The organism is Flavobacterium sp., assembly GCF_035299245.1.
Classification (GTDB): domain Bacteria; phylum Bacteroidota; class Bacteroidia; order Flavobacteriales; family Flavobacteriaceae; genus Flavobacterium.
On the sequence record NZ_DATGWY010000011.1, the window covers coordinates 1 to 83391 of the forward strand.

49 protein-coding genes and 4 tRNA genes are annotated in these 83391 nt (G+C 36.9%); 41 read left to right on the forward strand and 12 right to left on the reverse strand.

The window, feature by feature from the left end; translation table 11 throughout:
* The first annotated feature begins 261 nt into the window (after positions 1-261).
* A complete protein-coding gene (locus tag VK161_RS08255) occupies positions 262-1803 on the forward strand; it encodes an alkaline phosphatase family protein (RefSeq protein WP_324214302.1) in 1542 nt (513 codons plus the stop codon).
* 135 nt (positions 1804-1938) lie between these two features.
* Here the strand turns inward: VK161_RS08255 and VK161_RS08260 are convergent, their stop codons facing one another.
* The 5 genes from VK161_RS08260 to VK161_RS08280 all read right to left on the reverse strand — a co-directional run bounded on the left by VK161_RS08260 (position 1939) and on the right by VK161_RS08280 (position 13365).
* Positions 1939-2481, reverse strand: a complete 543-nt coding sequence (locus tag VK161_RS08260) for a DUF4136 domain-containing protein (protein ID WP_324214303.1) — start codon at positions 2479-2481, stop codon at positions 1939-1941.
* Positions 2482-2590: 109 nt separating this feature from the next.
* On the reverse strand, positions 2591-4582 hold the full coding sequence (locus VK161_RS08265; RefSeq protein WP_324214304.1) for a urocanate hydratase: 1992 nt from the start codon (positions 4580-4582) through the stop codon (positions 2591-2593).
* A gap of 341 nt (positions 4583-4923) precedes the next feature.
* Positions 4924-5103: a DUF5522 domain-containing protein gene (locus VK161_RS08270; protein WP_324214305.1), complete on the reverse strand. Its 180-nt coding sequence runs from the start codon at positions 5101-5103 to the stop codon at positions 4924-4926.
* Positions 5104-5460: 357 nt separating this feature from the next.
* Positions 5461-7278: a hypothetical protein gene (locus tag VK161_RS08275; RefSeq protein ID WP_324214306.1), complete on the reverse strand. Its 1818-nt coding sequence runs from the start codon at positions 7276-7278 to the stop codon at positions 5461-5463.
* 375 nt (positions 7279-7653) lie between these two features.
* Entirely contained in the window at positions 7654-13365 is a 5712-nt protein-coding gene (locus tag VK161_RS08280; protein WP_324214307.1) for a GEVED domain-containing protein, read from the reverse strand.
* A gap of 362 nt (positions 13366-13727) precedes the next feature.
* On the opposite strand from VK161_RS08280, the gene VK161_RS08285 reads away from it, so the two are divergent.
* The 4 genes from VK161_RS08285 to hemL all read left to right on the forward strand — a co-directional run bounded on the left by VK161_RS08285 (position 13728) and on the right by hemL (position 18731).
* Positions 13728-15533, forward strand: a complete 1806-nt coding sequence (locus VK161_RS08285) for a T9SS type A sorting domain-containing protein (RefSeq protein WP_324214308.1) — start codon at positions 13728-13730, stop codon at positions 15531-15533.
* An 84-nt stretch (positions 15534-15617) separates the two neighbouring features.
* Positions 15618-16523: a 1-aminocyclopropane-1-carboxylate deaminase/D-cysteine desulfhydrase gene (locus tag VK161_RS08290; RefSeq protein ID WP_414655419.1), complete on the forward strand. Its 906-nt coding sequence runs from the start codon at positions 15618-15620 to the stop codon at positions 16521-16523.
* Positions 16495-17424 carry a glucosaminidase domain-containing protein gene (locus VK161_RS08295; protein ID WP_324214310.1) on the forward strand — a complete coding sequence of 310 codons (930 nt, stop codon included), beginning with the start codon at positions 16495-16497 and terminating at the stop codon, positions 17422-17424. Before VK161_RS08290 ends, VK161_RS08295 begins: the two co-directional genes overlap by 29 nt.
* Positions 17425-17444: 20 nt before the next feature.
* Positions 17445-18731 (forward strand): glutamate-1-semialdehyde 2,1-aminomutase, encoded by a 1287-nt coding sequence (gene hemL, locus VK161_RS08300; RefSeq protein ID WP_324214311.1) that lies wholly within the window; start codon positions 17445-17447, stop codon positions 18729-18731.
* Positions 18732-18779: 48 nt separating this feature from the next.
* Here the strand turns inward: hemL and VK161_RS08305 are convergent, their stop codons facing one another.
* Both VK161_RS08305 and VK161_RS08310 read right to left on the reverse strand, forming a co-directional pair.
* A complete protein-coding gene (locus VK161_RS08305; protein ID WP_324214312.1) occupies positions 18780-19124 on the reverse strand; it encodes a hypothetical protein in 345 nt (114 codons plus the stop codon).
* Positions 19125-19199: 75 nt separating this feature from the next.
* On the reverse strand, positions 19200-19628 hold the full coding sequence (locus tag VK161_RS08310) for a hypothetical protein (RefSeq protein ID WP_324214313.1): 429 nt from the start codon (positions 19626-19628) through the stop codon (positions 19200-19202).
* A gap of 162 nt (positions 19629-19790) precedes the next feature.
* Here VK161_RS08310 and VK161_RS08315 point away from each other — a divergent pair, with 162 nt between their 5' ends.
* The gene (locus VK161_RS08315) at positions 19791-20060 is read left to right on the forward strand and encodes a hypothetical protein (RefSeq protein ID WP_324214314.1); all 270 of its coding nucleotides are present in this window, start codon (positions 19791-19793) and stop codon (positions 20058-20060) included.
* 52 nt (positions 20061-20112) lie between these two features.
* Here the strand turns inward: VK161_RS08315 and lysS are convergent, their stop codons facing one another.
* Positions 20113-21801: a lysine--tRNA ligase gene (gene lysS / locus VK161_RS08320; RefSeq protein WP_324214345.1), complete on the reverse strand. Its 1689-nt coding sequence runs from the start codon at positions 21799-21801 to the stop codon at positions 20113-20115.
* A 225-nt stretch (positions 21802-22026) separates the two neighbouring features.
* Here lysS and VK161_RS08325 point away from each other — a divergent pair, with 225 nt between their 5' ends.
* Together VK161_RS08325 and lipB are read left to right on the forward strand one after the other, a co-directional pair.
* The gene (locus VK161_RS08325) at positions 22027-22845 is read left to right on the forward strand and encodes a hypothetical protein (RefSeq protein ID WP_324214315.1); all 819 of its coding nucleotides are present in this window, start codon (positions 22027-22029) and stop codon (positions 22843-22845) included.
* 5 nt (positions 22846-22850) lie between these two features.
* Positions 22851-23570: a lipoyl(octanoyl) transferase LipB gene (lipB, locus tag VK161_RS08330; RefSeq protein ID WP_324214346.1), complete on the forward strand. Its 720-nt coding sequence runs from the start codon at positions 22851-22853 to the stop codon at positions 23568-23570.
* Here lipB and VK161_RS08335 read toward each other — a convergent pair whose 3' ends face one another.
* Positions 23571-24170, reverse strand: coding sequence for a ribonuclease HII (locus VK161_RS08335; RefSeq protein ID WP_324214316.1), 600 nt, complete (start codon positions 24168-24170; stop codon positions 23571-23573).
* 199 nt (positions 24171-24369) lie between these two features.
* Between VK161_RS08335 and VK161_RS08340 the strand changes: the two genes are divergently transcribed.
* The 5 genes from VK161_RS08340 (at position 24370) to VK161_RS08360 (ending at position 34798) form a co-directional block, all read left to right on the forward strand.
* A complete protein-coding gene (locus VK161_RS08340) occupies positions 24370-27441 on the forward strand; it encodes a SusC/RagA family TonB-linked outer membrane protein (RefSeq protein ID WP_324214317.1) in 3072 nt (1023 codons plus the stop codon).
* Between the two features lie 24 nt (positions 27442-27465).
* Positions 27466-29247 (forward strand): RagB/SusD family nutrient uptake outer membrane protein, encoded by a 1782-nt coding sequence (locus tag VK161_RS08345; protein WP_324214318.1) that lies wholly within the window; start codon positions 27466-27468, stop codon positions 29245-29247.
* A gap of 126 nt (positions 29248-29373) precedes the next feature.
* On the forward strand, positions 29374-31233 hold the full coding sequence (locus VK161_RS08350; RefSeq protein WP_324214319.1) for a S8 family serine peptidase: 1860 nt from the start codon (positions 29374-29376) through the stop codon (positions 31231-31233).
* 113 nt (positions 31234-31346) lie between these two features.
* A complete protein-coding gene (locus VK161_RS08355) occupies positions 31347-33269 on the forward strand; it encodes a putative porin (RefSeq protein WP_324214320.1) in 1923 nt (640 codons plus the stop codon).
* Between the two features lie 167 nt (positions 33270-33436).
* Positions 33437-34798: a pyridoxal-phosphate dependent enzyme gene (locus VK161_RS08360; RefSeq protein ID WP_324214321.1), complete on the forward strand. Its 1362-nt coding sequence runs from the start codon at positions 33437-33439 to the stop codon at positions 34796-34798.
* A gap of 111 nt (positions 34799-34909) precedes the next feature.
* On the opposite strand, the gene VK161_RS08365 is transcribed toward VK161_RS08360, so the two are convergent.
* A complete protein-coding gene (locus VK161_RS08365) occupies positions 34910-36565 on the reverse strand; it encodes a PNGase F N-terminal domain-containing protein (protein WP_324214322.1) in 1656 nt (551 codons plus the stop codon).
* Positions 36566-36655: 90 nt separating this feature from the next.
* Between VK161_RS08365 and VK161_RS08370 the strand changes: the two genes are divergently transcribed.
* Both VK161_RS08370 and VK161_RS08375 read left to right on the forward strand, forming a co-directional pair.
* A complete protein-coding gene (locus tag VK161_RS08370) occupies positions 36656-37924 on the forward strand; it encodes a DUF2851 family protein (protein ID WP_324214323.1) in 1269 nt (422 codons plus the stop codon).
* Positions 37925-37944: 20 nt separating this feature from the next.
* Positions 37945-38169 (forward strand): PspC domain-containing protein, encoded by a 225-nt coding sequence (locus VK161_RS08375; RefSeq protein WP_414655416.1) that lies wholly within the window; start codon positions 37945-37947, stop codon positions 38167-38169.
* A gap of 58 nt (positions 38170-38227) precedes the next feature.
* Here VK161_RS08375 and VK161_RS08380 read toward each other — a convergent pair whose 3' ends face one another.
* Together VK161_RS08380 and VK161_RS08385 are read right to left on the reverse strand one after the other, a co-directional pair.
* Positions 38228-39706 (reverse strand): amino acid permease, encoded by a 1479-nt coding sequence (locus VK161_RS08380; RefSeq protein WP_324214324.1) that lies wholly within the window; start codon positions 39704-39706, stop codon positions 38228-38230.
* A gap of 98 nt (positions 39707-39804) precedes the next feature.
* Entirely contained in the window at positions 39805-41265 is a 1461-nt protein-coding gene (locus VK161_RS08385) for an APC family permease (RefSeq protein ID WP_324214325.1), read from the reverse strand.
* Between the two features lie 103 nt (positions 41266-41368).
* Here VK161_RS08385 and VK161_RS08390 point away from each other — a divergent pair, with 103 nt between their 5' ends.
* From VK161_RS08390 to VK161_RS08515, 26 genes are all read left to right on the forward strand, one after another.
* Entirely contained in the window at positions 41369-42259 is an 891-nt protein-coding gene (locus VK161_RS08390) for a helix-hairpin-helix domain-containing protein (RefSeq protein ID WP_324214326.1), read from the forward strand.
* 35 nt (positions 42260-42294) lie between these two features.
* On the forward strand, positions 42295-43467 hold the full coding sequence (locus tag VK161_RS08395) for an acyl-CoA dehydrogenase family protein (RefSeq protein ID WP_324214327.1): 1173 nt from the start codon (positions 42295-42297) through the stop codon (positions 43465-43467).
* Positions 43468-43641: 174 nt separating this feature from the next.
* A complete protein-coding gene (locus VK161_RS08400) occupies positions 43642-44526 on the forward strand; it encodes a hypothetical protein (protein ID WP_324214328.1) in 885 nt (294 codons plus the stop codon).
* 74 nt (positions 44527-44600) lie between these two features.
* The gene (gene rpsU / locus VK161_RS08405) at positions 44601-44795 is read left to right on the forward strand and encodes a 30S ribosomal protein S21 (protein WP_324214348.1); all 195 of its coding nucleotides are present in this window, start codon (positions 44601-44603) and stop codon (positions 44793-44795) included.
* 125 nt (positions 44796-44920) lie between these two features.
* Entirely contained in the window at positions 44921-45811 is an 891-nt protein-coding gene (locus VK161_RS08410; protein ID WP_414655417.1) for a tyrosine-type recombinase/integrase, read from the forward strand.
* A gap of 31 nt (positions 45812-45842) precedes the next feature.
* Positions 45843-46139, forward strand: a complete 297-nt coding sequence (gene hpf / locus VK161_RS08415) for a ribosome hibernation-promoting factor, HPF/YfiA family (RefSeq protein ID WP_324214329.1) — start codon at positions 45843-45845, stop codon at positions 46137-46139.
* Positions 46140-46235: 96 nt separating this feature from the next.
* Positions 46236-46309 (forward strand) — tRNA-Thr (locus VK161_RS08420).
* A 57-nt stretch (positions 46310-46366) separates the two neighbouring features.
* Positions 46367-46448 (forward strand) — tRNA-Tyr (locus VK161_RS08425).
* A gap of 147 nt (positions 46449-46595) precedes the next feature.
* Positions 46596-46667, forward strand: a tRNA-Thr gene (locus tag VK161_RS08430).
* Positions 46668-46722: 55 nt separating this feature from the next.
* On the forward strand, positions 46723-47910 hold the full coding sequence (gene tuf, locus VK161_RS08435; protein ID WP_324214330.1) for an elongation factor Tu: 1188 nt from the start codon (positions 46723-46725) through the stop codon (positions 47908-47910).
* 60 nt (positions 47911-47970) lie between these two features.
* Positions 47971-48041 (forward strand) — tRNA-Trp (locus VK161_RS08440).
* 15 nt (positions 48042-48056) lie between these two features.
* Positions 48057-48254, forward strand: a complete 198-nt coding sequence (gene secE / locus VK161_RS08445; protein ID WP_324214331.1) for a preprotein translocase subunit SecE — start codon at positions 48057-48059, stop codon at positions 48252-48254.
* 12 nt (positions 48255-48266) lie between these two features.
* Positions 48267-48818, forward strand: a complete 552-nt coding sequence (gene nusG, locus VK161_RS08450) for a transcription termination/antitermination protein NusG (protein ID WP_324214332.1) — start codon at positions 48267-48269, stop codon at positions 48816-48818.
* A 66-nt stretch (positions 48819-48884) separates the two neighbouring features.
* On the forward strand, positions 48885-49325 hold the full coding sequence (rplK, locus tag VK161_RS08455) for a 50S ribosomal protein L11 (RefSeq protein WP_324214333.1): 441 nt from the start codon (positions 48885-48887) through the stop codon (positions 49323-49325).
* Positions 49326-49333: 8 nt separating this feature from the next.
* Complete coding sequence (gene rplA / locus VK161_RS08460) at positions 49334-50023, forward strand: 50S ribosomal protein L1 (RefSeq protein WP_324214334.1); 690 nt, start codon at positions 49334-49336, stop codon at positions 50021-50023.
* 23 nt (positions 50024-50046) lie between these two features.
* A complete protein-coding gene (gene rplJ / locus VK161_RS08465) occupies positions 50047-50550 on the forward strand; it encodes a 50S ribosomal protein L10 (protein WP_324214335.1) in 504 nt (167 codons plus the stop codon).
* Between the two features lie 55 nt (positions 50551-50605).
* Positions 50606-50980, forward strand: coding sequence for a 50S ribosomal protein L7/L12 (gene rplL, locus VK161_RS08470; RefSeq protein ID WP_324214336.1), 375 nt, complete (start codon positions 50606-50608; stop codon positions 50978-50980).
* A gap of 246 nt (positions 50981-51226) precedes the next feature.
* Positions 51227-55039: a DNA-directed RNA polymerase subunit beta gene (rpoB, locus tag VK161_RS08475; RefSeq protein ID WP_324214337.1), complete on the forward strand. Its 3813-nt coding sequence runs from the start codon at positions 51227-51229 to the stop codon at positions 55037-55039.
* 103 nt (positions 55040-55142) lie between these two features.
* Complete coding sequence (rpoC, locus tag VK161_RS08480) at positions 55143-59450, forward strand: DNA-directed RNA polymerase subunit beta' (RefSeq protein ID WP_324214338.1); 4308 nt, start codon at positions 55143-55145, stop codon at positions 59448-59450.
* Between the two features lie 2 nt (positions 59451-59452).
* Positions 59453-59764 (forward strand): DUF3467 domain-containing protein, encoded by a 312-nt coding sequence (locus tag VK161_RS08485; protein WP_324214339.1) that lies wholly within the window; start codon positions 59453-59455, stop codon positions 59762-59764.
* A gap of 184 nt (positions 59765-59948) precedes the next feature.
* The gene (locus tag VK161_RS08490) at positions 59949-64532 is read left to right on the forward strand and encodes a GEVED domain-containing protein (protein ID WP_324214340.1); all 4584 of its coding nucleotides are present in this window, start codon (positions 59949-59951) and stop codon (positions 64530-64532) included.
* 167 nt (positions 64533-64699) lie between these two features.
* Entirely contained in the window at positions 64700-69466 is a 4767-nt protein-coding gene (locus tag VK161_RS08495) for a T9SS type A sorting domain-containing protein (protein ID WP_324214341.1), read from the forward strand.
* Positions 69467-69668: 202 nt separating this feature from the next.
* Complete coding sequence (locus VK161_RS08500; protein WP_324214342.1) at positions 69669-71906, forward strand: hypothetical protein; 2238 nt, start codon at positions 69669-69671, stop codon at positions 71904-71906.
* A gap of 297 nt (positions 71907-72203) precedes the next feature.
* On the forward strand, positions 72204-73433 hold the full coding sequence (locus VK161_RS08505) for a hypothetical protein (protein WP_324214343.1): 1230 nt from the start codon (positions 72204-72206) through the stop codon (positions 73431-73433).
* A gap of 41 nt (positions 73434-73474) precedes the next feature.
* Positions 73475-76051, forward strand: coding sequence for a MopE-related protein (locus VK161_RS08510; protein ID WP_324214344.1), 2577 nt, complete (start codon positions 73475-73477; stop codon positions 76049-76051).
* Positions 76052-76260: 209 nt separating this feature from the next.
* On the forward strand, positions 76261-83391 hold a 7131-nt coding region (locus VK161_RS08515; RefSeq protein WP_414655418.1), incomplete at its 3' end, for a hypothetical protein.

Sequence of the window (83391 nt, forward strand, 5' to 3'; positions counted from 1 at the left end):
GTTTTTGTTGAGTATTTAAGATGTCCAACCTCAACATTCAAAATTCGTTGTTCAACATTCCTTGTTCAAGTCTTTCTCTAAAAATAGTGCCATTCGTTATTGAATTTTGAATATTCAACTTGGAACAACGAACAATGAAGTTTAGTAGAAATTTACCTAATTAAGCACTTTCCCTTTTACCTAAAAATCCCGTAAAACTACGCTATTCTATTGATTGTGAATTGATTTACTTTGATAGACCTATTTTAAACCAACACCACCATGGAAAATCAAAATCAATTCAACGGACTCGATACGTTCGAACACGTAGTCGTACTCATGCTCGAAAACCGCTCCTTCGATAATCTTCTAGGCTATTTATATGCTAAAGATGAAGTGCCAAATGGCAAAAAATTCGAAGGTCTCAATACTGGTAATTACTCCAATCCAGTTCCGCCACGCGCCGATGGTTACAACGAACATCCGACCATCGCGGTATCAACTGCTACCGATTATTCGGTTCCGTTTCCCGATCCCGGTGAAGAATACCAACACGTCAATACCCAACTCTTCAATCAAATCATTCCCGATAGTAATTTGGGTGTCGAACAGCAAAATATGGTTTTTCCCTTCAATTTGCCCACTCCAGTTCCATCACCCACTATGAACGGTTTCATAAACGATTACGAAAGCAATCTGCGTGCTACGTATGCTGATGGTTCTGTTCCAACCTATGACCAATACAAAGGTATAATGGAATGCTTCCAACCCGATCAAATTCCGGCCATGACTACGCTAGCCAAACAATTTGCTGTTTTTGATCATTGGTTTTGTTCGGTTCCGAGTCAAACCTATTGCAACCGAGCGTTTTGGCACGCCGCGAGCTCGGCCGGAAAAGTCATCAATCCGCTCGAAGAAAACGGAAGCGGTTTTCCAGGTATCGATGGAGATATCACTGGGATGGCTTCTTGGATAAAAGACGTTTGGCCGTTGCCCACACTTTTTGATCGTATGTCCGAAAAAGACGTTTCGTGGAAAGTCTACGCGCCCATTTATCCGCTGAGTTTAACCGAAATCATCCACGGTTATTCGTTAAAACATCCGTTTCACACGCACGAATATTCGCGTTTTGCAGAAGATTTACAAAACGGAACCTTACCGCAATATTCTTTTGTAGAACCGCAATTTCTGTTCAAACACAACGACCAACATCCATCGGCGTACAAACATGAACTCGCTCTAGGAACGGTTTATTTGGGAGAAGAATTGATTTTCGAAGTGTACAACGCTATTAAGAATAGTGCGTACAGAGACAAAATACTTTTTATCATTACCCATGACGAACACGGCGGTTGTTACGATCATTTTCCACCGCCATCGGGAGCTGTTCCACCTGAACCCGGAATGGTAGGACAATGCGATTTTGGTTTCGACCGATTGGGCGTTCGCGTACCGATGATCATGATATCGTCGTACATTCAGCCGAACACCATTATCAACGAGCAATTTGATCATACTTCGTTCATTAAAACCGTTTGTCAAAAGTGGAATTTAGATTCGTTAACTGATCGCGATGCCGCTGCACAACCGTTCACTTCGGTTTTTTCATCGCAAATGCGCACCGATTGGCCCGATTTACAATTAGCTGCCATTCCAACCACCGATGTCGAAACCAACCAAACCGACGATCCATTAAATTGCCTTCAAAAAGCCATGCTCACTAGTTTGCTTCACTTAGAAAAAGTACACGGATTAGGAGATACAGCATCATCCGACATTAAAACTATTGGAGATATGATGGAGTTTATCAAGAGATTTGGATAAAAAGGTAAATCATCTTCACTAAAAGTTTAGAAATAAAAAAACCGTAACTAGATATTACGGTTTTTTTATTTCAATATTCAACATTCCAAGTTGAATGTTGAATATTCAATGTTGAACAACGAATTTTGAATTAGGTTACTTCTTCACTACAGGCGGATACTGCGCCAAAATTTTACTCACAAATTCGTTGATGTTTTCATCTTTTTTCTCGGCTTTTTTGGTTAAAACACCTTCGCCAATTCCTTGCCAAATGAGTTCTTTCTTTTTGTTGTCGATAAAGTCAATGGTCAACGTTCCTTCGGTGTAGCGGTAAACTGAAGTGTTGCCGCCCCACATCCAAGGGTTCCAACCCCAACCCCAGCCGTAACCCCAACCAGCATTAAATTGGTTCACGTCTACTTGTTCTCTTTCTTTAGTAAAAAAGTTAATCAGTAAATCGGGATTAGTATCACTTTTTGTAAATCCTTTGGCAGCCATGGCCTCATCAATCGAGCGTAGAATCCGTCTTTTGTCCAAATCGGAAATCTCTACTTTATCAATGCCACTTTTGTGGTAGGCGTAGGTTTTATAACCGTCAAACGACGCATTTTTGTCGTAATCCGAATTCACTCTTACCGAACTGCACGAAGCGAGTACGAAGAGTAGGAGTAGTGGAATAAATTTGAGTGTCTTTTTCATATGTAAAGTATTAGAATATTAGACATTTTAGATTTTTAGAATGTTAGATTCTTTTTGTGATAGATAAATAAACGGAAACTAAAGTCTAATAGTCTTACTGTCTAATGATCTAAAAATCCAACAATCCGTCATCTACTACATTAGGGATGGTTACTTTCAACAAAGGTTGCGTCGCCATCGCTCTTTTTATGGCAAAAATAGCGCCTTCGTTTCGAGCCCAGCTACGACGTGAAATTCCGTTGTTCACATCCCAGAAAAGCATTGATTCTAAGCGTCTTGATGCTTCTTTAGTACCATCAAGAACCATACCAAATCCGCCATTAATTACTTCACCCCAACCAACGCCACCACCATTGTGAATAGATACCCAAGTAGCGCCTCTAAAACTGTCACCAATCACATTGTGTATTGCCATATCGGCAGTGAAACGAGAACCGTCATATATGTTTGAGGTTTCTCTGTATGGCGAATCGGTTCCGGAAACATCGTGGTGATCACGGCCTAAAATCACATAACCAATTTCACCTCTGGCAATTGCTTGGTTGAACGCTTCGGCTATTTTGATTCGGCCTTCGGCATCGGCATACAAAATGCGAGCTTGTGAACCAACTACTAGTTTATTTTCTTGTGCGCCTTTAATCCACTGAATGTTATCGGCCATTTGTTGTTGGATTTCTTCGGGAGCGGTTTTCATCATTTCTTCCAAAACGTCGCAAGCGATTTGATCTGTTTTGGCTAAATCTTCGGGTTTTCCCGAGGCACAAACCCAACGGAAAGGACCAAATCCGTAGTCAAAACACATTGGTCCCATAATATCTTGTACGTAACTTGGGTATTTGAATTCTCTTCCTAAAGTTGGATGATCGTTCATTACATCGGCGCCAGCACGAGAAGATTCTAATAAAAAGGCGTTTCCATAATCAAAGAAATAGGTTCCTTTGGCGGTGTGTTTGTTTATGGCTGCCGCATGACGACGCAGTGTTTTTTGAACTTCTTCTTTAAATTTTTCGGGATTATTCGCCATCATTTCGTTCGATTCTTCAAATGAATAACCCATTGGGTAATAACCTCCAGCCCACGGATTGTGGAGCGAAGTTTGGTCCGAACCCAAATCAATGTGCAGGTTTTCTTGATCGAAACGTTCCCAAACGTCTACTACGTTACCGAGGTAGGCAATGGAAACGACTTCGCTGTTGGCTAAAGCTGTTTTCACTCTTGGAACCAAATGGTCGATGTTGTCTATAACTTCATTAATCCAGCCTTGCGAATGACGAATATGCGTGATTTTTGGATTCACTTCGGCACAAACGGTAACACAGCCTGCAATGTTACCAGCTTTGGGTTGTGCGCCACTCATTCCGCCCAGTCCAGAAGTAACAAATAAGCCACCTTTTGGCGATTTTTTTATTTTTCTAAATCCGTTTAAAACGGTGATGGTAGTTCCGTGTACGATTCCTTGCGGACCGATGTACATATAACTTCCTGCCGTCATTTGTCCGTATTGCGATACGCCTAAAGCGTTCATTTTTTCCCAATCGTCGGGTTTGGAGTAGTTAGGAATTACCATTCCGTTGGTTACGACTACTCTTGGTGCTTCTTTGTGGGATGGAAATAAACCCATCGGATGGCCAGAATACATTACCAAGGTTTGCCCATCGGTCATTTGTGCCAAGTACTGCATGGTCAAAAGATACTGTGCCCAGTTTTGAAAAACCGCTCCGTTTCCACCGTAAGTAATCAGTTCGTGCGGATGTTGTGCAACGGCATAATCCAAATTGTTTTGAATCATGAGCATGATGGCTTTGGCTTGTTCGCTTTTGCCTGGATATTCTGAAATGGGTCGAGCGTACATGCGGTAATCCGGACGAAGACGGTACATATAAATGCGACCGTAGGTTTCGAGTTCGGCTTTGAATTCGGGAATCAATTCGGCGTGGTGTTGCGGTTCAAAATAGCGTAAAGCATTTTTGAGTGCGAGTATTTTTTCTTCGTTGGTTAGAATTTCTTTGCGTTTGGGCGCGTGATTGATGTCGGCTTCGTACGGTTTTGGTTGTGGTAAAACCTGCGGAATTCCTTGAAGTATTTGTTCTTGAAAAGTCATTTTTTTGGATTGTAAGATTGTGAGACTATATGATTTTAAGTTTTGCTTTCAGTTTTTAGCTCTCTGCTTTCAGCTGTCTGCCTCTGCCTTCTGCCTTCTAAAATTAGTGTGGTAAAGTTACAGAGATTTTTAATTTATTTCTAATTTTCTATAGTACTACTGACTGCGTTAGGGATTGAGCAATTGTTTGAGCTCTTTTTGCGCAACGCAGAGGAGCAAAAAAGCGAGTGCGAAAGCCCGCCCGCCTTTTTCGGCGGGAACGCCACACTTCGATACTTCCTTCGTCAGTACAAGCGTAGCTCAGTGTGACAAATCTATTTATTAATTACTTAGGTACTCAGTTACTTTTTCTTTATTTCTCCTGTTTTTTTATCGAATCCGTACGGGCAATGACGGCAACCGCTTTTGCAACAATAGCCGCGTTTGAGGTGGTATTTCTCGGTAAAACAACGGTAACCTTCGGGTGTGAGATAGTAATCTTCGCCTTCGACTAAATTATTTGGATCGATTTTTTCATTCATAGCTACAAAATTAGCAACTTTGCGAGATATGATATTGATTGTTTTTAAATATTTAACACCGCGCGGATTTAGAGGGTTGACTTTTTATCCGTTTGTGTTTATTGCAACTAAAAGCGATAGATTGAATAAGGTATTTATCAATCATGAGCGGATTCATCTGCGACAGCAATTGGAATTATTAATTGTTCCGTTTTATTTATGGTATGGAATTGAGTTTGGCATTCGATTAATACAGTACAGAAACCGCAGAGAAGCCTATTATAACATATCGTTTGAGCGGGAAGCCTATGGAAATGAAAAAGACCTTCACTACTTAAAGCAAAGGTCTTTTTGGAAGTTTATATCTTATTTGAAGTCTTAGTTTTTGGGTTTTTCTAAAGGAACAGCGGTTCCGTATTTTCCATTTCCGAGTTTTACTTTTCCAGCGTTAGGTCCGGCTGGAATGATGTCGCCCACATTCACTAAATCTTCAGGATTGTAATTGTACACTTCATAATCGGAAGGCCAACGGAAAACCGTTCTACCGTCTTGAGGATCATTGGCTGCTTTAGCTGCGATAGGCTCTCGCTCTTTTTTCATGTATTTTGGTCCGGGCGCTTGAGGAAAACGGCCTTCGCCATAATTCGTTTTTGGTTTTGCGACCAGTTGGTATTGTAGTTTCCCAGAATGAGTTCCACCGTTTAATTCTAAAAGTTCTACCGAGTTTTGAGTTTGATTCATAATTGTAATTCCGTTGAAATAAGGCATACCTACAGGAGTACAGATTACGCGCAACGGATTTTCATCATCAACAACGATAATGTCTGCTAAAATAGGATCAATGATAATAGTGGCTTTACCATTAACCATTTCGACTGTGCCGTAGTCTTGGTACCAGTACTCTGGAGATTCTGGGCAAGTTAGCGTTACTCGGCCGTGGTTTTGAGTTGGGACGATTTCAGATACAGTACCCGTTCCAATGATCTTTCTTGCGGTAACACCACCGTTTGGACTACCGCCTACGTAGGCGTAAGCACTACTTACACCACCATACGACAAACCTTCAAAAGCACCTCCAAAACGGTAAGTCGCATTGCTATAGGCAGTTCCAAATACACCAAATGAATCTTGATTTTGAGCATCGGCAATTGCATTTACACCTACTGTAAATCCTGGATTTCCGGCAGTTGTACCTCTTGAACTGTAGGCATTTAATGCACTTTGAGCACCTCCTAGAGTGGCTGAAGTAACATTAAGCTGATTATAAGATGCGCTAGGGTTGTAAGTTGTTGAAGCGTTATCTACATAGTTGTAATTGGCCATCCATACGTTAGAATAATTGATGTTGGCGGCTACAGTAGCTGCACCGGTTGACTGTGCAAAAACGCTAGTATAACCTGCTGCAGGATTATTAGCATAGACTCCAGCTCCAAGTACAGTTTGTGGTGGAGTACCCAAAGAAAAGTTAGTTTCTCTTCCTAAGATAGCTCCAACATTGGTTGAATGACCATAAACAGCATCGCCAGCACCACTATCAACCTCTAATTTATAGGAGGATGGAGCGATATTAATACCAACATTACCTATGTTGTTGATGTTTACTCTTTGAAAACCTCCTGTTGAAAAGTTTAAGTTATCTGCTGCAGAGCTGAACATACCTGTGTTTGGATCGGATTGCCATGAATAAGAAGGCAATGCTCCTGTGCCTAGTGAATACGATTGCAACTGACCATTATTGGCATTAGAAATATTCCAACGGTCAGTATTGTTGGTTCTAAAGCGAATGTCTTGGGCATCTGTAGTTCCCAAAAAATTCGTACCAGCGGTTGTTCCAGTGTTTCCTGTTAATGACCAGTTGGTGTTCATTCCAGTTGAGATTTTTTCCCAAACACCTAAGTTGTTAAAGAAATAAAAGCCTACAGAAGTTACATTTATGGTAGTTCCAGTTGCAGTTCCCGAAGCAATATCGTTAACGTAAATTAAAGTTGATGTTGGTGTTGCAGCCATGCTTTGTGCTCTTTGTCTGCTTACTCTCGGAATTAGTATTCCGTCTACATTAGTTGAAGCTCCTGTTGGATTCGCCGCAACAATGTCTAGGGTTGAAGCTGGTGCATTAGTTCCAATACCTACTTGCGACCATGCAAAGTCAAGGCAACTTAGCAGAAGAAAACCTGCGAATAGATGTTTACTTTTCATTTTCATTTTTTTTAATTAGAGTCAATCAATATGAATCAGTTCAAAGTTCAGAATTACAATTGATTAGAGGAATAAATATCGGTACAAAGCGTAATTTAACGACAAAATGCATGAGATTAAAAGGTTTGTTCTTTGTGACTACTACTTGTGGATAGCAATTGTGTTTTGAATATTATATAGAGTTTTTCAAGTAACTACTTTGATTATAAATGTTCACATAGCTTTTTTGAATTTATTTTTAAGTTGGTAAGTTGTATTATTGCTTGTAGAAGTAACTAATAATTCATACTAAAGTCGAGGGTTGTACAATTAACAAAAAGACCTTTACTAGCTAAAGCAAAGGTCTTTTCGGAAGGTTTTGTTGTATGTACGAACTTAATAGATTATTTTTTTGTGGGTTATTGCTCCACTTTCTGTTTTGATTTTCAATACTAATGTGGTATCGTTTTTCATTAGATTTTTGATGATAAACTCAGTAGCGTTTACGTTTTTGTATTCGGCTAATTTTCTTCCTAAAATATCATAAACGATAATTGAATCGAGTAATTCATTGCTTGAATGAATGTTGATGTTGGTGTTTGTGGCAACATTTACGGTGTTTGCATTGAATTCGGAATTGCCTAAAGTGGCCGAAACGTATTTTAGTATGAAACGATTTTCAAAATTACCCGATTCAGAAGAGAAGCTGTAAGGTTCTTGACGCAAATCGTGATCAATATTTAAAAGTGTGTCTTCCAAATAAATGTTTTGTGAACTATCAGCGAATAAACCATCGGCAGTTAGAATTCCAATCGAATAATTTCCTGCAGTTGGAGTTGTTACGCCAATTGTGACTTGGTCGTTTTGATCAAAAGGCATTGGTCGACCTTGGATAATCATTGGTTTTTCAATCATCGAATAAATACCAACTGCATTTCCGGGTTTGTGCGTCGAATCGAAATTGCGGTCTTTTTCGAGAGAGGCACCAACGGCATAACCAACAAGCGAAGTAGCCGTTTCATTAGCCGCATTTTCTATGGTAAGCCAAATTCTGTTTTTATCGGAATCACTGTCCATCATGGAAGTTCGGTAAAACTGACTGTTGTCGTACAATCCGTTTCTCATACCGTTATTGAATACCACTGTTGATGGAGTGGGAGCGCTGTGGTTCATTTGTACAAAGAACGCTTGTCCAGCACCAATTTTGCCCATAAATCCTGGTGGTGTTGATCCTAAAGAATTGTAGGTAATGTAATCATTTATCGAATAATTATAAGTGTAATCTCCGTAAAAAGGATCTACATAAGCTGCGCTAATTGATAAGCCGTGAGTCCACAGTCTAATGGTTCCATCGATGTTCAGATTGGAACTGATGAACGTATTGGCGTCAATTGCCGATGGATATGGGTTTCCGATTAGGTTCCAATTGTCGTCTTCGGCAGTTGCAGTTCCGCCAGGAGAAGGATACGAAGAGGTTCTAGTTCCTCTTGAAATAGGTGTAGTTAAATTACCGTTATTTGGAACTCCAGTAAAGGTCACTTGATGACTGGTTGGTGTTCCTGTAGCAGTATTTGGTGCTCTAACAATGTAACCTCTTCCGACTGTCATGTTTTCGTTGCCGTTTACCCAAATTCCGTAATCGGTTCCGTTATGAGTTGGATTCCATTTCCATATCAAACCAGTTGATGTTGTAGGGAAAATGGCGCTCGATGCGAAACTGGTGACAGGTGATGACCAATAAACATAATCGTACAATTTGATATCAGTGTTTCGGTACATAGTTATGTTTCCTGAATTGGCAATTCCGGGGTTGTTTATCTGAACTAAACTTGCGTTGTCGTTGATGTTAAAGGTTCCGCTAGGTAATACTGTAACCTGATTTGTTACAGTAACAGAATTACCTGATAAAACAGTTAAAGTAGCTCCGTTTAAAACAGTTAGTGTTCCTGCTAAACCAACATAGCTGCTACCTGAAACAATAGGATTGTTGGGAGTTACTGGAATCATAACACAATCTAAACCTGTTGGAATTCCGCTTGGTGTCCAGTTATTGTTTTTATTCCAATCGGAGTCAACAGAACCGTTCCAGGTTTTGTTTCCTACTACTGTTACTGTGGCTTCATCAGTTTCGGTGATTGTTCTTCCTGAACAAATGGTGTAAGTCACTTCGGCGGTATACGTTGTGGTTGAGGCTGGACAAACAGTTATTACATCTCCTGTGCCAACAACTGGTCCAAAAATACCTGAACCTTCGTGCCACGTAACTGTAGTAGCAGGAGCACCACTTGGTACAAATCGCCATGCTTCATTAGTCACTGTCCAGTCTGGATCTAGTCCATTTCGATTAGGAGGTACTACTGCTTGTGTTCCATTTCCATTTTGAATTCCGATGATTGCATTTCCACCATTCCATGATGAACATACATTCTTTTCTTGAACATACACTTCAATAACATTGGTGTTTTCATACAATACCATCATTCCGGAATAGAGTATTGAGTTACAACTGCTTGAGAACATAGGAATGTCATCCCATGCAGCTACTAAAGCTCTACAGCCTGTATTTAGAGTGATTAATTCCCATCCTACTTCACCACCAACACTTGGGTCGATATCATGATATACTCCAAAAATTGTATTTCTAAATAAGGAAGCATTTGGTAAATTACTTGCAAATGACCATGGATTGTATCCGCCTGGAGTATTATTGGTTAAGTCGAAAGTTAAAACTCCGTTCGAACCAATTAAACATTGCGTGTAATTGTTGCCATAAAAACAAAATTGAAAAGGTAAGTTTATGGTTGTTGACCAAATGTCATCAACATTAATACTTACTGGATTTCTCAAACAATTAAATTGATAAGGTGGACTGTAAGGGATGGATTGTACGTTATAACTTGTGCTTTGAAATATCGGGGTATAAGTCGCTTCTAAGTCGACACAAGAAGAACTTAGGCAAGCGTTTACTGGGCTAGGGTCAGCACCCGATAGGCTTAGTCCACCAGCGATAACGCCAGGACATCCTAGAGTTGTTGTTCCAGTTCCACTTCCTAACGAACAGTTAGGTGTAGTAAAACTTATCGGTCCAATCCAAACTCCTTGGCCTAATCCGCCGCCGCAATTTGAACGTACCCAAATGTAATAGGTAGTTCCACCAGTTAATCCTGTTAAATTAACAGAAGTTACTCCAGCACCAACCGAACCTGTGGCGATTGCTGATGAACTTGGAGTTAAATTTGAAGTTGATAAATAATACTGATAACCATTTGCTGGAGGTGTGCCTGGTTCAATCCAACTGATTGTTGCAGTGGTTTGTGAAGATATAAAAGCACTAATTGATGAAGGGTTTCCTGAACAAGGTAGTGGAGGAAGTACTGTGAATGTGTAATCCTCAGTTTCGCCACTTGAAATAGATCCACACGCAGTTGGGTTTGTAGAAAGATAATTGGCTACTATTCTCATTCTGTGATTTCCTAAACTTGCTCCTGCCGGAACAGTAATTGTGCCTGATGCAGATGTTACGTAAGCTCCACTCGCGTATACTAGTTCGCCTGCATCATTAAAATCTAAATCGTTATTCCAATCAATCCAAATATTGAATCCATAACTGTAAAATCCGTCGTAAAAAACAGCTGAAAATGTTACAGAAGCTGAATTGATTTGGCTTACGGTTTGGCCAGTGAAATTTCCGTAACCAGAAGGAGAATATCCTGAACCATTGTTAGCAATGTTGTTTGATCCGCCTGAAGTTGAAAAATTATTGATGTAGTAAAACGAACTTGAAGACGTTGATGAACAATAACCCGTTATAAAAGAAACTACTACTGTCCATGGGCTAAAGTCAACTCCGTTACAATTATTTCTAACATAAACATAGTATACAGTGTCAGGTGATAACCCTGTCAAATTTACCGTAGTTACACCTGCGGCAGTACTTCCTGTTGGTGGAGTTGAAGAATTTGGCGTTGCTGGGTTTGTTGTGACAATGTATTGGTAACCATTTGCAGGAGCAGGTGTTGATGCAGTCCAATTCACTGTTGCTGATGTTTGAGTAATTGCTGAAATAGTTACTGCAGTTGGAATTCCTGGGCAAGCAGCAGCTGTTACATTTACAGTATAATCTTCTGTCTCACCACTTGAAATAGAGCCACATGAAGTTGGGTTTGTAGAAAGATAATTGGCTACGATTCTCATTCTATGATTTCCCGCACTGGCTCCCGAAGGAACAACAAAACTTCCTGTTGCGCCAGTTACATAGCCACCAGACGCGTATACTTTTTCTCCAGCATCATCAAAGTCCAAGTCATTATTCCAATCTACCCAAATATTGAATCCGTAAGTGTAAAATCCGTCAAAGAAATTGGTTGTGAAGTTGATGGTTCCATTGTTTTGTTGTGTTACGACCATTCCGGTAAAATTGCCATAGCCGCCAGCAGAATATCCAGAACCATTATTGGTGATGTTGGTTGTTCCTCCAGCTGTCGAAAAGTTTGCTATGTAATAAGTTGATGAAGTGGAAGTGGAAGGACAATACCCTGTTGTAAAAACTATGTAAGGTGTCCAAGCGCTGTAATTACTGCCTCCACAATCACTTCTAACAAAAACATAATAAGTGGTATTTGCAATTAATCCAGTTAAATTCACACTTGTTAAGCCAGTTGGTGTCCCTGCACCACCAGGAGTAGTGTTGCTTGTTGATACTACGTATTGGTAACCATTACTTGGAATAGATGTTGGAGCATTCCAGCTTATAGTTGCAGTAGTTAATGTTATGTTTGAAGCAGCATTAAGAGTTGGGGATACGCAACTTGGAGCTGAAGCACAAATGCCAAATGTACCATTACCATCATTACCATATTCCCAAACTCTGATGTAAATTGTTTCTCCTGGAATCAAAGTGGTCATTGATATGTATGACATTGCGCCATTCGCGCTATCGTCATCATCACATTCTAATAAAGTCAAACTGCCGCAACTTCCTCTGTAAAAAGCAAGTCCGCTATCAGTAATTCCACCAGATTGCATATCAACATTTAAAATTCCTGTTGGTGGGACAACCGCGCTGAACCATACGTCGCCACCGCTATAGAATGCACAACCTGGAGCAGGAATACCAGTGCTTGCTGTTGCGTTAGCATTTGTGTAATTAGCATAACTACAAGTAGTATTTACGGTCAAGGGTATTGCGTTAATGCATTCGTCATTTACAGGTGTTGCAGGAGCAGGAGTACATGATCTGGATATTGTAAAAGTTCCCGTTGTAGTACTTCCAGCCAACCAATGTGCAATGTATACGTAGTATGTTGTTCCATTGGTTGTTATGAATGTTGCAGACTCTGGTGAAGTGTCAGTGCAGACAATATTGGAAAAAGAACCACAAGCCGATCCAGTTACTACAGATAGTTTTATATCAAAAGCAGGATTTGTTGTTATAGTAGTTTGTTGACCATCACCTACAAACGAATACCAAACACCGTAATCAGACATAGAACATCCTGTTCCGTTAGCGGTTGCCCCAGTTGTGTTTACAGTAGTGCCTGCTAAGTTAGTTGCTCCGCATGGTAGTGAAGTTGCTGTGGCACAAGTTGAGTTACTTGGCGGTATAGGAGCAGTAACACATAAGCTAGTGAGTGTTAAGTTACCATTGCTTCCAACGTTAACAACTTTGATGTAATAAATTCCATTAGTTAGAGTAGCTGATATTGTTTCTGTTTGTGTTCCATTTGTAGTTGTAGCATTTGCGCAGTTGATTTGAGTTAAACCAGTGCAAGAACTTGTTGAAGAAAGTAATTGCAAATAAATGTTACGATTGTTCCCTACTCCCGTTATAGTTACATTTATTGGTCCACCAGTAACAGTAAAAGTATACCATCCTTCTCTGTTAAATGTTCCTGCACAAGTTCCTATTAATGGGGCATCTTGCGTTGTATCAGTAATTGTTCCTGAATCACAAGCTCCATTTATTGATATGGATTCAGCTGTAGCACAACTTGTGCCTTGAGCAAAAAAATGAGTAGTAAAAAATAATAATACAGGCAAAATAAAATTGCGAGTTTTCTTAGGTGTGAAAATATTCAAAAAGAGGGTTGAAAGTATAGTTTTATTCATTTTGCGGGGAATTTGTCTATCAAAAATAAAGAATTACCTTCTAAAAACAACAAAATACTTAAAAAAAATGTTAAAATGTTGTGTAGGTTTTTGTTTACAGTTTAAGACTAGCTTTTTAAAAAAAAGGTAAAAATTTGCTAAAACTCTTATTTACTTGACATTATGAAAATTGCAATTTTTTTCTGTAAGTATTTTATACAGGAAAAAAACATAAGAAAATAACTATATTTTAATCGATGTTTGTTTTTAAATCGTAATAATTAGCATTTAATCGATAAAAGAAAAAGGCTGATGCTTTTTCATTACAAACTATTGTGTAGATTAAAAAAAATACTCTATTTTTGAAGTCTAATGCGATGATTATGAAACATTTCTCCTTTTTATTATTTCTTGTTTTTGGCGTGTCTTTTTCACAAGTATACGTTAGTAACAATAGCTTCATTTATAACAGAGCCAGTTTAGTTTATGTAACTGGTAATGTTGAACTGAACGGTGCAAATAGTAATTTTTATTTGCGTAATGAAGGACAACTCTTGCAAGGAACCACAGGTACTTCTACCAACAGAGGTTTAGGTAAGTTGTCTGTTTTTCAAGAAGGAAGTTCTGATAATTTTGATTACAACTATTGGTGTTCTCCGGTCGGGAATTCATCGGTTGCTATTGGAAATGAAAATTTTGGAATCACCATGTTGAATCGACCAACTACGGTAACTGCTTCAACTCCTGCTACAATTATTGCAGGTTATGATGGTTCTACAACCAATTCAAGTTTGGAAATTTCAAGATTTTGGATATGGAAATACTTGTCTTCAAATGTATACGATCCGGGTGGAGCAGGATGGATTTCCGTTCAAGATAATCCCACTTTGGCTGCTGGTCAAGGCTTTACTATGAAAGGGACAAGCGGAACAGATAATACTAATGTTGGTGAAGCAACAGTTAATAATCCTGGTGGTGCTCAACGTTATGATTTTAGAGGAAAACCCAATGATGGAAATATTACAGTTGGTGTTGATTTAAATAAACAAACACTTACAGGAAATCCTTATCCTTCAGCACTTCACGTTAATGCATTCTTGTTAGATCCAGCGAATACTGCCTTCGATAGAATTGCTTATTATTGGGAACATGATAAAACAGTTAACTCTCATTATTTAGCTCAGTACAGAGGTGGTTATGGGACTTATTCTCCAATCAGTTTGGTGTCTAATGGTTTGTATGTTCCAGCTACTTATGATAGTTATAATCCAGACGGAACACTAAATACTACAGGAGCTTCTTCAGGTTTAGTTATTGAAAGAAAATACGCGCCAATAGGTCAAGGGTTTATGGTGAGAGGAAATTCTTTGGGAACGGTTACAATCAGAAATACTCATCGTGAATACTACAGAGAATCAGGTGCATTATCTCAGTTTGAAAGAGTCAATGCAAATGCTGCTGATTCAGATGATGATGGAGTGGTTTCAACTGGCCCAATCAACTCAGTTTCTCATATTCGTTTGAATACAATTATAAACAATCAATTTACACGTCAGGTTGCTTTAGCGTTCTTGCCTGAAGCTACTATGGGAGTTGATCCAGGAATTGATGCTAAAAGTCCGGATGATAACTTACCGAACGATTCGTACTTCTCCTTGAATAATGAAAAATATGTAATACAAGGAATTGATTTTAATATTGAGAAAAGACTTCGTTTTGGTTTTAAAGTTACTGGAAACACAGCTTTTAAAATTAGTTTAGTTGATGTTGTGAATTTTGATCCCAATCAACCCGTTTATGTTTACGATGCACAAACAAATTTCTATCACAACTTAAAATTAAGTGACTTTGATGTTAATTTGTCAGAGGGTGTTTACAATGATCGTTTTGAAATAACATTCAAAGATGCTTCTTTAGGGAACAACGAAGTTTTAGAAAACAACTTAGTTGTAGTACAAAACAATAATAATCAAGTGTTGTCTATTTCAAATCCAAATGCTGTTGAGATTAAATCAGCGGGATTATATGATATTGCCGGAAAATTAGTGCTGCAAAAAACGGATTTGTCTTCTAAACAAAACTATGAGATATCAACATCTTCTTTAAGCGAAGGAGTTTACATTGTTAAATTATTTGGAGCTGATGGTCAAAACATGAGCCAAAAAATTATCGTAGAAAGAATCGACTAACCCATTTTCAACTTTACTATATAAAAGGTGTTCATTAAGAATGCCTTTTTTTATGGTGTAATTTTTACCTTTGTCAAAACAATAATTTTGGAAATTCCAACCCAAAAAATTCATATGCCTAATTCTTCAATTCAACTTTTCATTCGAAGAGAAGATTTGATACATCCTTTTGTTTCGGGCAACAAATTTCGTAAGCTCAAATACAATTTAATTCAGGCAAAAAAAGAAAATCAAACTACTCTTTTGACTTTTGGGGGTGCATTTTCCAATCACATTGCCGCTGTTGCCTATGCAGGAAAAGAAAATGGTTTCAAAACGATAGGTGTTATTAGAGGTGACGAATTGGCTTCACAAATCGACCAAAATCCAACGTTAAAGTTTGCTCATGAATGTGGAATGGAGTTTTATTTTGTGACAAGAGAAAGTTACCGCCAGAAAGACTCTGCTGAATTTATTCAGGATTTAAAAGAAAAGTTCAATAGTTTTTACTTACTACCAGAAGGCGGAACCAATGATTTGGCAGTTAAAGGATGTTCAGAGATGATTACTGGTGAAGATATAGAATACAATTTCATTTGTACAGCTGTCGGAACCGGTGGAACCATTTCTGGAATTATCAATAGTGTTTTAAGTCACCAAAAAGTTTTGGGTTTTCCTGCGTTAAAAGGCGATTTTTTACAAAAAGATATTCGTAAATTTGCCCAGAATGAAAATTGGGAACTAGTTTCTGACTATCATTTTGGAGGTTATGGAAAAGTAACCAACGAATTAATTCAGTTCATTAACTTATTTTTCGCCGAAAATAAAATTCCGCTCGATCCCATTTATACTGGAAAGATGGTTTTTGGCGTTATCGATTTAATACAGAAAAACTATTTTCCTGAAAACTCAAGAATTTTACTTATTCACACAGGAGGAATTCAAGGAGTAGAAGGAATGAATATAAAATTAAAAAAAAATAATGCGCCTATTATACAATTCATTGATTAAAAAAATTGCATTTTGTTTGCTCATCAGTTTCTTTATTGCTTGCAGTTCTTCAAAACCTGTTGTTCGAACAACGAAAGAGCCTGTCAACAAAACAAGACCTGAAATAGTAGTTCGTACCGATAAAAAACCAGTCGAAAAACCTACGCAACCAAAAGCAGAACCAATAGTTACTGTCCCAACATCAACCAATTCTCAAACGGAAACTTTAGAGGCTACTTCAAAGGTGAAAGTAACTACTGAAATTGTTTTGGCTTACATTGATAAATACAAAGATGTAGCGCAAAAAAACATGAGAAATCACGGTGTTCCCGCTAGTATCGCTCTTGCACAAGCAATTTTAGAATCGGGTGCTGGAACAGGTGATTTAAGCAGACAAGCCAATAATCATTTTGGTATCAAATGCCACAAAGATTGGAACGGCCCAAGTGTAAAACATGACGATGACGAAGCACAAGAGTGTTTCAGAAAATACGATAATGTATACGACTCCTATCAAGATTACGCTAACTTTTTAAGAGGAAGAAGATGGTACGATCCGCTTTTTAAATTAGAGCAAGACGATTATAAAGGCTGGGCAAAAGGTTTGAAAAAAGCAGGTTACGCCACCGATCCAGCTTATCCAACTAAATTAATCGGACTCATAGAACGTTATCAATTGCAAAAATACGATGCTGAAGTTTTAGGAAAAGACTATGTGCCTACAACTCCAACAAATTCAGTTACCGTTGCGGATAAACAAACTGAGAAACCACAGCCAACCACAGATCAACATCAAGTGGTCAAAGGCGATACTTTGTATTCGATATCCAAACGATACAATATTTCTATAGAAGAGTTAAGAAAGAAAAATAATATCACCGAAAATGCCATAAGTATCGGTCAATTACTCCAAATAAAATAATACTAAAACACACTTCATTTATGTTATACCAAAGAAGTAGTTCGCTTTTTGCCGAAGCTGAACAAGTAATTCCAGGCGGTGTTAATTCGCCCGTAAGAGCGTTCAAAGCTGTAGGTGGAACACCCATTTTTGTCAAAAGTGCCAAAGGTGCTTATTTGTATGATGAAGACGGAAATCGATTAATAGATTATATCAATTCTTGGGGTCCAATGATTTTAGGTCATGCCCACGAACCCGTTGTGAATGCCATAACCGAAAGAGCACAACTTGGAACATCGTTTGGTATGCCCACCGAATTGGAAACTAAAATAGCCCAATTGGCTATTTCAATGGTTCCTAATATAGACAAAATTCGTTTTGTAAATTCAGGAACTGAAGCCTGTATGAGCGCTATTCGTTTGGCACGCGGTTACACCAAAAGAGATAAAATCATCAAGTTTGCTGGTTGTTATCACGGTCATTCGGATTCGTTCTTGATTCAAGCAGGAAGTGGTGCCATCACATTTGGTGCGCCAAACAGTCCAGGAGTAACTCAAGGAACTGCAAAAGATACATTATTAGCTAATTATAATGATATTGAAAATGTAAGATCATTATTCAATGCCAATCCTGATGAAATAGCGGCAATTATTGTAGAACCTGTTGCTGGTAATATGGGTTGTGTACCGCCAATCAATGGGTTTTTAGAGCAATTAAGAGCAATTTGTGATGCTAATGGAACCTTGCTTATTTTTGACGAAGTAATGACGGGATTCCGATTAGCAAAAGGTGGAGTGCAAGAATTGTTCAACATAAAGGCTGATATTGTTTGCTTCGGAAAAGTAATCGGAGGTGGTTTGCCAGTCGGAGCATTTGCTGCTCGCAGTGAAATAATGAATTTCTTAGCGCCACTCGGACCAGTATACCAAGCGGGAACATTGTCAGGAAACCCTTTAGCGATGGCAGCTGGATTGGCAATGCTTCAGGAATTAAATGATAACCCTGATATTTTCTCACGATTGGAAGAAAAAACAGCTTATTTGGAAAAAGGAATTCGAAAAGTATTATCTGATAATGAAATCGTATTTACCATCAATAGAGTAGGTTCTATGATTTCTGTGCATTTTGATGAACATCCAGTGGTTGATTTTCAAACAGCCAAAAACGGCGATAACGAAACCTTTAAAAAGTTTTTCCACGGATTATTAAACGAAGGTGTTTACATTGCACCATCTGCTTATGAAACATGGTTTATTACTGATGCGCTATCGTATGAAGATTTAGATTTTACTATTAATGCAATTAATAAAGTTGCAAAAACACTATAAAGAAAAAGCCCCGATTCTCATCGGGGCTTTTTTTATGCTAAAATTAGATTATTTACTTTGTGTAGCTTCAGACATTACTTTTTCAAGTTTTTCTTTTGTTGCAGCATATTTTTTATTTTGCTCACCAGTTAATGTAGCTTCTAATTTCAATCCTACAATTCGGTTTACTTCAGCTTTTCTCTCAGCAGAAAGATTCTTGTCAGCCAACATTTGGTGTTTTTGTTCAAACAATCTGTATAAATCAGCAACTTGAGTATCAGTCAAACCTACTAATTCAGATAAAGTAGAAACTTCTTTCTTAGCTAAAGCTTCTGGAGTCATTTTGCTATCTTGAGCACTAGCCGTTAATGTAAGTGCAAATAGTAATGAAAGAGTAAAGAATAATTTTTTCATAATTTTGATTTTTTTTTAAGTAATAGAAACCAAAACTAATTTATTTTTTGCAAACCACAAAATATTTATCCTTAATTATTCACCATCAACAGGTTTTGCTCCTCTTTTTCCTTTGAATTTTTCCATTCGGTCTTTTTTGGCTTCCGTCCATTTTTTATACTGATCTTCCGAAAGTACTTTTTTCATTTTGTTTTTCATTGCCAACTCTTCGTCAATTCGATTCTTTTTCATTGTAGCAATTTCCTCGTCAGATGGTTTATCACCTTTTTCTCTTCGGGTTTTAAATTCTTCTTTTTTAGCCTCTCTCTTTTTAGATTGTTCCACTAAAATAGCTTTTACTTCATCTTGTTGTTTGGCATCTAAACTTAATTCAGAAGTCATTTTTTTCAATACAACTTCAACTTGTTGTTCTGGAGTCATTCTTCCTTTTCCGTCTCCTTTTTTTCCCTGTGCAAAAGCTGTCAATCCTACAACCAAAGCAACGGCTAAAATTAATTTTCTCATGTTTTAAAATTTAAGTGATTTAAAAGTAAGACTTTATTCGATAAATAAGGTTTAATCCTTAACAAAAGTTTAATAAATTGATTTTAAAAGAAGAATGGGTTTTAATGAGATTGAATTAATTCTTTATCTTAGCAATCTATAACCAATTAAAAACATCTAATTATGGAATCATTCGAAAACCAAAACCAAAAACCAATGTCAGTAAAAGACTGGCTGATTACTTTTTTAATCTTAATTATTCCAATTGTAGGATTAGTGATGCTTTTCATTTATGCCTTTGGCGATAATCAAAATATTCACAAGCAAACTTGGGCCAAAGCTCAATTAATTTGGTTGCTTATTATGTTAGTCTTAGTGTTTTTAATTCTTATGGCATTCGGTTCTATTTTTGCCGCAGCAATGGCGGCCGGAGCAGGATCTGGTGGTTATTAATAAAAAAAAGGGAACTCAATTGGGTTCCCTTTTTTCTTTTATCGTTTCGGTTTTAATTCAAAACCACGGTTTTATTTTCTCCTTCAACTACCACTTTGGTCATTCCGTGTTTGGCTAAACCTTTCATGGCTGCGTCCCATTTTTTACCGCTCAATTGTGATTTTTCTTTTAATTGAGCTAAAGGTTGATTGTTTTCAGTTTTCAATATACTGATAATTAATTTTTCTTCTTCAGTCAATTCGATTTGCTTTTTCTCTGGTCGCATTTGCGGGAAGAATAACACTTCCTGAATCGATGCATTATTGGTCAAAAACATAATCAAACGATCCATTCCAATTCCCAATCCTGAAGTTGGAGGCATTCCGAATTCTAACGCACGTAAGAAATCTTGATCAATAAACATCGCTTCGTCATCACCTTTTTCTGCCAACGCCATTTGAGCTTCGAAACGCTCTCTTTGGTCAATTGGGTCGTTCAACTCTGAATACGCATTCGCAATTTCTTTTCCGCATACCATCAATTCAAAGCGTTCGGTCAATTCGGGATTGTCACGGTGCGATTTACACAACGGTGACATTTCTTTTGGATAATCAGTAATAAAGGTAGGTTGAATGAAATTGCCTTCGCATTTGGCTCCAAAAATTTCATCTATTAATTTTCCTTTACCCATGGTTTCATCCACAGCAATTCCCATAGATTGCGCCGCTTCAAAGAGTTCGCTTTCGCTTTTTCCCGAAATATCAAAACCTGTAAATTGTTTAATGGCATCGGTCATGGTAACACGTGCATACGGCGCTTTGAAATTGACTTTATGCTCGCCAAAAGTAGCTTCTGTAGTTCCGTTTACTGCTAAAGCACAATGTTCTAATAAGTTTTCGGTAAACTCCATCATCCAGTTGTAGTCTTTGTAAGCTACGTAGATTTCCATGGCGGTAAATTCAGGATTGTGTGTTCGATCCATTCCTTCATTTCTGAAGTTTTTCGAAAATTCGTACACACCATCAAATCCACCTACAATCAATCGTTTCAGATACAATTCGTTGGCAATTCGCATGTACAACGGAATGTCTAAACTATTATGGTGTGTGATGAATGGTCGTGCCGCAGCTCCACCCGGAATCGCTTGTAAAATCGGAGTTTCTACTTCCATATAACCCGCATCGTTAAAGAAATTCCGCATCGCGGTAAACAATTTGGTTCGTTTAACGAATACCTCTTTAACATCAGGATTTACAACTAAATCTACATAACGCATTCGATAACGCAATTCTGGATCGACAAAAGCATCAAAAACATGACCTTCGTCGTCTTTTTTTGGCAATGGTAATGGGCGTAAGGTTTTGCTCAAAAAAGTAAATTGATCCACACGAACCGACTTTTCACCTACTTTGGTTAAAAACAATTCGCCTTCAACTCCTATAAAATCTCCCAAATCGGTTAATTTTCTAAAAACTTGATTGTATAAAGTTTTGTCTTCACCAGGGCAAATGTTGTCGCGATTAAAATACAATTGAATTCGACCTTCGCTATCTTGTAACTCCACAAACGAAGCTTTTCCCATATCACGATCGCTCATGATTCTTCCAGCCAAGATTACCTTCTTACCTTCTTCAAATTGTTCCTTCACCTGTTTAGAAGTGTGTGTTACGGGATACAAATTGGCGGGATAAGGGTTGATTCCCAAATCACGTAGAGCTTTGAGTTTTTCTCGTCTAATGATTTCTTGTTCTGAAAGTTGCATAATGTATAAATTTAAGTCGGCAAAGATAGTCAATCGGTGTAAAGTATCAAAACAGGAAATTTTCATTTTTTTGAAGCAAAAGGCTTGGTTTGTGTCAGTAATCCATTTTCCAGCCATTTGCTTTATCTTTTTTGTCTCCCAAAGCAGTGCCAAAAGACAAAAAAGGATGCCGCTTCTGTCTGGGCTAGAGAAGAAACTTTTTGTATCTTTGGAAAAATTTTTAAAATGAGACTATTTAATTACCTGCTAGTCGCTTGTGTATTAGTGACATTTTCAAGTTGTTCCATTACTGAAAAAATCATTTTCAACGAAGATAATTCGGGCAAATTTGCCTGCGAAATTGACGGTTCTAAAATGATGTCCATGATGGGAAGTGCTATCAAAGCAGAAACTGAAAAAAAATCCAAAAAGAAAAAGAAAAAAAATAAAGAAGGCGAAAGAGAGTTGGCGGATATTGATAGTACATTTACTTTTAAAGAATTGATGGCAAGCAAACAAGATAGTATTGCCAAATTGCCATTAGAAGAACAAGAAAAGTTCAAAAGAATGGAAAATTTTAGTATTCGAATGGTTATGAATGAGGAAAAAAGTATATTTAACTATACATTGTTCACCGATTTTAAAGCAATTAGTGATTTAAATGATTTAATGTCGCCTATGGAGTCAGTAAAATCGTTCAATGGAGGAAACAAATCGGTTGGAAACAATGGAGATATGATGAAAGATAACAATTCAAGCGAATACTCTTTTGATGGTAAAGTCTTTAAAAAGAAAGTACGGAAGTTAGTAGCTGATAATTCTGATAAAGATGCGCAGCTTTCTAAAGAGGAAGCAGAGTATGCTGCAGGTAAAGAAGAGTCAATGAAATTAATTTACGACCAATCTGATTTTAAAGTAGTATATCAATTTCCAAGAGCCGTTAAAAAAGTATCGATTCCAAATGCACTTTACAGCGAAGATCGTAAAACAGTTACGATTCTTTTTGACATGAAAGAATACATGGAAAATCCAGAAAGTTTAAGCTTTGATGTGGAGTTAGAGTAATTATGATGAACAAAAAAATTCAACTTGTCGACTTAGGATTTAAAGATTACAAAGAAACTTGGGATTTTCAAGAGCTATTGTTCAAGGAAATCGTCGATATCAAAATTCAAAATCGAAGAGAAGATTCGGCACTTGAAACGCCTAATTATTTTTTGTTTGTAGAACATCCTCATGTATATACATTGGGTAAGAGTGGCGATTTGTCTAATTTGTTATTGTCAGAGAAACAGCTTTCTGAAAAAGGGGCTACTTTTTATAAAATTAATAGAGGTGGAGACGTTACCTATCACGGTCCAGGGCAAATTGTAGGTTATCCTATTTTGGATTTAGAAAATTTTTTTACCGATATTCATAAGTATTTACGATTGTTAGAAGAAGTTATTATACTAACGCTGGCAGAATATAATATTAAAGGAGTAAGGAGCGAAGGTGAAACCGGAGTTTGGATTGATGTCGGAACTCCGTTTGCTCGAAAGATTTGTGCTATGGGTGTTCGAGCTTCTCGATGGGTAACCATGCACGGATTTGCTTTAAATGTAAATGCCGACTTAGGCTATTTTGATAATATTATTCCGTGCGGAATTAAAGGAAAAGCAGTTACTTCTTTACAAGTTGAATTAGGTGTTGAAAAAGTAAATGAAGCCGAAGTTAAGGAAAAAATTCTAAAACACTTTTCACAACTCTTTGAAGTTGCATTTAAGACGCTTGACAAAGCTTCAGTGTAATTATAAATCTAACTTTAGCTGTTCTGGTAATAATCGGAAACTCATCCGGTGGTATTTTGTCGTTCCGTACTTTTTAATTGCTTCACGGTGTTCAATAGTTGGATAACCTTTGTTTTGTTTCCAATTGTACATAGGATATTCCTCGTGAATTGTATTCATGTATTCGTCTCGGTAGGTTTTTGCTAAAACAGAAGCAGCTGCAATACTCATGTATTTAGAATCACCTTTTACAATAGTGCTAAAAGGAATATTGTTTATTGGTTTGAACCTATTTCCATCAACAATTATGTATAATGGTGTTGGATTCAACTTAATAATGCTCTCTTGCATTGCCTTAATCGATGCGTTTAAAATGTTGATTTCATCAATTATTTTAGGTTCTAAGTGAGTTACTGAAAAACTTATTGCTTTTTCTTCAATTAACGGTTTGAGTCTTTCTCTGACTTTTTCAGAAAGTTGTTTGGAATCATTGAGTAATTCCAAATTAAAATTTTCAGGAAGTAGTATTGCAGCAGCTGTAACTGGTCCGGCGAGACAACCTCTTCCTGCCTCATCAGTTCCGCATTCATATTTATGTTCCGAGAATCTTAATTTTAACATAAAATTAATTTTGATAATAATGCAAATTTTAACGCAACCATATGATTTTTTTTGCATCAAATGGGTGTGTTGCAACCACATCGTTAGTAAATCGCTTGAAAATTTTAACAAAAATAAAAAATAATATTCCGAAGTATTATTTGTTTATTTAATAAATTATTAAGAAGTTTGCGGAATAACTAACTCAAATAAATTTAATATGAGATCGAAGTTCAAATGGATTTTTACGCTTCTATTAGCGTTTTCAATGCAGTTTTCGTTTGCACAAGAGAAAACTGTAACCGGTGTAGTTTCTGATGATAAAGGGACTTTGCCTGGTGCAAATGTTGTTGTAAAAGGTACAGCAAGAGGAGTACAAACAGACATGGATGGTAAATACGCCATCAAAGTAAAACAAGGAGAAACTTTGGTTTTTTCATTTATCGGAATGAAAGATGTTGAAAAAGTTGTAGGTGCTTCAAATACAGTTAGTGTTAAGATGGAGCCAACTACTAGTGTTTTACAAGAAGTAGTAGTTGAAGGTTATAGAACTACAACAAAAGCAGCAACTGTAGTAGCGCAAACGACTGTTAATGCTAAAACTATTGAGAACAGACCTAATGCTTCGTTTATTCAAACGTTACAAGGTCAAGTTGCTGGTTTGAATATTCAGACAGGTTCGGGTCAGCCAGGAGCCAAAAGTACAGTAATCATTCGTGGAGTAGGTACAATTAATGCAAATACAGACCCGCTTTACGTGATTGATGGTATGCCTACAAATGGAGACAACTTTAGAAGTTTGAATCCAAATGATATTGAATCTGCAACAGTTTTAAAAGATGCATCGGCTATTGCTATTTATGGTAATAGAGGTTCTAATGGTGTAATTGTTGTTAAAACTAGAAAAGGAGGAACTGAACAAGGTAAAACTAAATTTAGATATTCGTTAAATACAGGTTTTACGTCTCTTCAAGGTAATGATTATTCATTAGCTAATGCTAAAGAATTGTTGACTTTAGAAAGAACTTACGGGGTTGGTAGAGGTAATTTAAACCCTGCAACTGGTGTGCCTTTTACTGATGCTGAGATTAATGCGTATCCGATAGATACTGACTGGGTTGATTATTTCTTCGATACAGCAGCTTCTTCTGAGCACAATTTTAGTGTAGAGAGCCAAGGGAAATCACTTAGTTCATATACTTCTTTAAACTACTTAGATCAAGAAGGTATTCTTAAATCTACAGGATTAAAAAGATTTACTTTGAGAAATAATTTAAATGGTAAATCAGAAAATGAGAAATTTTTCTATTCTACTAATTTGTCTTTAGGTTTTTCTAAAAATAATGAAGCTACCAACTTAGGAACTGGAGCAATTAACAGAAACTATGTGTTAGGGGCAACTCTTTCGGCTCCTTATATCAGTCCTGATGAATATATTGATCCAGTACAAGTTTTTGACTTGTATCAAGCTGATGGTACTTTATTGTATACTCCTCTTTTCTTAATGGATAAATTAGCTACATATACCAACCAAACTGACGAATTGCGTTTAATAGGTTCGTTAGAGGCTGGTTATGAGATTTTCAAAAACTTAACATTCAAGTCAAGAACAGGTATTGAATCGATACAAAATAGATTTACTCAATCAGAGCACCCTATCTCATTTAATGCATTGCTTTTTGTTAATCCAGGTCAAGAATTTGGAGGTTTTGAAGATGTTAATAACAGAAGAGAAACATATTTTAATCAATTATGGCAATTAGATTATACAAGAAAATTTGCTGAAAAACACACTGTTAGACTTTTAGCTGCTACAGAGTATAATTTCAATCAATTGAATTCTAACAACGTAAGACAAAGAGGTTTGAATCCATCTACTTTTGTTCCAGGCACTGGTTCTGGTTATTTAGCAGATATTACAGCTCATGATTTTTACGGTCCTCAAGCTTCGGTTGGAAAATTAAAACGTAACTTATTGTCTTATTTTGGAACATTGGATTATGATTTCAATAATAAGTATGGTATAGTGGGTTCATTCAGACGAGATGGAACAAGTGCTTTCATAGGTGATAGAGTATGGGGAGAATTTTGGTCTGTAGGAGCTCGTTGGAACATTGATAACGAAGCATTCTTAAAAGATAGCAAAATATTCAAAGTTTTAAAAATGAGAGGTTCATATGGTACAGTTGGTAATCAAAGAATTGTTGACGGAACTGTTTTCGCTGGTTTGAATCCTCCTCCTTACATTAATACTCTTGGAGTTAGTGCAGCTGCAGCAAACGTTTATAACGGTCAGGCAATTTCTACACTTACTTTAGGTTATGATGATTTACATTGGGAAACAACTGAGCAAAGTAACGTAGGTCTTGATTTTGAGTTATTCAATAAAAGTAGACTAAGAGGTACTTTTGATTGGTACAACAGAAATACAATTGAAGTATTCAACCCAGATCCAATTTCACCGATAGCTGGTGCTACAACTTTAAATAGAAATTCAAAAGCTAACGTTAGAAATAAAGGGGTAGAGTTGTCTTTAGCTTTTGATGTTGTTAACAATGAGAATTTTAAATTCACGCTTAGAGGTAACGGATCATACAACGATAACTCTGTTGATGGATTAATTTTAAATGACGGAAGAACTATTCAAGGAAATTATATTACAGCTAACGGTGGTAGAGTTTATGAATTCTATGTTATACCTTATGCTGGAGTTAATCCTGCTAATGGAGAGTTGCTTTTCCAAGCTGCTGATGGTACTTTAACTGAGAATCCAGTTGATGCTGACAGAGTTGCTACAGGTAAATCTGAAATTCCAGTATATCAAGGAGGTTTTGGTTTTGATATTGATTACAAAGGATTCTTCGCAACTTCTAACTTCTCGTTTTCACAAAAAGTGTGGAGATTTGATTTTGACTTAGATGGATTTTATGATCCAACTTCTTTAGGTCAGTTCGTGGTTAGTAATGATTTACTTAATGCTTGGACTCCTACTAATACTAATACTGATGTGCCAGCTTTAAACGCATTGAACTTAGGAACAGCTGCTAACTCAGATCGTTTTATTCAAGATGCTTCTTTTGTAAGATTACGTTATTTACAAGTTGGTTACAGAATACCTAAGAAATTCTTAGATAAAACTTTTATTAGCGGGTTGTCGTTCTATGCTCAAGGTGAAAATATTTATACTTGGACAAAATGGAGAGGTTTTGATGCTGAGAGTGATAGAGCTGCTGATCAAGCTCAATATCCTACACCAAGAATTATTTCATTTGGTATGGACTTAAGATTTTAATAATAATATATAAACATGTTAACTATGAAAAAATATTTAGGTTTATTTTTAATATTTTCTACTCTTTTCTTTACCTCATGTGATGAAGAGTTGTTAGAGCCTTTTACACCAGGTGCCATCCCTGAAGAAGAAGCGGTTCAGACTACTGCAGATTTGAGTAGATTAATGAATGCAGCTTATGGTATTTTAACTCCATTTTCAGAAATTGAATTTAATTCTATTTTTACTGACGAAGCGGGTATCGGTTATGCTAATGGTGGTCAAGGATTAGATGATAACTATGCCTTTCTTTTAAATCCATCATCAGATTCAGCTAATGGTATTTGGGATACTCATTATATAACCTTGTCACGTGTTAATAGAGTAATCAAATTCTCTGCGAATGTAACTCCTGTTGACGCTGCTGATCAAGCTGTGTTTAACAGATTATTGGCTGAGGCTTATACTCTTAGAGCTCATTGTCACTTACAATTGTTAGCACATTATTCAACAAATCCTAAAGATTTGAATGCTTTAGGTGTTGTGTTGTCTAACGATGTTTTTCTTGCTTCTTATGTTGGAAGTAGAGTTGCAAATGGTCAGATTTATAATTTGATTGATAGTGATTTAACACAAGCAGAAGCTTTATACGCTACAGTTCCAAGTGCAGATGCAGTTAATCCAATTTATGCAAACAAAATATTCACAACGGCTGTGAGAGCAAGATCTTACGCCTTAAGAGGTGATTATCCAAATGCATTAATTTATGCTAACCAAGTTATTGCGACTCCAGGTCTTTCTTTATCTACTGGAAGTACTTACAGAGATATGTTTTTAACTGACGCAACTGGTGAGACAATTTTCAAAATTGACAAAGCTACTGGTCAAACAAGAATTGGTAATATTTGGGCAAGTGTTAATTCTACTGTTAGTGGATCACCATTCTACGAAATGGGTCGTTCTCTATTTAATATTTTGAACACTACTAACTTGCCTTCTGCAACTTCTTACACAGTAACTGCTATTGCAGGAACAGCTATTACTATACCTGGCCATACTTTGGCAGTTAATGATATGTTTGTTTCTACACAAAATGTTCCTTCTAATGCTACCTACAATGGAGCTGGTACAGGTACGGTTCCTGCTAACTCTTTAGTGGCTGGAAAAGTTTATTTTGTTAGATCTGTGAGTGGTAATAACATAACTCTAACTGACAGTTATAACGGTACTACAAACATTAATTTCTCTGCAGCTAACGGTCCTAGTTTATCTATTCCTGTTAAAACTAATGATGGAGATGTTAGATATTCTACTATGGTGCATCCTACATCAATTATTGATTTCAATTATCAATCTAGTTCTGATTTCAGAAACACTGATAAAATCGCTATTAGAAAATATCCTGGTGCTGGTACAAATGGTAATTTAGTTAATGATATTAAAATTTGTAGATTATCTGAAATGTACTTAATCAAAGCTGAAGCAGAAATTGCTGCAGGTAATTTAACAGCTGCTGCTACTACTATTCAAACATTGAGAAATGCTCGTTTCAATAAAGTTCAACCTCTTCCTGTATACGCTAATGCTACAGATGCTTGGAAAGCAGTTCTTCAAGAAAGAAGAATTGAGTTGGCTTTTGAAGGTTTCAGATATGTTGATTTAAAACGTATAGGAAGTTTAGCTGGTGAGACTATTTCAAGAGATTCTCAAGACTGTGCATTTAACGGTGCTTGTTCATTACCGTTAACAGACTTCAGATTCACTATGCCGATTCCACAAGATGAAACTAATGCAAATGGTGGCATCCAACAGAATCCTGGTTACTAATTTATATCTGATTTTATATAAAGAAAGCTGCTTTTAAGCAGCTTTTTTTATTTTTAACATTTGTTATATAATTAAATTATTAAATTTGTTGTTTAACATAATTGATTTTAAAGATTTTAAATACACATGAAGAAAATTATATTAGTTTTTCTCTTTATCTCATCAGCCGTTTATTCACAGAATGAGATTGAAAGAACCAGAATTAAAGCTGCTTCAAATCCGATTGAAGTTCAGGCATTAAAAGATTATTATGTGCAGTATTTTGATACTCAAAAAAGACTGATAGATGAATATGCCTCAGTTAATAATCTTTCTGATGAGCAAAAATTTTCACTTCAAAGAGTTATTGACGGTGTTCCCTATTTTTATGGTACCGATAATGCTGGCTCAGCTACAACATTGCGTGCTACTTCTATGTATCCTGGTGGATCTTTAGGCCTAAATATTACCGGTCTAGGTATGGTTGCAGGAGTTTGGGATGGAGGTAAAGTTAGAGATACACATCAAGAATTTGTTGGAAAAATTACTCTTGGTGATTCAAATTCTTCTTTGAATGGGCACTCTACACACGTAACAGGAACTGTTCTCGCTTCTGGTGTAAGTCTAAGTAGAAGAGGCTTGGCCTACCAAGCAAGTGGCATCACATATGATTGGACGAATGACGCTAGTGAGATGATAAGTTTTGCTGATTTGGGATTTCTAGTTTCAAATCATTCATATGGAAATATTGCTGCGAATTTACAAACCTATACTTTTGGTATGTATAACGGACAATCAATAGAAACTGATAATATTATGAACGCTTTTCCTTATTACCAAATTGTAAAATCAGCTGGTAATGATCGAAGCGATACTAGTATTTTGCAACAAAATATTAAAGGAGGTTATGATTTGTTATCGGGTGTTTCTACTGCAAAAAATGTTCTGACTGTTGCAGCCGTAAATCAAGTTACAAATTACACTAGTCCTGATGATGTAGTTATGAGTAGCTTTAGTAATTTTGGACCAACCGACGATGGAAGAATAAAACCAGATATCTCTGCAAAAGGAGTTGGTGTGGTTTCTACCAATTCAACAACAGATGCTGCTTATACAACACTGCAAGGTACATCCATGGCTGCGCCAGCTATTACAGGCTTAATTCTGCTTTTGCAACAGCATTACAATACATTAAATGAGTTTTCTTACATGAAATCGGCTTCAGTTAGAGGTTTGCTATGCCAATCTGCAAGAGAAGCAGGTTCTAGTCCAGGTCCAGATTATTCTTTTGGATGGGGTTTAGCTGACGGTCAAAATGCCGCTCAAATTATTTCTAATAAAGGAGTTTCTTCCATTTTTGATGAATTGAGTTTACAAAATAGTTCAACATATACAACTACATTTACAATTAATTCTATACAAGATATCAATGTAGCTATTGCTTGGACAGATCCAACAGGTAGTGCAAATGCATCTACAGATGAAGATAATAGAACACCGAGATTGAGAAATAATCTAGATTTGAAAGTTATTAAAAACGGTGTTACATTTTATCCTTGGAGATTGGATCCAGATTCTCCAACTTCACCAGCTGTTAATGATGCTGATAATGATGCTGACAATATCGAAAGAGTTGAAGTTTTTAATGCTGATCCAGGAACATATACTATTCAAGTAACTCACAAAGGATCTTTGGTTGGTGGTTCTCAAGATTTTACGCTAATCGCGTCTTCAACAAATGGTTTGACGCTAAACAACCCGAATTTTGTTGCCGACAACAACTTTTTTGTATATCCAGTTCCTACTAAAGATTTTATTAACTTTTCGAACCCAAATAATTTTGATGTAAAAGAGGTTACAATTACTGATATTACAGGAAAATTAGTAGTTGCTAATCCATCCATTTCATCAAACTCTATCGATGTTTCTAATTTGCAAACAGGAGTATATTTCATTAAATTTACTACCGATAGTTTTTCTACTATGAAAAAGTTTGTAAAAAACTAAAATACTCACAAATCATTGTTAAGAGCGTCTGCCATGGTAGACGCTTTTTATTTTTATACTATATTTGCCGCATTAGACTAAATGAGTCTTCTTTACATAGTTAAATTTCATTAATGATGAACAAAAAAATCTTTCTTTATATTTTAGGCTTTTTGCCGTTCTTCATCTCTGCCCAAACTCAAGAAAGAAGTGAAGGCAAAGAATCCAAAGAAAACAAAACACCTAAAGCAAGAAACGATCAATATAGAATTTATTCTATCGAAAGAGATACAACCTACGTAGACACATCTTTAACGATTCAAAGCGATTACAAATACAACTATTTGCGAAAAGACACATTCGGATTACTTCCATTTGCTAATGAAGGTCAAACCTACACTGTTCTCGATTTTGGATTGAATCAAGTTAGTCCGTATCCCGAATTCGGATTCAAAGCCAAACACTTTAATTTCTACCAACCTTCCGATATTAAATACTACTCAGTAGCTACTCCATTAACCGAATTGTATTTCAAAACCGTAATGGAACAAGGACAAAATGTAGATGCTTTAATAACATTAAACACTTCTGAAAGATTCAATTTTTCGATTGGTTACAAAGGATTACGGTCTTTAGGGAAATACATCAACCAACTATCAAGTGCTGGAAATTTTAAGTTTACTTCAAGTTATTTTACCAAAAATAAACGCTACATAGCCAATTTTCATTTTACTGGGCAAGATCTTCTCAATGGTGAGAATGGCGGAATAACCACCATTTCCGATTTTGAAGGTGAAGATGCTGCGTTCAATAACAGAGCACGTTTTCAAGTGTATTTTACAGATGCTAAATCATTTCTAAAAGGCAAAAGAGTTTTTATTGATCATAATTTTAGAATCAATAAAAAGGAATCCGATAACAACCTTATTCTGAACCACCAATTCAATTACGAAAACAAATACTACGAGTTCTACCAAACAATTCAGTCGGTTACCATCAATCAAGTAGCTGTAAAACGCTTCGGAGAATCGTACCGTGATGGAGAAATTAACGACCGCGTCCGATTCCGAAAAATGTTCAATCATGTGGGTTTGTCGTTCAAAAGTAAATTTCTTGGTAACGTGAAAGCATTTGTGGAAGATTATTTTTACAAACAGTATTACGATGCCAATTGGATCATCAATGATGTAATTATTCCTTCTAAAATTGAAGAACGCGTAAGTGCAATTGGAGGACAATATTTCTACGATAAAAATAAAATAAAAGGAAATTTACTCATCAAAAAAGCAATTACCACTCAAACATTTTCTGAGCTTACGGCAAATGCCAGTTACAAAGTAAACGACAAAAATGCTATCGAATTTCAATTCCAAAACCTAAGTAAAATTCCGGATAACAATTTTATCTTGCACCAAAGTTCCTACGTCACTTACAATTGGTTCAACAGTTTCAAAAATGAAAAAATAAATTCGTTTTCAGTAGATGCCAAAACACAATGGGTTAATGCATCCTTAAAAGCAACATTGCTCAATGATCATTTGTTTTTTAGTGATGATAATCCCAATAATGATACCATTAGTGTAACTCCAAAACAATACAACAAATCGATTAATTATCTTTCAATAAGAGTTAATAAAGAAATTAAATACAGAAAATGGGCGCTAGATAACACCATTTTGTATCAAAAAGTAACCCAAGAAGACAATGTTCTCAATGTTCCTGAATTAACTACACGAAATACATTGTACTATTCCAATCATTTCTTTAAAAAAGCAATGCAGCTTCAAACGGGAATCACATTCAATTATTTTACCAGCTATTTTGCCGATAACTATAATCCTCTATTGGGAGAGTCATTTGTACAAAACGAAAAGAAAATCGGAAGTTTTCCTATGCTCGATTTCTTTGTCAATGCTCGAATCCGTCAAGCGCGAATTTTCCTTAAAGCTGAGCATTTTAACTCAGGTTTCACAGGTAATAAATTTTACTCCGCACCCAATTATCCGTACCGTGATTTTATGGTGCGCTTCGGATTGGTGTGGGATTTCTTTCAATAGTTATAGGAACACAATGGTTTGGGCTTTCTTGTAATCCATTTTCCTGCTTTCCGTCACGCGCGGCGTTTCCTCCAATCAGGGTTAGAATGTGATCTTCAGGAGCAAAATAACCATTCTTGCAAAACCATATTATTATCAATATCTTTGTTGTCGCAAACACAAACAAAATGAACTATTCAGAAAATATATTAGGAACTATCGGCAACACGCCTTTAGTAAAACTAAATAAAGTAGTAGAAGGAATCGATGCTTTAGTATTGGCCAAAGTAGAAACATTCAATCCAGGAAATTCTGTAAAAGATCGTATGGCTCTTAAAATGGTGGAAGATGCCGAAGCCGACGGTCGATTAAAACCCGGTGGAACCATCATCGAAGGAACTTCTGGAAACACCGGAATGGGATTGGCATTGGCCGCTATCGTAAAAGGATACAAATGTATTTTTGTAATTACCGATAAACAATCCAAAGAAAAAATGGACATTCTTCGTGCTGTTGGAGCCAAGGTTGTGGTGTGTCCAACCGATGTAGAACCTACTGATCCACGTTCGTATTACTCAGTTTCCAAACGATTGTCTACCGAAATTCCGAATTCCTGGTACGTAAATCAATACGATAATCCTTCTAATGCAACAGCGCATTACGAACAAACCGGACCCGAAATTTGGGAGCAAACCAACGGAAAAGTTACCCATTTTGTGGTGGGTGTGGGAACTGGCGGAACCATTTCGGGCGTTGCCAAATACTTAAAAGAAAAAAATCCAAATATTAAAATCTGGGGAATCGATACGTATGGTTCTGTATTCAAAAAATACCACGAAACTGGAATCTTCGATGAAAACGAAATCTATTCGTACATTACTGAAGGAATCGGAGAAGACATTCTTCCTAAAAACGTAGATTTCTCTTTAATTGATGGTTTTACCAAAGTAACGGATAAAGATGCTGCCGTTTTTACACGTAGAATCGCTTTAGAAGAAGGTATTTTTGTTGGGAATTCTGCTGGCTCTTGTATTAAAGGATTACACCAATTGAAAGAACATTTCACTAAAGACGACGTGGTTGTGGTACTTTTTCACGATTCAGGAAGTCGTTACGTTGGAAAAATGTTCAACGACGATTGGATGCGTGAACGTGGTTTCTTAGATGAGGAAATCACCAAAGCTGAAGACGTAATCAAAGATCATATCGATAAATCACTGGTTGTAGTTCGCACTGAAGAATTGGTTTCTCACGCCATTGACCGTATGCGTAAATACAAAATTTCTCAAATTCCAGTTATTGATATCAACGGTTTTGTGGGTTCTGTAGATGAAACTGATTTGTTCCAAAGTTATGTTTCAGACAAAAATGTAGCCGATAAACCAATTAAAGAAGTAATGGGTAAGCCGTATCCAATTGTAAAATTAGGAACACCTATCGAGGAAGTTTCAAAATTATTCACTAAAGACAATCAAGCCGTTTTAGTGGATTTAGAGAATGGTAAACACCACATCATTACTAAATACGATATTATTGGTTCTATAAAATAAAAAAGAGTCAAGACCACTTCGTTGCAAGATCGCTTCGCTGCAAGATAATCCAATTGGATGTTTTCGGCAAAGCGGTCTTTCTTCTTTCTGCGTAGCGGTCTTTCTTCTATTTTATTCCCCAATCAAAACACCCGAAACATTCCAAGCGCTAAAACTAGTTCCTTCTGGTGCGCCTTGCGGAATTTTTACTTGTAGCGTATGAATTCCTGCTTTTAATTCGCCTAAATCAATATAAACAGGATTAGTTACCATTCCCGGACACCAATTTGATCGACTGTAATCTGAGGATGATAAACCATTAGGGAAATTCCCCGAAGCCGGATTGTACAATCGGTACGAACCACAATCTTCTCTCCAAGGTGTGAAATGAAATGCTTCTTTTTCATCCAAATAAATCGTGTTCTTTTTGGGCACAAATTCATCGCCATTTTCCCAACCACCATGACCTGTCGTAATGTAACGCAGACGCGCTTTTTTAAGGTCTTTATTCAAAGTGAATGTCAGCGTTAAACCTTTCTCCGAATTGAATAGAGTTCCGTATTCTTGACCGGCCATTTCCATTACATTGGTGGTGTTGAATAATGGTACAGCAGTGGTCGATTTTGCAACTCCGTTTTCTTCAGGATGGATGGTAATGTTCATACTCACCTTATGTCCGCCTTTATCATAATTCCCAACAAATATTCCAAGGTAGATTTCTTTTCCACTAAAAGCCGAAGTCAATTCGGAAATATCCTGACGGTAATTCACTTGCTCTTCCCACGTTTTGTTCTTCAATTGAATATGATTGTATTGTTTGATTCCGAAAGGCGTGAAAAAGCGCATCAATTCTAACAAAGGCGAATAATTTTCATCAGCTACAATTCCTTGGTATTGCTTTCCATTTCCATTTTCAAAAATCGGTAACGTTTTGGCACCGTTGTTCAAGCCATCTAAAAATGATGTTTTCTTGTCCATCGGAATCATAAAAACCGAACCCGTTCTGTCGTAAGCATCACCATTGGATTGCTCGGTTAAATCAACAAAAACCTGACTTCCTTTAGCTATTTCAGGGAATTTTATCTTCCGTAAAATGATGGTTCCGTTGGCAAACCGCAATATACTATCATTGCTTTTCGACGCATCCGAAAAATTAATGATTTCCTCTTTGAAAACTGAAATTGTGGTGAATCGACTTTTCCACAACAAATCGCGGTACGTAATCAAATCAATTGTTTTTTTACTCTTTTCTTGAATGTTCAGAGACGGAATCTGTTTTACTTTTTCCACTTTGGTAGCAGTAACTACAAAATTTCCGTTGCGTACCATTTCCAAAACCAAACCTAAATTTTGTCCTAAAATGGTTGGAGCACCTTTCACTTTCACATCAGTCGTATACCAAAGCTCAATGGTGTTGGAGTTGATTATGGTTTTTGCTTTCTTACAAACAAAACCTTGAATTTGTCTTTTTTCATTGCTGAATTCAAACGATTGTTTGGAGATAGAAGTAGAATCTTTAGTGAAAATGGTTTGATTGGCTTTCAAATTGGCCACTTGAAAATAGTTCATTCCTTTAATCCAACTTTGTTCGTAAGGAAAGGTTGCTTTTCCTTTGAGAATGTTTTCGGAAGTTAATATTGATTCCTTTTCACTCGAAAAAACCACGACCAAATCTTGATTTTCGATTACACTTCCATTCGAACTCTTGGTGTAAGTGATTTTGTAGTTGGTTTGACCGATGCTATAAGTAGTTGAGAATGCTATTAAAAGGAAAATAATTTTTTTCATAAGACCAATTTTGTTTCACAAATATAAAATTTGGAAGTGATATTTCAATTTTTATTACCTTAGTGTTTTCAACGCCATACACATTATTATATGAAAGAAGATTTTATCCACTACATTTGGTTGTACAAGAAATTTGATTTTTCTAATCTAACCACGCATCAAGGCGATTCCCTTTCCATTATTCATAGCGGAAATTACCTTCAAAATGCCGGACCTGATTTTTTTAATGCTCAGATTGTTATCGAAAATCAAAAATGGGCCGGAAATATCGAAATTCACATCAAATCCTCCGATTGGTATTTGCATCACCACGAAAAAGACGACAATTACAACAATGTAATTTTACATGTGGTTTGGGAATACGACGCACCCATTTTCAGAAAAGACAATTCTGAAATTCCGGTTTTAGAATTAAAAAAATACGTCGCGTCGGAAGAACTCATCAAATATCAAAATCTTATTGCTCCCAAATCATGGATTTACTGCGAAAAGCAAATTAAGAATGTCAGTGAATTTGTACTTTCGAATTGGTTGGAACGATTGTTTTTAGAACGATTAGAGCGAAAATCACAACCAGTATTCGAATTGTTAAGTGAAACAGGAAATGATTGGGAAACGGTTTTGTTTTGTTTATTGGCTAAAAATTTTGGATTGAATACTAACGGCGACATTTTTTTAAAAGTGGCGAAATCCATTCCGTTTACCGTCATTAGAAAAGAATCGTTAGAGGTTTCGTATTTGGAAGCATTATTATTTGGTCAAGCACATTTATTTCCAGCAAATCCAGAAGATCAGTACGTGAAAGAATTGCAATCGTGGTTTGATTATTTAGTGTTGAAATATAAAATCAAATCAATTCCAGTTGAACCAGTTCAGTTTTTCAAACACCGACCCGATAATTTTCCTACCATTCGTATAGCACAATTGTGTATGCTGTATCATTTGCATCGCAATTTATTCTCACAAATTATAACTGCTGAATCGGTAAGCACAATTTACAAACTTTTCGAAGTTTCAGTTTCTTCGTATTGGAAAACGCATTATACTTTTGAAAAAGTCAGTCCTAAGAAAGAGAAGTACTTGTCTAAATCATTCATCGATTTAATCATCATCAATACAGTTATTCCACTAAAATTTGCTTACGCTAAAAGTATGGGGAAAGATGAATCAGAACAGCTAATTGAATGGATCAGTCACTTAGTTGCTGAGAAAAATTCAATCATTGATAAGTTTGCTTTTTTCGGAATTGAATCCAAAAATGCGTTTCAATCGCAAGCACTTCTTCAACTGAAAAACGAATATTGTAATCGCAAAAAATGTTTGCACTGCGCCATTGGTTTGGAATTGATTAAAAATTAATACCTTTGAAGAAATAAAAAATGATGATTCGCAACATTCAATTATTTTTTGAAAAACACGGTTTTCACGTGTCTTCGCGCTTAGCCGATAAGTTGGGAATGCGTGCTACTAATGTGCGTTTGTTTTTTATTTACATTTCATTTGTTACCGTCGGACTTTGGTTTGGCGTATATCTCACCTTAGCATTTTGGATAAAATTAAAAGATTTAATTCGGGCCAAACGAAGTTCCGTTTTTGATTTATAGACATAAAAAAAGGATTAAGTTTTTGGCTTAATCCTTTTTAGTTTTATGTCAGAAGTTTCTATTTGTCTCCATTATTCAAACGACTGTTTTTAATTCCGTAAATGAAATAGATAATTACACCTATTCCCATCCAAGCAAAAAGACGTAACCAGTTGGTCCATCCCAATCCTACCATCATCAATAAACAAGCAATTACGCCTAAAATTGGAATAAGTGGTACAAAAGGAGTTTTGAATTCTCTTTTCATGTCTGGTTCTTTCTTTCTCAAAATAATCACCGCAACACATACTAGTACAAAGGCAAATAAAGTACCAATACTCGTCATGTCACCTACAATATCGCCAGGAACAAAAGCAGCAAATAATCCAACGATTACTAAGATTACTAAATTCGCTTTGTAAGGTGTTTGGTATTTTGAATGCAAATCACTGAATGCTTTTGGTAGTAAACCATCTTTCCCCATTGCGTAGAATACTCTTGATTGCCCTAGTAACATTACTAAAATTACCGATGAGAATCCAGCTAAAATAGCAACAGTCACAAAGTTGGCCAACCATTGGTAACCAGTCATGTATTTTTGAATGGCGAAAGCAACTGATGCTTCTCCACCTTCGCCTCTAAAGTCTTCTACAGTAGCAACACCAGTTAATACGTGGGCAAAAAGAATGTATAATAAGGTACAGATTGCTAATGAACCTAAAATTCCAATTGGCATGTTGCGTTTCGGGTTTTTAGTCTCTTGTGCAGCAGTTGATACAGCGTCAAATCCTATGAAAGCAAAGAAAACAGTTCCGGCAGCACCGATTATTCCCCAGAAACCACCAAACGAATGGTCTATTCCATGTGAGTCAGTAAATACAGAGCTAGGCGGAATGTAGGGCTCGTGATTAGAAGGATTGATGAATCCCCAACCTATTGCAATAATCATTACAACTATAGCTACTTTTACAATTACGATGATTCCGTTAACAAAAGCAGATTCTTGTATTCCTTTTATTAAAAGTAAACTAATGGCTCCAACGATGAACAAAGCGGGTAAATTAATCATACCATGTTGAAGTCCATCGGGTGATGTTTGGAAAGGTGAGTGCGAGAGTTCGTAAGGAATCGGACTCATGTGCAGCACGTTGACCAGCAGGTTATTGAGGTATTCACTCCAAGCAATTCCTACTGTTGCAGCTCCAACGGCGTATTCTAATATTAAGTCCCAACCTATAATCCAGGCTAAAAATTCACCCATGGTGGCATAAGTGTAGGTGTAAGCACTTCCTGAAATTGGAATGGAAGAAGATAATTCGGCGTAGCATAAACCTGCTAAAGCACAGCCAATTGCGGCCACTACGAAGGCAATAGTAACTGATGGTCCGGCATTTTGAGAAGCAGCCATTGCCGTTCTAACAAAAAGTCCAGCTCCAATGATGGCTCCAATTCCCAAAGCAATTAACGACCATGCAGTCAAGGTTCTTTTGAGTCCTTTTTCTGTTTCGGATGCTTCAGCTAATAGTAAATTTAAAGGTTTTCTTTTCCAAATTGACATAATTAAATTAGTTTTGGTTAGTAATTGAAATCAAATATATATTATTTTTATTTTACGAAGTGCTAAATGTTGAAAACTCTCCGTAATTGTTGGTTTTCTTATGAATTTTTATTCTTTGATATCCATTGAGTAATGTAGTAAATCGGAATCCCAAGTAGTACAATAATCAATCCTAATCCAGTATTTGTGGTATCGTAAATCAGTAAGGTGATGCAAATTAGCGTGGTAACAATAATGTACAAAGCCGGAATTATTGGATAACCAAATGCCTTATAAGGTCGTTCTGTATTGGGTTCTTTTTTTCGAAGGATGAAAATTCCGTAGATGGTTAATATGTAAAACAGCAATGAAGCAAATGTAGCATAAGTTAATAAATCACCGTATTTTCCAGAAATACAAAGTAACGAAGCCCAAACGCATTGAAACCACAGCGCCTTTTCAGGAACATTGTGTTTATTCAATTCACCTGCTTGTTTGAAAAATAAACCGTCTTTTGACATGGCGTAAAACAATCGTCCGCCCGCCAAGATCAATCCACTGTTGCATCCAAAAGTCGAAATCATAATTAAACCCGCCATTACAAACACACCAACATTACCTAAGATAATATTTGCCGCCGCCGCACCCACTCGGTCTTCGCTGGCAAACATGATACCTTTTTCCATAACGGATGCACCTTCTGGAGAACCAGTCATTGGCAATAATGCTAAATAGGCTAGGTTGGCCAATAAATAAATTACAGTAACAATGGTAGTTCCTAAAAATAAACTTCTAGGAATGTTTCGTTTTGGATCTTTAATTTCAGCTGCAATAAAAGTTACATTGTTCCATGCATCACTCGAAAATAATGAGTTAATAATTGTGGTTCCGATGGCGGCAGTTAAGGCAACTCCAGTCAATTGAATCGTGGTGGTTGTTCCATCTCCATTCAAAACGGTTTTCACTGCATCCCATGGATGAGCAAAATTCTGACTGAATACATCGGTTTGTAGCCCAACGTACAATCCCAAAACAATCAAGGCAAAAAGCGCAAATAATTTGGCAACAGTAAAAAGCAATTGTAGTTTTTTTCCGTTTTGAACGCCTTTGGTATTAATATAAGTGAGTAAAATCACACTCACAATCGCCATAACTTGTTTGTAAGTTATAGCAGTAGTATCAGTGATGTTGAATAATTTGGTTTCTAATTCAGGAATGAATACCGAAGTATAATTCGCAAAAGCTACCGCAACCGCTGCAATTACTCCGGTTTGAATTACTGAAAAAACTGTCCAGCCGTACAAAAACGAAACTAATTTTCCGTACGCTCGTTGAATGTAAACGTATTGTCCGCCGGCGTTAGGCATCATTCCTGCTAATTCACCATAACTCAAAGCTGCCGACATGGTAAGCAATCCAGTAAGCAGCCAAGTGAGTAGTAACCAGCCTGATGAACCTAAGTCGCGCGCCATCGCTGATGTTACAATAAAAATTCCAGAGCCAATCATTGAGCCTGCAACGATACTAGTCGCATTGACCAAGTTGAGTTCTTTCTTAAATCCTTTTTCGTTCGTTTCCATAGTTTGTTTTTGGTTCCGCTAAAGATAGAAAAAGAAAATTAAATTCAATTTTTCATTGCTTTTTTTGCTACATTTGAAGTATTAAAGCCAAAATTTATAGTATATGCCTAAAAAAATCCCTCCGTATTTGGTGTTTACCAAAGAACAACGCAATGGAATTTTGTTGTTGTTTATTTTGATTCTACTACTTCAAGTAGCGTATTACTTTCTTGATTTTTCATCAACTTCTAAAACTAATCCTGAAAAGGAAAGATGGCTTGCTTTGCAAAGTGAGTTGGATTCGTTGAAACAAAATCAACCCGATCCATCCTACAAAATGTATCCTTTCAATCCGAATTTCATCAATGATTTTAAAGGATACAAACTCGGAATGTCAGTCGAACAAATCGATCGATTGTTAGCCTATCGAAAACAAAATAAGTTCGTCAATTCGGCCGAAGAATTTCAAAAAATAACTGGTGTTTCCGATTCACTTTTAAAAACCATGAAACCGTTTTTTAAATTTCCAGATTGGGTGAACAAGAAACAATCCACTTCTGAATTTAAATCGGGTTGGGTAGATTATTCGAAAAATAAATCGGAGGTTAAACAAAAAGTGATTGTCATCGATATTAATTTGGCCACTAAAGAAGATTTGATGAAAGTCTACGGAATAGGTGATGCCATTTCAGACCGAATTTTAAAGCAAAGAGCACTATTAGGAAGTTTTGTGTCAATGGAACAAATGAATGATGTTTGGGGACTTTCGCCCGAAGTAATCGAAAAACTCAATCAACAGTTTGCCATCATCAGTAAACCTAATCCAAAGAAAATCAACATCAACCAAGCTTCTGTAAAAGAGTTAGGGCAATTTCCGTATTTCCGTTATCCTATTTCAAAAAATATTGTTTCCTATCGAAGTATGAATGGCGACCTAAAAATTGAGGATTTAACAAAAATAAAAGAAATGCCTAATGATAAAATAAAAATAATTGCCTTATATTTGGAATTCTGAAAAAATCAACAGAATTTTAAAATTATTTCAACTATATGAGTTCACTATATTTCACAGAAGAACATCAATTATTTAGAGCAAGTTTGCGTGACTTTTTGCAAAAAGAAGTGGTACCTCACATCGAAAAGTGGGAAAAAACAGGTACAATAGAACGGTTTATTTGGAAAAAGTTTGGCGAAATGGGGTTTTTCGGAATTCGATATCCTGAAGCATACGGCGGATTGAACTTGGACTTGTTTTACACCGTGATTTTTTTAGAAGAATTACAAAAAATAAAATCATCTGGTTTTGCTGCTGCAATGTGGGCGCATTCGTATTTGGCCATGACGCATTTGCATGCTGAAGGCGATGAACGCATCAAACAAGAGTATTTAGCGCCGAGTATTTCGGGTGATAAAATTGGAGCATTGTGCATTTCTGAACCTTTTGGCGGTAGCGATGTAGCTGGGATGCGAACGACTGCGGTGAAAAAAGGAGATAAATACATTATTAATGGTTCCAAAACATTCATAACTAATGGAGTGTATGCCGATTACTATGTGGTTGCAGCTAAGACCAACCCAGATTTGGGTAATAAAGGAATCAGTATTTTTTTAGTAGATACTTCAACCAAAGGAATATCGGCTACAAAATTGGATAAATTAGGTTGGAGAGCATCCGATACTGCCGAAATTGCTTTTGAAGATGTTGAAATTCCGATAGAAAATTTAATGGGTGAAGAAGGAAAAGGTTTTGCATACATTATGCAGCATTTTGCTTTGGAGCGATTGGTTATGGCAATCAATGCGCATGCTAGAGCTGAATATGCGATTGATTACACCTTAGAATACATGTCGCAACGCGAAGCATTCGGGACAACGATTAATAAGTTTCAAGCGTTACGACACACCATGGTAGATCATGCGACTGATGTTGAGCATTGTAAAGTATTCAATTACGCTGCTGTTGCTCGTTTGAATCAAGGCGAATATGTAGTGAAAGAAGCCACTATGGCCAAATTAAAATCGACTAAAGTAGCCGATGAAACCATTTATAGTTGTCTACAAATGTTAGGAGGTTATGGGTATATGGAAGAATATCCATTGGCGCGTTTGATGCGAGACAGTCGTTTGGGTCCGATTGGTGGTGGAACTTCCGAGATTCTAAAAGAGATTTTGTCAAAAATGATTATTGATAATCAAGATTACAAACCCGCAGTGAAACAGTAATTGTTGTCAAAAAAAGATTAATATAAAACCAAGTAATAGAAATTATTACTTGGTTTTTTGTTTTTGGAAAGATCAATGTTTCTTAAAATATCAAGCTCAAGAGAAATTTTAACATCTATCAAAATACTTTCTTCTGATTTCATTCGTTAATTGGATATAACAAATCAATAAACTATGAAAAAAATAAGCAGTATTTTACTACTAATACTTTTTTTGGTATCGTGTTCTAATGATGATAATGAATTACAGGTTAGTGATGTTATTACAGGATACAAAATAACATCTACTACTGATTATGATGATAGTAGTTTGCCTGATTATAAAATGATAACTACAGGTATTTTAGTCGACGGAAAATTGCACTCAGAATCAGTGGAAGCATTTGTAAATAATGTGAGTACTGGTCCAGCAATTACCCAGCAAAAATACTTTTACACCAGTGGTTTGTTGTCTCAAGTTAGTCTTGGTGGTAACTTCATTGATTATTTTTATTATGACAATCAAAATCAGTTGATAGGAATCAATCGAAATTATAGTGGAGGTCAAACTTTAAATTACAGATTCATTCATCAAAGTAATAACACTGTGTATTGTGAACGTTTGAATTTGCCCTATAATGATCCAAATGCAGAAGTTTCTCAACGGATGATATTGAATTTTGATCAGAACGACAATGTAATTTCCGCAGGATATGATAATGATTTAGATGGAGTGATTACTAATTTATACAATTATTCGTATACTGATAATAATTTGACTTCGGTTCAAAAGCCTGATGGTACAATAATTAATTACGATTATTCGGGCGTAATAGATACACGTAATAAATTAAGAGAGTTATCGTACGGAAAGAGAGTTCTTAGAATGATTTGTTCTGAAAATTATTGCAGTGGAAATAGCTTCAGTTTAGACTATTCCAAAAACATTAATTCAAATGCAATAATAAGCGAAGACTATGAAGTGTTGCCTAACAATTATTACAACAAAAAGACGCGAGTGGAGAGTTTGTATGACCCCAATGCACAAAATATAGAGGAAACCGAATTCTTTTTTGAATAAAATTTAGATTTATTGGTGTAATTCAAAAATTGTATTACTTTTGCACCCACTAAATGAGAGGAGGTGTCTATATTATGTTAATTATACCAATTAAAGACGGAGAAAATATCGATAGAGCATTAAAGCGCTATAAAAGAAAATTTGACAAAACAGGTACTGTTCGTCAGTTAAGAGCACGTCAAGCTTTCATTAAGCCATCTGTAACTAGAAGAGCTCAGATTCAAAAAGCAGCGTATATCCAAAACTTAAGAGACTCGTTAGAGAGTTAATCTAAGTTTTGATTAAAATAATAACCGTTACTAATTAAAGTTTTATAACTTTGTTAGTAACGGTTTTTTTATTGCGAGGAACGAAGCAATCTCATCAGTGCTGTCAATTTTATTTAAAATCAATAATGAGCAATCTTAACTCTTTTCAAGATTATCTTCAATCAGAAAAAAAGTATTCGTTGCATACAGTTAATGCTTATGTTAATGATTTGATTTTCTTTCAAGAATTTTTAAAAACAAATTTTGATACTGATTCGCTTGAGGAAGTTAATTATAGTATGATTAGAAGTTGGATAGTAGCTATGGTAGATGATGGAATTTCAAATAGTTCTGTAAATAGGAAAGTGTCTTCACTCAAATCATTTTATAAGTTTTTATTAAAAACCAAACAGATTGAATCCAGTCCTTTACTGAAACACAAGTCATTGAAAACGCCTAAGAAACTTCAAATCCCTTTTTCTGAAAAGGAACTTGATGCTGTTTTAAATTTATTAAAGTATCCTGAAGGTTTTGAAGGTGTAAGAGATAAGTTAATTATCGATTTGTTTTACTCAACAGGAATCAGAAGAACAGAATTAATCAATCTAAAAATGCAAAATGTTAATCTTTCTAGTGGTACTTTAAAGGTTTTAGGTAAAAGAAACAAAGAAAGAATTCTACCAATACTGCCAATTATTTCAAAACAGATGAATCTTTATCTTTCTGAAAGGGCTCAATTAGAAGTGATTAAAGATAATGACTATTTTTTTTTAATGTTAAAAGGAGTTAAAATGAACGATTCGTTTGTGTATCGATTAATAAATTACTACTTTAGTAATGTCTCCGAAAAGGTAAAAAAGAGTCCGCACATATTACGTCACACGTTTGCAACTCACATGCTTAACAATGGAGCCGATTTAAATTCAGTAAAAGAGTTGTTAGGACATTCTAGTTTAGCTTCAACCCAAATATACACGCACAGTAGTTTGTCTGAACTAAAAAAAGTATATGGTGATGCGCACCCTAGAAATAAATAACACTATTGTTTAACATAAAATAATTTTGAATATGAAAGTAAATGTTCATGCCGTTGGTTTTTCTGTAGACAGAAAGTTAGTTGATTTTATGCAACAAAGATTAGATAAATTAGAAAAATTTTATGATAAAATAGTTTCTTCTGACGTTTTTTTGAAAGTTGAAAAGACGAGTGAAAAAGAAAATAAAGTTGTGGAGTTAAAAATTCACGTGCCTGGAGATGATTTTATGGTAAAAAAACAGTGTAAATCATTTGAAGAAGCCGTTGAATTAGCTGCGGAATCACTAGAGAGACTCTTGGTAAAAAGAAAAGAGAAAATAAGAGCATAAATATTCAAAATTTTTTTCACAAAAATGTTTTGATAAAAAAAATAAATCCCTACATTTGCAGTCCGTTAGAAATAGCGGACTTTTTTTATTGTATAAGCCGATGTAGCTCAGCTGGCTAGAGCAGCTGATTTGTAATCAGCAGGTCGTGGGTTCGAGTCCCTCTATCGGCTCTGTAATTTTAGTTTTTTTAAACTGAAATTATCGATTGAAATATTGTTTTAAAAGTTGGGGAGATACTCAAGCGGCCAACGAGGGCGGACTGTAAATCCGCTGATTACATCTTCGCAGGTTCGAATCCTGCTCTCCCCACAAAATTTTTAAAAAAAGAATTTTCATGAAGTTTACTTCGATAAAAATTTGATTTTAAAAATTTAGTAAGGGTTCACCCTTACGGATCACAAGCTCGCTTGTAATCCTGAGCCTGTCATAGGTTGCTGGTGAAACTTTGCAGTCCTTGCCGGTGTAGCTCAGGGGTAGAGTGCTTCCTTGGTAAGGAAGAGGTCACGGGTTCAATTCCCGTCATTGGCTCAAAATTTGAAAATTTGAACACTAATAAATATAACTAAGTTTAAAATTAATTAAAATGGCAAAAGAAAATTTTAATCGTAACAAACCACACCTTAATATTGGTACAATTGGGCACGTGGATCACGGAAAAACTACATTAACTGCTGCAATCACTAAAGTATTATCTGATGCAGGTTACTGTCAAGCAAAATCATTTGATCAAATTGATAATGCTCCAGAAGAAAAAGAAAGAGGTATTACAATTAATACATCTCACGTTGAGTATGAAACTGCTAACCGTCACTACGCTCACGTAGACTGTCCAGGTCACGCGGATTACGTTAAGAACATGGTTACTGGTGCTGCTCAAATGGACGGTGCTATCTTAGTAGTTGCTGCTACAGACGGACCAATGCCACAAACTCGTGAGCACATCCTTTTAGGTCGCCAAGTAGGTATTCCTAGAATTGTTGTATTCATGAATAAAGTGGATATGGTTGATGATGCTGAATTATTAGAGTTAGTAGAAATGGAAATCAGAGACTTGTTGTCTTTCTACGAATACGATGGTGATAATGGTCCTGTTGTTCAAGGTTCTGCTTTAGGTGGATTAAACAACGATCCAAACTGGGTTCCTAAAATCATCGAATTAATGGAAGCAGTTGACAACTGGATTGAAGAGCCAGTTCGTGACAATGCAAAACCATTCTTGATGCCAGTTGAAGACGTATTTACAATTACAGGTCGTGGAACTGTTGCTACAGGTCGTATCGAAACTGGAGTTGCTAATACTGGAGATCCTGTTGAAATCATTGGTATGGGTGCAGATAAATTAACTTCTACAATCACAGGAGTTGAGATGTTCCGTAAAATCCTTGATAGAGGTGAAGCTGGAGATAACGTAGGTCTTTTATTGAGAGGTATTGACAAAGCAGATATCAAAAGAGGTATGGTTATCATTAAACCAGGATCTGTTAAGCCACACTCTAAATTCAAAGCTGAGGTTTATATCTTGAAAAAAGAAGAAGGTGGTCGTCACACTCCATTCCACAATAACTACCGTCCACAGTTCTACGTTCGTACAACTGACGTAACAGGAGTTATTTCTTTACCAGCAGGTGTAGAGATGGTAATGCCAGGTGATAACTTAACTATTGAAGTTGCTTTATTGAGCCCAATCGCTATGAACGTAGGTTTACGTTTTGCTATCCGTGAAGGTGGTAGAACAGTTGGTGCTGGTCAGGTTACTGAAATCTTAGAATAAATTCTAATTAAATAAATACAATCAGTGTCGTTTGCAATGAACGACACTGGTTTTTAATGAACGGGCGTAGTTCAAGGGTAGAATAGCGGTCTCCAAAACCGTTGATGGTGGTTCGAATCCTCCCGCCCGTGCTAATAAAATATAAAATGTCAAAAATTTTAAATTATTTTTCGGAAGCATTTGAAGAATTAAAAACAAATGTTACTTGGCCAGAATGGGCTGAGGTTCAAAAATACACCATTATTGTAGCTTTATTTTCGGTAATATTTGCTCTGCTTACTTGGGGTGTTGATGAATTTTTCACTAAAGCAATTGCAGGTTTTTTTAATTTACTTAAAGGTTAATCACATTACAAAATGGCTGATAATAATTTAAAAAAGTGGTACGTTGTAAGAGCTGTAAGCGGTCAAGAAAATAAGGTTAAATCTTATATCGAGACTGAGATACATAGATTGGGTATGGGTGATTACATATCTCAGGTTCTTGTTCCTACTGAAAAAGTAGTTCAAGTACGTGATGGAAAAAAAATATCGAAAGATAAAGTATATTTTCCGGGTTATGTAATGATTGAAGCTAATCTAGTTGGTGAGATACCACATATTATCAAGTCAATTACAGGCGTGATTGGTTTTTTAGGTGAAGTAAAAGGAGGAGATCCTGTACCGTTGCGACTTTCTGAAGTGAACAGAATGTTAGGTAAAGTGGATGAGCTTTCGGTAAATACAGACAATCAATCAATTCCTTTCACTATCGGTGAAGTAATTAAAGTGGTTGATGGTCCTTTTAATGGATTCAATGGGTCTATTGAAAAAATTAATGAAGAAAAGCGTAAACTTGAAGTTATGGTGAAAATTTTCGGAAGAAAAACACCTCTTGAATTGAGTTTTATGCAAGTTGAAAAAGTATAATTTTTGTTACATATTAATAATCACATCAATCGCTTCCAATTGATAGATGTGCTAAATTTTTAAGAAATGGCTAAAGAAGTTAGTAAAGTAGTTAAACTACAAGTAAAGGGAGGTGCTGCGAACCCGTCGCCACCGGTTGGACCTGCTTTGGGAGCTGCTGGGGTTAACATCATGGAGTTCTGTAAGCAATTCAATGCTAGAACTCAAGATCAACCTGGCAAAGTATTACCGGTACAAATTACCGTGTATAAAGACAAATCGTTCGATTTTGTTGTAAAAACTCCACCTGCTGCAATTCAATTATTGGATGCTGCTAAATTAAAATCTGGTTCAGGTGAGCCAAACAGAAAAAAAGTTGCTAATGTAACTTGGGATCAAATTAAAGCTATCGCCGAAGACAAGATGACTGATTTAAATGCTTTTACGATTGAATCTGCTATGAGCATGATTGCTGGAACAGCTAGATCTATGGGTATAACTGTAACTGGAGATTCTCCTCTAAAATAAGGTAAGAAATGGCAAAATTGACAAAAAAACAAAAAGAGGCTGCTTCAAAAATTGAGAAAAACAAATTGTATTCATTAAAAGATGCTTCATCTTTATTGAAAACAGTTGCTTCTGCAAAATTTGATGAGTCAGTAGATATTGCTGTTCGTTTAGGAGTTGATCCAAGAAAAGCAAATCAAATGGTAAGAGGTGTTGTAACTCTTCCTCACGGAACTGGTAAAGATACTAAAGTATTGGCTTTAGTTACTCCAGATAAAGAAGCTGAAGCAAAAGCTGCTGGAGCTGATTACGTAGGTTTAGACGATTACCTTCAAAAAATTAAAGACGGTTGGACGGATGTTGATGTAATCATCACTATGCCAGCTATCATGGGTAAATTAGGTCCATTAGGACGTGTATTAGGTCCTAGAGGTTTAATGCCAAACCCAAAAACAGGAACAGTTACTATGGAAATTGGTAAAGCTGTTGCTGAGGTAAAAGCGGGTAAAATCGACTTTAAAGTGGATAAAACAGGTATTGTTCACGCGGGTATCGGAAGAATTTCCTTCGAAGCAGACAAAATCGTTGACAACGCTCACGAAATTATTCAAACATTAATCAAAATGAAACCAACTGCAGCAAAAGGTACTTACATCAAGTCAATCCACTTGTCAAGTACTATGAGTCCTGCTATCGCTTTAGATCCTAAAGCTGTATAATTGGTAGTTAAACATATTTTATTATGACTAGAGAAGAAAAATCAATCGCGATAGAAGATTTAACTGCAAAGTTGGCTGAATCAAATGTAGTATACATTGCAGATACTTCAGGTTTAGATGCTGAAACTACATCAAACCTCAGAAGAGCTTGTTTTAAAGCTGGAATCAAATTAGAAGTAGTAAAAAACACATTGCTTGAAAAAGCAATGGAAGCTTCTACTAATGATTATGGTGACCTTCCTTCAATCTTAAAAGGAAATTCATCTATCTTCATTTCTGAAGTAGCTAACGGACCAGCTAAAATTATTAAAGACTTTAGAAAGAAAAGTGATAAGCCTTTATTGAAAGGTGCTTTCATCAATAACGAAATTTATATTGGTGATAACCTTTTGGATAGCTTAGTTGCAATCAAATCTAGAGAAGAAGTTATTGGAGAAATCATCGGATTACTTCAATCTCCAGCGAAACGCATTATTTCTGCACTTTTAAACAATGCAGAATCTAAAGGTGAAGCAGCTGCTGAGTAATTAACGCACTTAATAACAAAAATAAATTAAAAGAACATTTTAAACGATAGAAAAAATGGCAGATTTAAAACAATTCGCAGAACAATTAGTTAACTTAACTGTAAAAGAAGTTAATGATTTAGCAACAATATTAAAAGATGAGTATGGTATCGAGCCTGCTGCTGCTGCAGTAGTAGTAGCTGCTGGTGGTGCTGGTGGTGGAGAAGCTGCTGAAGAGCAAACAGAATTCACAGTAGTATTAAAAGATGCTGGAGCTTCTAAATTAGCTGTAGTTAAAGCGGTTAAAGAATTAACTGGTTTAGGGTTAAAAGAAGCAAAAGATATGGTAGACGGTGCTCCTGCTAACATCAAAGAAGGTGTTTCTAAAGCAGAAGCTGAAGGTCTTAAAAAATCTTTAGAAGAAGCTGGAGCTGTAGTAGAGTTAAAATAACAAAACTTCAGTTTTAGAACTAGGTTTAGGTCTTGAGTAAAACGCTCAATGACCTAAACCATTTTTCGTATAATAAAATTATCTAATAATTTTAAATACAAAAAAAATTTTAATCAATACGAAGAAAGAAAATGTACTGGTACTTTGTTCATTTTTAAAGATGTATTGATTAATTAAAAGAAAGTATACAATAAACAGTGTTTTTACACAAAAATTACTTTTTTTAAATCAAAATTTTGTCCATTGATGATAACAAATCAGACTGAAAGATTGAATTTTGCCTCAACAAAAAATATACCTAGTTACCCAGACTTTCTGGATGTTCAGGTAAAATCTTTTAAAGATTTCTTTCAATTAGAAACGAAATCTGACGAAAGAGGCAACGAAGGTTTATACAACACCTTCATGGAAAACTTTCCAATAACCGATACAAGAAATCAATTCGTTTTAGAATTTTTAGACTATTTTGTTGATCCACCAAGATATACTATTCAAGAGTGTATTGAAAGAGGGTTAACTTATAGTGTACCTCTCAAAGCGCGTTTAAAATTATATTGTACTGATCCTGAGCACGAAGATTTTGAAACTATTGTTCAAGATGTTTACTTAGGAACTATTCCCTACATGACTCCAAGTGGTACCTTTGTTATCAATGGTGCTGAAAGGGTTGTTGTTTCTCAGTTGCACAGATCTCCTGGTGTATTCTTTGGTCAGTCGTTCCATGCTAATGGTACAAAGTTGTATTCGGCTAGAGTAATTCCTTTCAAAGGTTCTTGGATCGAATTTGCAACTGATATCAATAATGTGATGTACGCATACATTGATAGAAAGAAAAAATTACCAGTTACTACTCTTTTCAGAGCCATTGGTTTTGAAAGAGATAAAGATATTCTTGAAATCTTTGACCTTGCAGAAGAAATCAAAGTTTCAAAAACAGGTCTTAAAAAATACATCGGTAGAAAATTAGCGGCGCGTGTCTTGAATACTTGGCACGAAGATTTCGTTGATGAAGATACTGGTGAAGTAGTTTCTATCGAACGTAACGAAATTATCTTAGATCGTGATACGATTTTAGATAAAGACAACGTAGAAGAAATTATCGATGCTGACGTAAAAGTAATCTTATTACATAAAGAGGATAACAACCAAGCCGATTACGCTATTATCCACAATACGTTACAAAAAGACCCAACAAACTCTGAAAAAGAAGCCGTTGAGCACATTTACCGTCAGTTGCGTAATGCAGAACCGCCTGATGAGGAAACCGCTCGTGGTATTATAGATAAATTGTTCTTCTCGGATCAACGTTACAACTTAGGTGAAGTAGGTCGTTACAGAATGAACAAAAAGTTAAACCTTGATATTCCTATGGAAAAACAAGTTTTAACGAAAGAAGACATCATAACTATCGTAAAATATTTGATCGAATTAATTAACTCAAAAGCTGAGATTGATGATATTGATCACTTGTCAAACCGTCGTGTACGTACAGTTGGTGAGCAATTATCAGCTCAATTCGGAGTTGGTTTGGCTCGTATGGCTAGAACCATCCGCGAAAGAATGAACGTTAGAGATAACGAGGTGTTTACACCAATCGATTTGATTAATGCTAAAACATTATCATCGGTAATTAACTCTTTCTTCGGAACCAACCAGTTATCTCAGTTCATGGATCAAACGAATCCATTAGCAGAGATTACGCACAAACGTCGTTTATCAGCACTTGGACCTGGAGGTTTATCTAGAGAAAGAGCAGGTTTCGAGGTGCGTGACGTTCACTATACGCACTACGGTCGTTTATGTCCGATTGAAACTCCTGAAGGACCAAACATCGGTCTTATTTCGTCACTTGGTGTTTATGCTAAAGTAAACGGAATGGGATTCATCGAAACTCCGTATCGTAAAGTGACTAACGGTCAAGTTGACTTAGTTTCTGAGCCAATTTACCTTAGTGCTGAAGAAGAAGAAGGAAAGATGATTGCTCAAGCGAACATCGAAATGGACGATAAAGGAAACATCACTGCAGATAAAGTTATTGCTCGTGAAGAAGGTGATTTCCCAGTGGTTGAACCAAATGTAGTTCATTATACTGACGTTGCGCCCAACCAAATCGCTTCGATTTCGGCTTCGTTGATTCCGTTCTTAGAGCATGATGATGCGAACCGTGCGTTGATGGGATCAAACATGATGCGTCAGGCAGTTCCGTTGTTACGTCCACAAGCTCCAATTGTAGGAACTGGATTGGAACAACAAGTAGCGTCTGACTCCAGAGTATTGATTAATGCAGAAGGAAACGGTACAGTTGAATACGTTGATGCGGACAAAATTACTATCAAATACGATCGTACTGAAGAAGAAAGAATGGTGAGCTTTGATGCCGATGAAAAAACGTATCAGTTAATCAAATTCAGAAAAACCAACCAAAGTACTTCAATCAACTTGAAACCTATCGTTAGAAAAGGTGATAGAGTAAAATTAGGTCAAGTTCTTTGTGAAGGATATGCAACTCAAAACGGAGAATTAGCATTAGGAAGAAACCTTAAAGTAGCGTTCATGCCATGGAAAGGGTACAACTTCGAGGATGCAATTGTAATCTCTGAGAAGGTAGTTCGTGATGATATCTTTACCTCAATCCACATCGATGATTATTCATTGGAAGTGAGAGATACTAAATTAGGTAACGAAGAATTAACGAATGATATTCCAAACGTTTCTGAAGAAGCTACTAAAGATTTAGATGAAAACGGAATGATTAGAATTGGTGCCGAAGTAAAACCAGGCGATATTCTAATCGGAAAAATTACACCAAAAGGAGAGTCAGATCCAACTCCAGAAGAAAAACTGTTAAGAGCCATCTTCGGAGACAAAGCGGGTGATGTAAAAGATGCGTCACTAAAAGCTTCTCCATCATTACACGGTGTAGTTTTAGATAAAAAATTATTTGCTAGAGCTGTAAAAGACAAACGTAAGCGTACCAAAGACAAAGACGATTTGGCAGAACTAGAAATGGAATTTGAAACGAAATTTGTTGAATTAAAAGACAAATTAGTTGAAAAATTATTCAACATAGTGAATGGTAAAACTTCGCAAGGTGTATTGAACGATTTAGGAGAAGAAATTCTTCCAAAAGGTAAAAAATATACTCAAAAAATGCTTTATGCAGTCGAAGATTTTGCACATTTAACCAAAGGACAATGGGTTGCTGACGATGAAACTAACCGTTTGGTAAACGACTTAATTCACAACTATAAAATCAAATTAAACGATTTACAAGGTGCATTAAGAAGAGAGAAATTTACCATTACTGTTGGAGACGAATTACCAGCTGGAATTTTAAAACTAGCTAAAGTTTACATCGCTAAGAAACGTAAATTGAAAGTGGGTGATAAAATGGCAGGACGTCACGGAAACAAAGGTATTGTAGCGCGTATCGTTCGTCAAGAAGATATGCCGTTCTTAGAAGATGGAACACCAGTTGATATTGTGTTGAACCCACTTGGAGTACCATCACGTATGAACATCGGTCAGATTTATGAAACGGTTCTAGGATGGGCAGGTCAAAAATTAGGTAGAAAATTTGCAACACCAATCTTTGATGGAGCTACTTTAGACCAAATTAATGAATTGACTGACGAAGCTGGAATTCCAAGATTCGGTCACACGTATCTTTATGATGGTGGAACTGGAGAGCGTTTCCACCAAGCAGCAACTGTGGGTGTAATTTACATGCTTAAATTAGGTCACATGGTAGATGATAAAATGCACGCACGTTCTATCGGACCGTACTCATTGATTACGCAACAACCACTTGGAGGTAAGGCTCAATTTGGAGGTCAACGTTTTGGAGAGATGGAGGTTTGGGCTCTTGAAGCTTATGGTGCTTCGAGTACTTTAAGAGAAATCTTAACAGTAAAATCAGATGACGTTATTGGTAGAGCTAAAACCTACGAAGCTATCGTAAAAGGTGAAACTATGCCAGAACCAGGATTACCTGAGTCATTCAATGTATTAATGCATGAATTAAAAGGTCTTGGCTTAGACATCCGATTGGAAGAATAGTTTATGGTTGATGGTTTATAGTTCATTGTTGAAAAACCATAAACTATAAACCAAAAACTTAAAAACACTAAAAAAGAATTTCAATAAATCAATAGTAGAAACTATGATGAATAATAGAAATAATAAAGAAAAAAACACCATAAAAAGATTCGATAAAATTACCATCGGATTAGCATCTCCTGAGTCCATCTTAGCAGAATCAAAAGGTGAGGTTTTAAAACCTGAAACAATCAACTATAGAACCCACAAACCAGAACGTGATGGTCTTTTCTGTGAGCGTATTTTCGGTCCAGTTAAAGATTACGAATGTGCTTGTGGTAAATATAAAAGAATTCGCTACAAAGGAATCGTTTGTGATCGTTGTGGTGTAGAAGTTACCGAGAAAAAAGTACGTCGTGATAGAGTAGGTCACATCAATCTTGTTGTGCCAATTGCTCACATCTGGTACTTCCGTTCACTTCCAAACAAAATTGGATACATTCTTGGCCTACCATCTAAGAAATTAGATATGATTATTTACTACGAAAGATACGTAGTAATTCAAGCAGGTATTGCTAAAAATGTGGATGGTGACGAACTGAATCGTTTGGACTTTTTAACAGAAGAAGAGTATTTGAATATTTTAGATACACTTCCGATGGAAAACCAATATTTAGATGATAATGATCCAAACAAATTCATCGCCAAAATGGGTGCTGAATGTATCATGGACTTATTAGCTAGAACTGATTTAGATGAATTATCATACAGCTTGCGTCACGCAGCTAATAATGAAACTTCTAAACAAAGAAAAACAGAAGCGTTAAAAAGACTTCAAGTGGTTGAGTCATTCCGTGAGTCGAACTTAAACAGAGAAAACCGTCCAGAATGGATGATTTTAAAAGTAATTCCAGTTATTCCACCAGAATTACGTCCGTTAGTTCCACTTGATGGAGGTCGTTTTGCCACTTCCGATTTGAACGATTTGTACCGAAGAGTAATCATACGTAACAACCGTTTGAAACGATTAATGGAAATTAAAGCTCCAGAAGTAATCTTACGTAATGAAAAACGTATGTTGCAAGAATCAGTAGATTCATTGTTCGATAATACACGTAAAGCTTCTGCTGTTAAAACTGAATCTAATCGTCCGTTAAAATCACTTTCTGATTCGTTAAAAGGAAAACAAGGTCGTTTCCGTCAAAACTTATTAGGAAAACGTGTGGATTATTCTGCTCGTTCGGTAATTGTTGTAGGTCCAGAATTGAAATTATTCGAATGTGGACTTCCAAAAGACATGGCGGCTGAATTATACAAACCATTCGTTATTCGTAAATTAATCGAAAGAGGAATCGTTAAAACGGTTAAATCGGCTAAGAAAATAATCGATAAAAAAGAACCAGTTGTTTGGGATATTCTTGAAAATGTAATCAAAGGTCACCCAGTATTACTGAATCGTGCTCCTACATTACACCGTTTAGGTATTCAAGCGTTCCAGCCTAAATTGATTGAAGGAAAAGCAATTCAATTACACCCATTAGTGTGTACGGCGTTCAACGCGGATTTCGATGGTGACCAGATGGCGGTTCACTTGCCACTTGGACCTGAAGCTATTTTAGAAGCACAATTGTTAATGTTGGCTTCTCACAATATCTTGAATCCAGCAAATGGTGCTCCAATTACAGTTCCTTCTCAAGACATGGTATTGGGTCTGTATTATATGACCAAAGAACGATTGACTACACCAGAAATGAAAATTTTAGGTGAAGGTTTAACTTTCTATTCAGCTGAAGAATGTAATATCGCTTTGAATGAAGGAAGAGTAGAATTGAACGCTCGTGTGAAAATTAGAGCTAAAGATTTCAATGAAAACGGTGAATTAGTTTACAAAATCATTCAAACAACTGCAGGTAGAGTATTATTTAATGAAGTAGTACCACAAGCAGCAGGTTACATCAATGAAGTATTGACTAAAAAATCGCTTCGTGATATTATTGGAAAAATCCTTGCAGTTACTGATGTTCCTACAACTGCAGCTTTCCTCGATAGTATGAAAGATATGGGATACAAATTCGCTTTCAAAGGTGGATTGTCGTTCTCATTAGGTGATATTAGAATTCCAGAGCAAAAAAATAAATTGATTGCAGACGCAAGAGAGCAAGTAGATGTAATTTCTACCAACTATAACATGGGTCTTATTACCAATAACGAACGTTACAACCAAGTTATTGATATCTGGACTTCTGCAAATGCTCAATTGACAGAATTAGCAATGAAAAACATTAGAGAAGACCAACAAGGTTTCAACTCAGTGTATATGATGCTTGATTCTGGAGCGCGTGGATCTAAAGAGCAAATTCGTCAGTTAACTGGTATGCGTGGTTTGATGGCTAAGCCTAAAAAATCAACTGCTGGTGGTGGTGAAATTATTGAAAACCCGATTCTTTCTAACTTTAAAGAAGGTCTTTCGATCTTAGAATACTTCATCTCAACTCACGGTGCTCGTAAAGGTCTTGCCGATACGGCTCTTAAAACAGCGGATGCTGGATATTTAACGAGAAGATTACACGATGTTTCTCAAGATGTTATTGTAAACTCGGTTGATTGTGGTACACTAAGAGGTATTGAAGTTTCGGCTTTAAAGAAAAACGAAGAAATCGTTGAAACATTAGGGGAAAGAATTTTAGGACGTGTAGCATTACAAGATGTTATTAATCCACTAAATTCTGAAGTATTAGTTCACGCAGGTGAGCAAATTACAGAATCTATTGTTAAAAACATCGAAGATTCGCCTGTAGAAAAAGTAGAAGTGCGTTCACCGCTTACTTGTGAAGCTAAGAAAGGTATTTGTGCAAAATGCTACGGAAGAAACCTAGCAACAGGTAAAATGACTCAAAAAGGTGAAGCTGTCGGTGTAATCGCTGCACAGTCAATCGGTGAGCCAGGTACACAGTTGACACTTCGTACATTCCACGTTGGTGGAGTTGCGGGTGGAGTTTCTGAAGAATCTAGTATTGTAGCTCGTTTCGGTGGTAAACTTGAAATCGAAGATTTAAAAACAGTAGTTGGAGAAGACAGCGATGGAAATAAAGTGGATATCGTGGTTTCTCGTTCAACGGAATTGAAATTAATCGATGTTAAAACCGGAATTCTATTAAGTACTCACAACATTCCTTACGGTTCTGCTATTAGTGTAAAAGATGGAGATGTAGTTGAAAAAGGAGCAGTTATCTGTAAATGGGATCCGTATAATGGAGTAATTATTTCTGAATTTACTGGGAAAATTGAATACGAGGATTTAGAACAAGGTCAATCGTACCAAGTTGAAATCGACGAACAAACAGGTTTCCAAGAAAAAGTAATTTCAGAGGGTAGAAATAAAAAATTAATTCCAACTTTATTGATTTATGGTAAAGACGGAGAGTTAATCCGTTCGTACAACTTACCAGTTGGTGCTCACCTTATGGTAGAAGATGGTGAAAAAATTAAGGCGGGTAAAGTCTTAGTTAAAATTCCTCGTCGTTCTTCTAAAGCGGGGGATATTACAGGAGGTTTACCAAGAATTACTGAGTTGTTAGAAGCTCGTAATCCTTCAAACCCTGCGGTTGTATCTGAAATTGATGGTGTAGTTTCTTTCGGAAAAATCAAAAGAGGTAACCGTGAAATCGTAATCGAATCTAAATTTGGTGAGGTTAAGAAATACCTTGTAAAATTATCAAGTCAAATCTTAGTTCAAGAGAATGACTTCGTTAAAGCAGGTGTTCCTTTGTCTGACGGAGCAATTACTCCAGAAGACATCTTAAGAATTCAAGGTCCTTCGGCTGTTCAACAGTATTTGGTTAATGAAATTCAAGAAGTATACCGTTTACAAGGGGTGAAAATCAATGACAAACACTTTGAAGTAGTTATTCGTCAAATGATGCGTAAAGTTCAAGTGCAAGATCCGGGAGATACATTATTCTTAGAAGAGCAATTGATTCATACGAGCGATTTTATCCTAGAAAACGATAAATTATACGGAATGAAAGTGGTAGAAGACGCTGGTGATTCAGAAAATCTTAAACCAGGCCAAATCATTTCTCCTCGTGAATTAAGAGATGAAAATTCGTTGTTAAAACGTAATGATAAAAATTTAGTAGTAGCTCGTGATGTTATTACAGCTACAGCAACTCCAGTGCTACAAGGTATCACAAGAGCCTCGCTACAAACTAAATCATTCATCTCGGCAGCATCGTTCCAAGAAACTACTAAAGTGTTAAACGAAGCAGCAGTTGCTGGTAAAGTTGATACATTAGAAGGATTAAAAGAAAATGTAATTGTTGGACATAGAATTCCAGCAGGTACAGGTATGCGTGATTACGATAACATTATCGTTGGTTCAAAAGACGATTACAACGAAATGATGGCAAGTAAAGAAGAATACATCTATTAATTATGAGCGATTCAAATCAACAACAAGGACAAATCAATATTGAGTTGGATGAAAAAACAGCCGAAGGAATTTATTCCAATTTGGCCATCATCAACCATTCTCAATCTGAATTTGTATTGGATTTCGTAACAATTATGCCTGGAGTTCCAAAAGCTAAGGTGAAATCTAGAATTATTTTAACTCCTCAACACGCCAAGCGTTTGTTAGGAGCTTTAAAAGAAAACATTCACCGATTTGAGGCTACCCATGGTGAAATCAAAGAAGGAGATTATCCTCAGATTCCACTAAATTTTGGTCCAACAGGTCAAGCATAATTAAAATAAATCTTATTCAAAAACCTCTTCAGTTATGAAGAGGTTTTTTTATTTTATCAAGTATGCTTTTGCAAAATTGTTAATATGAGCTTTTAATCGATGCATTTTTGTTCTTTGTCGAAAAAATGAGGTGATTAATTAACAATAACATAACTTTAAGGTAATTAATTATAAAAAAATGTATATGAATTTAAACTACAATTCTTTGTTTTCTGGAAGGAGTTCAGCAAACAAGAAAGAAATTCTTGATGTAGGTGTTCCAACATCAGGTTTTTCTAAAGCATTCAGGTTATTGATGATTTCGTTATTGATGATTTGTACAGGTTTTTCATTTGCCCAAACAACGGTAACCATTCCTGCGGCAAATACAAATTCGGGCTCAGTTAGACAGCCATTAGCAACTTGGTTTGGCTATGAAAGAGCAGCGATGATTTACACTTCAGCTCAAATTGGATCAACTGGGACTATTACTAATGTTCGGTTTTATTTGAACTCAGTTTCTTCTCCAGGTGCAGCTACTGATGTTAGAGTGTACATGAAGGAAAGAACAACGACTTTTACAGCAACATCAACTTATGCAACAGAGACTACTGGTGCAACGTTAGTTTATGGTCCAGTAACTCTTCCTCCATCAACTTTTGTTGCAAATACTTGGATTGATTTACCTTTATCAACAACTTTCAATTATACAGGAGGATCAAATAATCTTGAAGTCATAGTAGAGACTAATGCTACTGGTGGCGGAAGTGGTGAGTCTAGTACGGGTAAACAGTTCAGATACAATACTCAAGCCTCTAATCAATTTTACCAAAACTGGGCAGCTGATACAACGCCGCCAACAGGTACAGGAACAAGAAGTGCTAACAGACCTAACGCTCAGTTAGTGTTTGCTGCTTCTCTAACTCCACCTAACTGTGCGGCATCTCTAGTTCCAGCGGCATCAGCAACTGGGGTAGCTAGAAATGTTACACTTTCTTGGGGAAGTGGTGGTGGTGGACCAACATCATATGATGTTTATTTTGGATCTTCTGCTGGTGCACCATTTGTTGGAAATCAAGTGGGAACCACTTATTCACCTGGTTTATTATCTGCAAATACAACTTATTATTGGAAAATTGTTCCGAAAAATGCTAATGGTGATGCAACAGGTTGTGTTGAGCAATCTTTCACTACAGGAACCGGATTTAATTATTGTTCACCAACTTATTCAAACGGTTCGGGAACAGGTGATGGAATAACAAATGTAACTTTAGGTTCTCTAAATAATACGTCAGGTAATTCTGCATCTCCTTTCTATACATTTTTTAATGCAGTGGCAATTCCTACTCTTGCTCAATCTACTAATGCTAGTGTCTCTGTTACTTTTGGTTCAGATACTAATCAGTTCTCAGCTGTTTGGATTGATTTTAATCAAAACGGTACTTTTGAAGCGTCTGAAGGATTCTTAGCATCAGGAAATGCGGGTGCCAGTGGTACAAGCGTTATCAACGTAACTGTTCCAAGTGGCGCTACTCTGGGAAATACAAGGATGAGAGTTAGAGGAGGTGATGATTCGGCTTTAACAACTGCTCAAGCATGCGGTGCATCAAATAGTACTTGGGGTGAAACAGAAGATTATATCGTTGATATTATAGCTGCTCCAACATGTTTGCCTGCATCAGGCTTATCCGTTTCTGCAATTACGTCAAATAGCGCTAGTTTGTCTTGGGTTGCACCTTCACCAGCACCATCAAATGGTTATGAATGGGCTGTTACAACCTCTTCAACTCCTCCAAGTAGTGGAACCTCTACTTCAGGAACGACAGCAAGTGCTTCAGGATTGAGTGCGTCTACATTACATTATCTTCACGTACGTTCATCATGTGGAATTGACGGGTTTAGTCCTTGGGCTACAACTACTTTTACTACTGGTTTAGGTTGTGGAAGTACTTTCTATGACAATGGTGGTGCAGCAGGAAATTATACTAATAATTTAAATACTACAACTACAATTTTCCCGACTAATGTTGGTGATGGAGTTATAGCTACTTTTACAGCATTCGGAACAGAATCTTGTTGTGATAGTTTATCAATTTACGACGGACCAGATGCAACATATCCATTAATTGGAACTTATGCGGGTACAACTTCACCAGGAACAGTAACTTCTACTAATTCAGCTAGTGGAGCTTTAACTTTTGTTTTCAATAGTGATATATCTTTAACTGATATCGGATGGGCGGCAAATATTTCGTGTTTTACTTTCCCAACGGATACTCCAGATTATGTAAACTTACAATTTCCGGCAACTGCAACTATTTTAGCAGGTAATTCAGCTACTGTTTATGCTCAAGTATATGAAGGCGGTTTAACGGATGTTGAACCAGGACTTTCAGGACAAGCACCAGGTATTGAAGCATGGATTGGAATTAGCCCGATTGGTTCGAATTCAAATCCAAATACATGGACTACTTGGATTCCAGCTACTCATAATGCGGGTCATGTTTCAAATAATGACGAATACCAAGCTAATATTGGTTCGACTTTAACACCAGGAACGTATTATTATGCTTCACGTTTTAGATTGAATGGTGGGCCATTTGTATATGGTGGAAATCCTTTCAATGCATGGGATGGAACAACAAGTGTAAGTGGTGTGCTTACTGTTAACCCTAACCCTACACAATGTGCTACTAATGTAGCTCCACTTGATGCAGCAACCAATGTAACTATCGGAACAGTAGCTCTTTCTTGGGCAGCACCAACTTCGGGTCCAGCACCAACATCTTACGATGTATATTATGGAACAACCTCAGGAGCTTTAACATTGGCAACTAATACTACTTCATTAAGTTATAATGCTAGTGCGCCTGCATATTCAACAACTTACTATTGGAGAATTGTTCCAAAATCTGCTGTAGGTGGTGATGCTACTGGATGTTCAGAATGGAGCTTTACCACTCAACCTAATCCTTTTGCACCTTATTGTTCAACCATCACATACAGTATAGATGTTGAGCCAATTACATCTGTTGATTTTGCGGGTATTACAAATACCTCAAGTAACACTGTTGATGGTTCGCCAGCTTTAGAAAATTTTATTTCAATTTCTGGTAATGTTACTACTGAAAATAGTTATACTATGACACTTAAAGGAAATACCGCTGGTAATTTCACAACGAATTTTAGAGTCTTTATTGACTGGAATCAAGATGGTGATTTTGCTGATTTAGGTGAAACTTTCAATGCAGGTAGTGTAACTAATTCAAACGGATTAGATGCTATTTCTGCCGTTAGTACAATTGCTGTTCCTTCAAATGCTCTAGCGGGTTCAACCCGTATGAGAATCAAAAAATTGTACTCATTAGATTCAGGTAGTGTTGATAACCCTTGTACGGGTGGTCAATACGGTCAAACAGAAGATTACACATTAAATGTAACTCTATGTACTCCATTAAATTGGTATGCAGATAATGATGGTGATACTTTTGGTGATCCTACAACTTTAGTTTCTGCTTGTAATTCTCCTGGAGCAAATTATGTGCTTGTTAGTGGTGATTGCAACGACGCTAACGCATTGGTTAATCCAAATGCGACTGAAGTATGTTACGACGGAATCGATAACAACTGTGATGGAACCATCGACGAAGGTTGTACACCAATCATTTCAGTTGTTCAAACGGCTCAATGTGGTTCAACATTGTCTTCAATCAACCAACAAATTTTTGCTAATTTAGTAGCTGGAGCTCAAGGTTACCGATTCAGAGTAACAGACATGACTACCAATCAAGTGCAAACAATTGATAGAAACCTACGTGTATTCCAATTGACTCAGTTGACCAACTATGCTTTTGATAGAACGTATCAAGTAGAAGTTTCAATTCGTTACAACAACGTATGGCAACCGTTCTATGGCGCGCCATGTATGGTGACTACACCAGCTACAACTACTCAAGTTCAAACGGCTCAATGTGGAGGTACATTAACCACTATTGGAGATGCGATTTATGCTAACAATGTTCCTTTTGCAACAGGTTATAAATTCAGAATTACGAATTTATTGACTTCAGCACAAGAGGAAGTTGAACGTCCGCTTAGAGATATTAAAATGACTCAAACTTCAATAGCTGAGTTCAATTCAACGTATTCAGTAGAAGTAGCAGTTAGAAACACTAACGGAGCGTATTTACCTTACGGAACTCCTTGTAACATTACTACACCAAGTTTCCCAACAACTCAGTTGCAATTGGCACAATGTGATGTGATTTTAACCAATCCAAACACAGTTATTTACGCTGATTCGTATGTGGGAGCAACTACTTACAGATTCAGATTTACCAATACTTCTTTAGGTTATACGTATCAATTTGACAAACCACTTCGTTCGTTTGCATTGAACACCGTTCCGGGCTTAGTAGCAGGAGAGACGTATTCAGTACAAGTAAGTATCGAAATTGGAGGCGTGTTTGGACCATTCGGAAAAGTATGTACACTTACTACTCCGGGTTCAGCAAGAGCAACCGAAACAACAAAACCTGCATTGGCATTTAGTGCTATTGTATCACCAAACCCATTTGGAGAAAGCTTCGGATTGGAAGTTACTGCTTCAACAGAAGAAAGCATCCAAGTGAAAGTATACGATATGTTAGGTAAGTTAGTAGAAAGCAGAGAAGTGGATGCAACTACTATTTCTGAACTACAAATCGGAGCTACTTATCCATCGGGAGTATACAATGTGATTGTATCTCAAGGTGATGAAGTAAAAACACTTCGAGTGATTAAAAGATAAATAGCAGAATTACTAAAAATGAAAGCCTTTCTTTAACTAGAAAGGCTTTTTTATCTAAAAAACAAAACCAATGATGAAAATATCTCGTACATCTTTATTGATGTCAATCAATAAAATTGTACATTTATCAGTTAAAATTAACTAAATCCAATTTAAATAGTTCGCTTATGAGACGTTTTTTACTTAATTTTTTTACTCCGATTTTGTTTCTTGTTGGAGGTTTGACGTTTGCTCAAACGGCAGGTTTTAATTCTACATTTGTTGTATTAAGCAGCAATGGTGGGCCAAATACCTATTACGATTTGCAAGCGTCAACAGGTAATCCAGATTTTCAAGGAGCCAATTTGGGGAGTTTTACTTCTGCCAATTCACTTGTGTTGAAAGGAGCAGAGCATAATGTTTATAAATGCGGAGGTTGTGACTTGACTTCTACGCGATTGTACTACAGAATTTATGCGACTGGATCAACACCAGGTAGTTTTTCTAATTTGAATATTGGATATTCTTCAGGATTCGGAAATGGTTGTGGAGGAGAAGATCAACAATGGTCAAATACAGGCTATTCTACCAATTTGCTTTCAGGTTTGCCAGCCGGAAACTATACCGTTGAGGTGTATAGCGATGCTTCAGTGACGTGCGAAGGCGGAACAATTTTTGCCGGTAATTTAGGAGCTAATTATAAAGCGAATTTTACTTTTTGTGGAAGTCCAACCGGAGCTTTAACTCCAGGTAATTATTCAATTCCAGGATGTTTCCCGACAGTAGCTTCTGCAGTAACTTATTTGAATGCAAATGGAGTTTCAGGAACAGGAATTGTACAATTTGACGTCGCTTCTGGCCACGTTGAAACGGCTCCAACAACAGGGATTTTATTGAACGGCGTAGGAACAGCGGGTAATTTAGCTACTGGAAATTCATCCTTAGCGATAGTTTTTAAGAAAAGTGGCACTGGCGCCAATCCGAAAATTATAGCTCCATTGTGGACAGCAGGTGGAAATACCAACGGAATTGTTAAAATAATCGGTGGTGATTACATCACTTTTGATGGTTTCACACTAGAAGAAAATGCAGCAAATACAGTTGTAGCTACAGGAGCAACCAATACAATGACTGAAATTGGTTTTGGATTGTTTTTAGGAGCTAATACCAATGGTGCACAAAATAATACGATTAAAAATTGTACTGTTACTCTTAATGCTAATTACCCCAATTCAATCGGAATATTTTCAACTAGCTCAAGTTCGGCAACTAATTCTGGGTTGATTGCTACAACATCAGCTGGAACGAATTCATTCAACACCATTCAATCCAATACGATTTCAAATGTAGCGTACGGAATTTACTTTATTTGTCAGCCAGTAACTGCAACTGTAACCGAATCAGGAAACGTTTTTGGTGGCTCATCAGCAGCATTAGGAAATACCATAACTTTCGGAAACACAACGGTTTCTACAGCGTCATGGACTCGTTTTTCCGGAATTGTAACGGGTGGAATTGTTTACCGAAATGGTGCTGGTTTTACGGCTCAATTCAATACGGTTAACTCTTTGCCATTAGTATATTCGCAAAATATTTGTAGCGGAATCAACGTAAGCAGCGGTACAGCTCCAGTTGGAGTAGTATATACAGCAACTATAAGTGATAATACGATTACTCTAATCAATAATGGACCAACTGTAACTTCGGGTATCGATTTTGGACATGGATTAACAACTACAACTCACATTTCAAATAACAATACTATTTATATTGAATCAGGTTCAAATGTTTCAAGTTCATTAGGTGTTCAGGCAATTCGAAGCGCTTATGCTAGTGCAGATACCATTATAAATGGAAATTCAATCACAGTAAGCCAGCCCGGAAATGGTCCGTTTACTGCTCAACATTACTTTATTAATGCCAATGGCGTAAAAGGAAATCTTACCGTACAGAATAATTTGATTCTGACAGGAGCTAGTCCGTTAAAAACAACTTCAAATATCTACGGAATTTCTCTAGAAGGAGCAAAAACAGGAGCTGTGCTTATTGGTGGCTCTTCTGTAACAGGAAATACAATAAATATTGTCAGAGGAACTGCTAACATTGCTCACGCCTACGGAATGTATGGTACAGATGCGTCTAGTAATCCAACTTCAATGACTATTACTCATAATTCAGTAACTATTTCTGGATTGTTAGGTGGAGCTAATGTTTCAGGAATCTACAACCATGAAGGAACTCCAACCACACTGAAAAATGTTTCTGATAATACCGTTGTAATAACAGGAACACACACAGGTGTTTCCAGAGGGTTGTTTTTGAGCAATGGGACTTTTACTGTCAACAATAATAATATCAATGTTTCTACAAATGCTATTTCTAATGCGGGTATGGATTTTACCATCAACGGAACCGTTAATCAAGCAACAGTAAATGGTAACTCAATAACGCTGGCTTCTTCTGCAGATAGTGCTATACTTCGCGGAATTGGTGCTTCATTGACCAGTGTGATTAATGGTTTTACAGTTACCAATAATACCATCGAATCGATTACTGCGACTTCACCAGTTGGAAACGCAAGTATCTTCGGAATAAAAGTTGGAATTGGAGCAAATAACATTATTTCAGGTAATACCATCAAAAATTTAACCGCTGTTTCCAGTCCAGGCGAATCAATCATCTCTGGTATCGATGTGGCGGGAACATGTACTAATCCATCCATTTTTGGAAATAAAATTTACAATATTGAGAGTTTAGCTTCTGGATCGAATAGTGCTTTGGCAGGAATTAGTTCGGTAAATGGATTTGGACCGTTTTTTATCGGAACTACAATTAACATTTACAACAATTTTATTTCTGATATCAAAGCGCCACAATCGAATTCGATTAATGCTGTAAACGGAATTATGTGTTTTGCTGCAGGAAGTACTTTTAATATTTATTACAATACAATCAAACTAGGAACTTCTACTCCTTTAAGTGGAGGTTCTAATTTTGGTGTGAGGGGAATTTTCGTTTTTGAAAATACAACTTCAACTATTTACGACTTAAGAAATAACATCATCAACATCAATGCTGCGCCTTCAGGAAATGGCTATGCTTCTTGTGTTTCTATTTTTGATGGTGTAGCTAATTCTGTGCCTCTTGGTTTTGCTTCAACCAGTAATAATAATATTTATCACATCAATTCAGGTGCAAATAATTATCTTTTTGCTCAAGGTGCCGATGCATTGTCAGTAGTAAATGGTTTTGCTGTCAGCGGATTAACTAATAATCCTGCGAATAACATCACAAATGATTCTAATTTTAATGCTTCTTGTGGTTATTATAAAACATTTATGGGCGGTACATTGGATGCATTAACCTACACTGAAGACAATTTAGTAAATGGTGTGTCTGTTGGAACGTACGTGCCTTCTGGAACTTCATTTGCAGAAAATGGAGCGCAAACTATTTCATCGCCAAGTATAACGGTTGATTTTGATGGAAATCCAAGAACACCAACCAACGATATTGGTGCTTTGCAATTTTCCGGAACTACACAGACGTATACCAATCCGACGTATTCAGCAAGTGTAACTATTGCATCTTCGCCAGCAAGTCCAGTTGCTCAAGGAACTTCGGTAACTTTTACAGCCACTCCAACCAATGGAGGAAGCGCGCCAACCTACCAATGGTTCTTGAATTCCAACCCTATTTTAGGAGAAACTAATCCAACTTTCACTACTTCAACGTTGAATGATTTGGATGAAGTAACCGTTGAAATGGTTTCTAATGATAATTGTGCCATCAATCCAGTCGCACTATCTAATGTGATTGTGTACGACATTATCTATCCTTTTGATACCAGTGTAATTCCAACTCAATGTGGATCTACATTAAGTACACTCAATCAAAATATTTTTGCTAATAATATAGCTTCAGCGCAAGCATATCGTTTCAAGGTGACCGATTTACTTACCAATCAAGTTCAAACCATTGACCGACCACTGCGAGTGTTTCAACTCACTCAATTGATGACGTATGCTTACAATAGAACCTACAAAATTGAAGTGGCAGCACGAGTAAATAATGTTTGGCAACCCTACGGAAATGCATGTAATGTGTCTACTCCAATTCCATTGACCAATTTGACCAATTGCGGACAGACATTGTCCTTAATGAATCAACCGGTGTATGCTAATTTAGTCGCTTTTGTGACAGGTTACCGTTTTAAAATCACCAATACAGTCGATGCATCAGTTCAGATTTTAGATCGCCCGATTAAAGAATTCAGAATGAATGATATAGTTGCGCCTCAGTTCAATACGCTGTATCAAGTTGAAGTGGCAGTACGAAATACGGATGGTATTTACTTGCCTTACGGAACTGTTTGTACGGTTTTAACACCGCCAATTCCAACTTCAAAAATTGTAGCAGCACAATGTGGATCTAGTGTTAACATGAATACAGCTGTTTTTGCGGATAATTACGGTGGAGCTACTTTGTACCGCTTTAAATTTGAAAATGTTGGTTTAGGATTTTCGTATGTTCTAGAAAGACCTTTAAGAACATTTGATTTTAGTCAAGTTCCGGGTGTGATTTTAGGTCAAACGTATCAAGTTTCGGTTAGTGTACAAGTGGGTGGAGCTTTTGGACCTTATGGAGTAGTTTGTAATGTAACGCTTTCGGGTACAACAAGAGCAATTTCTAATGGTCAAAAAGATTTTGATTTTTCAGCTTCAATTGCGCCCAACCCGTATTTTGAAAATTTCAAAGTTCAACTTACCACTGCTTCTGATAGTTCGGTTCAATTAATGGTGTTTGATATGTTGGGAAGAACCGTCGAAAACAAAACCATTGATGCTAAGACAATTTCAGATTTAGAATTAGGCAGCAATTATCCATCAGGTGTATACAATGTTGTTGTTACTCAGGATGAAGAAACACGTACATTACGAGTGATTAAAAGGTAATAATTACTACATCAATTTATTTAAACTCCTCAAGAAATTGGGGAGTTTTTTTATGGCAAAATAATTCTGAATTCGTCTCTCTACTCATTTATTAGTCAAATCCTTACACTTAAAAGAAATATGCTTACAGTTAACAAGTAGTTGGCTGAGTAACTTCAAAAAAAACTGAATTTTAACAGTGTAAACTTTAAAATTTAAGATTATGATGAAAAAAATTACGATAATTTTTATTGTGCTATTTTGTTCAATAAGTAATGCGCAATGTTGGCAAAGCATCTCGGCTGGATACCAAAGCACGTTGGCTGTAAAATCCGACGGAACTTTGTGGGCTTGGGGTGATAACGATTTTGGACAATTGGGAACAGGCAATTTTGTTGCTAGAAATGTGCCAACTCAAGTCGGCACCGACTCAAATTGGAAAGAAGTTTCCTGTGGAGAAAATCATGTAGTGGCTATTAAAACCGACGGAACACTTTGGGCTTGGGGTGATAATTTTTTTGGACAACTTGGTGAAGGCGGAGTAGTGAGCATGTCAAATGTTCCCGTTCAAATAGGCTCGGATACCGACTGGCAAACGATTTCTGCTGGAAGTTTTCACACATTAGCTTTGAAAAATAACGGAACACTTTGGGCTTGGGGTTGGAATTTTATAGGGCAAATAGGTGACGGAACTACATCGGATGCACTGTTTCCAATTCAGTTAGCCGTTGGGTCAACTTTTAAGGCAATTGGAACAGGCGCTTATTTTTCGCATGCTATTAAAACCGATGGAACACTCTGGGGTTGGGGTGATAATAGTTTTGGGCAAATGGGTGACGGAACCAATACGGTTTCTCTTTTTCCTTCTCAAATTGGTACAGATTCCAATTGGAAGTCTATTGATGGCGGAGATTCGTTTGCATTGGCTATAAAAACAAATGGTACGTTGTGGAGTTGGGGTGCCAACTTTGAAGGGAATTTGGGTGATGGAACGCTTATCGATCGATCATTTCCTTTACAAGTAGGAACTGATGCGAATTGGAAATCCGTTTCAACAAAATTTTATCATGTTAGCGCATTGAAAACTAATGGCACTTTATGGTTTTGGGGATTCAATGCATACGGGCAGTTGGGCGATGGAACTGCAATTCAAAAAACAATTCCGACTCAATTAGGAACATCAAATAATTGGAAATCATCCTCAGCAGGAGTTTATCATTCAATTGCATTGGATAACGATGGAACCGTTTTGGCATCGGGAGACGATCAATTTTTACAATTAGGAAATGGTTCAGGTACTTCAACAACATCCTTTGTAGTTATTGGAACGTGTGTGTCTAAAGTTCAAAATGCTCAATGCGGTGCTACTTTGACAACTATTAATCAACAAGTGTATGCCGATTTAATTTCGGTGGCACAAGGATATCGATTCAAAGTCACCGATTTGACCACAAATCAAGTTCAAATCATTGACAAAGCGTTAAGAGTATTTCAACTGACACAGTTGGCTAATTATGCTTTCAATCATTCCTATAAAGTTGAGGTGGCAATTAAATACAATAATGTGTGGCAACCTTACTTTGGAGTTCCATGTACGGTTACAACTCCTTCAACAACTACTCAGATTCAATCCGCTCAATGCGGTACAGTATTGACCAATGTTAACGACATTATTTATGCTAATAATGTTCCATTTGCGACAGGATATAAGTTTAGAATTACAAATTTGGTGTCGTCAGCCCAAGAAGAAATCATTCGACCGCTCAGGGAAATAAGAATGATCAATACTTCGTTGACCGAATTTAATACAGCTTATTCTATAGAGGTTGCCATTCGAAATACTGATGGAAGTTATTTACCTTACGGACCAGCTTGCAATGTAACCACTCCTGTATTTCCAACAACTCAATTGCAGTTGTCGCAGTGTGATGTTGTGTTGTCCAATACCAATGTTACAATTTTAGCAGATTCGTATGTCGGAGCCACAACATACCGCTTCCGATTTGTAAATGCGGGATTGAATTATACGTATCAATTTGATAGACCGCTTCGTTCGTTTGATTTAGCTTCAGTTCCTGGTTTGCAAATGGGAGAAACCTATTCGGTGCAAGTGAGCATTGAAATCAATGGAGTTTTCGGGCCTTATGGGAAAGTGTGTACGTTAACAATGCCTGGAAATTCAAGGTTAAATTCAGAGAACGTAACTACAATAAAAGCATTTCAAGTAATTGCTTCGCCTAATCCATTTGATTTGAATTTTAGATTGGAATTAAAAACTTCATTAGAAGAAAAAATAGAATTAAAAGTGTACGATATGTTGGGTAAATTGGTAGAAATTAAGATTGTTGACCCTTCAATGCTTTCAGAATTAGAGTTTGGAACTGAATATTCTTCTGGAATTTATAATGTAATTGTGTGTCAAGGAGAAGCGTTTGAAGTTCTACGAATGGTGAAAAGGTAGTTTTTTAGTTGATAGATAAGTGGTTAGATTAAACTCCTCAAGAAATTGGGGAGTTTTTTATGTTAAAACAAGTAGTTAATCGATTTTTTAGGCTTTTGAAAGATGTTTATTTTTTTATGAAAAATTCAACACTAAATTTATTAAAATATTTAAAATCATTGAATTATGATTTAATGTATTGTTAATAATTTGAAAATTTTCTTCTAAAAAACACGTACTTATACGTATATTTTGATGTAACTCATAATTTAAATTTGTGTCAATTAATCATCCAAAATAATCTTAAATAACAACAACATGAAAAAAATTACCCTTTTTGTATTGCTTTTTATAAGCATGTCAAGTTTGGCACAATCGCCACAAAAATTCAGCTATCAAGCTGTCGTTCGAAATAATGCTGATGCATTAGTAACCAATTCTGCAGTAGGAATGCAGATTAGTATTTTACAAGGTTCTTCAAGTGGTTCAGCAGTTTATGTAGAAACTCAAACACCTTCAACCAATGCCAATGGTTTAGTAAGCTTAGAAATCGGAACCGGAACAGTAGTCTCGGGAACATTCAATACTATTGATTGGGGTAATGGTCCTTATTTCATCAAAACAGAAACTGATCCTTTAGGTGGAACAAATTATACGGTTTCCGGAACAAGTGAATTTTTAAGTGTACCTTATGCTTTGTATTCTTTGAATGGAACTCCAGGTCCACAAGGTCCTCCTGGCCCACAAGGTCCGCAAGGAGTAACAGGTGCTGTTGGTCCACAAGGTCCACAAGGAGCAACGGGTCCGCAAGGAGCCACAGGAGCGGTTGGCCCACAAGGAGCTCAAGGTCCACAAGGAGCAACTGGTGCAACTGGTGCAACAGGAGCAACCGGTCCGCAAGGAGCTCAAGGTCCACAAGGTCCGGTTGGACCAGCGCCAGCAGGAACGGGTATTGTAACAGTAAGTGGTGGGGTTTTACAAACACCAGTAGCAGTTTTACCAATCGCTAATGGTGGAACCAACTCAAGCGCAACTCCAACAAATGGAGGAGTAGCTTACGGAACAGGAACTTCAATTGCTACAACTGCCGCTGGAACTGCAGGTAGAGTACTGACTTCAAATGGAGCGGGAGCGCCAACGTGGAATGCTCCAGTAAGGATTTTTCCCTTTTCAGGTTTTTTGGGTACATCTATTGCAGCTAACTCATTGGTTTATGTTTTTGCTGGCCCAACTGTATCAATAACGCTTACTGTTCCATCTATACTAACAGGCGCTGCATCTGCCCCACTCGCAACAACAACAGGCACTGCTACTAGTGTCAGAATTGGTTTGTGTTATCAGCAAGGAGCAGGAACAATAACTAACTTTGTTGGGGGTAATTATTCAATTATTGAAGTAGATACAACACGTACTACTGCCAATGCAAGTGCTTCTATACTTTTGCCCGCAGGAACTTATACTGTAGGATTTGGAATACAGAATGGGGGAACTGTAGCTATTAATGATAATGATTATGTTAATGGATGGATTATGGTAACTCCACAGTAATTGATACTATTTTATACATTAATCTCACAAAATCAAAAAAGATGAAAAAAATAGTAACAATACTAGCGTTGATGACGCTCAGTTTCTCTGGGTTTGTAGTACACGCGCAAAACGGAACCGTCGCCTCCGGTGGAAACGCTACAGGTTCGGGTGGTTCGGTGAGTTATTCGGTTGGTCAGGTTTTTTATACCACCAATTCGGGTAGCAACGGAAAGGTTTCGCAAGGAGTACAGCAGGTTTTTGATCTCATTGAACCTGTATTTTCTCCAGTTGCGCCTGTATGTTATGGTGGTTTGCTTTCGCCATTACCAACTACTTCCAACAATGGCATCACTGGAAGTTGGTCGCCAGCAATTAATAATTTAGCAACAACCACCTATACTTTTACACCCGATGATGGTCAGTTTGCAGCAACGACTTCACTTACGGTTGTAGTAAATTTACTGCCAAGCACTCCTTTGGTAACTGCGAATACACCTTTGTGTGCTAGTTCAGATCTCAATTTAACGGCTTTGTCGTCTTCTTATGAAATGAATTCTAACAGCGGAGTTTCCTTTGTAGATATTAGTTCAACAGGAACATCAGTAGGTCCAATCGGTGATGATAGCGAGACTAATGTAGCGCTTCCTTCTCCTTTTGTTTATGGTGGAGTTTTATATACTTCAGCCAGAATAAGCAATAATGGTGTGATTGTGCTCGGATCTTCGTCTGGAGAAATTTATTACGATAACACATCTTTGCCGCAAACAGGAAATAGTCCTTTTGTTGGCTTAGGAAGTGCTGGTAATGTAGCAATTTGTGCCTTTTGGGATGATTTACTGCCTGGTTCAGGGGGTTCAATCACTACACAAACTATTGGGAATAAATACATAGTTCAATGGACGCTTGAAGATAATTATAACATATCCGGAGCGGGTACAATTACTTTTCAGGTTCAATTGGATTTGGTCACCAACGAAATTCACTTAGTATATTCTGATGTAGTTTTTGGTAGTTCATTCATCGATAACGGTGCTTCAGCCACTATTGGTTTGAATCTAAGCGATGTCTACGCTGTGCAATATTCTCATAATTCAGCAAGTGTCGTTGACGGTCAGAGTATAACATTTACTCCAAGTACCATTAATTATGCATGGACAGGTCCAAACGGATTTACATCGGCACTTCAAAATCCAACCCTAACTGGTGCAACTCTTGCAGCGAGTGGAACTTATTTTGTTACTGCAACTAATACAGCTACAGGTTGTTCTCAGAACGCTCAAGTAGACGTTACAGTCACTCCAACTCCGCTATACTATGCTGATGCAGACGGTGATGGTTTTGGAAATCCAGCTGTGTCACTGGAATCATGCACTCCTGTTGCTGGATATGTATCTGACAATACCGATTGTAATGATTCCAATAATACAGTTTATCCTGGTGCAACTGAAATCTGTTACGATGCTTTGGATAATGATTGCGATGGAACCATTGATGAAGGTTGTGTGCCAATAGTATCGGTAGTTCAAACAGCTCAATGTGGTGCAACTCTGTCTTCTATCAACCAACAAATCTATGCTAATTTGGTTGCTGGAGCTCAAGGATACCGTTTCAGAGTTACTGATATGACTACCAATCAAGTACAAACGATTGATCGAGTTTTACGCGTTTTCCAATTGACACAATTGACGAACTATGCTTTTGATAGAACCTACCAAGTAGAAGTGGCCATCCGATACAACAATGTTTGGCAGCCTTTTTATGGTGCACCTTGTATGGTGACAACACCTGCAACTACAACTCAAGTTCAGGCAGCGCAATGCGGTTCGACACTCACTACTATTGGTGATATAATTTATGCAAATAATGTTCCATACGCAACAGGTTATAAATTTAGAATTACCAACACATTGACGTTGGCTCAAGAAGAAATTGAGCGTCCGTTGAGAGATATTAAGATGACACAAACTTCCATAGCTGAATACAATGCTACTTACTCTGTTGAGGTAGCCGTTAAAAATACCAACGGACTTTATTTGCCTTACGGACCCGTTTGTACTATTACAACGCCAAGCTTCCCAACTACTCAGTTGCAATTGGCGCAGTGCGATGTCACTATAACCAATCCGAATGCAATTATCTATGCCGATTCATTTTCGGGTGCAACAACGTATCGTTTCCGATTTACCAATACCTCTTTAGGATACAGTTACCAATTTGACCGACCATTACGTTCGTTTGCTTTGAATACTGTTCCAGGATTAGTACCAGGTGAAACGTATTCGGTTCAGGTGAGCATCGAAATTGGTGGCGTTTTTGGTCCTTACGGTAAAGTGTGTACATTGACAACACCAGGAAGTTCAAGAGCAATTACTGTTACCAAACCAGCGTTAGTGTTTGATGCAATAGTGTCACCAAACCCATTCGGAGATAACTTCGGATTGGAAGTCACAACGGATGCTGACCAATTTATTGAAGTAAGAATTTACGACATGTTGGGTAAACTAATTCAGTCGAGTAGAAGTAATACGTCGGAAATTTCGCAACTAACTTTTGGTGCTAATTTCCCTTCGGGAGTATACAATGTAATAGTTTCTCAAGGAGAGAATGTAAAAACACTCCGCGTCATTAAAAGATAGTTTAAATAATATCTAAAATTCAAAGCCTTCTCGAGTCATCGAGAAGGCTTTTTTTTGAATGTTACCTAAATTTTATTTTTTTAACACTACAACGTTGTAGTTGGAAATCAAAAAAATAAAAAATTGCCAATTGAAATAAAAAAATTAATTTTACGCGCTCGAAAAATGACATTCATTTTCAGTATAATATGTAAATAATTTTTTAATTTATGAATAAAATTACTCAGTCAATTTCTACAAAAAGTAGAAATTCTTTTAAAAGTTTTTTGACATTATGTAGTTTGTTGTTGGTAAGTAGTTTGTCTTTTGGGCAAGTTTCTGACGATTTTACTGATGGCAATTTTACAGCTTCTCCTGCTTGGTCGGGGAACACGGCAGCATTTACTATTCAAACTGCGACTCCGTATGTAGCATCTGGAGCTGCAACCGATGGTTCCTATTTAGCATCTGATACAACAACAGGTAATGTTACACTTTCAACTCCTTCAACAGAAGTTAATGAATGGAAGTTTTCCATAGGTACAGGTTCTTTCAGTCCTTCTAGTACAAATTATTTTGGAGTTGTTCTCATGTCAAATGTAGCAGTGACTGGAAGTATAACAGCAACATCTTGGAATGGTTACTACCTAAAAATAGGAACTACTAGTCCAGATCCAATTGAATTATGGGTTAAAAATGGAGCTGGAACTGGAACCAAAGTAGGTGATTTTCCTACAAGCCCTGATTACAACTCAACAGCTTTATTAACTGGTTTAAATATTAGAGTTACAAGAAGTGCTTCAGGAGTTTTTGAATTATTTTATTCTACTGGATTTACTTATGGAGCTACACCCACAACTAGTGCTGGTACTTTAACGAATAACACAATAACAACGTCATCTTTTTTCGGTGTATATTCTGTGTTTGCAAACCCAACAGCCGCAAGAAGAGTGTTTTTAGATAATGTTGTTTTGGGTAATCCTCCAGTCGCAATAACTTCAAATGCAGTAACTGGAAACTGGTCTTCTACATCCAGTTGGGTTGGTGGAGTTGTACCAACATCTGCAGACAATGCCATCATTGTTTCAGGTGCGGTAATCACCATGGACAGCGCCACATTTGCTACTCGTAATGCAGGTACAACTACTACAGTAAACGCTGGCGGTACTTTAGCTACAAGTCAGACGTATGTAAACAACGGTACAACTACAATCAACGGTTCATTTCAATTGAATTCGGGCGGTTGGGTTTCCGATGCGGGCGGAACCAATGCTTTGGTTTATGGCTCTAACGGAACACTTATTTTCAATAGTACTTATACAGCCAACAATGGAAATTACTGGCCAACTACAAACGGACCAGTTAATGTTACAGTAAATACAGGTAGTAATTTAACTCTCGGATTCAGCAGAACAGTTACAGGAACGTTCCAAACGGCTGCGGGTGTTTCTCTTAGTGCTTCAACTCTTACATTAAATGGAACGTGTCAATTAAATAGCGGTGGATTTTTCAATAACTCACCCACTTATGGTTCAGCTTCAACATTAATTTACAACACTTCGTATGGAGTGTTCAATGAATGGACAGGAAACGGTGCAGCTGGTGTTGGTATTCCTGCCAACGTTAGAGTGCAATCGGGAACGTTAACTTTAACCACAACCAATAGAGGTGTGCCTGGTAATATCACTATAGATACAGGATGTTCATTAGCCTTAAACGGTACTAGTGGCGATTTGTATCTTGGTGGAAACTGGAGTAATTCGGGTACGTTTTCTCCCAACGGAAGAGCTGTTTTCTTTAATGGAAGTACAACACAAACGATTACTAATCCAACAGGAGAAACGTTCAATTACCTTATCAATGATAAATCAGCTGGTGCATTAACCTTAGCTAATAATGTTACTGTAAATGCAACAGCAGGAAGTCCGTTGCAATTACTTAACGCAGGTACAATCGACTTAAACGGACAAACGTTGACTTTGTCTAATAATGGTGGAAACATTCAAGTAACTGGCGGCGCAAGAACAATCAGTTCGGGTGTTACAGGTGGAACTTTAAGCATAACAGGTAGTAAAACTGTGACGTCTACAACAGGTGGAACGCTAACATTAGGTTCAAATGTAACAACTGTTCTTACAAACGGAATTAATTTTGGTTCAAGCTTAACAACAATTCAAGGAACTCTTCAAGTGAATAGCGGTGGATTTGTTTCAACCAATTCTCCGGTTTATTCTAGTACATCAACTTTAGTATACAACAATGTTACTGGTTATGGTGTAAATAATGAGTGGACTGGAAATGCTACAACAGCAGGTTCTGGAACGCCACAAAATGTTACTTTAACTAATAGTTCGGTAAACCTACCTGGTAGCGCTCGCTCGTTGGCTGGAAACTTGACTATCGGAACAGGAAGTATTTTAAACATGAATGCTGCTTTTGGTTCGGATTTAAACATCGGTGGAAACTGGTCCAATTCAGGAACATTCAATTCAAATAATAGATTAGTAGAATTCAGAGGTGCATTGGCTCAAACCTTAACAGGAGCAACTACTTTTGATTTCTTAACGGTAAATAATGCTAACGGTCTTACATTACAAACTTCAAGTGCTGTAACGGTTAATCAGACTTTAGCATTGACTTCAGGAAAACTAACTTTAGGAGCTAATAATCTAACAGTTGGAGCTTCTGGAACAATAACGGGAGCTTCTTCGACTAATTATGTTGCTACTAATGGTACAGGTCAATTGAGAAGAACAGTTGCCGCGACTAATACTGCTTTTCCAGTTGGAGCAACTTCGTACAATCCGATTACATTCAACAATTCAGGAACATCTGATATTTATGGTGTTCGTGTGGTTGATGGTGCAATCACAACAGGTGTTAGCAATACAAAGACAATTAGTAGAAGATGGATAACTTCAGAGGCAACTGCTGGAGGAAGTAATTTATCGGTAGTAGCTCAATACAATTCAGGTGAAGAAAATACAGGTTTTGCAGCAGCTATCACTCCTTATTTAGGATTTTATAATGGAACTACTTGGTCTCAAGTGGGTGCAGTTATCGGAGGTTCTAATCCATTTACTTACACATCATCAACCAATAGTACTCCAGCTGATTTAACAGCAGGAACTCAATACTTTGCTTTGGGTAAAGACAATGCGTTCTTATCGCTTGCATCACAATTTGTAATTACTTCAATAAACCCAGCTACTCCTGGTGCAGGTTACGGATTTAGTGTAACAGTTCAGTCGCAAGATGCATTCTCATCAGCAACTAATGTTTTAGCAAATACAAGCTTCACTTTGAGTACAAATGGTAATGCGGGAACAATTGGAGGTACAATTACTGGAACTATTCTAGCAGGAACTAACTCGGTAGTAGTTTCGGGAGTTACTTTATCAACTGCGGGAACTGGAGCAACTCTAACGGCTACTCAAACTTCAGGAGATCCTTTGTCAGCCGGAACAAGTGCTTCGTTTAACGTTTTAGCAGCAGCTTCTCAATTGGCTTTTGTCGGAGTTCCAGCTACTGGAAATGTTGGAGTTAATTTAGCTTCATTTACAGTTGAGGCGCGTCGTCCTGATGCTAGTGTAGATTCTTTTTATACAGGTAACATCACAATTTCAAAAGCTACAGGAACCGGAACTTTGACCGGTACACTTACGGTAGCCGCTATTAATGGTATAGCTACTTTTTCTGCAGCTCAATTTGACACAGCTTCTACGTATACTTTAAACGCTAACTCAGGAAGTTTAACACAAGCAACGAGTGGAAATATTGTGGTGACTTTGGCGCCAGTAAGTATTTTTGCAAATCCAATTACAGGAACAAATCCTAATACATCTAACCCATATACAACGGGTCAAACGTTCAACTCAAATATAACCGTTAGTGGTATAGGAAGAGGAGCTGGGATTTCAGGAAATAATGCAACTAACCGTTATAATACAACGGGTTGGGTGAACACAAGTGCAAGTTTGGTTTCGGATGAATATTTTGAATTTATATTAACTCCAAATTTAGGTTACGCCATAAATTTCAATGATTTTGCATTCACAAATCAAAGATCAGCTTCTGGACCATCAACTTTTGATGTTCGTTCGAATTTGGATAATTTCGGTTCTTCATTAGGTGTTTATTCAAATGTTGGAGATAATACTCCAATCACAGAAACATTGAGTCTAACATCAACATCATTTGATGAAGTGGCTTCCTCAATAACCTTCAGAATCTATGGGTACAATGCTACTGGCGGAACAGGAAGTATTAACGATTTTGTTTTTACAGGAAATGTAGGATGCATCCAACCAGTAGCTTTCACTGTTACAGGAGGAGGTTCAGGTTGTGCTAATACGGGTGTTGCAGTTGGTTTATCAGGTTCTCAAGTGGGTATTAGTTATCAGTTGAAAGATGGAGCTACTAATATTGGTAGTCCAGTTGCTGGTACAGGTAGCGCTATTTCTTTTGGAAATCAATTAGCAGCAGGTACTTATACAGTTGAAGCAACTAATGTAGCGTGTAGTCTTAACTTGACTATGACAGGAAGCGCAACAGTAACTTTAACTCCAATACCAACTTTAGATACAATAACAGCTACACCAGCATGTGCAGGCGGTAGTTCTACAGTAACGTTAACAGGATTGTTACCAAATACTGCAGGTTCATTCTTATATACCAATTCATTTACGGGTGCTACTCAATATCCAGTAAGTGGAACTTCTGATTCAAGTGGTAACTTTACGTTCAATACTCCAGCTTTACCATTAATTGCAAATGGTGCTGTGATTACAATTATTAGCGGAACTGTTACTGCAACAGGTTGTACGACTACTTTCTCTGGAAAAACAGTTACCGTAGTTGTAAATCCAGTTTTAACAGCTAGCGTAAGTGCTTCTGCGTCGCCTTCGGGTGCAATTTGTGCGGGTACTAGCGTAACATTTACTGCTACTCCAACCAATGGAGGTTCAACACCAACTTACCAATGGAAGGTAAACGGAACTGATGTTTCAGGAGAAACGAATGTTACTTTTACAACATCAACATTGTCAAATAACGATGTGGTTACGGTTGAGATGACTTCGAACGCATCACCTTGTTTGACAGGTTCACCTGCTACTTCTGCTGGAATTACAATGACTGTAAATCCAATTGTAACCGCTAGTGTAAGTGCTGCTGCGTCTCCATCGGGTGCTATTTGCGCAGGAACAAGCGTGACATTTACTGCAACTCCAACCAACGGAGGTTCTACGCCAACTTATCAGTGGAAAGTAAACGGAACTGATGTTTCAGGTGAAACGAATGCTACTTTTACAACTTCTACTTTAGCTAATGGTGATGTAGTTACTGTTGAAATGACTTCTAATGCTACATGTGTTACAGGTTCACCTGCATTATCTTCAGGAATAACAATGACTGTAAATCCAAATCCAGTTGCTAGTATTACTGGTAACAACGGTCCGATTTGTAGTGGTTCAGATGCTACTTTTAATTTGAGTGGAACAAGTGGAGCAATAGTAACTTACAACTTTAATGGTAATGCTAATCAAACAGTGACATTAACAGGTGGTTCAGCCTCAGTTTCAGTTTCGAATGCAACGGCTAATCAAACGTTAAATTTAGTTTCAGTTAGTTTGGGTTCTTGTACAGTAACTCTTACTGATTCATCAACTGTTAATTTAGGAACTGTAACTACTTGGGACGGTACAGCATGGGACAACGGAGCTCCAACTAGTACTTCTGCGGTTGTCTTTACGGGTAATTATACAATTGGTGCTGATTTAGATGCTTGCTCGATCACCGTTACTAACAATGCGGTTGTTTCAGTAACTTCAGGATTTAATGTGACGCTATACGGAGCAATTACAGTGTCTTCAGGAAGTTTTACAGTGAACAACAATGCTAATTTAATCCAGTTAACTGATGTAGCCAATTCAGGAAACATAACGGTTAAGAGATTAAGTTCTGCTGTAATGAGACAAGATTATACTATTTGGTCATCTCCAGTAGCGGGTCAGAATTTGTTGGCTTTTTCACCAAATACTTTATTAACTCGTTTTTATAACTATAACACGACAACTAATTTATACAATGCAGTTCCGTCGCCAGCAACAACTAACTTTGCGGCAGGTCAAGGGTATTTAATTCGTACACCGAATAATTTTCCAACTACACCAACAGTTTGGCCAGGATCATTCACGGGAGTTCCAAATAACGGAACAATTAATGTGGCATTATCAAATGTTGGAGCAGGACAACGTTTCAATGCGGTAGGTAATCCCTATCCATCAGCACTTGATATGAATGAGTTTGTAGCAGATAATGCTGCAAACATTACGGGAACTCTTTATTTCTGGAGAAAAACAAATAATGCTCCAGGGAATGCATACTGTACATGGACAGCTGGAACTTTTGTAACCAATAATCAAGCACAAGTTTTCGATCCAAATGATGTAATCAGAACAGGTCAAGGATTCTTAGTGGAAGCAACTGCAACAGGAACGTCGTTAGAATTTAATAATTCTCAAAGAACGGCAGACAATGCCAATCAATTCTTCAAAACTACTGCTGCAAATGCAACAACTAGTATCGAAAGAAATAGAATGTGGTTGAATTTAACTAATGATTCGGGTGATTTCCACCAAATGGCATTAGGCTATATTACAGACGCTACTCAAGGAGTGGATGTGTTTGATGGTAAGTTCTTTAACGAAGGTCCGCTTTCATTGAACTCAATCATCAATAATGAAAAATACGTAATTCAAGGTCGTGCTTTACCGTTTGACGATACTGATGTTGTACCGTTGAGTTTGACTGTGACAACAGCCGGAAATTATACCATCTCTATTGATCATTTAGATGGATTCTTCTCTGGAGACCAACGTATTTTCATTAAAGATAAAACCAATAACAGTTTGTATGATTTGAAAGCTTCAAGTTTTACATTCGCAACAGCAGCAGGAACATTTAATGACCGATTTGAAATTGTGTACAGAAACCCAAGAGAAGCCAATATTCAAGCTTCACAATGTGGTCAAACAGTTACGACTTTAAATCAAAGTATTTATGCTAATTTAGTTTCTGGAGCACAAGCGTATCGATTCAGAGTAACCAATGTGGCTACCAACGAAGTTCAGTCAATAGACAAAGTGTTGCGTGTTTTTAACTTAACTCAATTGTCAAACTATGCTTACGATAGAGTGTATACAGTTGAAGTGGCTGTTAAATACAATAATGTATGGCAACCATTCGGAAATGCATGTCAGGTAATTGCGCCAGTAGCTTACACTAAAGTACAAAGCGCTCAATGTGGTTCACAATTAGCAAATGCAACAGATGTTATTTATGCTGATGCTGTGAGTTAT

What these genes read in the sequence shown, in the direction of transcription:
- VK161_RS08390 (WP_324214326.1), top strand. Translation starts at nt 41,369, where the DNA reads ATGCCTAAAAAAATCCCTCCGTATTTGGTGTTTACCAAAGAACAACGC.
- VK161_RS08345 (WP_324214318.1), top strand. Translation starts at nt 27,466, where the DNA reads ATGAAAAAATATTTAGGTTTATTTTTAATATTTTCTACTCTTTTCTTT.
- VK161_RS08370 (WP_324214323.1), top strand. Translation starts at nt 36,656, where the DNA reads ATGAAAGAAGATTTTATCCACTACATTTGGTTGTACAAGAAATTTGAT.
- VK161_RS08385 (WP_324214325.1), bottom strand. Translation starts at nt 41,265, where the DNA reads ATGGAAACGAACGAAAAAGGATTTAAGAAAGAACTCAACTTGGTCAAT.
- VK161_RS08325 (WP_324214315.1), top strand. Translation starts at nt 22,027, where the DNA reads ATGAGACTATTTAATTACCTGCTAGTCGCTTGTGTATTAGTGACATTT.
- VK161_RS08335 (WP_324214316.1), bottom strand. Translation starts at nt 24,170, where the DNA reads ATGTTAAAATTAAGATTCTCGGAACATAAATATGAATGCGGAACTGAT.
- rpoB (WP_324214337.1), top strand. Translation starts at nt 51,227, where the DNA reads ATGATAACAAATCAGACTGAAAGATTGAATTTTGCCTCAACAAAAAAT.
- VK161_RS08505 (WP_324214343.1), top strand. Translation starts at nt 72,204, where the DNA reads ATGAAAAAAATTACCCTTTTTGTATTGCTTTTTATAAGCATGTCAAGT.
- VK161_RS08295 (WP_324214310.1), top strand. Translation starts at nt 16,495, where the DNA reads ATGCGCCTATTATACAATTCATTGATTAAAAAAATTGCATTTTGTTTG.
- tuf (WP_324214330.1), top strand. Translation starts at nt 46,723, where the DNA reads ATGGCAAAAGAAAATTTTAATCGTAACAAACCACACCTTAATATTGGT.
- VK161_RS08490 (WP_324214340.1), top strand. Translation starts at nt 59,949, where the DNA reads ATGAATTTAAACTACAATTCTTTGTTTTCTGGAAGGAGTTCAGCAAAC.
- nusG (WP_324214332.1), top strand. Translation starts at nt 48,267, where the DNA reads ATGGCTGATAATAATTTAAAAAAGTGGTACGTTGTAAGAGCTGTAAGC.
- VK161_RS08260 (WP_324214303.1), bottom strand. Translation starts at nt 2,481, where the DNA reads ATGAAAAAGACACTCAAATTTATTCCACTACTCCTACTCTTCGTACTC.
- VK161_RS08500 (WP_324214342.1), top strand. Translation starts at nt 69,669, where the DNA reads ATGATGAAAAAAATTACGATAATTTTTATTGTGCTATTTTGTTCAATA.
- hpf (WP_324214329.1), top strand. Translation starts at nt 45,843, where the DNA reads ATGAAAGTAAATGTTCATGCCGTTGGTTTTTCTGTAGACAGAAAGTTA.
- VK161_RS08305 (WP_324214312.1), bottom strand. Translation starts at nt 19,124, where the DNA reads ATGAAAAAATTATTCTTTACTCTTTCATTACTATTTGCACTTACATTA.
- VK161_RS08410 (WP_414655417.1), top strand. Translation starts at nt 44,921, where the DNA reads ATGAGCAATCTTAACTCTTTTCAAGATTATCTTCAATCAGAAAAAAAG.
- VK161_RS08275 (WP_324214306.1), bottom strand. Translation starts at nt 7,278, where the DNA reads ATGAAAAGTAAACATCTATTCGCAGGTTTTCTTCTGCTAAGTTGCCTT.
- VK161_RS08270 (WP_324214305.1), bottom strand. Translation starts at nt 5,103, where the DNA reads ATGAATGAAAAAATCGATCCAAATAATTTAGTCGAAGGCGAAGATTAC.
- rplJ (WP_324214335.1), top strand. Translation starts at nt 50,047, where the DNA reads ATGACTAGAGAAGAAAAATCAATCGCGATAGAAGATTTAACTGCAAAG.
- secE (WP_324214331.1), top strand. Translation starts at nt 48,057, where the DNA reads ATGTCAAAAATTTTAAATTATTTTTCGGAAGCATTTGAAGAATTAAAA.
- VK161_RS08375 (WP_414655416.1), top strand. Translation starts at nt 37,945, where the DNA reads ATGATGATTCGCAACATTCAATTATTTTTTGAAAAACACGGTTTTCAC.
- VK161_RS08340 (WP_324214317.1), top strand. Translation starts at nt 24,370, where the DNA reads ATGAGATCGAAGTTCAAATGGATTTTTACGCTTCTATTAGCGTTTTCA.
- rpoC (WP_324214338.1), top strand. Translation starts at nt 55,143, where the DNA reads ATGATGAATAATAGAAATAATAAAGAAAAAAACACCATAAAAAGATTC.
- VK161_RS08380 (WP_324214324.1), bottom strand. Translation starts at nt 39,706, where the DNA reads ATGTCAATTTGGAAAAGAAAACCTTTAAATTTACTATTAGCTGAAGCA.
- VK161_RS08365 (WP_324214322.1), bottom strand. Translation starts at nt 36,565, where the DNA reads ATGAAAAAAATTATTTTCCTTTTAATAGCATTCTCAACTACTTATAGC.
- rpsU (WP_324214348.1), top strand. Translation starts at nt 44,601, where the DNA reads ATGTTAATTATACCAATTAAAGACGGAGAAAATATCGATAGAGCATTA.
- VK161_RS08255 (WP_324214302.1), top strand. Translation starts at nt 262, where the DNA reads ATGGAAAATCAAAATCAATTCAACGGACTCGATACGTTCGAACACGTA.
- rplA (WP_324214334.1), top strand. Translation starts at nt 49,334, where the DNA reads ATGGCAAAATTGACAAAAAAACAAAAAGAGGCTGCTTCAAAAATTGAG.
- rplK (WP_324214333.1), top strand. Translation starts at nt 48,885, where the DNA reads ATGGCTAAAGAAGTTAGTAAAGTAGTTAAACTACAAGTAAAGGGAGGT.
- VK161_RS08350 (WP_324214319.1), top strand. Translation starts at nt 29,374, where the DNA reads ATGAAGAAAATTATATTAGTTTTTCTCTTTATCTCATCAGCCGTTTAT.
- VK161_RS08495 (WP_324214341.1), top strand. Translation starts at nt 64,700, where the DNA reads ATGAGACGTTTTTTACTTAATTTTTTTACTCCGATTTTGTTTCTTGTT.
- VK161_RS08315 (WP_324214314.1), top strand. Translation starts at nt 19,791, where the DNA reads ATGGAATCATTCGAAAACCAAAACCAAAAACCAATGTCAGTAAAAGAC.
- VK161_RS08485 (WP_324214339.1), top strand. Translation starts at nt 59,453, where the DNA reads ATGAGCGATTCAAATCAACAACAAGGACAAATCAATATTGAGTTGGAT.
- VK161_RS08310 (WP_324214313.1), bottom strand. Translation starts at nt 19,628, where the DNA reads ATGAGAAAATTAATTTTAGCCGTTGCTTTGGTTGTAGGATTGACAGCT.
- VK161_RS08400 (WP_324214328.1), top strand. Translation starts at nt 43,642, where the DNA reads ATGAAAAAAATAAGCAGTATTTTACTACTAATACTTTTTTTGGTATCG.
- VK161_RS08355 (WP_324214320.1), top strand. Translation starts at nt 31,347, where the DNA reads ATGATGAACAAAAAAATCTTTCTTTATATTTTAGGCTTTTTGCCGTTC.
- VK161_RS08285 (WP_324214308.1), top strand. Translation starts at nt 13,728, where the DNA reads ATGAAACATTTCTCCTTTTTATTATTTCTTGTTTTTGGCGTGTCTTTT.
- lysS (WP_324214345.1), bottom strand. Translation starts at nt 21,801, where the DNA reads ATGCAACTTTCAGAACAAGAAATCATTAGACGAGAAAAACTCAAAGCT.
- hemL (WP_324214311.1), top strand. Translation starts at nt 17,445, where the DNA reads ATGTTATACCAAAGAAGTAGTTCGCTTTTTGCCGAAGCTGAACAAGTA.
- VK161_RS08360 (WP_324214321.1), top strand. Translation starts at nt 33,437, where the DNA reads ATGAACTATTCAGAAAATATATTAGGAACTATCGGCAACACGCCTTTA.
- VK161_RS08395 (WP_324214327.1), top strand. Translation starts at nt 42,295, where the DNA reads ATGAGTTCACTATATTTCACAGAAGAACATCAATTATTTAGAGCAAGT.
- VK161_RS08265 (WP_324214304.1), bottom strand. Translation starts at nt 4,582, where the DNA reads ATGACTTTTCAAGAACAAATACTTCAAGGAATTCCGCAGGTTTTACCA.
- VK161_RS08280 (WP_324214307.1), bottom strand. Translation starts at nt 13,365, where the DNA reads ATGAATAAAACTATACTTTCAACCCTCTTTTTGAATATTTTCACACCT.
- VK161_RS08510 (WP_324214344.1), top strand. Translation starts at nt 73,475, where the DNA reads ATGAAAAAAATAGTAACAATACTAGCGTTGATGACGCTCAGTTTCTCT.
- rplL (WP_324214336.1), top strand. Translation starts at nt 50,606, where the DNA reads ATGGCAGATTTAAAACAATTCGCAGAACAATTAGTTAACTTAACTGTA.
- lipB (WP_324214346.1), top strand. Translation starts at nt 22,851, where the DNA reads ATGAACAAAAAAATTCAACTTGTCGACTTAGGATTTAAAGATTACAAA.